This window comes from gamma proteobacterium symbiont of Lampromicra miyakona (genome assembly GCF_059730895.1).
On the sequence record NZ_AP035932.1, the window covers coordinates 2914221 to 3027785 of the forward strand.

Below are 113565 nucleotides of genomic sequence, written 5' to 3' on the forward strand. Positions count from 1 at the left end.
TCTGCATAAATCCTGCCGATATGCTGAGATAACTGAGGAAAATAGCGCTTCGGCTGCGTTTTTGTCTCATTTTTTCAATTTTTTCGTCTTTCACCGCTCAAATGTTTAAACGCGGCGAACGATTGTGCATTACACTAGGTTGTTACAAGCGGATACATTTGCACACAAGGAGACAGGCATGCATCACACTACCCCGTTGATCACCACCATTGTCGGAGGTCTGGTCCTCGCATTTCTCCTTGGTATGCTGGCGAATCGCCTGCGCATCTCGCCGCTGGTCGGCTATCTGCTGGCCGGCGTGCTGGCGGGTCCTTTTACCCCGGGCTTCGTCGCGGATACCAATCTGGCCCCCGAACTGGCTGAACTCGGCGTCATTCTGCTGATGTTCGGCGTCGGTCTGCACTTCTCGCTTAAGGATTTGATGTCGGTAAAGTCGATTGCCATTCCCGGTGCCATCGCGCAGATCGCGGTCGCCACGCTGCTGGGAATGGGTCTGTCATGGGCGATGGGCTGGTCATGGATGACCGGTCTGGTGTTTGGCCTGTGTCTCTCCACCGCCAGTACCGTGGTGCTGCTGCGCGCGCTGGAAGAGCGTCAACTGATTGATAGCCAGCGCGGGCAAATCGCCATCGGCTGGCTGATCGTCGAAGACCTGGTGATGGTGCTGACGCTGGTGCTGTTGCCAGCCATTGCCGGCATGCTGGAGCAGGGAAATGCCAGCCCGACGCTGCTGGCGTGGGACCTGTTACTGACCATCGGCAAAGTCGCTGCCTTTATGGTGCTGATGATGGTGGTCGGCCGCCGCGTGGTGCCGTGGATTCTGGCCAAAAGCGCCGCCACCGGTTCACGCGAGCTGTTTACGCTGTCGGTACTGGCGCTGGCGCTGGGTATCGCGTTTGGTGCGGTGGAATTCTTTGACGTCTCCTTTGCCCTCGGCGCCTTTTTTGCCGGCATGGTGCTGAATGAATCAGAGCTCAGCCACCGGGCAGCACACGACACGCTGCCGCTGCGCGATGCGTTTGCCGTGCTGTTTTTTGTCTCGGTCGGCATGCTGTTCGACCCGATGATCCTGCTGGAGCAGCCGCTGGCGGTGCTGGGTGCGCTGGCCATTATCGTGCTGGGTAAATCGATTGCCGCCTGGCTGCTGGTCACGCTGCTCGGCCACTCGCGGCGCACCGCGCTGACCATCTCCGTCAGCCTGGCGCAGATTGGCGAATTCGCTTTTATCCTCGCCGGACTGGGGATTTCGCTCGGCATGCTGAGCGACGAAGGCCGCAACCTGGTGCTGGCGGCGGCGATCCTCTCCATCATGCTTAACCCGATTCTGTTTACCGTGCTGGAGCGTTATCTCGACAAAACCGAGACCATGGAAGAGCAGACGCTGGAAGAGGCAATTGAAGAAGAGAAGCAGATTCCGGTGGATATCTGCAATCATGCGGTAATTGTGGGTTATGGCCGCGTCGGCAGCCTGCTGGGACAGCAGTTGATGGAAGCTGATGTGCCGCTGGTGGTGGTGGAGAATTCGCGCCCGCGCGTCGAAGCGCTGCGCGAACAGGGCATCAAAGCCGTGCTGGGCAACGCGGCGCGAGTCGATACCATGGATTTAGCGCGTCTTGACTGCGCGCGCTGGCTGCTGCTGACCATCCCCAACGGCTATGAAGCCGGGGAAATTGTTACCGCCGCGCGCGAAAAGCGGGCAGATATTGAGATTATCGCCCGGGCGCATTACGACGACGAAGTGGCCTATATCATGGAGCGTGGCGCCAATCGCGTGGTAATGGGCGAGCGGGAGATTGCCAACAGTATGCTGCATGTATTGCAGGAAGAGATCGCGCAAAACCCGATTGTGCGCGAGTGCCCGATTTAAGACGTTATTAATTTGCCAGGTCGCCATGAATGGCGCCCCTACCATAAGGTGCGCCGCCATGGAGACCCATGTAGGGTGCGCATTCATGCGCACCGTTTCGCAAAGCGCAGATATCCATGACGGATAGCTGGTCAACCCGCCGTTATTACCTGTCCCAGTAAGACTCTTCTAAACTGTCTTCCCGCTCCGGCAGCCCGCGCGTCAGACGCGGTGAGTGCTGGTTCAGCACCTGATAACTGACGCGGTTGGCATATTTGCACACCTGCGCCAGCGACGAGTAGGTCAGGTATTCGCGAGCGTGTTTGCTGGAATTTGGCACTTTCTGACGGTGGAAATTGTTGGCGGTAATATCGTGCAGCAGCGCCGCCAGGGCGCCATCACCGGCACCATTGGTGTTCATGATCTTCTCCGGACCGCCCATGTAAGGCGCAATGTGCGAGAAGATACGCAGCGGCTGCTGACAATCCTGATGACGCATGGCGCGGCTGAACTCAAACTGGTTGAACTCGGCAATCGCCCCCGGCAACAGCGGATGATTGGTTTTGCGCTTAAACGCCTCTTCGGTGAACCCGGCCATATACAGCCCGGTCGGTCCGGCGGTGCACAGCACCAGATCGACCCAGTCGAGCGCCATGTTGGAGGCCAGCAGCGGATCCGCTTCGCCGGTCAGCGCGAACGCTTCCTCTTCATTCATCGCCACAATTGAGACGTGTTCGCGCAGGAAATCGCGCCAGAACTGCGGGTTATCCTGAATCACATATTTGGTACCCAGCGTCAGCACCACCGGTACATTGTGCTTTTTGGCGAACTCAATGGCCCGCAGCGTCGCTTCCGGCATCGGTTCGCCCGGCTGACAGCGCACCAGGTAGGATGTCAGCACCAGCGCCGACGCACCGGCAATCACCTCTTCCGGAATACTGGCGGCCTGCAGCTGGTTCATCAGGCCAGGGCTGATAGCAAAAGTGCGCTCGCCCTGCTCGCCGATCAGGGTAAAGCAGCGGCCAATGGCGCCATCGACGCCCTGCAGGAAGTTAAGGTCCATGCGGCTGGATGTATTGCACAGGTAGCGATAGGCGTAACCGCCAATCTGGATGTTGTTACACATCACGCCGAGCAGCACCGAACGGTCATCGGCCAGCACCGAGTAGTTGTGCAGCGTATTACCGATGGTGCCGCCGGCAAACTGGTGGCTGATCAGCTGCTCGCGCATCAGCTCGTTGTACAGCGCTTCGGCGGTCGCATCGTCGATCACCAGCGAATGACCGGCGCTCAGGCCATAGCGCTGCAGGAAGTCGTCATCGACTTTGGCTTCAATATCCACCAGCGTCTGGTCGATACCCACCACCCAGCTGCCCTCTTCCTGCTCCTGCTGGGAAGCCTGCAGCAGCGGATCGCGCGCGTTGACGGGAAAATAGTGTTTGGATTTGCGTTTGCCGGGAAATTTCATGAAAGCTGCCGTCAGGGAAAATCAGGCAGAGAATGATATCACATTCTCTGCCGCACCCTTAGCGGCGCGCTTGTATCAGCTGCACCATCATCTCGATGTGCTCATCATCCGCATTAAGCGCCGGAATGTATTCAAATTTCTCGCCGCCAGCGTGCAGGAAGATTTCGCAGTTTTCGCCGCTGATCTCCTCCAGCGTCTCAAGGCAGTCCGCCGCAAAGCCCGGACTCATCACCTGCACATGTTTGATCCCTTTGGCCGGCAGGCTTTTCATGGTCTCATCCGTGTACGGCATCAGCCATGGCTCGCGGCCAAAGCGCGACTGGAAGGTCATCATGATTTTATGCGGCGCAATGCCGAGCGCGGCGGCCAGGGCGTCGGTGGTGTCTTTGCAGCGCAGCGGATAATCGTCGCCTTCATTGGCGAAGCGCTGCGGAATGCCGTGGTAAGAGAGCACCAGCAGATCCGGCTCGCCGTGTTGGGCAAACGAGCGCTCCACCGAGGCCTTCAGCGCGGCGATATAGGCCGGATGTTCGGCGTAATCGCGAATAAACGCTACTTCCGGCAGGGAACGCAGCGGTTTAAAGCTGGCCGCCAGGCCATCCCACACTGCCGCCACCGTGGAGCAGGAGAACTGCGGATAGAGCGGCAGCACGATGAATTTGGTGACACCCTGCGCCAGCAGACGCTCAACCGCACCGTTGAGGCTCGGCTGGCCGTAACTCATGCCCAGCTCTACCGGCATATCGAGCCGCTGCGCCAGCGCGGCACGCTGCCGTTTGCTGAACACCATCAGCGGGGAACCTTCGTCCATCCACACCGATGCGTACAGCTTCGAGACGCGCGGCGAGCGGAACGGCAGAATGATGAAATTGAGAATCGGCCACCACAGCCAGCGCGGCGTATCCACCACGCGCGGATCGCCGAGGAACTGTTTCAGATAGCGTTTCACCGCCGCGGTGGTCGGTGCGTCTGGTGTACCTAAGTTAACCAGTAAAACCCCAGGCTTATCTTGCCTCATTGTATTTCCTTGATGTCGCAGACAATGGTTCTGAATCGGGGGAAATTGTAGCGGAAAAAGCGGAGGGGGAAAGCAATTGCTGCAAAAGGGCCGGACAACCGGCCCTGGTCACCACTTAGCCAAGGATATTGGCCAGCTGTGCACTCACTTCGGTCACCTGACGGGTGCCGTCGATTTTGTGGTATTCGGTGTTACCGGCTTCGGCTTCTTTGCTGTAGTAAGCAATCAGCGGCGCGGTCAGCTGATGGTATTCCACCAGACGCTTACGCACAGTCTCTTCCTGGTCGTCTTTACGCGTAGTCAGCTCTTCGCCGGTCACGTCATCTTTACCTTCCACTTTTGGCGGATTGTATTTGATGTGGTAAACGCGGCCTGACGGCGCATGCACGCGGCGGCCGACAATGCGATCGACAATCAGCTCGTCCGGTACGGCGAACTCGAGCACGTAATCCACCTTGATGCCCGCCTCTTTCATGGCGTCAGCCTGCGGAATGGTGCGTGGGAAACCATCGAGCAGGAAGCCGTTTTTGCAGTCTTCCTGCGCGATACGCTCTTTAACCAGCGCAATCACCAGTTCGTCCGTTACCAGTTTACCGGCATCCATGATGGCTTTCGCCTGCTGGCCCAATTCGGTGCCGGCTTTGACAGCCGCACGCAACATGTCGCCCGTGGAGATCTGCGGAATACCGTATTTCTCCATGATGAATTGAGCCTGAGTGCCCTTACCTGCGCCCGGTGCCCCGAGCAGAATAATACGCATTGCGTAATTCCCCTTGCGAATCGCATTGATCAATCTGAGAAGGCCAAGAACATACCATTATGACCCGCACACCACAAGGCAACGGGCCCCCGGGCGCTGAAAGGCCTACTTTGACCTGCTTTAGCGCTGTGCGCCAGTAGCACGCACGTTTTTAAGAATTTCGGCTGTCTCTGAGCACCTCGCGCAGCCGTTTTTTTAGCGCAGCGGTGACATTCTGCGGCTTATTGCCGTTGCCGCGTACGCTGACCGGCAAAAACAGGCGATGCGGCGCGGGCAGCAGCTGCATATCCGCGGGCAACGCGGGCAGCGCACTGCCGGGCGGCAAGGGCAGCAGCGCAAACGGCAGGCCGGGCTGGTGAATCGATTGCAGCGTGAATGGCGTATCCAGCGTCAGGCAATCGACACTGGCAACGTTGAAGGGCTGCCAGTCGTCCTGCGCCATGCTCTCCAGCGCGCGTTCCGGCGCGTCACCCAGCGCCAGTCCCTGTTCGAACAGCCGCAGTTCGCTGCGCACCAGCGTACTAAAATCATGAGTACGCAGCGCAATCAGCACCAGATCGTCGCTCAGCATCGCATGCTGATTCAGCTGGGTGACAAACAGTCGTGCCTCGCTGATGAGTCGTTTATGCAATACGCTGGCGAAGGAGCCGGACGCGTGCGTCACGCCCTGGCTCTGGCAGGCGTTCAGATTGCGCACCCGGCCCTGCTGCATATCGACGTGATCGACCAGCGCGATATTGCCCGCCATCATCGGCAGGGCCGGCAGCACGCTGAGTTCGCTGACCGGATATTGCGCGGCGTAGCGCGTCTGATTGCGCGCCTGCTCCTGGCGCAGAAACAGTTGCGAGAGCAGCACGCGCGCGATGTGCAGTGAAGGGGCAAAAAACAGATCGTAATTTTCCAGCCGATAGTGACGGGACAGCAAGCCGCGCAGCCGATCGCGCGCCGCCGCCCTGGCAGTAGCCTGTTGTGAAGTCATCACGTGACATTTCTCTTGGTTATTCTGCTGTGTGAAGCTGGCGCTGGCAGCGGACATCGCCGCTGGTGTACACAGCGAAGCCGGTCCGTCAACCCGCCAGATTAAGCAGGAAAGGTTAGGTTAATGCGGCTGGACATTAAAATGATATAAACTGACAATCCCTGTTAGGTTTTTACACAGGGGATGAGTATGACCGCGCTTCCGTCGTTACGTGCACTGCACTATTTTCATCAGGCGGCGCTGCATTGCAGCTTTAGCGTCGCGGCCGAATGTCTCCATGTCACCCACAGCGCCATCAGCCATCAGATTCGCCAGCTGGAGAGCTGGATGGGCAAACCTCTGTTCATCCGCACTAACGGGCGCGTGCGCTTAACCTCTCACGGCGAACGTCTGCTGGTGAGCTGCCAGAAAGCCTTTAGCGAACTCTCTACCACCTGCGTAAGTATTCGCACCGGGATGCGCAATCATCTGAGCGTCGCCTGTACCCCAAGTTTTTTATCCCAGTGGCTGATTCCGCGCATCAGCAGCTTTTACCAGCGCTATCCCGATATTGAAGTGCAATTTCAGCCGCAGGGCGAGATTGCTCAGCTGCGCAGCGAACACACCGATGTGCTGATCCTCAGTTATGAACAGGCGCCGGACGACGACATAGATGCCTCGCTCATCAGCGATGATTACGTTGGCCCGCTGTGCGCCCCACAGTACGCGGCGCGTTTTCACAGCGAGCAGGATCTGGCGTCGCTGCCGCTTTTGCACGCCGATACCCGCCTGCAGGCCTGGGCCGAATGGGCGAAGATCAGCGGCGTGCGCGGTAATTTTTGGCTGGGCAAACATTTCGATAATCTGACGCTGGCGATTCAGGCCGCGAGAAACGGGCTGGGCGTGATTGTGGCGCCGCGCCTGCTGGTGCGTCAGGAGCTGAACGACGGCACGCTGATTGCGCCGCTGGGGTTTGTGCGCGCCGACCGTGCCACCTGGATGATGACCAAGCGGTCACGCCAGCACGATGCGGAGATTACGTTGTTCCGGGATTGGCTGCGGGATGAAGCGCTGAAGTAAGCAAGGGCGGCATAAATAAAAAAGGTCGTCATTAATGACGACCCTACAGAGAGTGGACAGTTGTCGAATCGGTGACAGGTAACCTGTAGGGTCGGCATTTATGCCGACCGTTTCGATTACCGCACCGCGTTACGCCGTCAGCAACTGATTCATGCGGCGGATAAACTGGTTAGGATCGTCCAGCGTGCCGCGCTCAGCCAGCAGCGCCTGATCCAGCAACAGTTCAACCCACTCCGCAAAGCGCGCTTCATCCTGCGTATCAGCCACGCGTTTCACCAGCGTATGCTCCGGGTTGATCTCAAAGATGTACTTCACTTCCGGCACATCCTGACCGGCTGCAGCGAACAGCTTCGCCATCTGCGTGGTCATTTCGTTGGCGTCGGTGGTGACAATCGCCGGCGTGTCGGTGAGGCGATGGGTCAGGCGCACCTCTTTGACGCGCTCGCCCAGCAGGGTTTTCACGCGATCAACAAACGGCTCCAGCGCTTTTTCCGCTTCCTTCTGCGCTTCCGTCTCTTCGTCCGCCAGCTTGCTCAGCGACTCATCCGCTTTGCTCACCGACTGGAACGCTTTGCCATCGAACTCAGTGAGGTAGCTCATCATCCACTCGTCGATACGATCGGACAGCAGCAGGACCTCGATGCCTTTCTTACGGAACAGCTCCAGATGCGGGCTGCTTTTCGCGGCGGCATAGCTGTCGGCAGTGATGTAGTAAATCTTCTCCTGCCCTTCAACCATGCGGCTGACGTAATCTTCCAGCGAAACGGTCTGCGCCGCGCCTTCGCTCTGGGTGGTGGCGAAACGCAGCAGTTTAGCAATCGCCTCCTGGTTGGCATGATCTTCCGCCGGGCCCTCTTTCAGCACCAGACCGAACTCTTTCCAGAACTGCTGATATTTCTCTGCGTCGTCTTTAGCCAGTTTTTCCAGCATCTGCAGGCTGCGTTTGGTCAGCGCGGCGCGCAGGCTCTGCGTGACGCGGCTGTCCTGCAGGATCTCACGGGAAACGTTGAGCGGCAGATCGCTGGAATCTATCAGGCCACGTACAAAGCGCAGGTAGTTCGGCATGAACTGTTCCGCGTCATCCATGATAAAGACACGCTGCACGTACAGCTTCAGACCGTGCTTGCTGTCGCGGTTCCACATGTCAAATGGGGCACGCGATGGGATGTACAGCAGGCTGGTGTACTCCTGCTTACCTTCGACGCGGTTGTGGCTCCAGATGGCCGGATCGCTGAAATCATGGGCGATGTGTTTGTAGAACTCGTTGTACTCTTCGTCGCTGATTTCGCCTTTGTTGCGCGTCCACAGCGCCTGGGCTTTGTTGATCTTCTCCCAGGTGACGGTATCGTTCTCTTCGTCTTTGGTCTCGATCTCCACCGGCAACGCGATGTGATCGGAATATTTGCTGATCACGTTGCGCACGCGCCACGCGTCGAGGAAGTCATCTTCGCCTTCACGGAAGTGCAGCGTAATTTCGGTACCGCGATCGGCTTTCTCAATCTCCGCCAGCGTATACTCGCCTTCGCCGGCGGATTCCCAGAACACGCCTTCGTCGGCTTTGGCGCCCGCGGCACGGGTGCGTACCGTCACTTTGTCAGCCACGATAAACGCCGAGTAGAAACCGACACCGAACTGGCCGATCAGCTGGCTGTCTTTTGCCTGATCGGAACCCATCGATTCCAGAAACGCTTTGGTACCGGATTTCGCAATGGTACCGAGGTTTTCAATCACCTCATCACGGCGCATACCGATGCCGTTATCGCTCAGCGTCAGCGTGCGTTTTTCCTTGTCGACCGAGATACGCACGCGCAGGTCGCCATCGCCTTCGTACAGATCCGGCGTCGACAGTGCGCGGAAGCGCAGCTTGTCAGCCGCATCGGAGGCGTTGGAGATCAGTTCACGCAGGAAAATCTCTTTGTTTGAATAGAGGGAATGGATCATCAGGTGCAGAAGTTGTTTTACCTCTGACTGGAAGCCACGCGTCTCTTGTCCTTTCATGGTCATTGCTACCTCAACAGAATCGGGGTTGATCAATTGTTGAGAGTGAAATGGGGATGGTGGGAAGAATTTCAAGCCGGTATCGCAGCAGGATACCGGCAAGTGGTCAGAATTTAATCTTGTGCCGTCCGGCAAGCGAGTGCGACAGCGTTGTGCCGTCGACCATTTCCAGTTCACCGCCGACCGGAACCCCGTGCGCGATGCGGCTGGCGTCAACGCCATACTGGCCGCACAGCTCGGCGATATAGTTAGCCGTGGCTTCGCCTTCCACCGTGGGGTTGGTGGCGAGGATCACCTCCTGCAGCGTCTCACGTTCAAGGCGCTGCTCCAGCCGATCCAGGCCAATGTCCTGCGGGCCGATGCCGTCCAGCGGCGACAGATGGCCCATCAGCACAAAGTAGCGACCGCCAAACTGGCCGGTCTGCTCGATGGCGTGGATATCCGCCGGGCTCTCCACCACGCAAATCTGGCCGTTTTGCTGACGGCGGGGATTGGCGCAGATGGTGCAGATCTCCTGCTCGGTGAAGGTGCGGCAGTCGGAACAGTGGCCGATTTCTGCCATGGCGCGGGTCAGCGCCTGCGCCAGACGCATGCCACCGCTGCGATCGCGCTGCAACAGATGAAACGCCATGCGCTGCGCCGATTTCGGGCCAACGCCCGGTAAACAGCGCAGCGACTCCATCAAAGCTTCAAGCAGTGGACTGGTTTGCATCAGAACGGCATCTTGAAGCCAGGCGGCAGCTGCATACCGGCAGAGACGGACGCCATCTTCTCTTTCTGCGTTTCATCAATACGGCGCGCCGCATCGTTGAACGCCGCAGCGATCAGATCTTCCAGCATCTCTTTGTCATCTTCCAGCAGGCTGGGATCGACTTCCACGCGGCGGCAGTTGTGCGCACCGTTGATGGTCACTTTGACCAGGCCAGCCCCTGATTCGCCGGTGACTTCCAGTGCGGCGATCTCTTCCTGAACTTTGGCCATTTTATCCTGCATCTGCTGGGCCTGTTTCATCAGGTTGCCCAATCCGCCTTTACCAAACATAGTTTTCTCTCTCTGCTGGGGCTGCGCGCAACGCTGCGCGACAGCGTGATCATACGGGTCGGATACTCTCTTCATCCAGGTCCGCATCAAAGAAGCGACGCAGCGTCTGAATGTGGGTATCGCTTTCGATCGACTGACGCGCCTGCGCCAGTTTCTCTTCATAAATGGCCTGACGCCACTCCAGCGGCGTCAATACCGCCGGATTATCGTCTTCCACGATGGTCAGTTCAACCGGCTGGCCGGCCGCCTGGCTCAGCGCGTCCTGAATAGCCTGGCGCGCCGGGGCAGAGTTGAGATGACGCTGGCTGCTGCGCAAATGCAGCGTCACGCCCTGCTCATTCACCTCTTTCCACGCGTTCAGCGCGACCTGCTGGACCAGCTTCGGCAGCGTCAGCGTGGCGATCTCCGCCGCCCAGGCGTCGCGCTGCAGCGCCTCTTCCGCCAGTTTGAGCGCCAGCTCTGGCGTTTTCTCATGCTCCAGCGCAGAACGCAAGGCTTTTGGCGTCGCCACCGGCTCCGGCTTGATCTCCTCCTGCTGCTGGGCTTTCCAGCGATACGCTTCCGGTTTCGCCGGCGCTTTTACCGCCGGTTCAGACGCGCGCTGTTGCACGCGCTCGGTGACGCTTGCCAGACGTTCCAGCGCCGGGTTTGCCGGCCGCGCGGAACGCGCTGCCGGCTCACTCTTTTTTGCTTTGCCGGCTCCCTGACGCAGCAATTGCGTCCGCGCCTGTAACAGCTGACTGGTGGCGTCGGGCAAGTTATCCGGGGCCGGTGCCATATCGGGATAATCATCGGCCGGCGGTGGCGATTCATCCATCGGCGGTGCCATCTGCGGCTGCGCGGCCACAGCGGGTGCGGCTTTGGTCTGAGGCGCTGGCGCGGCAACGGCCGGCGCGGCCTGCGGCGTCAGTGACGGGCGCGCCACCGGTTCAGCGATGGTGGCCTGCGGATGGAACGCCAGCGCACGCAGCAGCGTCATTTCCACGCCCAGCCGGCGATCCGGCGCCAGCGGCAAATCTTTGCGCCCCATCAGCAGCGTCTGATAATAGAGCTGAACGTCAGCAGGCGGCAGCACGCGCGCCAGTTCGCGCAGGCGCTGCGCCTGGCTGGCATCATCTTCGCCAAGCGAGCTGGGCAGCAGCTGGACCATCGCGATACGGTGCAGCAGACGCAGCATCTCGACCAGCAGCGCCTCCCACTCCACGCCGCGCGATGCGGCCTGATTCAGCAGCGCCATCACCTGTTCGCCGTTGCCTTCCACCAGCGCTTCAATCAGCGCCAGCGGCTGTTCATCATCCAGCGTGCCCAGCATTTGCGCCACGCTGTCGCGCGTGACGCTGCCCTGCCCCATGGCAATCGCCTGATCGGTGAGGCTGAGCGCATCGCGCATACTGCCGTCGGCGGCGCGCGCCAGCAGATGCAGCGCGCGCGGCTCGGCGTCAATCTGCTCCTGCTGCAGCACGTGCGCCAGCTGCTGGTGAATCTGTTCAACGTCGAGGGCTTTCAGGTGGAACTGCAGGCAGCGCGACAAAATGGTTACCGGCAGCTTCTGCGGATCGGTGGTCGCCAGCAGGAATTTCACGTGTGACGGCGGCTCTTCCAGCGTTTTCAGCAGCGCGTTAAAGCTGTGGCGCGACAGCATGTGCACTTCATCGATCAGATAGACCTTAAAGCGCCCGCGCGCAGGTGCATACTGCACGTTATCCAGCAGGTCGCGCGTGTCTTCCACTTTGGTGCGCGAGGCGGCATCGATTTCAATCAGATCGACAAAGCGCCCCTGTTCAATCTCGCGACAGTTATCGCACTGTCCACAGGGCGTGGCCGTGATACCGGTTTCGCAGTTGAGGCCTTTGGCCAGCAGACGCGCAATCGAGGTTTTCCCCACGCCGCGCGTGCCGGAAAACAGATAGGCATGATGGATGCGTCCCAGTGACAATCCGTTAGCCAGCGCCGTCAGCACATGTTCCTGACCGACTACGTCGGCGAAAGCCTGGGGACGCCATTTTCGCGCAAGTACCTGATAGCTCATGTGGATTCAATCACTGGAGTTGTTTAACCTGGCACAGCAGCACGCTCAGTTGCGCCGATTCTGCCGTGGGACTTAGGGGAAAAATGCGGTGACGCAAACCCTGTTTATTTTGACAGGAGTGTAACAGCCACAGCCGGATATGCCTATACCCGTGATACGTTGCGCGCTGCGCTTCAGGGCGGAATACGCCTGTCAGGGAGTGCGAAGAGAGGCGCCGCCGGGCATGAAGGCGGGCGGCGCGATGGCCTTAGTGGCCGGGGAAGTTGACCAGGCTGTAGCAGTCGATACCCAGCGCGTTCAGGCGCGCTTCGCCGCTTAAATCAAACAGGTTGATCACGAACGCGGCATCTTTAACTGCACCGCCCGCACGACGAATCAGTTTCACCGTGGCTTCAAGGGTGCCGCCGGTAGCCAGCAGATCGTCCACCACCAGCACCACATCGCCGGGTTTGATGGCGTCTTTGTGCAGTTCCAGCGCGTCTGAACCGTACTCCAGTTCATAGCTTTCGCTGAAAGTTTCACGCGGCAGTTTGCCCGGCTTGCGCACCGGCACAAATCCCACGCCCAGACCCAGCGCAACCGGCGCCCCGAACAGGAAGCCACGCGCTTCGGTACCCACCACTTTGGTGATGCCTTTGTTACGATAACGCTCCACCAGAATGGCGATCGCTGCGGCATACGCCTGCGGATCTTCCATCAGACTGGTGACGTCACGGAACAGGATGCCCGGCTTCGGATAGTCAGGAATGCTTTTGATGCTGTTTTTGATCAGTTCAAGCTGCTGCGCAGTTGCGGTCATAAAGGTTACGCCTGGAAAAATATCTAAAACGCGCAGCTTCCACAGCGCCAATACCCGGAAACCGGGTTAAGCGAAGTAGTTTCTCAAAGGGAAGCCACGCACGAAGATGCCCAAATCTAAGCAAACAGCCGGCTAAATGCAACCCTGATGCTACGGTTCGTGCGGGTTCGCACTTTCTGCTACAACCGGGATGCGCCACAGCATGAGCAGCAGCAACGCCAGCATCGCGCCGAGCAGGATGCGCAGCCACAGCAGCTTCACCAGCCAGATTGAAACCGCAAAGGTGATGACAATCAGCAACATGGCACGGCTTTTGGCACCGGGCGGCATGGCGCGATGCTGCTGCCAGTGGCGCAGATAGCGGCCAAACGGCGAGCGCCACAGCAGCCAGTGGTGAAAGCGTGGCGACGAGCGGGCAAAACACCAGGCGGCCAGCAACACGAATGGCGTGGTTGGTAGTAAAGGTAATACAATGCCCAGCGTGCCCAGCACAATCGCCAGCCAGCCAAGGCTTAACAGTAAAATGCGCTGCATGCCAGATGCCTGAAAAATGTCACAACAGCGCTACGTTAACACAGACGGAATCGAAGTGATGCCTCAACTGCCCGCCCAACAGCGTCTGCACGCAATGATTGACACGCTGCGCCAGCAGATTGCGCAGCAGCCGGACGGTAGCTGCCGTCAGCCGCGCTTTGACGCGCAGCTGTTTCGCTGTAAAGGCACGCGGCTGGCTGACTATCTGCAAGAGCTGCAGCACAATGCGGCGCAGCTCGCGGCGTCCAACAGTGATGCGTCGCGCCGCCAGTGGCTGGCGCAGAAGGTGCTGGACCAGATTGCCGCGCTGCAGCGCGAGTGCAGTAGCCAGCAACTGCGCGTGGTGCGTGAACGGCCGCGGCGCGATCCGCTGCAGCCGAAGCGTGATGAGTACCGCGGCTATGAAACGCGACTGCTGGCCATGCTGCAGCAGCGCGAACAGCACCTGGCACGCGCTGAAACGCTGAGCGTGCAGCAGCAGCTGATGCGCGAGGTGGAGATTCTGCAGGAGCGGCTGGCGCGCTGCCGCGCCGCGCTGCATAAACTGGAGATCGCGGCGCAGCCGTAAGCCGTTCGCTTTCCTCTATACTGGAAACAGCGCTGACGGGAGGAGAAGCATGACCCTTATCATCTGGATTATTATTGGCCTGGCTGCCGGCTGGCTGAAGCGGAGGGTGTTTCCCGGCCGTCCCGGCGGACTGGTGCCGACGCTGGTGCTGGCGGTGATCGGCGCGCTGATTGGCGGCTACATCGCCACGTATTTCACCACGGGCGACCTCGGTACGCTGCATCCGACGGGCTTTGCCGTGGCGCTGGCCGGTGCCCTGCTGATGCTGCTGGTCGCCGCTAAACTACGTATTTAGGAGACACTATGACGCTGGATACCGCGCCGGACGACATCAAGCTGGCGGTCGATTTAATTCAGCTGCTGGAGGAAAACCAGGTGCCCACGGCCACGGTGCTGGCTGCGCTGGCGATTGTCCAGCGCGATTATGAGCAGAAGCTGGCGGCCGAGCGCACCGCTTAGCGCGTGCCGGCGAGCGTCGGGCTCAGGCGCAGCATATCTATAAAGGCCTCGACCACCTGCGGCGCTTCACTCACCAGATCAAAACTTTGCGGATTGAATAACCAGCTCTCCATCATGCCGCTGATGTAGCCGCGCATCAGCAGCGCCGCCTGGCGGGTGTTGAGGCTGGCCGGAAGCTGCCCGGCCTCGATACAGCTGCGCAGCACCTCTTCGATGCGGTCATAACACGCCTGCAGCAGCCCCTGCTGCATCGCCATTAACGTCGACATTTCGCCAACGAACTCACATTTATGGAAGATAATCTCCATTAATGCGCGTCTTTGTGGATCCTTTGCTGTGGCTTCAAGGATATAGATCAGCATCGAACGCATTACAGAAAGTGGATCGCCAGGGTATTTTGTCTGATACTCAAGTTCCACATCGTCGAGCCCGGCGTCGCAGCGCAGCCAGATCTCCTGTAACAGATCGGCTTTATTTTTAAAATGCCAGTAGATAGCGCCGCGCGTGACGCCAGCGGCCGCGGCGATATCCGCCAGTGAAGTGGCGGCCACACCGTGTTCAGAAAAGTGAGCTAAAGCGGCATCCAGAATTTGATGTCGCGTTTCAAGTGCTTGCGCTTTGGTTTTTCGTGCCATAGAGGACTGTTTTTACAAACTGGCAAGTTTACATACATTTGTGAATGTATGTACCATAGCACGACCCGTGTTTTAACGCAGCAATGGGTTTAACGGTTTGTGATCCATTGATCATTTGATATCGGACACTAGAGGTTTATTTATGAATAAAAACAGAGGATTAGCGCCTCTGGCGGCCGCCGTGATGCTTACAGGCAGCTTTTTGTTAACAGGATGTGATGATAATAAATCCCAGCAAGCCGCCCAGCAGCAGCCCCCGGAAGTGGGTGTTGTCACGTTAAAAAACGAGCCCCTGAAAATTACCACCGAACTGCCAGGCCGTACTTCGGCGTTCCGCGTGGCTGAAGTGCGTCCGCAGGTGTCAGGTATCATTCTCAAGCGTAATTTTGTTGAAGGCAGTGATGTTAAAGCCGGCGATTCGCTGTACCAGATCGATCCCGCCACCTATCAGGCCGCCTACGACAGCGCAAAAGGCGATTTAGCCCAGGCTCAGGCCAACGCGCGCGTTGCCCAGCTGACGGTGAATCGTTACAAGCCACTGCTGGGTACCAAATATATCAGCCAGCAGGACTACGATAACGCCGCGGCCACCGCCGCGCAGACCGCCGCAGCCGTACAGGCGGCGCAGGCCAATGTGGAAACCGCCCGCATTAACCTGGCGTACACCAAAGTGACCTCGCCAATCAGCGGCCGCATTGGTAAATCCTCGGTGACGGAAGGTGCGCTGGTGTCGAACGGCCAGACCACCGCGCTGGCGACCGTGCAGCAACTCGACCCGATGTACGTCGACGTGACCCAATCCAGCGATGATTTCCTGCGCCTGCGCGGCGAGCTGGAGTCGGGTCAGCTGAAGCAGAACGACGGCAAAGCTAACGTTACCCTGCTGATGCAGAACGGTAGCGCATACAGCCAGCCGGGCACACTGGAATTCTCTGATGTTACCGTGGATGAAACCACTGGCTCGATTACCCTGCGCGCGATTTTCCCGAATCCGGATCATCGTTTGCTGCCGGGGATGTTCGTGCGTGCACGTCTGGATGAGGGCACTAACCCGACGGCGCTGCTGGTACCGCAGACCGGCGTAACCCGCACGCCAACCGGTGAAGCCACCGCGATGGTAGTGGGCGCGGATAATAAAGTCGAAGTGCGTAAGATTACCGCTAACCAGGCGTTTGGCGACAAATGGCTGGTGACCGATGGCCTGAAAGAGGGCGATCGCGTGATTACCGTCGGTATTCAGCGTGCTAAACCGGGTGCTCAGGTGACGCCGCAGGAAGTCAAAGATGATGCCAAAGCCGCACCGGAATCTCAGTCTGCTAAATCATCGTCATAAACAGGAGCCGTTGATACATGGCTAAGTTCTTTATCGATCGCCCCATTTTTGCCTGGGTGCTTGCCATCATTATTATGCTGGCGGGTGCGCTATCGATTATCAAACTGCCGATCGAGCAATATCCCAACGTTGCGCCGCCGGCAGTTGAAATCCAGGCATCTTATCCGGGTGCAGATGCGAAAACGCTACAGGATTCGGTAACGCAGGTTATCGAACAGAATATGAACGGCATCGACGGGCTGATGTATATGTCCTCGAGCAGTGACTCTTCTGGTACGCTGACGCTGACGCTGACGCTGACCTTCCAGTCTGGTACTGACGCCGACATTGCTCAGGTGCAGGTGCAGAACAAACTGCAGCTGGCGATGCCACTGCTGCCGCAGGAAGTACAGCAGCAGGGGATTCAGGTGAAAAAATCCTCCAGCAGCTTCCTGATGGTCGCCGGTTTCGTCAGCGAAGATGGCAGCATGACGCAGAACGACATCTCAGACTACGTAGCGTCGAACATCAAAGATCCGATCAGCCGTACGCCTGGCGTCGGTGATACTCAGGTGTTTGGTGCGCAGTATGCGATGCGTATCTGGCTCGATCCGCACAAGCTTAACAACTACCAGCTGACGCCGGTGGATGTGATCAGCGCGCTGCAAACCCAGAACACCCAGGTGGCTGCCGGTCAGCTGGGCGGTACCCCACCGGTGCCAGGTCAGCAGCTTAACGCCTCGATCATTGCCCAGACGCGTCTGACCTCGACCGAAGAGTTCGGCAACATCATGCTAAAGGTCAATCAGGACGGCTCACAGGTGCGCCTGCGCGATGTCGCGAAGATTGAACTCGGCGGTGAAAACTACGAGATCATTGCCCGCTATAACGGCAAACCAGCCTCCGGTATCGGTGTCAAACTGGCGACCGGCGCCAACGCGCTGGATACCGCCGACGCGGTGAAAGCGGAACTGGCTAAGCTGGAACCGTTCTTCCCGGCCGGCATGAAAACCGTTTACCCGTACGACACCACGCCATTCGTTAAGATCTCCATTTTCGAAGTGGTGAAAACGCTGTTCGAAGCCATCGTGCTGGTGTTCCTGGTAATGTATCTGTTCCTGCAGAACTTCCGCGCGACGCTGATTCCTACCATCGCCGTGCCGGTGGTGCTGTTGGGCACCTTTGCCATCATCAGTGCCTTTGGCTACTCGATAAACACCCTGACGATGTTCGGCATGGTGCTGGCCATCGGCCTGCTGGTGGATGACGCCATCGTGGTGGTGGAAAACGTTGAGCGCGTCATGGCGGAAGAGGGATTACCGCCGAAAGAAGCCACCAAACGCTCGATGGAACAGATCCAGGGCGCGCTGGTTGGCATCGCGCTGGTGCTGTCAGCGGTATTTATCCCGATGGCGTTCTTCGGCGGCTCAACCGGGGTGATTTATCGTCAGTTCTCGATCACCATCGTTTCGGCGATGGCGCTGTCGGTGCTGGTGGCGTTGATTCTGACGCCAGCGCTGTGTGCCACCATGCTGAAGCCCATCAAAAAAGGTGAACACGGCAAAACCACCGGTTTCTTCGGCTGGTTTAACCGCCTGTTTGATAAGAGCACCAACCATTACGTCGACAGCGTCGGTCACATTGTGCGCAGCACCGGTCGCTATCTGCTGATTTATCTGCTGATTGTGGTCGGCATGGCTTACCTGTTCCTGAAACTGCCTACCTCGTTCCTGCCGGAAGAGGATCAGGGGCTGTTACTGGCGCAGGCGCAGCTGCCTGCCGGTGCGACTCAGGAACGGACGCAGAAAGTGCTGGATCAGGTTACGGATTACTTCCTGACCAAAGAGAAAGACAGCGTGAATTCGGTGTTTACCGTTAACGGCTTTGGCTTCGCCGGTCGTGGACAGAACACCGGTATCGCCTTCGTCAGCCTGAAGCCATGGGATGAGCGTGGTGATGCCAGCCTGAAAGTGCCGGCGATTGCCGGACGTGCAATGCAGGCGCTGGGTCAGATTAAAGATGCCATGGTGTTCCCGTTCAACCTGCCGGCCATTATCGAACTGGGTAACGCCACCGGTTTCGACTTCCAGCTGATCGATCAGGGTAACCTCGGCCATGAGAAGCTGACCGCCGCGCGTAACCAGCTGTTTGGCATGATCGCCCAGCATCCGGATACGCTGGTGGGCGTGCGTCCAAACGGGCTGGAAGATACGCCGCAGTACAAACTGATTATCGATCAGGAAAAAGCGCAGGCGCTTGGTGTGTCGCTGTCCGACATCAACACCACGCTGGGTGCGGCCTGGGGCGGTTCTTACGTCAACGACTTCATCGACCGTGGTCGCGTGAAGAAAGTGTACGTGATGGGTCAGGCCGACTCGCGCATGCTGCCGGATGACATCAGCAAATGGTACGTGCGCAACAGCGCCGGGACCATGGTGCCATTCTCTGCCTTCTCTTCGGCGAAGTGGCAGTATGGTTCACCACGTCTGGAACGTTATAACGGTCTGCCATCAATGGAGATCCTGGGTCAGGCGGCACCGGGCAAGAGCTCGGGTGATGCCATGAACCTGATGGAGAGCCTCGCCTCGAAGCTGCCTGCGGGTATCGGCTACGACTGGACCGGCATGTCCTATCAGGAACGCCTGTCCGGCAACCAGGCGCCTGCACTGTACGCCATTTCGCTGATTGTGGTGTTCCTGTGTCTGGCCGCGCTGTATGAGAGCTGGTCGATTCCGTTCGCGGTCATGCTGGTGGTGCCGCTGGGTGTGATTGGCGCCCTGCTCTTCACCACGCTGCGCGGTCTGAGTAACGACGTGTACTTTGTGGTGGGTCTGTTGACCACCATTGGTCTCTCGGCGAAGAACGCCATCCTGATCGTCGAATTCGCCAAGGATTTGATGGAGAAGGAAGGCAAAGGGCTGGTCGAGTCGACGCTGGAAGCCTCACGTATGCGTCTGCGTCCGATTCTGATGACGTCGCTGGCGTTCATCCTCGGCGTACTGCCGCTGGCGATCAGCAGCGGTGCCGGCTCCGGCGCACAGAACGCCGTCGGTACCGGCGTGATGGGCGGGATGGTGACGGCCACCGCGCTGGCGATCTTCTTCGTGCCGGTGTTCTTCGTGGTGGTGCGCCGCCGTTTCAGTAAGAACAAGTCTGAGCTGGAACAGGGCCATCCGGTGGATCACCCTCACTGATAGTTTCTCTCTGCTAAAAGGCCGCGCAAGCGGCCTTTTTTATTGCGCACTCCCCCTGCCCGCACGTTCCATGACAAACCCGCACCGGACGCGTGGTTGCAATCCTGCGGCGTGAGGTTCATAATATTGTTATATTATAACATTACACGAGAGCACTATTATGAAACCAAACATTCATCCGCACTACCGTCCTGTGGTGTTCCATGACACCACCGTCGACGAATACTTCAAAGTCGGCTCGACGATTCAGACCGATCGTACCATCCAGTTTGAGGGCGAAGAGCTGCCGTACGTCACGCTCGATGTGTCGTCGAAGTCGCACGTTTACTACACCGGTAAACAGAAAGAGTTTGCCAAAGAGGGCAGCGCCGCGCGCTTCAACAAGCGTTTTGGCAGCTTCCTGACGCGCAGCAAATAACCGGAGTTCAGCCACATGCAAGTTGTCAGTTCATTGCGGTCTGCCAAGACCCGTCACAAAGATTGCAAAGTCGTGCGGCGTAAAGGTCGTATTTATGTGATTTGCAAAACCAACCCGCGCTTTAAGGCGGTGCAGGGAAGAAAGAAAAAACGTTAGGAAAGTGTCGTGATAATTGGCCGGGATGCTCCCCGGCCTTTTTTTTACTTCATGCTGTGCAGCAGAGTTTCCACGTTGTGCTTAAACGCCGCCTCATAGGTGGGCGCCGGCCCGCTGGCCGCTGACAGCGCTTCCGGATAGAGCTCGCCACCGGGTTGCGCACCGGTTTCACTGGCGATCTGTTTCACCAGACGCGGATCGGTCTGGTTCTCCATAAAGTAGGTGGTGATATGCTCGGCCCGGAGCTGTTTGATGATAGCGGCGACATCGCTGGCGCTGGCTTCCGCTTCGGTTGAGAAGCCCACCGGCGCGAGGAACGTCACGCCGTAGCGCTGGCCGAAGTAGCCAAAGGCATCATGGCTGGTGAGTACCTTGCGTTTACTTTGCGCCACGCCGGCAAATTCACTTTTGGCCCAGCTATCCAGCTTCTGCAACTGCTGAATATAGCGTTCACCGCTGTGACGGATGTCGGCAGCATCATCCGGATCGGCTTTGATCAGCGCGTTCATCACGTTGGTGGCGTAGATCACGCCGTTGTGCATGCTGTTCCACGCGTGTGGATCGGTGATGGTTTTGCCATCCTCCTCCATTTTGCGCGTATTGACACCATTCGAGGCGACCACCACCGTGCCCTTGTAGCCGGACGCGCTAATCAGCCGGTCCATCCAGCCTTCCATGCCCAGCCCGCTGACGAACACCACATCGGCCTGCGCCAGCGCCTGGCTATCCTGCGGCGTGGGCTCAAAGGTGTGCGGATCGCCATCCGGCCCCACCAGCGATTTCACCTTAACGTGATCGCCACCGACCTGTTTAACGATGTCTGCCAGCACGGTAAAACTGGCTACGGCATCAACGGTTTTTGCCAGCGTCAGCGGGCTAATCAGCATCGCGCCAATCGCCAGACTCAACGGTAACTTCTTCATACCTATCCCCTTGTCATCTTATTATCGACGGCGCAGCAGGCCGCCACATGGTCCTGTCAACACTGACAGCAAAAACAGTACGGCCGCACTCAGTACCACCGCCGGTCCGGCAGGCAGGGCATAGTGCCAGGAGAGCAACAGGCCGATAAAGGCGGCGATCAGCGCCAGCAGCATGGCAATCGCCAGCATGCGCGTAAGGTGACGGCTCCAGAAGCGCGCGCTGGTGGCGGGCAGCATCATCAGCCCAACGGACATCAGCGTGCCGAGCACCTGAAAACCCGCCACCAGATTCAGCACCACCAGCGTGAGGAAAATGCCGTGCACCAGCGGTGCGCTCCATTTCCCCTGCGCACGCAGAAAATCAGGATCAAAGGCATCAATGACCAGCGGCCGGAAGATCACGGCCAGCATCAGCAGGGTGAACGCGGCGATGCTGCCAACCAGCACAATCGCGCCGTTATCCACCGCCAACAGCGAGCCGAACAACACGTGCAGCAGATCGACACTGGAACCGCGCAGTGATACCAGCGTGACGCCGAGCGCCAGCGAACCCAGATAGAAGCCGGAAAAGCTGGCATCTTCCTTCAGGTGGGTATAACGGCTGACCGCACCGGACAGCAGCGCCACCGCCAGCCCGGCAATCAGGCCGCCAATGCCCATCGCTACCAGTGACAGGCCGGATACCAGATAGCCGATGGCGGCGCCCGGCAGTACCGCATGGGACAGCGCATCGCCCACCAGGCTCATACGGCGCAGCGAGAGAAAGACGCCGAGCGGCGTCGCACTGATCGCCAGCGCCATGCAGGCCACCAGCGCCCGGCGCATAAAACCAAACTCAATAAACGGCTGGAGTAACGTCATGACGCCACCCGACACAGCCGCGGTTGCTGCGCACTGTCACGCTCATCCAGCGACAGCACGTCACGAAAATGGCGCGCCACCAGCAGCTTGTCGTGCAGCACCACCAGCAGCGTGGTGCCCGCCCGCTGCTGCTGTTCGAGAATCGACATCAGTAAGGTTATCGTCGGCGTATCAATGCCGTTGAAGGGTTCGTCCAGCAGCCAGAGCTGACTGCGCTGGAGCATCAGGCGCGCAAACAGCACGCGCTGCAACTGCCCGCCGGAGAGCATCGCGGGCTGCGCAGTGGCGAAGTCGCGCATCTGCACCGCCTCCAGCGCGGCATCAATCTCCCGGCGCAGCGCACGCGTGATGCCACCGAACCAGCCGCAGCGCGGCCAGCAGCCCATTGCCACCAGCTCATAGACGGTGAGCGGGAAGCGGGTGTCCAGCTCGCTGCGCTGCGGCAACCAGCCCAGCGCTTTTCGCGGCAGCTGCAGTTCACAGCGTCCCGCCACCGGCGGCAGCAGTCCGGCGATAGTTTTGAGCAAGGTTGATTTGCCCGTTCCGTTGGCCCCGACCAGTGCCGTCATACTGCCGGCCGCCAGTTCGCCATTCACCACCGGCGTCACCGCCCTGCCCTGATAGCCGCCCTGCAGACGATGAAAACGCATCATTGGTGCAGGCCCCAGACGACGGCTAGAGCCAGCAGGCTACTCAGCAGTAGCGCTACCAGCAGGCGCCCGCCGAGCGAGAGAAGTAATCCACTGTGATTCATGATAGGCAGACAAAATGTTATAACATAACAATATACTACCTGATTGCATCATCGCGACGCGCGGACGAAAGTGTTTCAAAAATTGATCAGCGGCGAAATGCCTAGGCGATTTGTGCCATCAAGCCAGCGCCCATCGCAGCAATCGCCCTTTCTGTTTACCAATAGCTTGCAATGTCAGAGCTGAAAGCCAATGATAGAACACTCCTTGCTTTTTACGGGATGCAGAATGCAGTCTATTATTCATAGTGATATTGACGTGAATGAGGATGATTGCGGCAAGTTACGCCAGATTATCCAGGGGAATATTCTCAAAATAGCCCAGGACCTTGCCGGCGATTTACAGTGGTATTCTCAAAACGCGCAATTAGTTCCGGACAGTTTTACCATTATTTCCATTCAGCCCGTCGGCCACAAACGATTTAAAATGCTTTACGATTTCACGTGGGATTTATTTAATCCCTGCCTTGATTTAAATGAAACCTTTACCCAACGTGAAGAAGTTATGTTCCAGACAACGCCCGGTGCGCTGGTGTTTGAGGTGATAGACAATACCCGCCCGTCACCGTGCGACGAATTGTAATATTTAGTAATTGGGTGAGCAAAACTAATGATTGTGGATTATATTTAAAAGGTCGCTGAATTCTTTTTATTCGTGATCGCTCCCTGGTAGCTTTTCCAAATCTCGCCGCGTCGCGGTAACTGTGCTCGCTATGGAGGGGAAAAAGATGGACGAATACTCACCGAAACGGCATGATATTGCCCAGCTTAAATTTCTGTGTGAGAACCTGTTTGACGAAAGTATGGCGACGCTAACCGACAGCCATCACGGCTGGGTTAATGATCCCACTTCGCCAGGCAATTTACAGCTCAACGATTTGATTGAGCATATCGCCTCTTTCACGATGAATTACAAAATTAAGCATGTTGAAGATGAAGCGCTGATTACGCAAATCGATGAATATCTTGATGATACCTTTATGCTGTTTAGCAGCTATGGAATCAATACCCAGGATCTTCAACGGTGGCAACGTTCAGCAAAACGCTTATTTAATCTGTTTGCTGAAGAGTGCGCTTATCTCCTGCAACCCAGCCATTCCTTTTAGCATCAGAGTGAGACCGGTTTATTTATGAGCAACCCAGCCTTAACAAAAACAGACTATTTGATGCGACTGCGTCGTTGTCGCTCAATTGACACCCTTGAACGGGTGATTGAAAAGAACAAGTATGAATTACCCGATGATGAGTTAGCGGTATTCTACTCCGCAGCCGATCACCGTCTGGCCGAGCTGACCATGAACAAGCTCTATGACAAAGTGCCCGGATCTGTCTGGAAGTACGTCCGCTAAGTTTTCTCCCCGCAGGTCGTTTCGTTACTCACCTTTATTTCCACGGATGACAGGCAGGCAAAGGAGTGCCGATACGGTGCTGTGCCGCATTGCGCGCAGGGATTTTACATGGGCAGAAATGGTGGAGGCCCTGCCAGCTACATCCCGGCACACGCGTCGCCTGCTGCGGCTGCTTCCTTCCGGACCTGACCGAGTTCACAAGTTAGCGTTGCGGGAGAACCAACAGGGCCCCCATTGACGAGCTCTCATGTTGAGAGCGCTGGCATTATCGGGGAAGCCCCTGGCAATTGCAAGCGCAGGCCGGGCAACCGTTGGTTTCTTGAACAGGCCGGCGGCAAAACCCTGCAGATAGCCGCAACCGCATGCTAAAGTGGCGCTTTTCCCGCAGACGAGGTGCGTCAGTGAGTGAACAGAGCAATTTTTCCGAGCGCGTCTGGCAAATTGTTGCCGCTATTCCTGCCGGTAAAGTGACGACCTACGGCGATGTCGCGCTGCTGGCCGGTTCACCGCGCGCCGCACGTCAGGTGGGCGGCGTGCTGCGGCGCCTGCCGCCAGGCAGTAAACTGCCGTGGTTCCGCGTGATTAATCGTCATGGTCGTATTTCGCTGCAGGGTGATGATCTTTTTCGTCAGCGCGATGCGCTGGAAGCCGAAGGTATTGAAGTGAGTGATGCGGGAGAAATTGAACTGGCGAAGTATCGCTGGGAGTATTAATGCTGACAGGCCGCACTCCCTTTAAGGCGCGGGAATGGCACTGCAGAAAGTAAAGCGTCACACGCCAGGGATGGCGTGTGCCGAGCGATCAGGGACGAGACAGCGCCTTTACTTTCTGCAGTGCCATTCTGGCGCAGCTTCCGTAACGCGCTGTCTCCCGTTTCAACTTACAGACTGGTTGGTGCCGGCACGGAGGCTGACGGCGTAACCTGAGTTGGCGACGTCGAAGGCACGGTGGTAGCAGCGCCCGGCTGGGTTGGCATCGCCATATTGGTCACCGGTACCAGCAGCAGTTCCGCTTTCGTTCCACCCTGATTAATCACCGGTTTCACCGTATCGGTGATAAACGCCAGCTTGCCGTCGATGGTGATCGCTGCGCTCAGCAAAATGCGCGCGTTCGGCTGGATATCAGCCGGGTTAAAGGGCAGCACAAACTGGAACGGTGCCTGTTTGCCCTCGGTGCGAACCACACGCTGTGACAGCACTTTGGACGGCGCGTCCGCCAGTGACGCATCGGCCAGCGTCACGGTCAGCACCGCATCCGGTGGCAGCGCAATACGCTGGCGAATATAGACGGAACCGCTTACGTTCGGCTGGGCAATCGCCGACGGCTGCCCGGCCACGCTGGCGCCTAAAGTTGGCGTCGGCACGGGTTTACTGTGATCGGCACAGCCTGTGATTGCCACCGCCAGTGTCATACCGCTAATTACATGCCAGAGTTTCATCGATGTCGTCTCCTTATGAACACTATGATTGTCGGCGGTAAATTTATTGGCTGGGTTTTCCACCGCCGATTGCTGTTAATTCTGGCACAAAAATCCGCTTTGCGCCTGAAGCCCCGCCATCCTGCTGAAAACCGGGTAAAAGCGTTGCGCAAACTGGTCGGATCTTTCACACTGACGCCATTGGCATCACTGAGGAATCCGTTATGAGCCAGGCACTGCACAACCTGCTTAATTTATTGAATCTGGAAAAACTCGAAGAGGGCCTGTTTCGCGGCCAGAGTGAAGATCTCGGCCTGCGCCAGGTGTTTGGCGGCCAGGTGGTGGGTCAGGCGCTGTATGCGGCAAAACAAACCGTGCCGGAAGCCCGTATCATCCACTCCTTCCACAGCTACTTTCTGCGCCCGGGCGACAGCCAGAAAGCCATTATTTACGATGTGGAAACCCTGCGCGACGGCAAAAGCTTCAGCGCCCGCCGCGTCAGCGCCGTACAAAACGGTCAGCCGATCTTCTACATGACCGCCTCCTTTCAGGCACCGGAAGATGGCTTCGAACATCAGAACAGCATGCCGCAGGTGCCGGGACCCGATAACCTGCCCTCCGAGCAGGATCTCGCCCACCGACTGGCTGCGCACCTGCCGCTCAAGCTGAAAGAAAAATTCCTCGCCGAGCGCCCGCTGGATATCCGTCCGGTGCAGATCCACAATCCGCTGAAAGGCCACGTTGATGAGCCGCTGCGCCAGGTCTGGGTGCGTGCCAATGGCCAGCTGCCGGACGATCGCCGCATTCATCAATATCTGCTGGGCTACGCTTCCGATCTCAACTTTCTGCCAGTCGCGCTGCAGCCGCATGGCAAAGGCTTCCTTGAGCCGGATATGCAGGTGGCGACGATTGACCACTCCATGTGGTTCCACCGTCCATTCGATCTCTCGGAGTGGCTCCTGTACAGCGTGGTAAGCACTTCAGCGTCCGGCGCGCGCGGCTTCGTGCGCGGTGAGTTCTTCAGCCAGGACGGCACGCTGGTGGCGACGACGGTGCAGGAAGGGGTGATGCGTCAGCGCGAAGCATAAAAAAAGGGGCGATTATCTCGCCCCTTCCTCATCATTATAGTTATAGCGCACTGCTCTTCTGCCAGCCGGCACTTACTGGTTGTAAGCGTTCTCGCCGTGGCTGTTCACATCCAGACCTTCACGTTCCTGTTCTTCCGGTACGCGCAGGCCAACAATCATATCTGCCAGCTTGAAGCCGATGAAGGCGACCACGCCAGACCAGACGATGGTCAGGCCACAGCTGAACAGCTGAACCCAAACCTGATGGCCCATGGTCACGCCTTCTGCATAGCCCACGCCGCCCAGTGACGAGGAGGCAAACACGCCGGTCAGGACACAACCGAGGATGCCGCACACGCCGTGCACACCGAACACGTCGCACGGGTCATCCACGCGCAGCCATTTCTTCAGCGTGGTCACACCCCAGATACCTGCCAGACCACCGGCCAGACCGATAATCAGTGCGCCGCCGACGCCGACATAACCACAGGCTGGCGTGATGGCAACCAGACCGGCGATGAAGCCAGAAGACGCACCCAGCAGTGAAGGCTTACCGCGCAGCGCCCACTCACCGAACACCCACGACAGCACGGCACCCGCAGTGGCCACCACGGTATTCAGGAAGGCCAGCGCCGCGATTTCGTTAGCGGAAGACGCAGAGCCGGCGTTGAAACCGAACCAGCCAACGTACAGAATCGCGGTACCGGTAAACACCATCGGCAGGTTATGCGGCTTGAACGCTTCTTTACCGAAGCCAGCACGCTTGCCTACCAGGTAAGCACCAACCAGACCGGCAACGGCGGCGTTGATGTGCACCACGGTACCGCCAGCGAAGTCCAGCGCGCCATCCTGTGCCAGGAAGCCGCCAGCCCACACCATATGTGCGATAGGCAGATAGGCCAGCGTCAGCCACACCAGTACGAAAATCAGTACCGCCGAGAAGCGAATACGCTCAGCCAGCGAACCAACAATCAGCCCCACGGTAATACAGGCAAAGGAAGCCTGGAACGCCACGTGAATGTACTGATAGAAGCTACCCATCACCGCTTTCAGCTCGATATTTTTCAGCATTGCCCACTGGAAGTTACCGAAGAAGGCGTTGCCTTCGCTGAACGCCAGCGAGTAGCCGTAGACGATCCACAGTACGCATACTAACGCGAACGTCACCGCGACCTGAGTCAGCATCGACAGCACGTTTTTGCCGCGAATCAGGCCGCCGTAAAACAGGGCAATGCCGGGAATTGTCATGAACAGTACCAGCGCGGTACAAATCATCATAAACGCGTTATCGGCTTTATCCGCTACGGCAGGCGCAGCTGCCATCGCAAGAGACGGTAACAGCGCCAGGCTGGTGAGGCCCAACTTAGTCATTACTTTATTCATTTCTTTCCATCCCATCACAATTCAGAGCCCCAGTTACAGTGCTGCTTCGTCGGTCTCGCCGGTACGAATACGAATCACGCGCTGCAGTTCCGCGACGAAAATTTTGCCGTCGCCAATTTTGCCGGTGTACGCGGCTTTGCTGATCACATCCACCACTTCATCCAGCTGATCGTCCGCAATCGCAATATCGATTTTTACTTTTGGCAGGAAGTTAACGCTGTACTCGGCACCGCGGTACAGTTCTGCATGGCCTTTCTGACGACCGAAGCCTTTCACTTCGGTCACGGTCAGGCCCTGAATGCCAATGGAGGATAAGGCTTCACGCACGTCCTCCAGCTTAAATGGTTTGATTACCACGGTAACCAGCTTCATACGTTCCCCTCCGGATATAAAAATAGGTGAGTCTTCGCGGACACGCAGAGAGTTAAGCAAAGGCTGTGCCACAAATGGCAAAAGTGGGCGCTAAGGCTGCCGGGCGCAGAGTATCGCGCTCCGGTATGGCGTAACGGGCAAGGTTTTCATTCGGAAAAACAGAAAGGTGGGACTTTACTGCACTCCTTTGGTGCTTGCGGCCTCAAAGGAGTGCATCAATACAGAACATTCCGATAAATCTGCGCAAAAAAGGTGCAAATCACCCCTCTGCCGTTGCGGGTATGCCCGCCGCGAGTTCATCGCCGGCCTGCTGCAGCTGGTACATCTGCCAGTAACGGCCCTGCTGCGCCAGCAGTTCGGTGTGCGTACCACGTTCGACCACCTGACCACGGTGCAGCACCAGAATCTGATCCGCTTCGGTAATGGTGGAAAGACGGTGAGCAATCACCACCAGCGTGCTGTGCTGGCGCAGCGTGCGCAGCGCCTGCTGAATCGCCTGCTCGGTGCCTGAGTCGATATTGGCAGTGGCCTCATCGAGGATCAGAATCTGCGGCAGCGACACCAGCACGCGCGCCAGCGCCAGCAGCTGCTTCTGCCCGACCGACAGCGTGTTCCCCTGCTCACCGAGCCGGGTATGAATGCCGTCGCGCATCGCGCGGGCCAGCGGTGCCAGCTGCACCCTTTCCAGCGCACGCCACACGTCCTCTTCGCTGATATCGCGTCCCAAACGCACGTTGGCCAATAGCGTATCGGCCAGTACCACCGGATCCTGTTGCACCATCGCCACGCTGCCGCGCAGCGCATCGTGCGTCAGCTGGCGCAGCGGGCGGCCATCCAGTTCTATGCTGCCGCGCGTCACCGGATAGTAGCCCATCAGCAGATTGGCTAAGGTGCTTTTGCCGCTGCCGGTATGGCCTACCAGTGCCACGAAGCCGCGCGCCGGCACCTCGAGATCGATATGGCTGAGCACGTCGCGGTTGTCGCGGTAGGCAAAGCTGACATCGCGCAGGGTGATACGCCCGGAAGTCAGCGGCTGAGCGTCACTGCCGTAGCCCTGCTGCGCCGCATCCATCAGTTCAAAAATACGCTCGCCCGATACCACCGCCTGCTGCAGCATTGACTGCTGCGTGGTGAGCTCGATCAGTGGCTCGTTAAGGCGGCCAAGATAAGTGATAAAGGCGTAAAGCACGCCAACCTCAAACACACCCGGCGTGGCAAAGCTGAACAGCATCAGCAGACCGCACAAAATCAGTGCAGAAAACAGGCTGAGCAGCGGACGCAGCAGAAAGCCGTCCAGCCGCAGCGTCTCCATCCGCGCCAGATAGTGCGAGCGGCTGGCTTCGCCCATGCGCTCGCCAAAGCGCGCCTGCTGGCGAAACTGCTGGATTACACTCATGCCGTTAATCACTTCGTTGAAGCCATTATTGATTTCGGCCAGATAGCTACGTACGCGGCGCGCAATCGGCGTGCTGTAGCGCTGATAGATCAGCATCACCGCTAACACCAGCGGGAAAATCACCAGCGCCACCAGCGCCATACGCCAGTCGAGTGCAAACATCGCCACCAGCATCGCGCCAATCAGCGCAGCGCTGCGCAGCACAGTGGCCACCACCGTGACGTAAAGATCTTTGATCACTTCGGTGTCGTTGGTGACGCGCGAGATAATCTGCCCCACCGGCTGGGTGTCGAAGGCACTGAGCGGCTGACGCAGCGCCGCATTCATCACGTCGACGCGCAGTTGCTGCACGACACCAATCGCCGCGCGGTTAAACAGCAGCGCCTGGAAATAGTGCAAACCCGCTGCCAGCAGCTGCAGCAGCACAAAGCCCACCAGCAGCCCGGCCACGATGCCCCACGGCATCTGGTGTTTTGCCACCAGGTTATCGATAAAATAGCTGACCAGCACCGGACCGGTGACTTCGGCAGCGGCAGCGATCCACAGCATGCCGACGGCCAGCCACAGCGATTTGCGCCACGGTTTGCCGTAGGCCAGCAGGCGTTTCAGCGTTGGCCATAAGCGTTGCGATTTAGCCATGGTCGGCTCCCTGTTCTGACTCGTCCTCATCCAGCGCGGCTTCCAGCTGCTGATAGCGATACATATCGCGATACCAGCCCGGCTGCGCCGCCAGCGTATCGTGATCGCCACGCTGTGCCACTGCGCCCTGCTGCAATACCAGAATCTCGCTGGCTTCGGTCAGCGCCGACAGCCGATGCGCGCTGATGATCAGCGTGCGCCCTTTGCCCCACTGGCGCAGGTTATGCAGGATTTCATGTTCGGTACGGCCATCAACCGCCGACAGCGCATCGTCGAGGATCAGAATCTCCGCGTTGAGCAACAGCGCACGCGCAATGGCGATGCGCTGTTTCTGCCCGCCAGAGAGCATGACACCGCGCTCACCCACTTCGGTAGCGTAACCCTGCGGCAGACGCAGAATGTCATCGTGCACGCAGGCCATCTGCGCCACGCGCTCGATCTCTTCCTGCGTTGCCTCCGGGCGGCCCAGCGCCAGGTTATTCGCAACGGTATCGGAAAACAGGAACGGCGTCTGACTGACCACCGCCAGCCGGCTGCGCCAGCTGTCCAGCCGCAGCTGCGGCAGCGGAATGGCGTGATAGCAAATCTCGCCCTGATCGATATCAAAATGGCGCTGAATCAGGCTCAGCAGCGTGCTTTTGCCGCAGCCGGTAGGCCCGCACAGCCCAAGCATCTGCCCGGGTTGTAGCTGGAAATGCACGTCGCTCAGCACCGGCGCGCTGCTCGCCGGATAGTGGAAGGCGCGGATCGCCACCTGCAGCACGCCCGCTTCCACCGGCAGTGGCTGCTGACCATCCTCAACCGCAGGCGCTTCCGCCAGCAGCGCACCAATACGGCTCCAGGCCGCGCTGCCGCGCTCGACGATGTTAATCATCCACGCCAGCGCCAGCATCGGCCAAATCATCAGCCCTAAGTACATGACGAAGCTGGTGAGCTGCCCGAGCGTCAGTGAACCGTGCCACACCATCCAGCCGCCACCGCCAATCGCCAGCAAATTCGAAAAGCCCACGGCGATATAAATGATGGGATCGAAGCGCGCATCAACGCGCGCCACGTGCAGATTTTTGCGGCCGGTGTCGCTGGCGATATCGGCAAACTGGCTCGACTGATGATCTTCCAGGCCAAAGGCTTTGATCATGCGGATGCTGGTCAGGCTCTCCTGCGTTTGGTCGTTCAGGCTGGAGAACGCTGCCTGCGCCACTTTGAAGCGCTGATGCAGACGTGCACCATCTTTCTGGATCGCCAGTGCCATCAGCGGCATCGGAATCAGGGCCAGCAGCGTCAGCTCCCAGCTGATCTGCACGCTCATTACCGCCAGTACCACCAGCCCCATCACCAGCGAATCCACCAGCGTCAGCACGCCTTCACCGGCGGCAAACACCACACGGTCGACATCGTTGGTGGCGCGGGCAATCAGATCGCCGGTGCGGTGGCGCAGGTAAAACGCCGGATGCTGGCGACTAAGCTGGCGGTAAAAATCTTCGCGCAGCTCCACCGCCAGCTGGTAAGAGGCGCCGAACAACAGCACGCGCCAGACGTAGCGCAGCAAATAGACAATCACTGCGGTCACCAGCATCACGCCGATCCACAGAAAAATTTCGCCGCGCGTCAGGCTGTGCTGGGTCACGCCGTCGACAATCACGCCGACCAGATGCGGAGGCAGCAGCTGCAGCAGCGCAATGATAATCAGCAAGCTGATGGCGCCCAGATAGCGCCGCCACTCGCGCAAAAAATACCAACTTAACTGGCTGAATAATCGCACAAAACAATCTCTTGTGATGCCCGTTCAGGGCGCTACCGGCAAGGCGGTGGTGTATTTAATCTCTTCCATAGCGAAGCTGGAGGTGACGTCAATCAGTCCCGGCACGCCGTTAACCAGACGCTTGTAAAACGCGTCGTAGCTCTTCATATCGGCCACCTGAATGCGCAGCAGGTAGTCGTACTCGCCCGCCATGCGGTAGAAGGCCATCACTTCCGGCATCTGCTGTACCACCGCGACAAACTGCTGAAACCAGTCGCTGCTGTGCTGCTGGGTTTTGATCAGCATAAAGGCGGTGAGCGACAGGCCGAGCTTTTCACCATCCAGCAACGCGACGCGCGCCCGAATAATGCCATCATCTTCCAGCTTTTTCAGGCGTTTCCAGCACGGCGTGGTGGTGAGATTCACCGCATCGGCCAGCGCCTGCAGCGACAGCGTGCAGTCTTTTTGCAGCAGCGCCAGCAGTGTGCGGTCAGTTTTATCTAGCATTCGCCACCTCAGGAGAAAAATTTTCTCTTATTTGCCAATTATAACCAAATTTTAGCAACCTCTTTTTCCTGCCAGTGCCTTACACTGAGCGCAATCTCGCTGCCGGAATCGCACCATGCAAACGCCCTGGGTTCGCCACGCTATCAATGAAATTAACGCCGACTTTCAGCGCTCCGCTGATACGCACCTGATCCGTTTTACGCTGGACGATTTCCCCGGCATTCGCTTTTATCTTAAGGATGAAAGCACCCATCCAAGCGGCAGCCTGAAACATCGCCTGGCGCGTTCGCTGTTTCTCTATGGTCTGGCCAATGGCTGGATTGGCGAAAACACGCCGATCATCGAAGCCTCCTCCGGCAGCACCGCGGTGTCGGAAGCCTATTTTGCCCGTCTGCTCGGCCTGCCGTTTATCGCCGTAATGCCAGCCAGTACCGCGCGGCGCAAAATCGAGCTGATCCGCTTTTACGGCGGGGAGTGCCACTTCGTCGCCGATCCGTGCCAGCTGTATAGCGAATCCGAGCGTCTGGCGCGTGAACTCAACGGCCATTTTATGGATCAGTTTACCTACGCCGAACGCGCCACCGACTGGCGCGGCAACAATAATATTGCCGAAAGCATTTTCCGCCAGATGGCGCATGAACCCTTCCCGGTGCCGCACACCCTGATCATGAGCGCCGGCACCGGCGGCACCTCGGCTACGCTGGGGCGCTACATCCGCTATCAGGGCCACGACACGCGCCTGCTGGTGGTCGATCCGCAGCACTCGGTGTTTTTCGATTACTGGCACAGCCGCGATCGCACGCTGCGCAGCGAGCGTGGCAGCCTGATTGAGGGGATTGGTCGCCCGCGCGTTGAGCCGTCGTTTTTACCGGATGTGATTGACGAAATGATGAAAGTGCCCGACGGCGCCACCGTGGCGGCCATGTTAAGGCTGGAGCAGATTCTCGGCCGGCGTCCGGGCGCCTCTACCGGCACCAATTTCTGGGGCATGCTGCAGGTGGCAAAACGGCTGCGTGCGCAGGGGCAGTCCGCCGCGCTGGTCACGCTGCTGTGTGACAGCGGCGAGCGCTATCCGGATACCTATTACAATCCGCAGTGGGTCGCTGAGCAGATCGGCGATATTCAGGCGTGGCAGCGCGAGCTGCAATAAAAAACCGGACATCCTGTCCGGTTCACTGTAAGCCTCAGCATTCGGGGGAATAATCGAGGTGTGGTGTGGTCATCCAGTGATTTAAGTAGTGAGACACCGCCTGTGTCTCGCAATGGCCAATAATCGGTAAATGGGGCAGCGAGGTTTTGAGCTGATGCATGGCGTTGCCCATGATAAAACCACGCCCGACGCGCTCAAGCATTTCGCGGTCGTTCATCGCATCGCCAAATGCCATGCAATCCGCCAGCGACAGAGACAGATGCTGGCACAGCCGCGCCAGCGCGGCGCCTTTGTGGCAATCCAACGGTAAAACTTCCAGACACTCCCTGGCGGAGAAGCACAGGCTGGCGCGATCGCCGAGCGCCTGTTGCAGTTCAATCTTCAGCGCCAGCAGCATCTCATACGGCGCGATAAAGCAGATCTTGGTGACTTCATGTGCCGGCATGCGGCGTAAATCACGCAGCTGATAGTGAAACCCGCTCATCGCGTGCGCTTCCAGCAATCCCGGGAGCGGTTTATCGGTAAACCAGCCTTCGTCATTAAAGATGTGGATCGATGCGGGAGTTTGCCAGTGACTGTGCAATACCTCTTCCGCCACCGACGGCGCTAAATCACAGCCGTACAGCTGCCTGCCCTCGACATCGTGAATGCGCGTGCCGTTACCGGTGATCAGCCAGGCGGGCAAGGTGATCTGCTGGCGTACTGCCTGCATATCCAGCAGGTGACGCCCCGTGGCAAACGCCAGTGTAACGCCACGCTGGTGTAGGGCGTTGAGGCTCTGCAGCGTCTCCGCACCTAAACGGTGGGTAGGCAGCAGCAGTGTACCGTCCATATCAAATGCCGCGAGGCGGGCCATAGCAACTCTCCGGTCTGAATGAGGGGTTTACTATCGCCTGGTAATTACGGAACTAATAGTGAATACTTTCAAAAAACTGTTCCGGGTTTAATCATGCGACAGCTTCATCGGGTTAATCAGTTTCAGCGCCTGTGGCAGCTTAGCCAGGGCGAAGCGCAGCGCATCAGCGTTGCGGCCATGGCGCAGCACTGCTTTTGCAGCGAGCGCCACGTGCGTACCCTGCTGCGGCAGTGGCAGCAGGCGGGCTGGCTGCAGTGGCACGGTGCGGCGGGACGCGGTAAACAGGGCGAACTGCGCTTTCTGCTCTCTCCCGAACAGCTGCGTCAGCAATTGCTCAGCCAGCAGCTGGCAGCCGGTGAAGCGGTACAGGCGCTGCAGGTGCTGGATGTCGCGCCTGAACGGCTGGTGAAAATGCTGCGCCCACTGATGGGCGGCCAGTGGCAGAATCAGGCGCCGGTGCTGCGCATTCCCTATTATCGCGCGATGGAGGCGCTGGATCCGCTGCAGCTCACCGGACGCGCCGAGCAGCATCTGGTACGCCAGATTTTTTCCGGCCTGACGCGCTTTAACGCGGATGATGTCGAGGGCGATCTGGCACATCACTGGCAGCACGATGCGCAGGGCCGCGAATGGTATTTCTGGCTGCGGCCACTGCTCAGCTGGCACAACGACGAACCGGTGCAGGCGGCACAGCTGGTCCAGCAGTTGCAACGTATCATGCAGACGCCGCAGGGCGGCCGTCTGCTGGCGGCGGTGGAACACATCGATGCGCCACATCCGCTGGCACTGCGTATCCAGCTGCGCACCAGCGATTACTGGCTGCCGCAGCGGCTGGCGCATCAGTTTTGCCTGCTGCCGCATCCGGAGCATGCCGATACCGGCAGCGGACCGTGGCGCCTGACGCACTTTACCCGCGAGCTGGTGCGGCTGGAGAGCCATGCGCGCTGGCACCATCAGCGTCCGCTGATTCAGGTAGTGGAATACTGGATTACACCGCAGCTGTTCGATCGCGGGCTGGGCACCAGCTGTCGCCATCCGGTGCAGATCGCCATTGGCGATCCCGACGAGCTGGACACGCTGCGGCCGGTGGATCGCAGCATCAGTCTCGGTTTCTGTTACCTGGCGCCGCGTTTCTCGGCTCGCTTCAGCCAGGCGCAGGCCAAAACGCTGCTCGCGCTGATTCAGCACAGCGGCGTCATTCAGCAGCTGCCGCTGGATGAAGGCTTAATTACACCAACCGCAGAGCTGCTGCCCGGCTGGCCGCTGCCCGCCCCGCACCGCCCGGAGGGCACACTGCCCGCAACGCTGACGCTGCATTATCACCTGCCCATCGAACTGCACGTCATGGCCCAGGCGCTGGTGCCGCTGCTGGCGGCACAGGGCTGTACCCTCACCTGCGTATTTCACGACGTCAAAAGCTGGCGCGACGACATCGATCTGAGTGACGCCGACATCATCATGGGCGACCGTCTGATTGGTGATGCGCCACAGTTTACCCTGGTGAACTGGCTGGAAAATGATGCGGCCTGGCAACCGCTGCGTCCGGCGGTACTGCAGGCACCGCTGCACGCTATCGCCCGTCAGGCCAGTCCGGCACTGCGCAGCGCCGCGATTCATCAGCTGTTTCAGCAGTTGATGCGCGACGGCCATCTGCTGCCGCTGTTTAACTATCGCTACCAGGTGTTTGCTCCGCCAGGCGTCGAAGGTATTCAGCTTAACAGCATGGGCTGGTTCGATTTCACCCGCGCCTGGATCCCGCCGCCTGCCGCAGGCGGTGCTGTTCAGCCCGCGCCGGAGCCAGTACCATAGGCGCACTGATTTATGGGGAAGAAAACATGAAACGAGCCGTTGTCGTATTCAGTGGCGGACAAGACTCCACCACCTGTCTGATTCAGGCGCTGCAGCAGTATGATGAAGTGCACTGCGTGACCTTTGATTATGGTCAGCGCCATCGCGAAGAGATCAACGTCGCCGCAGAGCTGGCGCACCAGCTGGGCGCGCGGGCGCACAAAGTGCTGGACGTAACGCTGCTCAATGAACTGGCGGTCAGCAGCCTGACGCGCGATAACATTCCGGTGCCGGCCTACAATCCACAGGCCAGCGGCCTGCCCAGCACCTTCGTGCCGGGACGTAACATCCTGTTTCTGACGCTGGCCTCAATTTATGCCTATCAGGTGGAAGCCGAAGCGGTGATCACCGGCGTATGTGAAACCGATTTTTCCGGCTACCCGGATTGCCGCGACGAGTTTGTCAAAGCGCTGAACAACGCCGTCACTCTCGGCATGGCGCGCGAAGTGCGTTTTGAAACGCCGCTGATGTGGCTGAATAAAGCGGAAACCTGGGCGCTGGCGGACTACTGGCAGCAGCTGCCGCTGGTCCGATCGGAGACGCTAACCTGCTACAACGGCGTCAAAGGCGACGGCTGTGGTGAGTGTGCGGCCTGCCATCTGCGCGCGCGCGGCCTGGCCGATTACCAGGCCAATGCGGCCAGCGTGATGGCGGCGATGAAACAGAAAAGCGGCCTGCGCTGATTGCGACCGCACTGCGGGCTGGCGTGCTTTCTGGGCATGCCAGCTCAGGAAGGCGCGGTCATCAATGCCGCCAGGCGTTCACGTAACTCCCCTTCCAGCGGCACGGTTTTTTGCGTGCGCAAATCGATGCAGACGAAGGTCAGCGCCGCATCCGCCACCAGCGTATTATCACCCGCCAGCACCACCCGCTGTAAAATAATGCCGCTTTTGCCGTTGAGCTGCGAGACCTCGCTCTCAATGTGCAGCACGTCGCCCAGCACCGCCGGACGACGATAGTTAATGTTGATATTCACCACCACAAACGCCAGCTGCTGCTCCAGCAGCCAGTGAAAGGCATCGGCATCTTCCAGCCACTGCCAGCGCGCCTCTTCCAGAAACTCCAGGTAGCGCGCATTGTTCACATGCTGATAGACGTCAAGATGATAGCCGCGCACTTTGATGGTGGTTTGCATGATTGCTCCTGTTCAGGCTGTGAATGACAACTGGTTGGACCTGTTGAGCATAGCACAGCCTGATGGGCCGCTTTAGCAATCCTTCAGAGTCGCGAGCCGCTTCACAATTTCAGCCGCGCGCTGTTCCGCTCCACCAGCGCACTGCCAATACCTGGCACTTCTTTCAGCTGCTCGATGGCGCTGAAGGGCCCGTACTGCTCACGATAGCTGACAATCGCCTGCGCTTTCTTCAGTCCAATACCGTTCATGGCGGCGGCCAGCTGCTCGGCCGTGGCCTGATTGATGCTGACCTGTTCCTGCTGCGGCGTGGACACCTGCGTCGCCTGCGTTTCACTGGGGCTTTCCGCCGCCGCCAGTCCGCTGGTCCAGAGCGCGCCGCCCAGCGCCAGCGTGATGCAAAAGGCACGAAATGTTGATTTAACCATGCTGTGTTTCTCCTTGTGTTTGACAGCCACTGCAGGGTGGCACAAGCGAGAAACCCACTCAAAAGGCGATGATCAGAAATGGAAAAGGCCGCAGAAGCGGCCTTTCGGTATTGCAGCAGTTTACCTTTTTTTGTGAGGCTTACTGGTTTTGTGCGGCGGCGCCGTACTTAATCTTCGCCTCTTTGCGCAGGTTTTCAAGCAGCGCTTCAAAGGCAATCTGCGCGTTATTTTGCGTCACGCCTTTCACCATTTCGTCGATCTGCGCCTGCGGCATGTTGCCCGCGCTGACCTTATCCAGCGCGACCAGCACCACGTTGCCCTGCATATCTTCGCTGACACCCCACGACGGCTTGTTATCCGCTGGCTGTGGCAGGTTGAATGCGGCCTGAGCCACCGGATCCTGGGCGTTGCGATCGACGGTTTTGCTGGCGCTTAGCGTCAGGCCAGCCGCCTGCAGCGCGTCCTGTTTGCCCGCTTTCAGCTCGGTCAGCAGTTTGTCTGCCTGCGCTTTGGCCTGCTGCGTCGCTTTGTCATGCTTCAGGCTGTCAGCAATCTGCGCTTTGACCTGATCCAGCGGTTTAACCGCTTCCGGTTTGTGCTCGCTGATGCGCAACACAAACGCCCGATCGCCATCGACGCTGATGATGTCAGAATTGTTGCCCGGCGCGCCGTTCTGACCGGTCAGGCCACCGTTGAAGATCGCCTGTTTAACCGCATCGAAATCGAGATCGGCCGGCACGTTATCGCGGGTGATCCAGCCCGTTTCCACCACTTTCAGGCCAGATGCCTGTGCGGCGCCCGCCAGGGATTCGTTGTCGTTGCTGGCGGCTTCGCTCACCTTCTGCTGCATCTTATAGAAGGCGTCGACGGCTTTTTCCTGCTTCACTTTATCCGCCACCGCATCGTGCACGTCCGCCAGCGGTTTAACCTGCTCTGGCTGGATATCGTCCAGACGCACCACCAGGAAACCTACTGAGGACTTGATCACGCCAGACAGCTGACCTTTCTGCGTCAGGTTGGCGTTTTTCAGCTCATCCGGCGTGGTGTTCGGCTCCAGCCAGCCCATGTCGCCGCCTTTACGCGCAGAGATTGGGTCGATGGATTTGCTCTTCGCCAGCGTGGCGAAATCCTCGCCCTTTTTCAGCGCATCCAGCACCGCGTTGGCATCAGCTTCGGTTTTGGTCTGAATGATGCTGTAACGGTTGCGCTGCGGCTGTGAATAGTCGGCTTTGTGCTGATCGTACCAGCTCTGAATATCCGCTTCGCTGGCGTTCTCCTGCAGGCTGGCCGCATCCATTTTGATATAGCTGACGCGGAACTGCTCAGGTGCCATAAAGCTGCTCTGATGCTGCTGGTAGTACTGATTGATTTCGTCGTCGCTGGCGGTTTGTTTCGCGGCCAGCGCATTAACGTCAATCACCGCCTGACGAATCTCGCGCTGCTGCGAGACCAGATCCACCAGCTTGCTGGTTTCACCCTTCAGCATGAAGTCGGTATTGGCGATGGCGTTGATCAGCTGCTGCGTCGCCAGCTGCTTGCGCAGCGCTTCGGCGTACTGATCGGCACTAAAGCCCATGCTGGCGATCAGGCCGTTGTATTTCGCGTTGTCGAACTTACCGTTGGTCTGGAAAGCCTGCTGATTGAAAATAGCCTGCTTCACCTGATCGTCGCTGATGCCAATGTGCAGATCTTTGATGTACTGATCGAGCAGCGCCTGATCGATCAGCTGTGACAGCGCCTGCTGGCGCATCTGCTGCATGTAGCCGTCGTTGCTGGCCAGCTGCGAGAACTGGTCGCCCAGCACCTGCTGCTGACGGTTGCGCTCGTTGTTAAACGCCTGTTCCAGCTCACCGCGGCTAATTTCATGGCCGTTCACTTTGGCAGCGTAATCGCTATTACCGCCAATCAGGTAGTTGCCCACCCCGGTCAGTACGAATGACAGGATGATCAATCCCAGAATGATCTTGAGCACGACATGGTTCGACGCCGCGCGTAAATTGTCCATCATGGTATGACAACACTCCGCTGTAGTGTGGATGTAAAGCTCTGACACGATGTCATCATCGTGCAGCTGCGGTTCAGGCTGGCAGCTGGCAACCATGCGGAGACTGAAGCCAGCGGCTAAAGTCGCGCATCAAGATAAAAAAAGGCACATCAAAAATGATGTGCCCGTATGTTACATGAGAACGCCTTTTTCGTCCTCAATCCATGGAAGAAAATGCTTCGATGGATAGGTCAGCGGTCATTAATTGACGGTGTCTTTCAGTGCTTTACCTGCACGGAAGCCCGGTACTTTACCAGCCGGGATGGTGATTTCTTTACCGGTTTGTGGGTTACGGCCGGTGCGGGCAGCACGCTCGCGTACAGAGAAGGTACCGAAACCGACCAGTGCCACTTCGTCACCGCCTTTCAGCGCGTCAGAAACGGAGCCCATGAATGCATCTAACACACGTCCCGCTGCCGCTTTAGAAATGTCAGCGTCTGCAGCAATTTTGTCGATCAACTGTGACTTATTCACTCTCTTCATCCCCTCTTTTATTATTCACTCGCACCCGCGCTTCCCGCCCGGTGCGAACGCGCAGCCAGTTATATCAAGCCTGTGGAGCTGAAACAACGGTATTCATCTTAATCGTTGATCCAGCAGCCCCCTAAATTAGCGGCACAAAAAAAAGCTGGCAAGCCCGATTTGGCCTGCCAGCTTCGCTTTTTAGCGCTTTTTGTCGCTAATCACTATTTTGCCGTGGCAACCTGCATCCCGTACGGGGCATTTTCCAGCGCCAGGCTCAGCACTTCTTCAATACGCTTCACCGGATGGATCGACAGATCGGCAATCACGTTCTGTGGAATCTCTTCCAGATCGCGCTTGTTTTCGTCCGGGATCAGCACGGTTTTGATGCCGCCGCGATGCGCCGCCAGCAGTTTCTCTTTCAGGCCACCAATCGGCAGTACCTGACCGCGCAGTGTGATCTCGCCGGTCATCGCCACGTCCGAACGCACCGGGTTACCGGTCAGACAGGAGACCAGCGCGGTACACATCGCGATACCGGCGCTTGGACCATCTTTCGGCGTCGCTCCTTCCGGTACGTGTACGTGGATGTCACGCTTCTCGTAGAAGTCACCGTTGATGCCGAGTTTCTCCGCACGGGCGCGGACTACGGTCAGCGCCGCCTGGATTGACTCCTGCATCACCTCACCGAGTGAACCGGTGTAGGTCAGCTTGCCTTTGCCCGGCACGCAGGCGGTTTCGATGGTGAGCAGATCGCCGCCCACTTCGGTCCACGCCAGGCCGGTGACCTGACCAACACGGTTTTCGCTGTCGGCGCGGCCGTAATCAAAGCGCTGCACACCCAGGAAATCCTTGAGGTTTTCGCCGTTGATTTTGATGCTCTTTTTCGCTTTGTCCATCAGCAGCGCTTTCACCGCTTTACGGCACAGCTTGGAGAGTTCGCGCTCCAGGCTACGCACGCCCGCTTCACGGGTGTAATAGCGGATAATGCCGATAATGGCGCTGTCGTCAACGCTTATCTCTTTCTCTTTCAGCGCATTACGCTCGATCTGCTTCGGCAGCAGGTGCTGTTTAGCGATGTTGAGCTTCTCATCTTCGGTGTAGCCGGAGAGACGAATCACTTCCATACGATCCAGCAGCGGAGCAGGAATGTTCATGGAGTTAGAGGTAGCCACAAACATCACATCTGACAGATCATAATCCACTTCCAGATAGTGATCGTTGAACGCAATGTTCTGCTCCGGATCCAGTACCTCCAGCAGCGCTGAAGCCGGATCGCCGCGCATGTCGGATGACATTTTGTCGATCTCATCCAGCAGGAACAGCGGGTTTTTCACGCCGACTTTGGCCATTTTCTGGATCAGTTTGCCCGGCATCGACCCGATATAGGTACGACGGTGGCCGCGGATTTCTGCTTCGTCACGCACACCGCCCAGCGCCATACGTACATATTTACGGCCGGTGGCTTTGGCGATTGACTGTCCCAGCGAGGTTTTACCCACGCCCGGCGGTCCGACCAGACACAGAATCGGCCCTTTGATTTTGCTGACGCGACTCTGCACCGCAAGATACTCAAGGATGCGGTCTTTCACGCGCTCCAGACCGTAATGGTCGGTATCCAGCGTCTCCTGCGCTTTCCGCAGGTCTTTTTTCACCTTGCTGCGTGCGTTCCACGGTACCTGCACCATCCAGTCGATGTAGCCGCGCACCACGGTGGCTTCCGCTGACATCGGTGACATCATCTTCAGCTTCTGCAGTTCGGCTTCGGCCTTCTCGCGCGCCTCGGCCGGCATTTTCGCCGCGTCGATTTTGCGTTTCAGCGCTTCGTATTCATCCGGCGCATCGTCCATCTCGCCCAGCTCTTTCTGAATCGCTTTCATTTGCTCATTCAGATAGTACTCGCGCTGGCTTTTCTCCATCTGCTTTTTAACGCGGTTGCGAATACGCTTCTCAACCTGCAGCAGATCGATTTCCGATTCCATCATCGCCATGAGATATTCCAGACGCTCATTGATGTCGGACATCTCCAGCACTGACTGTTTGTCAGCCAGCTTAAGCGGCATGTGCGCCGCCACGGTGTCGGCGAGACGCGCCGCGTCGTCGATGCTGTTGAGTGAAGTCAGCACCTCCGGCGGGATTTTTTTGTTCAGCTTGATGTAGCCTTCAAACTGATTGATGGCGGTACGCACCAGCACTTCCTGCTCGCGCTCTTCAATTTCCGGCGAGATCAGGTATTCGGCCTGGGCAACAAAGTGGTCGCCATTGTCCGCTAAAGTGGTGATGTGTGCGCGCTGAAGACCTTCCACCAGCACCTTAACGGTGCCGTCTGGCAGTTTCAGCATCTGCAGTACGGAAGCAACGGTCCCTACCGCGAAGAGATCGTTAATACCAGGTTCATCCGTTGAAGCCTCTTTCTGGGCAACCAGCATGATCTTCTTGTCATGATCCATCGCCGCTTCGAGGCAACGAATCGATTTTTCCCGACCAACAAACAACGGAATTACCATGTGCGGATAAACCACCACGTCGCGCAACGGCAACACGGGGATTTCAATGCGTTCAGAACGCTCAGGATTCATAGAGCTCTCTCTTAGTTTAATGTCCGCCAGGTGATGGGAACCGCGTGATACAGGCTGTATGCAGTTAGACCCACAGGATTATGAGTATATGGGGATGCTTGCACGACATTCAATGTCACAGAGGTGAGAAAAATAAAAGGGGAAACATTTTCCCCTTTTTTAAGATAACAACGTGGTGTAATTGATTATTTATTCGCCAGAAGCCTGGGCTTCATGCTTACCGTAAATCAGCATCGGGTCAGATTGCCCCTCGATCACTGACTCATCGATCACCACTTTCTCTACGCCTTCCATTGATGGCAGGTCGTACATGGTTTCGAGCAGCGCCGCTTCTACGATAGAACGCAGACCACGTGCCCCGGTTTTACGCGAGTTCGCTTTCTTCGCAATCGCCGTCAGCGCTTCGTCACGGAACTCCAGCTCCACGCCTTCCAGGTTAAACAGCGCCTGATACTGCTTGGTCAGGGCGTTTTTCGGTTCACGCAGGATCTGGATCAGCGCTTCTTCGCTCAGCTCGTTGAGCGTCGCCACCACCGGCAGACGACCAATGAACTCCGGAATCAGACCAAATTTGATCAGATCTTCCGGCTCAACCTGTGACAGCAACTCGCCTTCGCTGGCTTTCTGCGATTTACCTTTAACGGTCGCGCCAAAGCCAATACCGGAGCCGGTTTCAACACGCTGTGAAATCACTTTATCGAGGCCGGCAAACGCACCGCCACAGATAAACAGGATTTTCGAGGTGTCGACCTGCAGAAACTCCTGCTGCGGATGCTTACGTCCACCCTGCGGCGGCACGGCAGCCACTGTGCCTTCAATCAGTTTCAGCAGCGCCTGCTGTACGCCTTCACCTGACACATCACGGGTGATAGACGGGTTGTCTGATTTACGGGAAATCTTATCGATTTCATCGATGTACACAATACCGCGCTGCGCTTTCTGTACGTCGTAGTCGCACTTCTGCAGCAGTTTCTGGATGATGTTTTCCACATCCTCGCCCACATAACCGGCTTCGGTCAGCGTGGTGGCATCCGCCATGGTGAAAGGCACATCGAGCAGGCGCGCCAGCGTTTCCGCCAGCAGGGTCTTACCGCTACCGGTTGGACCGATCAGCAGAATGTTACTTTTGCCCAGTTCAATCCCGTTGCTGGTGTCGCCGTTACGCAGACGTTTGTAGTGGTTGTACACCGCCACCGCCAGCACTTTTTTCGCCTTCTCCTGACCGATAACATAATCGTCAAGGTGATGGCGGATCTCATGGGGCGTCGGGAGCGCGCTGCGCTCGCGGTGCGGGGCCACTTCTTTAATCTCTTCGCGAATGATGTCGTTACACAGATCGACACACTCGTCGCAAATATACACTGACGGCCCGGCAATCAGCTTACGGACTTCATGCTGGCTTTTGCCGCAGAAAGAGCAGTACAGCAACTTACCTGAACCGTCTTTGCGCTTATCTGTCATCAGCTAACCTCTTTTCGTTCTCAGACCTAATTGGTGTACGGCAATGGCCGCACAGCAACGGCCGATATGCATGCAACTCACCTGTCTGCACCCGTTAACTATAGCGTAAGGGGCAGACAGATGTGTCTTATTGGCGATGCGTCAGGATGGAGTCGACCAGGCCATACTCTACCGCTTCGCTGGCAGAGAGGAAACGATCGCGCTCGGTGTCGCGTTCAATCTGCTCCAGCGATTTGCCGGTATGTTCCGCCATCAGCTCATTCATACGCTGCTTCACTTTCAGGATTTCACGCGCGTGGATCTCAATGTCCGTCGCCTGGCCCTGATAGCCGCCCAGCGGCTGGTGAATCATCACGCGTGAGTTTGGCAGACAGAAGCGCTTGCCTTTGGTCCCCGCCGTCAGCAGGAATGCGCCCATCGAACAGGCCTGGCCCATACAGATGGTGCTCACGTCCGGCTTGATGAACTTCATTGTGTCATAAATCGACATACCGGCGGTAATCACACCACCTGGCGAGTTAATGTAGAGGTAAATGTCTTTTTCAGGATTCTCAGCTTCCAGAAACAGCATCTGCGCCACAATCAGGTTCGCCATGTGATCCTCAACCTGACCGGTCAGGAAGATCACGCGCTCTTTAAGCAGGCGGGAGTAGATGTCGTAAGAACGCTCGCCGCGCGAGGTTTGTTCGACCACCATTGGCACCAGCGCATTGGTTGGTGCAGTAAATTCACGATCGCCACTGTATGACATTACCGTCTCCTGATAAATTTCATTGGCAACATTCTGTACCGATTTTACGCGAGGCGCGCGGCGAAAACTATGCGCAGCGGTCTCGTTCCGACATAACAGGACGGTTAATCAGCCAGTCTTACTGTTTTCACGCATTCTCCCTGTATCTGGGGATGCAGCCCAGTTGTTTCAAGCATAACAACCTTTTCCCCATTCGCTAACACGGAAAAACAGCTTAGCGAAGAATTTGCCGATTAATTAGTCAAATAGCGCACAAATGTGCTTGGTTTCCGCCAGAAACGAAAAAGCCCGCGACACAGCGGTCGCGGGCTTTAGCACTCAGGGTTAACTCACGAATCAGGCCGCAGAGGTCTGGTTCATCAGCTCCTGGAAGTTAGTGGCTTTGTCAGTCACTTTGGCTTTCGCCAGTACCGCTTCAACCGCCTGCTCTTCCAGCGCAACGTTGCGCATGTTGTTCATCAGCTCGCTGTTTTTGCTGTAGAACTCGATCACTTCCTGCGGATCTTCGTACGCAGAAGCCATCTCTTCGATCAGCGCTTTAACGCGATCTTCATCGGCTTTCAGCTCGTTGATGCGAATTACTTCGCCCAGCAGCAGACCGACCACAACGCGACGTTTTGCCTGCTCTTCAAACAGTTCACGTGGGAGTTCCAGCGCCTGCTTCTCGTTGCCGCCGAAACGCTGTGCAGCCTGACGACGCAGAACGTCGATTTCGCTGTCGATCAGTGCCACTGGCACGTCGATTTCGTTCGCGTTAACCAGACCGTCAATCGCCTGCGTCTTCACGCGGTTACGGATAGCGCCTTTCAGCTCGCGCTCCATGTTCTTACGCACTTCAGCGCGCAGACCTTCGATGGAGCCATCTTCCACCCCGAAACGCTTGATGAATTCAGCGGTCAACTCCGGCAGTTCGCGGGTTTCCACTTTCTTCAGCACGATGTCAAACTTCGCGTCTTTGCCTTTCAGGTTTTCCGCGTGGTAGTCATCCGGGAATTTCACGTCGATGGTGAAGGTGTCGCCGGCTTTCTTGCCAGTGATGCCTTCTTCGAAGCCTGGGATCATACGACCCTGACCCATCGCCAGCACGAAGTCAGACGCTTTGCCGCCTTCGAACTCTTCGCCGTCTACAGAGCCGGTGAAATCGATGGTCGCGCGATCTTCTGCTGATGCCGCTGCATCGGTCTCTTTCCAGGTCGCCTGCTGCTTCTGCAGGGTTTCCAGCATGGTGTCGACGTCAGCGTCGGTCACTTCAACCACCGGTTTTTCGACTTCGATTGCATCCAGGCCTTTCAGCTCAACTTCCGGATACACTTCGAACTCAACCGCGTAGGTGAAATCTTCACCTTCTTTATACTCACCCGGCACGTAGTTCGGTGCGCCAGCTGGGTTGATCTTCTCTTTGATGATGGCGTCAACGAAGTTACGCGTCATCAGCTCGCTCAGGACGTCCTGACGAACAGAGGCACCGTAGCGCTGATTAATGATGGTAGCCGGCACTTTGCCTTTACGGAAACCGTCGATACGGACTTTCTTAGCCACTTCCACCAGTTCTTTCTTCACTGCGCTTTCGATGCTGTCCTTAGGAACAGTAATCGAAATGCGACGGCCCAGACCCTGAGTGGTTTCTACTGAAACTGTCATCTTGTTACCTCAAAAAATCACGTGCTCGGTCAACTTCAGACACCACACAATTAATGCGCCGTATCCAACAACCGGGACGGCCTCTGCAGGCAGAACCTAATCCCTGTCACCAGAAGCGTCCCGAAGACATTCCGGAAAAATAGACGCCGCATTATAGCGGCATCCCCGGAATGAGTCGAGGCTGCAAACTCACCACTTTTTAACGGTTTTGCTGCTTTTTTGCGCCGCAGATCGCGTTTGTGCATCATTGAGGTAAGAAAAAACGGCCCGCAGGCCGTTTTGGAGGAAGCTGAAGAGAAAAACTCAGGCCAGCGTACCGGCACCGCGACAGTTCGGTGAGGCGAGTACGGTATCCTGCAGTCCATCCCACTCTTTGCGCGTGTAGGTATGCAGCGCCAGCGCATGGACGCTGCCTGCCAGCTCGGTCGCCAGCTCGCCATAAATAGCGCGGTGACGCTGCAGGAAGCGCTGTCCGGTGAAAAGGTCGCTGACGATCACCACTTTGAAGTGACTTTCAGAACCGGCAGGCACGTTATGACGATAGCTTTCGTCATGCACTTCAAGATGTGCAGGCTCAAAAGCGTTACGCAGCTTTTCTTCTATTTGTTCGCGAATCATTGTTAACACTCCTCTACGGCGAGCGCTGTGCCCCATCTGTTTAAATATTAGTAGGTTTTTTACCTTTCCCGCAGTCTGGCAGGAAATAAATCCTGCTGCGCTGCGCATCTTAGCCTGCTCAGGCTGCCGGTCAATCGGTTACCGCGTCCGGCTGTCCGAAAAAATCCTTTACAATCAATTTCCCCTGGTGCGGGGCTTTTTTCGCCGTGCCGCAATGCTATGATGGCCGCAGTTTTGCAAACCAACCCATATGCTAACGAGAATGAGTATGTTGAAAAAACTGTTATTCCCTCTGCTGGCTGCCTTTATTTTGGCCGGCTGCGCCAGCAATAACACCACGCTGAACATCCAGCCAAAAATCCAGCTGCCACAGCAGGATCCGAGCCTGATGGGCGTTACCGTCAGCGTTAACGGTGCCGATCAGCGCAGCGATCAGGCGCTGGCCAAAGTGAACCGCGACGGCCAGCTGATCACCCTTACCCCATCACGCGACCTGCGTTTCCTGCTGCAGGAAGTGCTGGAGAAGCAGATGACCTCGCGCGGCTACATGATTGGCCCGAACGGCGCGGTGGATCTGCAGATCGTGGTTAATGGCCTGTACGCCGATGTTACGCAGGGCAACGTGCGTTACAGCATCACCACCAAAGCGGATATCTCTATTATCGCTACCGCGAAAAACGGCAACAAGCAGGTGAAAAACTACCGTCAGACTTACAGCGTAGAGGGTGCCTTCAGCGCCACTAACGATAAGATCACCAACGCGGTTAACTCGACCCTGAGCGACGTGATTGCCGATATGGCGCAGGACACCAGCGTCAATAACTTCATCAAGCAAAACGCGCGTTAATTTTCCGCAGTAACCTGCCCGGTCCCCGCTGACCGGGCTTCATTTCAGGCTGGCTATGACATCTCACTATCTGCGTATTTTTACCCAACGTAACGCTGCGGTCCTGCTGCTGCTCGGTTTCGCTTCCGGTCTGCCGCTGGCGCTGACCGCCGGTACGCTACAGGCGTGGATGACGGTAGAGAATGTCGACCTGAAAACCATTGGTTTCTTCTCCCTCGTCGGTCAGGCTTATGTGTTTAAGTTCCTGTGGTCGCCGATGATGGATCGCTATACCCCGCCCTTTCTTGGCCGGCGGCGCGGCTGGCTGCTGGTCACGCAATTAGCGCTGATCGCCGGCATTGTGGCGATGGGCTTTATGCAGCCATCACGCGACCTTACCCTGCTGGCGGCGCTGGCGGTGCTGGTGGCTTTCTGCTCAGCCTCGCAGGATATTGTGTTTGATGCGTGGAAAACCGATGTGCTGCCGCCGGAAGAGCGCGGCAGCGGTGCGGCGATTACCGTGCTCGGCTACCGGCTGGCGATGCTGATTTCCGGCGGTCTGGCGTTGTGGCTGGCGGATCGCTATCTCGGCTGGCAGGCCACCTACTGGCTGATGGCGCTGCTGATGGTGCCCGGACTGATCGCTACGCTGCTGGCGCGTGAACCTGAGGCGCCGGTGCGCGAGCCGCACTCGCTGCGTCAGGCCGTCGCGTTTCCGCTGAAGGATTTCTTTCAGCGCAACAACGCCTGGCTGCTGATCACCTTAATCATTCTCTACAAGCTGGGCGACGCGTTCGCCGCTTCGCTCACCACCACCTTTCTGATTCGCGGCGTGGGCTTCAGCGCCGGTGATGTCGGTCTGGTGAATAAAACGCTTGGCCTGCTGGCGACCATTATTGGTGCGCTGTACGGCGGCGTGCTGATGCAGCGCCTGAGCCTGTTCCGCGCGCTGATGATCTTCGGCGTGCTGCAGGCGGTATCTAATTTCGCTTACTGGCTGCTGGCGGTAACGCCACCGCATCTGTGGAGCATGGCCAGCGCGGTATTTATCGAAAACCTGTGCGGCGGCATGGGCACCGCCGCCTTTGTGGCGTTGCTGATGACGTTGTGCAACAAATCGTTCTCGGCCACGCAGTTCGCGCTGCTGTCAGCGCTGTCAGCGGTTGGACGCGTGTATGTCGGTCCGGCGGCTGGCTGGCTGGTCGAACTGTGGGGCTGGCCGGTATTTTACGCCTTTACCGTGGTGGCCGCCGTACCAGGCCTGCTGCTGCTGTGGGCGTGTCGCGGCACGCTACAGGCAATGCAGCACAGCGGTGAATTCATGAAGCGCAGCCTGTGGCCACAGGGTTATCGCTGGACGGTACGCCTGTTCGCGGCGGGCTGCACGCTGCTGGCGCTCTGGCTGCTGACGCTGGCACTGCGTGCAGCGGATATCTGGCACAGCGCGACGCTGCCAACCCATCTGTTTGAGGCAGGGATGGCGCTGGCGCTGCTGGCGGTGCTGCTCGGCGTGATGCTGGACTGGCTGGCATTAAGAAAAACAGCGTCAAATCGTGCACATTAACGCTGCGCTATTTGCCAGACGGGGATAAATCGCTTAAAAATAGCCCCCGGCGAATTTTAAGCGATAGCATTTTTTTTAACGCGAAATAGAAACATTAAATTAACAAACCCGCGTAATATTTAAATCCGGTGAGCAATTAATTTGTAGAAATTTCATCGCTAAAATGATGCAGAATTGTTAAATAAATGAGTATTAAAACTCCGGTTTATGCTTTCCCTGTTTTCTCTGCGGTTAATGTCATTGGTTTTTGTTATATTGCCGCCAACTGCTTGTCGCAGTTAATAATTTGTCACCCTGCGCAACATCTGTGACACCCTTAGCAAAAGGTGTCAACAGCCTTCTGACACATCCTTAAGCTGGTTTACACTGCATAAACCTTCCCGTAAAATGCGCGCACACTTAAACGACAATAGAGCCCTTTGTCATTGAGGTCGTTAAATGAGACTCAGGAAATACAATAAAAGTTTGGGGATTTTGTCATTAATTGCAGGCGCTGTATTACTCAGCGGCTGCGATAGTGCGTTGTTAAATCCCAAGGGACAGATTGCACTGGAGCAACGTTCACTGATTCTGACAGCTTTCGGCTTGATGATGATCGTCGTTATTCCGGCAGTCTTAATGGCTGTTGTGTTCGCCTGGAAATATCGGGCAACCAATACCAACGCGAAGTATAGCCCTAACTGGTCACACTCTAACAAAGTGGAAGCCGTGGTCTGGACCATTCCGATCCTGATCATTCTCTTCCTCGGCGTGCTGACCTGGAAATCAACCCACGCGCTGGAGCCGAGCAAACCGCTGGCCTCTGACGTGAAACCGGTTGAGATCGACGTAGTGGCACTGGACTGGAAATGGCTGTTCATCTACCCGGAACAGGGTATTGCAACCGTCAACCAGATTGCCTTCCCGGCAAATACTCCGGTGAACTTCAAGATCACCTCGAACTCCGTCATGAACTCCTTCTTTATTCCTACGCTCGGCAGCCAGATCTACGCCATGGCGGGTATGCAGACCAAACTGCACCTGATCGCCAACGAGCCAGGTACGTTCGACGGTATCTCTGCTAACTTCAGCGGTCGCGGTTTCTCTGGCATGAAGTTCAAAGCCATTGCCACCAAAGACGATGCGGAATTCCAGCAGTGGGTTGCCAAAGTTAAAGCGGCACCTAACACGCTGACCACCATGGATGATTTCGAAAAACTGGCTGCGCCAAGCGAAAATCACCCGGTGGAATATTTCTCAACTGCGAATCCGGAACTGTTCAAGCAGGTTATTGATAAGTTCATGATGAGCCACGGGAAAATGGACATGTCGCACGAAGGCATGGACATGAATCACGCCGCAGCTGCGGGAGCCGAGGAATAATACGATGTTCGGAAAATTAACACTGGATGCAGTGCCCTACCATGAACCCATTATCATGGTTACGGTCGCCGGTATCATCATTGGTGGTCTGGCGCTGATCGCTGCTATTACCTATTTCGGTAAATGGCAGTATCTGTGGTCTGAATGGTTAACCTCCATCGACCACAAAAAACTGGGTATCATGTACATCATCATGGCCTTTGTCATGCTGCTGCGCGGCTTTGCCGATGCGGTAATGATGCGTACCCAACAGGTTATGGCTTCCGCCGGGGAAGCAGGCATACTGCCACCGCACCACTACGACCAGATCTTTACCGCTCACGGCGTGATCATGATCTTCTTCGTGGCGATGCCTTTCGTGGTGGGTCTGATGAACATCGCGGTTCCGCTGCAAATCGGTGCCCGTGACGTTGCCTTCCCGTTCCTGAACAACCTGAGCTTCTGGTTTACCGCTATCGGTGTGATCCTGGTTAACCTGTCACTGGGTGTGGGCGAATTCGCACAGACCGGCTGGCTGGCTTATCCACCGCTCTCGGGGGCAGAATACAGTCCTGGCGTCGGGGTCGATTACTGGATCTGGAGTCTCCAGCTCTCCGGTATTGGTACCACGCTGACCGGTATCAACTTCTTCGTGACCATTCTGAAGATGCGTGCACCGGGCATGGACCTGTTCAAGATGCCGGTATTCACCTGGGCAGCACTGTGTACTAACGTCCTGATTATCGCTGCGTTCCCGGTTCTGACCGTGACGCTGGCACTGTTGACGCTTGATCGTTACCTCGACTTCCATTTCTTTACCAATGATATGGGCGGTAACATGATGATGTACGTCAACCTGATCTGGGTCTGGGGTCACCCGGAGGTGTACATCCTCGTTCTGCCGGTGTTTGGTGTCTTCTCTGAAGTCACGGCCACCTTCTCGAAAAAGCGTCTGTTTGGTTACACCTCGCTAGTGTGGGCAACCATCGCCATTACCGTTCTGTCGTTCATCGTTTGGCTGCACCACTTCTTCACCATGGGTGCCGGTGCGAACGTTAACGCCTTCTTCGGTATCATGACGATGATCATCGCCATTCCGACCGGGGTGAAAATCTTTAACTGGCTGTTCACCATGTATCAGGGTCGTATCGAGTTCAACTCGGCGATGCTGTGGACCATCGGCTTCCTGGTCACCTTCTCCGTTGGTGGTATGACCGGCGTACTGCTGGCGGTACCAGGCGCAGACTTCGTGCTGCACAACAGCCTGTTCCTGATTGCACACTTCCACAACGTTATCATCGGTGGTGTGGTGTTCGGTTGTATGGCTGGCGTGACCTACTGGTTCCCGAAAGCCTTCGGCTTCACCCTGAACGAAACCTGGGGCAAACGTGCTTTCTGGTTCTGGATCATCGGCTTCTTCGTTGCCTTTATGCCGCTGTACGCGCTGGGCTTCATGGGGATGACCCGTCGTCTGAGCCAGGACATCGATCCGCAGTTCCACTCTCTGCTGGTAGTTGCAGCAGGCGGTGCAGCGCTGATCGCCTGCGGTATCCTGTGCCAGCTTATCCAGTTCTGGGTATCGGTACGTGACCGTGAGCAGAACCGCGATCTGACCGGTGACCCGTGGGGCGGCCGTACGCTGGAGTGGGCAACCTCTTCACCTCCGCCGTTCTACAACTTTGCTGTGATCCCACATATCCACGAGCGTGATGCGTTCTGGGAAATGAAAGAGAAAGGCGAAGCGTACAAGCAGCCAGAAAAATATGAAGAAATTCATATGCCGAAAAACAGCGGCGCGGCCATTGTTATCGCTGCCTTCATGACAGTCTTCGGTTTTGCCCTGATCTGGCACATCTGGTGGCTGGCAGGTCTTACTTTCCTTGGCACCATCGTGACCTGGATTGTGAAGAGCTTCGATGAAGACGTGGATTACTACGTACCGGTTGCTGAAATCGAGCAGATCGAGAAGAAGCACTTTGATGACATCAGCAAAGCAGGTCTGAAATAATGTCAACTGAAACCGTTAAACACCACCACGACGCCCATGCGGAGCATGGGCATCACGATGCGGGAGCCAATAAAGTCTTTGGCTTCTGGATCTACCTGATGAGTGACTGCATTATCTTCGCAACCCTGTTTGCGACCTATGCGGTCATGGTTAACAACACTGCCGGTGGCCCGGCAGGTAAAGATATCTTCGAACTGCCGTTTGTGCTGGTTGAAACCGCGCTGCTGCTGCTGAGCTCCATTACGTATGGTATGGCAGTAATTGCGATGAACAACCAGAACAAAGGTTCGGTCATCAGCTGGCTGGCGTTGACCTTCCTGTTCGGTGCCGGATTTATCGGGATGGAAATCTATGAATTCCATCACCTGATCAAGGAAGGTTTCGGTCCTGACCGCAGCGGCTTCCTGTCTGGCTTCTTTACTCTGGTCGGTACGCACGGTCTGCACGTGACCTCTGGTCTGATCTGGATGGCCGTGCTGATGTTCCAGATCGCTAAACGCGGTCTGAGCGCCACCAACCGCACCCGTATCATGTGTCTGAGCCTGTTCTGGCACTTCCTGGATGTGGTGTGGATCTGCGTATTCACCGTTGTCTATCTGATGGGGGCCATGTAATGAGTCATTCTGTAAACGAACATGGTGCATCTCACGGTAGCGTGAAGTCTTACATGATCGGCTTCATCCTCTCGATCATCCTGACGGCGATCCCGTTCTGGATGGTGATGGATGGCAGTGCTTCTCACGGCACCATTCTGGGTGTGGTTCTGGTGTGTGCAGTGGTTCAGGTGCTGGTGCACCTGGTCTACTTCCTGCATCTGGACAGCAAATCCGAGGGTGGCTGGAACATGGTGGCCATTGTCTTCTCCGCAGTCATTATCCTGATTGTGGTGATTGGCTCACTGTGGATTATGTGGAACCTCAACTACAACATGATGGCCCACTAAAGAGTCACGCGTAATGATTAAGCAATACCTGCAAGTAACAAAACCAGGAATTATTTTCGGCAATTTAATTTCTGTGATCGGTGGATTCCTGCTGGCTTCAAAAGGCAGCATTGATTACCCCCTGTTTCTCGTCGCTTTGGTGGGCGTTTCGCTGGTGGTCGCATCCGGTTGTGTATTCAACAATGTGATTGACCGCGACATCGACATCAAAATGGAGAGAACGCGGAACCGTGTTCTGGTCAAAGGCCTGATCTCGGCGAAAGTAAGCCTGGTTTATGCAACCGCATTGGGTATTGCTGGCTTTGCGTTGCTGTATTTTGGCGCTAACCCGCTGGCCATGTGGCTGGCGGTGATGGGCTTCGTCGTCTATGTCGGCATTTACAGCCTCTACATGAAGCGTCATTCGGTCTATGGCACGCTGATTGGCAGCCTCTCTGGCGCTGCGCCGCCAGTGATTGGCTACTGCGCGGTGACCAACCAGTTTGATGCCGGCGCGTTAATCTTACTGGCTATCTTTAGCCTGTGGCAGATGCCGCACTCCTACGCGATTGCCATCTTCCGCTTCAAAGATTATCAGGCCGCCAATATTCCGGTTCTGCCGGTGGTGAAAGGCATCTCCGTGGCGAAAAATCATATTACGCTGTACATCCTGGCGTTCATGATTGCCACGCTGATGCTGTCGCTGGGCGGTTATGCTGGCTACAAATATCTGGTGGTGGCTGCCGCCGTCAGCGTGTGGTGGCTGGGTATGGCACTGTCAGGTTACAAAACCTCAAACGACAAAGTTTGGGCGCGTAAACTGTTCGTGTTCTCCATTGTCGCCATCACTGCGCTGAGCGTGATGATGTCGGTGGACTTTATGGCCCCGGCCTCTAAGGACCTGCTGACTTACGTCTGGTAAGTCAGACCGTTACTCCGGACAAGGGCGCGAATTTCGCGCCCTTTCTTTTTGTTACCACTGCTTAAAAACAATTGTTTTACCCGCCCTGCCCTGCTTCCTAAAATAAGCGCTGCATGTCCCGGTGAGCCGGGTCGCAGATAAGGGCGCGCAACCTGTGCCGCTGCAACCTGAAGTCCCAGGGGCATAAACTTACAGAGGTTGGAATGAACGATAATAGAATGACACCAGTTGAGCTTCGGGCAACATGGGGTTTAGGCACAGTTTTTTCCCTGCGCATGCTGGGAATGTTTATGGTCCTGCCGGTACTGACCACTTACGGTATGGCTTTACAGGGCGCCAGCGAAACGTTGATCGGTCTGGCAATTGGTATTTATGGTCTGGCGCAGGCCGTGTTTCAGATCCCCTTTGGTCTGCTGTCCGACCGCATTGGCCGCAAGCCGCTGATTGTCGGTGGCCTGCTGCTGTTTGTGCTCGGCAGCCTTATTGCCGCCACCAGCACCTCCATCTGGGGCATTATCCTTGGTCGCGCGCTGCAGGGATCCGGTGCCATTGCCGCGGCGGTGATGGCGCTGCTGTCAGACCTGACCCGTGAACAGAACCGCACCAAAGCGATGGCGTTTATCGGCATCAGCTTCGGCGTTACCTTTGCGATTGCCATGGTGGTCGGCCCGATTGTCACGCACGCGCTGGGTCTGCACGCGTTGTTCTGGATGATTGCCCTACTCGCCAGCCTGGGTATCGTGATCACCCTGCTGGTAGTGCCCAATGCGCCGGGCCACGTATTGAACCGCGAATCCGGCATGGTCAAAGGCAGCATTCGCGCAGTGCTGGCCAATCCCAAATTGCTGAAGCTGAATATCGGCATTCTCTGTCTGCACATTTTACTGATGTCGAGCTTCGTCGCGCTGCCGGGCCAGTTTGAACAGGCGGGCTTCCCGGCGGCTGAACACTGGAAAGTGTATCTGGTGACCATGCTGGTGGCGTTTGTCGCCGTGGTGCCGTTTATTATCTATGCCGAGGTAAAACGCCGCATGAAGCGGGTGTTTGTCGGCTGCGTGGCGCTGATCATCATCGCGGAAATTGTACTGTGGGGCGCCGCGGGCCACTTCTGGACGCTGGTGATTGGCGTGCAGCTGTTTTTCCTCGCCTTTAATCTGATGGAAGCGATTCTGCCGTCGCTGATCAGCAAAGAGTCGCCGGCGGGCTACAAAGGCACGGCCATGGGCATTTATTCCACCAGCCAGTTTATTGGCGTCGCGATTGGCGGCAGCCTGGGCGGCTGGATTTTCGGCCACTTCGATGCGCAAACGGTGTTTCTGGTCGGCGCGATAGTGGCTGCGGCGTGGCTGTTTGTCGCCATGTCGATGCAGGAGCCGCCGTACGTCAGCAGCCTGCGCCTGGTGCTGAGCGATGCAGTGCTGGCGGTACCGAATCTGGAGAAGCGGCTGCGCGCGCAGCCCGGCGTAGCGTCGGTGTTTATCGTGCCGGAAGAGAAAAGCGCCTACATTAAAATTGACAGCAAAGTGACGAGCCGTGTGGAGCTGGAGGCGCTGCTCGCCAGCAGTTAATGACTTGCCCACAGCGGACCGCGATGATCTGGCTCCACGCGGTCCGCTCAGCGTTACTACAGCGACATATCCACCACAATACGCCCTTCAATTTTGCCGGCGTGCATGCGCGCAAAGATATCGTTGATGTTAGTCAGCGGCTCAACCGCGACATTCGCTTTCACCTTATGGCGACCGGCAAAATCCAGCGCTTCCTGCAGATCTTTACGCGTGCCAACAATCGAGCCGCGCACCGTGATGCCATCCAGCACCATGTCGAAGATCGAGAGATCGAATTTCCCTGGTGGCAGGCCGTTAAGCACCATGGTGCCGCCGCGACGCAGCGTGCCGATCGCCTGTTCAAATGCTTTTGGCGAGACCGCCGTTACCAGCACACCGTGCGCACCGCCAAAGCTCTCCTGAAACACTTTCGCCGGATCGACCTGCTTCGCATTGGCAACCACACTGGCACCGAGCCGTTTGGCAAACGCCAGCTTATCGTCGTCGATATCGACCGCCGCCACGTTGAGCCCCATCGCCACCGCATACTGAATAGCCATGTGCCCCAGCCCGCCGATGCCGGAAACCACCACCCAGTCACCCGGTTTGGTATCGGTCATCTTCAGGCCTTTGTAAACCGTTACGCCAGCACATAAAATCGGTGCCACTTCATTAAACTCAACGTTATCCGGAATGATGCCGACGTAGTTGGCATCCGCCAGGCAGTACTCGGCAAAGCTGCCGTTGACCGAATAGCCGGCATTCTGCTGCGACAGACACAGCGTCTCCCAGCTGTCGAGGCAGTGCTCGCAGTGGCCACACGCCGAATAGAGCCAAGGTACCCCGACGCGATCACCCAGTTTGAGATGCTTCACCCCTTCGCCAATGGCCACCACCTGACCGACGCCTTCATGGCCGGGAATAAACGGCGGATTGGGCTTGATCGGCCAGTCGCCTTCGGCGGCGTGCAGGTCGGTGTGGCACACGCCGGTGGCGGCGATTTTCACCAGAATCTGCCCCGGCCCAACGGACGGCACCGGCACCTGCTCAATCACCAGCGGTTCACCAAACGCCTTCACAATCGCGGCTTTCATGGTGGTTTTGATTTGCATATTCATCTTTCACTCTCCATTTGAACGGATGCGGACTCAGAACAGCCCCAGTGGCGCTGTGCCATAGCTGACCAGCAGATTTTTGGTTTGCTGATAGGCGCTGAGCGCCATTTTGTGGGTTTCACGCCCGACGCCCGACTGCTTGTAGCCACCGAATGCCGCATGGGCGGGATAGATGTGATAGCAGTTGGTCCAGACGCGACCGGCTTTGATGCCGCGGCCCATGCGATACGCCAGATTGGTATCGCGCGTCCACACGCCCGCGCCCAGGCCAAACTGGGTTTCATTGGCGATCGCGAGCGCCTCTGCCTCATCGTGGAACGTGGTGACGCCAATCACTGGCCCAAAAATCTCCTCCTGGAAACAGCGCATCTGGTTGCTGCCCTTGATCAGGGTGGGCTGGATGTAGAATCCGTTATCCAGCTCCGCGGCGATATGCGCACGCTCGCCCCCTGTCAGAATCTGCCCACCTTCTTCACGGGCGATGTTGATATAGGACAGGATTTTGTCGAATTGCTGGCGGGAAGCCTGAGCCCCGATCATGGTGTCGGTATCGAGCGGATCGCCACGGCGAATGGTGGCAACCTTGGCCAGCACCCGCTCCATAAAGGGCTGGTAGATCGATTCATGAATTAACGCACGCGATGGACAGGTACAGACTTCGCCCTGATTAAAGAAGCCCAGCACCAGCCCCTCGACCGCTTTCTCGATGAACGCCTCTTCACCCGACATCACATCCGCGAAGTAGATGTTGGGTGATTTGCCGCCCAGCTCGACGGTGCAGGGAATGATGTTCTCCGCCGCACAGGCCATGATATGCCGCCCGACCGGCGTGGATCCGGTAAAGGCAATTTTAGCGATGCGCTTGCTGGTGGCCAGCGCTTCGCCGGCTTCGCGGCCAAAGCCCTGCACCACATTCAGCACGCCCGGTGGGAACAGATCGCCAATCAGCTCCATCAGCAGCGTAATACCAAGCGGCGTCTGCTCAGCCGGTTTCAGCACCACGCAGTTACCGGCGGCCAGCGCCGGTGCCAGCTTCCACGCCGCCATGAGCAGCGGGAAATTCCACGGGATGATCTGTCCGACCACGCCGAGCGGCTCGTGGAAGTGATAGGCCACCGTGGTTTCGTCGATCTCGGCGGTGCTGCCCTCCTGCGCGCGCAGGCAGCCGGCAAAGTAGCGAAAATGGTCGACCGCCAGCGGCAGATCGGCGTTGAGCGTCTCGCGAATCGGTTTACCGTTATCCCAGCTCTCCGCTACCGCCAGCTTCTCAAGACTGGCTTCCATGCGATCGGCCACCTGCAGCAGCAGGTTGGCGCGCTGCTGTACGCTGGTTTTGCCCCACGCATCGGCGGCCTGATGCGCCGCATCCAGCGCCAGATCGATATCGCGCGCGTCGGATCGCGGGAACCGGGCAATATCGCTGCCGTCTACCGGCGAGGTGTTCATAAAGTACTGGCCGCTCAGCGGCTCGGTGAAGTTGCCGGCGATATAGTTGCCGTAGGTCGCCTGGAAAGAGACCAGCGCGCCGGGCGTGCCGGGATGTGCATAACGCATCGCAAACTCCTTATTATCAGGTCAGAGGGTCTGAACAGGCAGCGCAACTGCCTGTGTTGGTGATTGCAGCACGCGTGCCAGTTTTTTCTCATCAGGCGCAAAAGCAATAAATGCATTATTTATCAATCAAATAAAATCATGCCCCGCCAGCAAACCTGTCAGTCCTCCAGGACAAACGCGGTATCTGTGTTGCGTATCGCAACAGTGCGGAAACCCTAACGCTACAATGTTGCAACACTTACACGCCGTTCTGAGGTCACTCATGCAGGGAAATTCAGCCGCGTCTGCCGTGCACGCTAACCCGCTGTTAAGCGACTCCTGGTTCCGCAGCCAGCTGTATGGATTAGAGCGCAGCGCCGACGATTTCCCGCGCGTGCGTCAGGGCGAGCTGGCCGATGTGCTGGCCAGCAACGCCGGGCTGCAGCAGTTTGCGCAGCCGGTCATCCGCCAGCTGGCGCAGCAGATGGCGGAGACGCAGTCGGTGGTGATCCTGTCCGATGCCAGCGGGCTGGTGCTGAACACCTTTGGCGATATGCAGGCGCTGGAGAAAGCCCAGCGCTTTGCCCTGGCACCCGGTAATCTGTGGAGCGAATGCGGACGCGGCACCAATGCAATTGGCACCGCGCTGGCGATTGATGACGGCTGTGAAATTGATGGCCAGCAGCATTTCCTGACGCGCAACCAGGGTCTGTACTGCGCCGCAATGCCGTTGCAGATGCCCAACGGCCAGATAGCCGGCGTGCTGGATATCTCGGGTCCGGCACACTTTCCGCATCCGCATACCCTGAACCGGGTGAAAGCAGCGGCAAAGCAGATCGAGTACCTGTGGGTGAAGCAGAGCCTGCATCCGCAGCAGTGGCTGCTTAGTCTGCATCCGCAGCCGCAGGGCATCGACACCAGTGATGAACTGCTGCTGGTGTTTTCTGACAATGTGCTGACCGCAGCTAACCGGCTGGCGATGCGCGAACTGGCTCTCAGCGCCGATCGCTTTGCCAGCCTGACGTTTCAGCAGCTGTTTCCGCAACTGCAGCAGCAGGCCAACAGCGTTCCCGCCGCGGTCGACATTGGCGCGCAGCGCTACTGGTTCCGCCTGCGCGCGCCGCAGCGCAGCCACGTCAGCGTGCCGGATAGTCGCACGCATGATCTGCCGCGCGTGCTGGGAGCTGACGGCGCAAAAATGCTTCGCTTGCTGGATGCCGGCGTTTCGCTGTGCATTTATGGTGAAACCGGCAGCGGCAAGGAGTATGTCAGCCGCGCGCTGCACCAGCAAAGCCGCTGGCGCACGGGCAAGTTTGTCGCCATCAACTGTGCCGCCATCCCCGAGGCACTGATTGAATCCGAACTGTTTGGCTACCAGCCCGGCGCATTTACCGGCGCCAGTAAAAATGGCTATATCGGCAAAATTCGCGAAGCAGATGGCGGCGTGCTGTTTCTGGATGAAATCGGTGATATGCCGCTGACGCTGCAGACCCGTTTGCTGCGCGTGCTGCAGGAAAAAGAGGTGGCGCCACTCGGCTCCAGTCGCAGCTGGCCGGTGAATTTTGCCGTGATTTGCGCCACGCATCGCGATCTGGCCCAGCGCGTGGCCGCTGGCGAATTTCGTGAGGATTTGCTCTATCGTCTGCAGGAGTTCGCCCTGACCCTTCCGCCACTGCGCGCCTGGCCGAACGTCGCCGGGTTTATCCGCGATTTATGGCAGGAGCTGGGGGCCGCGCAGCGTGGCGTACAGCTGTCTCCGGCACTGCTGACGGCGCTGGCGCAGCAGCCGTGGCCGGGCAATGTGCGCCAGCTACGCAGTCTGCTGCGCGTGCTGCTGGCGCTCGCCGATGAGGGCGAAACGCTGACGGAAAGTCACTTGCCGGCAGAGTATCGCCGCCCGCCGGCACCGCCGCTGCGCGAACGCCACGATGAACAGCTGATCAGTGAAACGCTGCAGCGCTATGACGGCAATATCAGTAAAGCGGCGCAGGCGCTGGGGGTCGCGCGCAGCACGCTGTATCGTCGTGCGGCGCGCGACAGAGGGGATTAATCGCGGAAGTTTTTGAACTGGAACGGCTGACCCAGGTTGCCACCGCGCACCAGCGCCATCGCACCCTGCAGATCGTCGCGGGATTTACCGGTGACGCGCAGCTCTTCACCCTGAATCTGCGTCTGCACTTTCAGTTTGCTGTCTTTGATCAGCTTAACGATTTTCTTCGCGACATCGCTTTCGATGCCTTTTTTCAGCTTCGCTTCAACGCTCCAGCTTTTACCGCTGTGCACAATCTCTTCCGGTACTTCAATCGCCGCGCCTTCAATGCCGCGCTTCAGCAACTTTTCACGCAGAATATCCACCAGCTGCTTCACCTGAAAATCCGATTCGCTGGTGACTTTGATGGTCTCATTCTTTTCGTTGAGCTCAAAGCTGGCGCTCACGTTGCGGAAATCGAAACGGGTTGAGATCTCACGGTTGGCATTCTCCACCGCATTACGCACTTCCGGCAGTTCGACTTCGGAAACGATATCGAAAGATGGCATCTTTTCTTCTCCTGATACTAAAGTGACATGCATAATACGCGTCTTGTCGCGCTAATAAAACACGCGACGCGGAAAGCTATAATTAAGGGTGTGACACCCATTCACCCACCCGCCAGCGGGAGGCATAATGAAAATTACCGTGTTGGGTTGCGGCGCCCTGGGGCAAATCTGGCTCGCGGCCCTTGCACGCCAGGGACATGACGTTCAGGGCTGGCTGCGCGTACCGCAGCCGTACTGTTCGGTCAACGTGGTCGATCCGCAGGGCCACGTCAGCAATCACACCTTCATCGCTAACGATCCGCTGTTTCTGGCCGAAAGCCAGCTGCTACTGGTGACACTGAAAGCGCCACAGGTTTCACCTGCGGTGAAAAACCTGCAAAGCGTGCTGCCGCGCCACGCGCCGATCCTGCTGCTGCACAACGGCATGGGTACGATCGAAGAGCTCAAAGAAGTGCAGCAGCCGCTGCTGCGCGGCATCACCACGCACGCGGCGATGCGCGACGGCACGGTGATTAAACATGTCGCGCAGGGCATCACCCACATTGGGCCTGCCAGCCGCGAAAGCGCGGCGCTGAGCGATATCGCCGATATTCTGCATCAGGCACTGCCGGACGTAGCGTGGCACGATAACATCGCGTCCGCCAGCTGGCGCAAGCTGGCAGTTAATTGCGTGATCAACACGCTGACGGTTGAGCACGACTGCCAGAACGGCGCGCTGCGCGCCTGGCCGGAGCAGATTAACCGGCTGTGCGAGGAGCTGGCCTGGGTGATGGAGCGCGAGGGCCAGCACATCGCGCTGGATAACCTGCGCGACATTATTTACGACGTCATCGACAGCACCGCCGCCAACGTCTCCTCGATGCTGCAGGATGTGCGTGCGCAGCGTCAGACTGAAATTGATTACATTACCGGCTACCTGCTGCGCCGCGCCCGTGCGCAGGGGATCGCGCTGCCGGAAAATACCCGCCTGTACGACCTGATTAAACGCAAGGAGTCCCAATATGAGCGCGAACGCATCAGTGCTGGTTTGCCTGGCCCATGGCAGTGAAGAGACCGAAGCGGTCACCACTATCGACCTGCTGGTCCGCGCCGGCCTGAAGGTGACCACCGCCAGCGTGGAGAGCGACGGCACGCGCGAGATTGTCTGCTCCCGCGGCGTACGCCTGCTGGCTGACGCACCGCTGGTTGAAGTGGCGGATAACGATTTTGCCGCCATCGTCCTGCCGGGCGGCCTCAAAGGCGCTGAAACCTTCCGCGACAGCCCGCTGCTGGTGGAGACGGTACGCCAGTGTCATCTGTCAGGCAACATTGTCGCGGCGATCTGTGCCGCGCCGGGCACGGTACTGGTACCGCATGACCTGTTTCCCGTGGGCAATATGACCGGTTTTCCCGGCCTGAAGCACACCATTCCGGAAGAAAAATGGATGGAGCGCCGCGTGGTGTGGGATCCGCGCGTTAATCTGCTGACCAGCCAGGGGCCGGGCACGGCGATCGATTTTGCCCTGAAGCTGATTGATCTGCTGGTGGATAAAGAGCAAGCGCGTGAAGTCGCGTCACAGCTGGTGCTGGCGGCAGGGATTTATAATTATCAGGAATTTGAAGAGCGCGCGTAAAAAAGGTCGCCATCAATGGCGACCCCACGAGATCAGCGCACAGTTTTATTCGTCGCGGTGATTACAGGGGGCGCATTCCTGCGCACCGGTTTTTGCCCGTACACCCGAAATCAGGCGCGCCAGGCTTAACTCCCGCCGCGGTTACGGACGGTACACCTTCACGTTCTTAAAGCCCTGCTCATGCAGATACAACGCCTGCAACCGGCTCATCACGCCGCGATCGCAGTACAGCAACCAGGTTCTGCTCTGATCGAGATCGCCGAACTGAGTGCTCAGCTTATAGAATGGCAGCGATTTCACTTCCACGCCGGTCAGCGCCAGCGGCTTGTCGTCCTGTTCATCAATCGAACGGATATCCAGCACCACATCGTTGCCGCTGAATGACGCCACGGTTTCCACTTCCACCACTTCTTCTTTCGTCTGCTCCGCGATTTCACGGATATCGACGTTGCTGGCTTCCTGCACCACGCGCTGCAGAATGTCGAAATCGAAGTTCTGCTCTTCGGCTTCGATCTTCGCCTTCACCGCTTTCACCGTGGGGCTTTTCGAAATCACGCCGCAGTACTCCGGCATGGTGCGGGCAAAGTCTTCGGTGCCGATCTGACGCGCAATATTGATGATGTGCTCTTTATCGTGCGAGATCAGCGGGCGCAGAATCAGCGTGTCGGACGCGTTATCAATCAAACGCAGGTTAGTCAGCGTCTGGCTGGAGACCTGGCCCAGCGCCTCACCGGTCACCAGCGCCTGCACGCCGTAACGCTCAGCCACCATTGACGCCGCACGCACCATCATGCGCTTCAGCACCACGCCCATCTGGCCGTCATCAACTTTTTCCAGAATCTCGCCCACCACCGGCTCAAAATTGATGGCGACAAAACGCACGCGATGTGAACGGCCAAAACGCTGCCACAGATAGTGCGCCACCTGACGCACGCCGATTTCATGCGCCGCGCCGCCGAGGTTAAAGAAGCAGTAGTGCACACGACAGCCGCGGCGCATCAGCATATAGCTGGAGACGCCGGAGTCAAAGCCGCCGGAAATCAGCGACAGCACATCTTCCTGGGTGCCGATCGGGAAGCCGCCCAGGCCTTCATAGCGGCCGGTAATCAGCAGCAGACGATCGTCTTCAATCTCCAGATTCACCGTCACATCCGGGTGATTCAGCTGCACGCGCGCGCTTTCAATGTGCTGATTGAGACCGCCGCCGACGTAGCGCTCCACATCCTGCGAGCTAAAGCTGTGCTTGCCGCGACGCTTTACGCGCACGCAGAAGCTCTTGCCTTCCAGCCGCTCGCGGTTGAGCGCCAGCGTCTGCTCGAAGATATCGTGCATGTCGGTATAGGCGCGGTCTTCGACCGCCAGCACATGGTGGATACCGGGAATGCGCGTCAGCTCTTCCGTGACGGTGGCACGCAGCGCTTCCTTCTTCGCGCGCACTTCGATGTGATCCCAGTGGCGCACCACGGCGATCTCTTCGTCGAGGGTGCGCAGGGTATTACGGATGTTACCGGTCAGAATTTTGATAAAGCGCAGGCGCACCGACTGACTTTTGATGGTGATTTCAGGGAAGAGCTTGATGATAAACTTCATGGCGACACAGCTTCGTTGGGCAAATAAGTGCTAAAATCATCAACACTTAGCTGGTAAAATCATATAATTGCGGGTTGGCATCAGCCACCGCATCCGAGGCGCGCAAGTATATCACCTTTGTCGGGTGACTGCTGTAAGCAACCTTCGCCGCATTGATTATTTTGCTAATCAATGCCCGTCGGCTACCATGACCGATTGCAACATAATGTCCCAACCTGTGAGTCGACACTGATTATGCCGAAAAAAGCCGAAGCGCCCGTGAGTTTTGAAAACGCACTGCAGCAGCTGGAACAGATTGTCAGCCGTCTGGAGAGTGGCGAACTGCCGCTGGAAGAGGCGCTGAATGAATTCGAGCGCGGTGTACAGCTGGCACGCAGCGGCCAGCAAACCCTGCAGGCGGCGGAACAGCGCGTGCAGATTCTGCTGAGCGACGACAAAGACGCCCCGCTCGCCCCTTTCACGCCGGAAAATGAGTAATGGATTTCGTGCAACTGCAGCGCGCCTACCATGAGCGCGTGAACCAGGCGTTGACGCGCTTAATAGATCCACTTCCTTTTCAGAGTTCTCCTCTGGTGAACGCCATGCAATATGGGGCACTATTAGGCGGTAAGCGCCTGCGCCCGTTTCTGGTGTATGCCACTGGCGAGATGCTGCGCGCCGAGGCGGCCAGCCTGGATGCCCCCGCCGCAGCGGTGGAGTGCATTCACGCTTACTCATTGATTCATGATGACCTGCCGGCGATGGACGACGATGCGTTACGTCGCGGGCAGCCAACCTGCCATATCAAATATGGCGAAGACACGGCGATTCTGGCCGGCGATGCCCTGCAAACCCTGGCGTTTACCATTCTTGCGGACCAGCCGATGCCCGGCGTAAGCCCGCAGGATCGCATTGCCATGATTTCCGAACTGGCGCAGGCCAGCGGCGTGGCCGGCATGTGCGGTGGCCAGGCGCTGGATTTAGCCGCCGAAGGCCAATCCGTGGACCTGAACCAGCTGGAGCAGATCCATCGCCACAAAACCGGCGCGCTGATCCGCGCCGCCGTGCGTCTCGGCGCCCTCACAGCAGGTGCAGCGGGCCGCGATGCGCTGCCGCAGCTGGATATCTACGCCAACGCCATCGGACTGGCGTTTCAGGTGCAGGATGACATCCTTGATGTGGTCGGCGATACCGCCGTTCTGGGCAAAACCCAGGGAGCCGATCAGGCGCTGGGGAAAAGCACTTACCCGGCGCTGCTGGGACTGGATAACGCGCGGGCCAAAGCGCAGGATCTCTATCGCGAAGCACTGGGCGCGCTGGAGGTGCTGGCGGCACAGTCGTATGACACGTCCGCTCTGCAGGCGCTGGCCAGCTTTATAATTGAACGCGATAAATAACTTATATAATGAGTCTCTGATGAGTTTTGATATTGCAAAATACCCGACACTGGCGTTAGCAGGCACGGTTCAGGAATTACGTTTACTGCCTAAAGAAAAACTTCCGGACCTGTGCGACGAGCTGCGTCAGTATCTGCTGGACAGCGTGAGCCGCTCGTCCGGCCACTTTGCTTCGGGTCTGGGCGTCGTCGAGCTGACCGTCGCGTTGCATTATGTGTATAACACCCCGTTTGATCATCTGGTGTGGGACGTCGGCCATCAGGCCTATCCGCACAAGATTCTGACCGGCCGCCGCGACCGTATCGGCACTATCCGTCAGAAAAATGGCCTGCACCCGTTCCCGTGGCGCGGCGAAAGCGAATATGACGTGCTGAGCGTGGGCCACTCGTCGACGTCCATCAGCGCCGGTCTCGGCATGGCCGTGGCCGCCGAACGCGAAGGCAAAGGTCGCCGCACCGCCTGTATCATCGGCGACGGCGCGATTACTGCGGGCATGGCGTTTGAAGCCATGAACCACGCCGGTGATATCAAGCCGGACATGCTGGTGATCCTCAACGACAACGAGATGTCGATCTCTGAGAACGTGGGCGCGCTGAACAATCGCCTGGCGCAGATTCTCTCGGGGAAAACCTATTCACGCCTGCGCGAAGGCGGCAAGCGCGTGCTGGGCGGGCTGCCACCGATCAAAGAGCTGGTGAAGCGCACCGAAGAGCACCTGAAAGGCATGGTGGTGCCGGGCACGCTGTTTGAGGAGCTGGGCTTTAACTATATCGGTCCGGTCGATGGTCACGATGTGCTGACACTGGTCAGCACGCTGAAGAATATGCGCGATCTGAAAGGGCCGCAGTTCCTGCACATCATGACCAAAAAGGGCAAGGGCTACGCGCCGGCGGAAGAAGATCCGATAACCTGGCACGCGGTGCCAAAATTCGATCCGGCCAGCGGCTCGCTGCCGAAAAGCGCGCCGGGCCTGCCGAGCTACTCGAAAATTTTTGGTAACTGGCTGAGCGAGATGGCCGCCGACGATGCGCGGCTGATGGCGGTGACGCCGGCCATGCGCGAAGGCTCCGGCATGGTGAGCTACTCGCGTGATTATCCGCAGCAGTATTTTGACGTGGCGATCGCCGAGCAGCATGCGGTGACGTTCGCCGCGGGCATGGCCATCGGCGGATATAAGCCGGTGGTGGCGATTTACTCCACCTTCCTGCAGCGCGCCTACGATCAGGTCATTCACGACGTGGCAATTCAGCAATTGCCGGTACTGTTTGCTATCGATCGCGGCGGTATCGTGGGTGCCGACGGCCAGACGCACCAGGGGGCGTTTGATATCGCCTATCTGCGCTGCGTGCCGGGCATGGTGATCATGACGCCTAGCGATGAAAACGAGTGCCGGCAGATGCTTTACACCGGCTACCACTATCAGGATGGCCCGAGCGCGGTGCGCTATCCGCGCGGCACCGGCACCGGCGCCACGCTGGAACCGCTGGCCAGCCTGCCGCTTGGCAAAGGGGTCATCCGGCGTCGCGGCGAGCAGCTGGCCATCCTCAACTTTGGTACTCTGCTGCCGGAAGCGCAGGCCGCCGCCGACGCGCTCAACGCCACGCTGGTCGACATGCGCTTTGTTAAGCCGCTGGATGAAGCCCTGATTAGCGAACTGGCGGCCAGCCACGATGCGCTGATCACGCTGGAAGAAGGCGCGATCAAAGGCGGTGCCGGCAGCGGCGTCAATGAATACGTGATGGCGAAACGCCTGCGCGTCCCGGTGCTTAACCTCGGCCTGCCGGATGAGTTCATTCCGCAGGGGACGCAGGAAGAAGTGCGTCAGGATTATCAGCTGGACGCCACAGGCATCCAGCAGCAAATCGCCGCCTGGCTGGCGCAGTAACCGCCCTTCCCCGCTCCTGCTGCTATGCTTGAGGGTAAAACCCCACGCATAAGAGCAGGAGCCCTTCATGAAAACCGTTCGTTTAGGCCAGACCGATCTGCAGGTTTCACGTCTCTGTTTAGGCTGTATGACCTATGGCGATCCGCTGCGCGGTAACCACGCCTGGACGCTGCCGGAAGAGAGCAGCCGACCGCTGATTAAGCAGGCGCTGGACGCGGGCATTAACTTCTTCGACACCGCTAACAGCTACTCCGACGGCAGCAGTGAGGAGATCCTCGGCCGCGCGCTCAAAGATTATGCGCAGCGCGATCGGGTGGTGGTGGCGACCAAAGTCTACTTTCCGCTGAGCAACCTGTCGCAGGGGCTGTCGCGCACCAATATTCTGCAGTCGATTGATGACAGCCTGACGCGACTTGGCATGGAGTATGTCGATCTGCTGCAGATTCATCGCTGGGATTACGCCACGCCAATTGAAGAGACGCTGGAAGCGCTCGATCTGGTAGTGCGGTCAGGCAAAGCGCGTTACATCGGGGCTTCCTCGATGCATGCCACACAGTTTGCGCAGGCGCTGCAGTTACAGCAGCAGCATGGCTGGGCGCGTTTTGTCAGTATGCAGGATCAGTACAATCTGATTCAGCGCGAAGAAGAGAAGGAGATGCATCCGCTGTGCCAGCGCGAAGGCATCGCGGTGCTGCCATGGAGCCCGCTGGCGCGCGGTAAGCTGACGCGTCCGTGGGGAGAAACCACTGCGCGTTCGGTGTCGGATAACGTAATGGAAAAACTCTATACCGGCACCGAAGAGAATGACGCGGCCATTGCGCAACGGCTGGCAACGGTGGCTGCGGACAAAGGCGTAACGCGCGCGCAGGTGGCGCTGGCATGGCTGCTGCATAAGCCGGTGGTTACCGCGCCAATTATTGGTGCCTCGCGCGAGCAGCAGTTTGCCGAGCTGGTGAAAGCCGTCGACGTGGAGCTGAGTTCAACCGATATCGCCGAGCTGGAGAGCGTCTACCAACCACATCCGGTGGTGGGATTCGAGTAACGGTCCGGTCAGGTCGCCTTTAGGGCGACCTGATGTCACAGGCAGCGCGTGCATGGCGACCTGCCTGTGGTCTACGCATTCATACGACCTGCCTGCGGGCTACGCATTCCTGGCGACCTGCTGTGGGCTACGCATTCATGGCAACGCTTTCTGTAGGGTGCGCATTCATGCGCACCCGGCGCATTAAAGCACCAGCCCCAACCCATACAAAATCGCCGCTGAAATGACCCCGGCGATAATGTCATCGACCATAATGCCCATGCCGCCGTGCACGTTACGGTCGAACCAGCGAATCGGCCACGGCTTCCACATATCGAAAATACGGAAAATCACAAAGCCGGCGAGCACCCATTGCCAGCTCATCGCCGGTATCGCCATCAGCGTAATCCACATGCCGATGAACTCATCCCACACGATGCTGCCATGGTCGTGCACACCCATATCACGCGCGGTGCGGTGACACAGATAGACACCCACACTGATGCCTATCAGCACCAGCAGCGAATACAGCTGCAGCGGCAGCAGCGTCATCAGCCACCAGAAGGGAATGGCGGCAATCGAACCGGCGGTGCCGGGCATAATCGGGCTCAGGCCGCTGCCAAAACCGGTCGCCAGCAGGTGCCACGGATTGGCCATGCGCAGACGGCTTTTGGCCACATCTTTATTTAGCGTCAAAGTGATCAAATCCCTTGTGATGGAAACTGCGCGGCTTGCCGTTCTCCAGCAGCGTCAGCCCTTCTGCTTCCGGCGCGATCTGGCCGATGCAGGTATACGCCACGCCAAGATGGCCCAGCGCCACATCCAGTGCACCACGATTGACTTCCGGCACGGTAAAGCACAGCTCATAATCTTCACCCCCGCTCAGCGCCCAGCGCAGCACCTGCTCAGGCTCAAAGTGATCGCGCAACGCAGCCGACAGCGGCAGCGCATCCAGATTGATGCGGGCACCGACGCGGCTGGCGGTGAGAATGTGGCCGAGATCGGAGATCAGGCCATCGGACAGATCGATGGCTGACGTCGCCATATTGCGCAGCGCCTGGCCCTGCAGCACGCGCGGCATCGGGCGCAGATGACGCTTGATCAGCACTTCATGCACCGCCGGATCGTTCAGGCGATGATGGTGCTGCAGCAGCGACAGACCAGCAGCGCTGTCGCCCAGCGTGCCGGTGACAAAAATCCAGTCACCCGGTTTGGCCCCGGCGCGCTTCAGCGCACGGCCGGCCGGCACCAGGCCATGAATGCCCAGCGTCAGGCTGAGCGGCCCGCGCGTGGTATCGCCGCCGATCAGCTGCATATCGTAATAATCCAGCAGCTCAAACAGGCTGTCGCTGAACGCCGCCAGCCACGGCTCATCCACTTCGGGCAGGGTTAACGCCAGCGTTAACCATGCCGGATCGGCGCCCATCGCCGCCAGGTCGCTCAGGTTAACCGCCAGCGCTTTGTAGCCGAGATCGGCCGGATGGATATCACGTAAGAAATGCACGCCCGCCACCAGCGTATCGGTGCTGATGGCCAGCGTCTGTTTTTCCGGCACGTTAAGTAACGCGCAGTCGTCACCAATTCCCTTCTCCACATCGCGGCGGGAGCTGGTGACGCGGTTAAAATAACGTGCGATCAGTTCGAATTCACCACAGGACATAAGTCAGGTCTCAATGAAAAAAGGCCGGTGAGCCGGCCTTTTGCACTTATTTTTTGTTCGGTCGAATTTGCGGAGCGGCTTTATCCAGCACGCCGTTAACAAACTTGTGGCTGTCTTCAGCACCAAACACTTTGGCCAGTTCGATACCTTCGTTGATCGCCACTTTGTACGGCACATCGTCACGCTTGCTCAGTTCATAGAGCGAAATGCGCAGGATGGCTTTTTCTACCTGGCCCAACTCTTCCAGCTGGCGCGACAGGTAAGGCTTCATCAGGCCGTCCAGGAACGCGCTGTTGGTCGCCACACCGGCCAGCAGTTCGCGGAAATAGCTAATATCGACGTCTTTGACGTCTTGTTCCGCCAGAAACTGGTATTCCACATCGGCAATGTCGTTGTTAGACAACTGCCAGGAGTAAAGCGCCTGGACAGCGCACTCACGGGCGCGACGACGAGCAGCAGGTTTCACAAAATTCCCCTTACAAAAATCAGGCTTTGATGGCTTTCAATACGTTAATCATTTCAAGTGCGGTCAGGGCCGCTTCGGCGCCTTTGTTACCCGCTTTGGTGCCGGCGCGTTCAATCGCCTGCTCGATGTTTTCGGTGGTCAGGACGCCGAAGGTCACCGGAATTTCGCTGTTCATCGCTACGTGAGCGATGCCGGAGCTGGCTTCACCCGCCACGTATTCGAAGTGTGCGGTACCGCCACGGATCACCGTGCCCAGTGCAACGATCGCGTCGTGCTTGCCGGTTTTCGCCAGGGCGCGTGCCGCCAGCGGCAGCTCGTAAGCGCCCGGTACCCAGACCACGGTGATGTTTTCCGCTTTGACCTGGCCAATACGCTTCAGCGCGTCAACTGCACCGTCCAGCAGGCTGTCATTGATGAAATTGTTAAAACGCGCGATTACGATGGCAATATTGGCATCAGGCGTGGCAACAGCAGCTTCGATAACTTTCATACATATCCTTTGGGTGTTTGTTTTATGGCCCCGCAGAAGGGGGCGGATTCTATCATACTCTTCGGCAACGCGCTCAGGCTTTTCCGTGCATGCTCAGCGCGGTGTCAGGGTCAGCCGTAAATCGTCGCCAACCTGACGCACGTCGCTAAAATTCAGCGCTGGCGCATCGGCCAGCGTTTCCAGTCCCGGCAGCGCACACAGACCGCGCGCGGCATTACCCAGCAGTTTCGGTGCCAGATAAACGATCAGTTCATCCACCAGGCCGGCCTGCAGCAGCGCACCGGCCAGACCGGCACCGGCCTCGACCCACACGCTGTTGATCTGACGCTGACCGAGCAGCATCATCATCGCCACCAGATCGAGCTGCTCACCGCGCGGCGGCACCTCAATCTGACTCACGCCCGGCGGCCAGCTTTGTGCATCAGCCTCCGTGCGCATCAGCCAGGTTTCGCCGGGCTGGGCGATCAAACGATGCTGCGGCGTCACGCGCTGCTGACTGTCGATCACCACCCGCAACGGCAGACGCAGCTGGCTCTCATCCAGCTGCTGGCGCACGGTCTCGCTCAGTTCATCCCAGCGCACCGTCAGCGACGGATTGTCCGCCAGCACGGTGGCGCTGGTGGTAAGGATAGCTGAACTGCGGGCACGTAAACGTTGCACATCGCGCCTTGCCGCTGCGGAAGTGATCCACTGGCTTTCGCCGCTGGCCATGGCGGTACGGCCATCTAGCGAGGCACCCAGTTTGAGCTGAATCCACGGAAAACCGGTACGCATGCGTTTGAGAAAACCGCGATTAAGCCCTTCCGCTTCGTTCATCATCAGGCCGTGACTCACGTCGATGCCGGCCTGCTGTAAACGATACAAGCCGCGCCCGGCCACCTGCGGATTAGGATCCTGCATCGCCGCGACCACCCGGCTGACGCCGGCGGCAATCAGCGCATCGCAGCACGGCGGCGTCCGACCGTGATGGCTGCAGGGTTCCAGCGTGACATATGCGGTCGCACCGCGTGCGTGGTCGCCCGCCATGCGCAGCGCGTGCACTTCCGCGTGCGGTTCACCGGCGCGCTGATGCCAGCCTTCGCCCACGATCGTGCCGTCGCGCACGATAACGCAGCCGACGTTAGGATTCGGGGTGGTGGTATATTGTCCGCGCCGCGCCAGTTCCAGCGCGCGCGCCATGTAGTGCGCATCGGTCATGGATTAATCCTGTAAGCGGGCGATCTCTTCGCCAAAATCACGAATATCTTCAAAACTGCGATACACCGATGCGAAGCGAATATAAGCGACTTTATCCAGCTTCTTCAGCTCTTCCATCACCAGGTTACCAATCAGCTTGCTGGGAATTTCACGTTCGCCGGTGGCGCGCAGCTGGGTTTTGATGTGATTAACCGCATTGTCGACGGCATCCGCGCTCACCGGACGCTTCTCCAGCGCCTTCATCATACCGCTGGCCAGCTTATCTTCGTTAAAGGGTTCGCGCACGTCGTTGCTTTTCACCACGCGCGGCATTACCAGCTCGGCCACTTCAAAGGTGGTAAAACGCTCATGGCATACCAGGCACTGGCGGCGGCGGCGCACTGAGGAGCCCTCACTAACCAGACGTGAATCAATCACTTTGGTGTCCACAGCGGAGCAGAATGGGCAATGCATGACGTTTCCTGTCGCGAGAATTGGGGGCAGATAGTGTAGCGCGTTCCCGGTTGCAACAAAATACAGGGCGCAGAATCGCCACCTGGCTCACAGCGACGCCTGACGGTTACAGCAAACCGTGAAAAGTTACTAAGCTTAGAGAGCCAATCCGGCTTAATGACAGGAGGATGTATGGGTTTATTCAATTTCGTCAAAGAAGCGGGTGAAAAACTGTGGGATGCGGTGTCAGGCGGCGATGACCAGAGCAAAAAGCTGCAGGAGCACATTAATCAACTCGGCCTGCCCGACAGCGATAAAGTGAAAGTCGATGTCCAGGGCGATACCGTGAAGGTCAGCGGTGACGGTATCTCGCAGGAGTTGAAAGAGAAGATTCTGGTGGCGGCGGGTAACGTGGCCGGCATCACCAAAGTGGAAGATAACGTCACCACCAGTGACAGCGCCGCGCAGGCCGAATTCTACACGGTGAAAAAAGGCGATACCCTGAGCGCTATCTCGAAGCAGGTGTACGGCACGCCGAACGAATACAACAAGATCTTTGAAGCGAACAAGCCAATGCTGACGCATCCTGATAAGATCTATCCCGGCCAGGTTTTACGTATCCCTAAATAACCGGAAGGACATGGTATGACATTCAGGATGATTTGGGTGCCGGCAGCGCTTGCTGCGCTGGTGCTCAGTGGTTGCAGCTCCACCCCCGCTTCACCTCAGGTCAAAGCGCTGCATCAGGAAGTGAGCCAGCTCAACCAGCAGATGCGCAAACTGACCAGTCAGGCCAGCGCGCTGGAGATTCAGGGGCAGCTCAACAGCCAGTCGACGCAGGGCGCATGGTTACTCCCGCAGGCGAATACGCCGGTAGAGCTGCAGACGCAGCTGGGTAAACTGCGCCTGTCGCTGTCGCACGTTGAGGGGGAAGCCAGCGGCAGCCGCGCTAACCTGAATATCCGTTCAACCGATGATAAGCCGGTGCCGGCGCTCAGCGCCCGCGTGGTATGGGGCGAAATCGATCCCGCCAGCGGCAAGCCGCTGAACGCCGACAGCCTGAGCCAGACCATTACCGTGCCCGCCAGTCTGATGCCGCGCAATTCGGTCAGCGTACCGCTGCGACTCAGCGGGCTGGCACCGGGTCAGCCCGGCTACGTGCGCGTGCATGATGTGCAGGCGGTGACGGACGTCAGCACGGTTGTCACAGGCCAGTGACTCTGGCGTCAGGCATAAAAAAACGGGCTGCACTCAGGCAGCCCGTTTCATTTCTCCGGCACAATTACGGCAGAATCGAAGGCTGATCGGCGCCCTCTTTCTCCACTTTCTGCACCAGCATGTGTTCACGCTTCATGCCCAGCTTCAGCGCCAGCGCGGACGACACGTAGATCGACGAAATGGTACCGATGGTGACACCGATCAGCATGGTCAGCGAGAAGCCTTTCAGCAGCGCGCCACCAAAGATGAACAGGATCAGGATCATCGCCAGTGTGGTGATCGAGGTGATCAACGTACGGCTCAGCGTCTGGGTCAGCGACACGTTAGTGATGTCGTAAGAAGAACCGCGACGGATTTTGCGGAAGTTCTCACGAATACGGTCGGAAACCACGATCTTATCGTTGAGCGAGTAACCAATCACCGACATCAGCGACGCCACAATCGTCAGATCGATCTCGATGTGGAACAGCGACAGAATGCCGCAGGTGATGATCACGTCGTGCGCCAGCGCCAGCACGGTGCCCAGCGCCAGACGCCACTCAAAGCGAAAGCCGATGTAGATCAGAATCGCAATCAGCGCCGACAGCAGCGCCATCGCCCCGGCCTGCGCCAGATCGCTGCCCACGCTCGGGCCCACGAACTCAATCCGCTTCACAGTCGCGTTCTGCTGCGTCGTCTGGTTGATCGAGGCAACCACTTTGTTGCCCAACTCCTGGCCTGCATTGCCGGTGGTCGGTGGCATACGCACCATCACATCACGGCTGCTGCCAAAGTTCTGTACCAGCGGCTCCTCAAAGCCTGCCTTCACCAGCCCGTCACGCAGCGCATCCAGATCCGCCGGCTTCTCGAGGTTGATCTCAATCACCGTCCCGCCGGTGAAATCGAGCCCCCAGTTAAAGCCGCGCACACCGATAATGGCGATGGACGCCACAATCAGCAGGCCGGAGATGATAAAGGCCAGCGTGTCCCAGCGCATAAAGTCGACGACTTTACGCCCATGGTTCAGCTGTTCAATACTATATTCCTGTGCCACAACGCACTCCTCAGATAGACAGCTTATTGATGCGTTTGCCGCCGTACACCAGGTTAACGATGGCACGGGTGCCGACGATAGCGGTGAACATGGAAGTCGCAATACCGATAGCCGTGGTAATCGCAAACCCTTTGATCGAGCCGGTACCGACCGCATAAAGAATGATAACTTTAATCAGCGTGGTGACGTTGGCGTCGACGATACTGGAGAAGGCGCCTTTATAGCCTTCATGAATCGCCTGCTGTACCGAGCGTCCGTTACGCAGTTCTTCTTTAATACGTTCGTTAATCAACACGTTAGCATCCACCGCCACCGCCAGCGTCAGCACGATACCGGCAATGCCCGGCATCGTGAGCGTTGCGCCCGGTAACAGTGACATGATGCCGACAATCAGCACCAGGTTGCACAGCAGTGCGCTGGTCGCAATCAGACCAAACTTCTTGTAGAACACCACCATAAAGATGATGGAGGCAATCAGACCCCACAGACAGGCTTCGAGACCCTGCGTGATGTTCTGCTGGCCCATGGTTGGACCGATGGTCCGCTCTTCCACAATCTGGATTGGCGCAATCAGCGCACCGGCACGCAGCAGCAGCGACAGCTGACGCGCTTCGTTCGGGTTGCTGATACCGGTAATTCGGAAGCTATTGCCGAGGCGCGACTGAATGTTCGCCACGTTAATCACTTCTTCCTGCTTCACCAGAATCGCACGACCGTTCGCATCTTTCTTACCGCTGTCCTTGTACTCCACAAACAGGGTCGCCATCGGCTTGCCGATGTTGTCCTTGGTGAAGTTGGACATGATGTTACCGCCGGCGCCATCAAGCGAGATATTCACCTGCGGCTGGTTGTACTCATCCATACTGGACGTCGAGTCGGTAATGTGGTCACCGGTGAGAATCACGCGCTTGTACAGCACCACCGGCTGACCTTCACGCGTCTTTTTCACTTCCGAGTCACCCGGCACGCGGCCGCTGGCAGCTGCGCTCGGATCCACCGAGGTGTTGACCAGGCGGAACTCCAGCGTTGCGGTAGCACCCAGAATCTCTTTAGCACGCGCGGTATCCTGGATACCCGGCAGCTCAACCACGATGCGGTCAGCGCCCTGACGCTGTACCAGCGGCTCAGCCACACCCAGCTGGTTCACACGGTTACGCAGGATGTTGATGTTCTGCTGCACCGCATATTCGCGCGCTTCACTCAGACGCGCATCGGTCATCACCGCACGCAGCGTGTCGCTGCCAGCGCTGGTGATCACCAGGTCGCGATGGCGCGGCGTCAGATAGCTGATGGCCGCATCACGGCTGGCGCCGTCGCGGAAGCGTATTTCGGTGCCGTAGTTAGCGATTTTGCTAACGTTGGTGTAAGGGATATTTTTTTCGCGCAGATCGCTGCGCAGGCCATCAGCGTTCTGCTCCTGCAGCTTACCGAGGGCAGTATCCATGTCGACTTCCATCAGGAAGTGCACGCCGCCGCGCAGATCGAGGCCGAGTTTCATCGGTTCAGCGGCCAGCATGGTCAGCCAGCGCGGTGTGGCAGGGGCCAGGTTGAGCGCCACGACGAAATCTTCGCCCAGCGCATTGGTGATGGCTTCACGCGCGCGCAGCTGAATATCCGTGTTAGCGAAACGGGCCAGAATGGCACCATTTTCCAGCGCGAGGGATTTGCTCTGGATATTGTCTTGTTTTAATACGGTCTGGATCTGATCCAACGTTTGCTCACTGGCGGCGCCACCGCGCGCACCAGTGATCTGAACGGCCGGATCCTCACCATAAAGGTTAGGAAGCGCATACAGCAGGCCGACGAGAATCACGACGACCAGCATGATGTACTTCCACAAAGGATAACGGTTTAACACGGCAGTTCCCTTCGGGAAGAATAAATTACAGCGCCTTCATTGTACCTTTCGGCAGAACGGCGGCCACGAAATCACGTTTAATCACTACTTCAGTGGTGTCGTTCAGGGCGATAGCGATGTAGCCGGTTTCAGCCACTTTCGTTACGCGGCCCACCAGGCCACCGTTGGTCAGCACTTCATCACCTTTGGAGATGGAATCCATCAGCTTTTTGTGATCTTTGGCGCGCTTCTGCTGTGGACGCAGGATCATGAAGTAGAAAATCAGACCAAAAACCACCAGCATGATCACCAGAGAATACGGACTTCCCTGAGACGGAGCGCCAGCTGCGGCCACGGCGTCAGAAATGAAAAAGCTCATTAAATTTCCCTCATTGATAGAATTATCAGACGTTTAACGGTGGAACCGCTTTGCCCGTCCGTTGGTAGAACTCGCTAACAAAGTGCTCTAATTTACCCTCTTCGATGGCCTGGCGTAAACCCGCCATCAGACGCTGGTAATAGCGCAGATTGTGGATGGTGTTCAGACGTGCGCCCAGTATTTCGTTACAGCGATCAAGATGATGCAAGTAGGCACGCGTGTAATTGCGACAGGTGTAACAATCACACTCCGCATCCAGCGGCGCGGTGTCATCTTTGTATTTCGCATTGCGGATTTTCACCACGCCATCGGTGACGAACAGATGGCCATTGCGCGCGTTACGCGTTGGCATAACACAGTCAAACATATCGATACCGCGGCGAACGCCTTCCACCAGATCTTCCGGTTTGCCGACGCCCATCAAATAACGCGGTTTGTCTTGCGGAATTTGCGGACAGACGTGTTCCAGGATGCGGTGCATGTCCTCTTTCGGTTCACCCACCGCCAGGCCGCCCACAGCGTACCCATCAAAGCCAATCTCTACCAGACCTTTAACCGAGACATCACGTAAATCTTCGTAAACCCCGCCCTGAATAATGCCAAACAGCGCATTTTTGTTACCGAGCGCGTCAAAGCGGTCGCGGCTGCGCTGCGCCCAGCGCAGTGACATCTCCATCGAGCGTTTAGCGTAATCCCAGTCCGCCGGATACGGCGTACATTCGTCGAAGATCATCACAATGTCGGAGCCGAGATCGTACTGAATCTCCATCGATTTTTCCGGGTCGAGGAAAATCGGATCGCCGTTGATCGGGTTGCGGAAATGCACGCCGGCTTCGGTGATCTTACGGATATCGCCGAGGCTGAATACCTGGAAGCCGCCGGAGTCGGTCAGGATCGGTCCCTGCCAGTGCATGAAATCGTGCAGGTCGCCGTGCAGTTTCATGATCTCCTGCCCCGGACGCAGCCACAGGTGGAAGGTGTTACCCAGCAGGATCTGCGCGCCGGTCTCTTTCACTTCTTCCGGCGTCATGCCTTTGACCGTGCCGTAGGTGCCGACCGGCATAAACGCCGGGGTTTCCACGACGCCGCGATCAAAGACCAGACGGCCACGGCGCGCGCGCCCGTCGGTGGTATCTAATTCAAATTTCACATTGACCTCTTTCGATAATCAGAGAAACAGTCTGATTACTCAGCCACCAACGATTTCGTCGGGAGCCTGTGGATTACGGGTGATGTACATCGCATCCCCGTAGCTAAAGAAACGGTACTGCTCCGCCACCGCGCTCTGATAAGCCGCCATGGTGTGTTGATAACCGGCAAACGCCGAGACCAGCATAATCAGCGTCGATTCCGGCAGGTGGAAGTTGGTGATCAGCGCATCGATCACCTGATAGTGATAGCCCGGATAGATAAAGATCTGCGTGTCATCGAAAAACGGCGCGATCAGCCCATCCTGGCAGGCCTGCGCTGCGCTCTCCAGCGAACGCACCGAGGTGGTGCCCACCGCCACCACTTTGTTACCGCGCGCTTTGCACGCCAGCACCGCGTCCACCACGTCCTGCGGCACTTCGGCATATTCAGAGTGCATGATGTGATCGTTGATGTTCTCCACGCGCACCGGCTGGAAGGTGCCAGCGCCGACGTGCAGCGTCACAAACGCCATCTCCACGCCTTTTGCCTTCAGCGCCGCCAGCAGCGGCTCATCGAAGTGCAGACCGGCGGTCGGCGCTGCCACCGCGCCGGGGCGCGCGCTGTACACCGTCTGGTACAGCTCGCGGTCAGCTTCCTCATCCGGACGATCGATGTACGGCGGCAGCGGCATATGGCCGACGCTGTTCAGGATATCCAGCACCGCGCGATCGTCCGCAAACTCGATTTCGAACAGCGCATCGTGGCGCGCCAGCATGGTGGCTTTGACGCTTTCGTCGTCGCCCAGCAGTAATTCGGCACCCGGCTTCGGCGCTTTGGAGGCGCGCACGTGCGCCAGCACGCGTTTGTCATCCAGCATGCGCTCAACCAGCATCTCAATTTTGCCGCCGCTGGCTTTACGGCCATAGACGCGCGCCGGAATCACCCGGGTATTATTGAATACCAGCAGATCGCCCGGATTGAGCTTATCCAGCACATCAGTAAACACGCCATGGTTCAGCGCCCCGCTCGGGCCATCCAGCGACAGCAGGCGACATCCGCTGCGCTGCGCCTGCGGATAGTGGGCGATCAAAGATTCCGGTAATTCAAAGGCAAAATCGGCTACACGCATGCATCACTTCTTCAGGACTCAAAAAACAGGCGGCATAGTTTAGCGGAAAAGTGGGCAATTCTGAACAACTGGCTGCGCCGGTGTGATTCTGCCTATAATGCGCCATGAACTTTCTTGCTCACCTTCACCTTGCAACCCTGGCCGACAGCTCACTGCTGGGTAATCTGCTGGCCGATTTCGTGCGCGGCAACGTCGAGGCGCAGTGGCCGCAGCCGGTGGTGGCCGGTATAGCCCTGCACCGACGCATTGACGTGCTGACCGATAACCTGCCGGAAGTGCGCAGCGCGCGTCAGCTGTTCCGCGCGGAAACGCGCCGCGTGGCGCCGATTACCCTCGACGTGATCTGGGACCACTTCCTGGCGCGCCACTGGGATCAGCTGCATCCGGCGCAGTCGCTGTCCGCCTTTAGCGCCGCCGCCGAGCGCGACATTGTGCCGCAGTTGCCCGGCACGCCGACCGATTTTATCGAGCTCAACGCGGTAATGTGGCGCGAACGCTGGTTTGAACACTATGCTGACCCGGCGCGGCTGGCGCGCGTACTAAGCGGCATGGCGCATCGCCGGCCACGGCTGGCGGCGCTGCGCGACTCCTATCAGGATTTTGTCGACCACTACACCCAGTTCGAACCGCTGTTTTTCCAGTTCTATCCACGCCTGATGGCCGCCGCGCGCGCCCGGCAGCTGTGAAGCACAATTTGCCGCTGCCCCGCATTGCCTCCCCTTGCCAGCCGCAGCCATCTGCGGCTTAATGAAGCCTTGCTTAACTTTTGTTAAGCCAGTCACACAGCCATGGCGCTTTATCCGGCGTGGTTCGCCACGTCCATTGCCAGTGAATGATAAGAGGGAAAAATGTCATCAGCTACGCTAACCGAATTAGATGCCCGTTATCACTATGCCTGTGAGGTGGCGAAAACCGCTGCCAGCCGCGCGCTGGCGTGGTATCAGCAGCGCCATCAGCTGGTGGTGGAGCATAAGAAGGATTTGCAGGATGTGGTCAGCGAGGCGGATCGCAACGTTGAGCTGCTGGTAAAACACCTGATTCATGAGCGTTTTCCTGACGATGCGGTGCTGGGTGAAGAGAGCGGCGGTGATGTCAGCGGCGCGCGCTTTATCTGGGTCATCGATCCGATTGACGGCACCAGCAGCTTTCTTAACGGCCTGCACAACTGGTGCGTCTCGCTGGCGATTGTTTGTGACAATCAGCCGGTGATTGGCGTAGTCAGCGATCCTAATCATCAGGAAACCTTCCACGCCTGCCGCGGCAAAGGTGCCTGGGTGAATGACAAGCGCATTCAGGCACACAGCGCGCAGCGGCTCGATCAGGGGCTGCTGGGCCTCAGCAGCTCCAACAGCCAGCCGATTGAACCGCTGACCACCTTTATCAGCCAGTTGCTGGCGCAGGGCGGCATGTTTATCCGCAACGGTTCCGGTGCGCTGATGAGCGCCTGGGCGGCGGCCGGCCGGCTGATTGGCTATTACGAAGCGCATATGAATCCGTGGGATGGCCTGCCCGGCATTGTGCTGATGCGCGAAGCGGGCGGCGTCACCAACGATTATCTCAGCCACCATGGCCTGCAACAGGGTAATCCGGTGCTGCTGGCCAACGCGGTGCTCTATCCGCAGCTCAAAGCGCTGCTGCCGGCACAGCCAACGCTATGACACGTCTGCTGCTGAGCGCGCTGCTGGCTTTGCTGGCGCTCACCGCGCAGGCGCAGCCGCGCTACCAGCTGGAAAAAGTGGTAGAGATCAGCCGTCACGGCGTGCGTCCTCCCACCGCAGGTAATCGTACGGAAATCGAAGCCGCCACCCAGCGCGCCTGGCCGCGCTGGCGCAGCGCCGACGGCGAACTCACCGCACACGGTTATGCAGCGGTCGTGAATAAAGGTCGCTGGCAGGGTGAACACTATCGCCAGCTCGGCCTGATGCGTGCCGGCTGTCCCGATGCCGGGCAAATCTACGTGCGCGCCAGTCCGCTGCAGCGCACCCGTGCCACGGCGCAGGCGCTGCTGCAGGGCGCCTTTCCTGGCTGCGATGTGGCAGTTCATCACGTCGCGGGGGCGGTCGATCCGCTATTTCAGAGCGAAAAACTGCCGTTCGGCCAAACGGATGCTGCCACGGAGCGGGCAGCGGTCGCGGCGCGCGCCGGCGATCTCACCGCACTGCAACAGCGTTTACAGCCCGCCGTGCAGCAGCTCAGGCAGGCGGTGTGTGCGGCAGATTGCCCGTTCTTCGATCGCCCCTGGCAGCTGAAGCAGAGTAAAAGCGGCCATACCTACGTGCAGGGTCTCAGCGTGCTGGCCAGCATGGCCGAAACCTTACGGCTCGGCTGGAGCGAAAATCTGCCGTTCAGCCAGCTGGCGTGGGGCAACATCACCCGGGCGCAGCAGATCAGCGCCCTGCTGCCGCTGCTGACCGCCAATTACGATCTGAGTAATGATGTGCCATATATCGCGCAAAAGCGTGCGTCGATGCTGCTGGACGCGGTGGTGCGCAACCTGCAGGACGATGCGGCGACGCCCTCCCCCCGCTGGCTGCTGCTGGTGGCACACGACACCAATATCGCCATGCTGCGCACGCTGATCGGCTTCAGCTGGCAACTGCCCGGCTACGCGCGCGGTAATATTCCGCCCGGCAGCAGCCTGGTGTTTGAGCGCTGGCGCGATAACCAGACGCAGACGCTGCTGTTGCGCGTCTATTTTCAGGCGCAAAGTCTGGATGCGCTGCGCCAGCTAACGCCGATCGATCGGCAGCACCCGCTGCTGCGCCAGGAGTGGCATCAGCAAAACTGTCGCCAGACGGCGGTGGGTACGCTGTGTCCTTATCAATCGACGCTTGAGCACTGGCGCACCGCCATTGATCAGCGCGCGGTAATCCCCGTGGACTATCCCTGACGCCAGCCGCCGGGTTAAGCCAGACAGATTACGCTGGCTTATTCCTGCAGCGAAATTACAGCAATAAACTGCAAGCTGATGGGCACGGTTATCTGAGACTTTTCTTTTTTTTCCCTTAAAAGCGTTAGCGCTGTAAAACTGCGATATGCTGCACGGGTCAATCATCCCTTAGTAATACCTTTCTCTTTTTACATTTTTCGGCGACAGGATGCGCCGAGCTATTTTTACCCGCAGTAATAAAATCGTAAATTAACATTGAATAACTGGGATCCTGTTATGTCTGTACCTGTCTCGCTGCGCTATCGTCCGGATATCGATGGTCTGCGCGCTGTCGCCATTATATTGGTTGTGCTGTTCCACTGCGGCGTCAGCGCCGTGTCGGGCGGCTTTATTGGCGTCGATATTTTTTTCGTTATTTCCGGCTTTTTAATTGGCGGTATTATCAGTAAAGAAATTACCGCCGGCACCTTCTCGTTTTATCAGTTTTATTTACGCCGCATCCGGCGTATTGCGCCCGCCCTGTTTTTTATGCTGATGGTATTGCTGCTGCTCGGTTATCTGCTGTTATCCCCGCTGGAATTAAGCCAGCTGGCAAAATACAGCATGGCGGTATTTCTCTCGGTGCCCAATATGCTGTTACTGAAGAGCGGCGACTATTTCAGTGCAGATGCCGATCTCAATCCGCTGCTGATGACCTGGTCGCTGGGCATTGAGGAGCAGTTCTATATCGTGCTGCCGTTTATTCTGCTGCTGGCCGCGCGGCTGCGGCGCACAATGACGGGCATGGTGCTACTGCTCAGCCTGCTGTCGCTGGCCGGCTGCCTGTGGTTAACGCCCCTCTCCAGCACTCAGGCGTTTTATCTGCTGCCAACCCGCGCCTGGGAGCTGGGTGCCGGCGTGCTGCTGGCGCTGTGGCAACCCCGCCCCGTCACCGGCCGGCTGGCCAGCCTCTGTCATCTCGCTGGCTGGCTGCTGATCATCGGTGCCACGCTGTTACTCAGCCATAGCGATCGCTTCCCTGGCTGGCTGGCGCTGCTGCCGGTGCTGGCGGCCTGTCTGATGATCGGTGCACGCAGCCCGCTCAATCAGAGGCTGCTGGAGAACGCGCCGATGCGCTTCATCGGTAAAATTTCCTATTCGTGGTATCTGTGGCACTGGCCGCTGCTCAGTCTGGCGCGCATCTGCAGCGATCGGCCGCTCAGCATCTGGCAGGCGTTGAGCATCTGTGCCGTGGCGCTGGTCATCGCCTGGCTCTCCTGGCGCTTCGTCGAACAGCCATTCCGTCGGGCGCGCAGCGGTACGCGCTGGCTGATCCCCGGCTACTGCGCTTCTTCGCTGCTGGCAGCCGGTGCTATGGTGCTGCTGTGGCAGAGCGGTGGCCTGAAATCGCGCGTCAGTGAAGCGGTGATGCTCGGCGACGAATGGAAAGTCGCCGCCCAGCGCGATCCCTGCCTGCTGGATTACGGCGCCACGCGGCCCGCCCGTGATGCGCAGTGCCAGCCGCAGAGTGACACACCGGCGATAGCGCTGATTGGCGACAGCCATGCCGCGGCGCTGGCAGCCAACGTCGCCGATTACGCCCGGCGGCAGCAGAAACCGCTGTTTCAGCTGACCAAAGCCTCCTGCCCTTTCCTGCTTGAGGCCACGCGCGCGATGCCGCAAAAACCGCAGCATGCACAGCAGTGCCTCGATTTTAATCAGCGGGTTCTGCCGATCATCCTGAGCGATAAAATAGACGAAGTGGTGATCAGCGCGTTCTGGGCGGCGGGCCTCAGTGCGCAGCCGGGCAGCGGATTCCGCAGTCTCCGCGATCCGGCGCAGGACAATCTGCAGGCGCTGAAAAGCGGGCTGGATACCGTGGTGGCGCAGCTGCTGGCGGCGGGGAAAAAGATCACCCTCATAGACGATGTGCCGACCATCACGCTCGATCCGCTGCGCTACAGCCATAACCGCAATATGCCGCTGCGCCGCAGCCTCAATAGCTGGCTCAGCGCGCAGGATGGCGCGGCGCTGGCGGCGGAACGCACGCAGCAGATGCAGATGCCAAACGCATCGGTAGCAAATCTGTTAAAGGATTATCAGCAGTATGGCGTACGCGTGTTGTCACTACAGGAGACGTTATGTAATGCGCAGGGGTGTCTGGTCACTCATCAGGGCATGCCGCTCTGGTACGACAACAATCACCTGAATCCGTACGGCGGAGAGATGGCGCTGGGGAAAAACTGGTAATGCACCACGGGCGAAGTCTCGCTTCGCCCGTGGTAAAGTTACTTACGCTTTACGTTTCTTCGCCAGCGGCCACGCCAGCAGCAGCAGAACAATCCACGCAAACCCGACGTACAGCGAGATACGCGTATCCGGGAAGTAGCCAATCAGCGCGATGATAAAGGCAAGGAACAGCACCCCCACCCACGCCGTAGCGCTGCCGCCCGGCAGAGCAAACTGCAGCTTACCGGCCTGCTCTTTGCCGATTTTGTGGCGGAACGCGATCTGCGACAGCAGAATCATAATCCACACCCACACGGTGGCAAACGTCGCCAGCGAGGCAATCACCAGGAACACTTTTTCCGGCATCAGATAGTTGAGGTACACCGCCACCAGCATGGCAAGCATCATCACCAGCACCGTGACCCACGGAATGCCGCGATTCGACACCTTCATAAACATCTTCGGCGCATGTCCCTGCTGCGCCATACCGTGCAGCATGCGGCCGACGCCAAACACATCGCTGTTAATCGCCGACAGCGAGGCAGTCAGTACCACAAAGTTCAGAATGGAGGCGGCGGCGGCGATGCCAAGGTGCTGGAAAGTCAGCACGAACGGGCTGCCTGCGGTACCGACCTGGTTCCAGGGATAGATCGACATGATCACAAACAGCGTGCCGACATAGAACACCAGAATGCGCAGCGGTACGGAGTTGATGGCACGCGGGATCGATTTCGCCGGATCTTTAGCTTCGCCGGCGGTGATACCAATGATCTCAATGCCGCCGTAGGCGAACATCACCATCTGCAGGGACAGCAGCATGCCGACGATACCGTGAGCAAAGAAGCCGCCGTTGGTCCACAGGTTATGGATGCCGGTCGGCTGACCGCCGTTGCCGATACCCCAGAAAATCATGCCGAAACCGGCCACGATCATGATGATGATGGTGGCAACTTTGAAGAAGGAGAACCAGAACTCCACTTCGCCAAACACCTTAACGCTCATCAGGTTGATGGCGCCAATGATCAGCACCACCGACAGCACCCAAATCCAGTGCGGCACCTCCGGGAACCACACGCCCATGTAGATACCAAAAGCCGTGACGTCGGCGATCGCCACAATCAGGATTTCAAAGCAGTACGTCCAGCCGGTGATATAGCCCGCCAGCGGTCCGAGGTAATCCTGCGCGTAGCGTGAAAACGAGCTGGCCTGCGGATTGTTAACCGACATCTCGCCTAGCGCGCGCATGATGATATACGCCACGGCGCCGCCGATGATGTAGGCCAGCAGTACGCTGGGGCCTGCCATTTTGATGGCATCTGCCGAGCCGTAAAACAGCCCGGTGCCGATCGCCGATCCCAGCGCCATAAAACGGATGTGGCGCGTGCTCAGTCCGCGTTTGAGCTTATTGGTTTCTTGCATAACAAACAGTACCTGTGGAAATGAAAAAACCACGGGCAAGCCCGTGGTCGGAATTAACAGCGATGTCGCTTACTGGTGAACGGCAACCTGCTCACGCCCTTTCACCCGGTCAACCACCGCAGCAATCACCAGCATCGCCAGCGACGGCGGCAGCCAGGAGAGTCCCTGATCGGCCAGCGGCAGATGCTGGCTAAACAGCGGCAGCGCATCTTTAAAGCTGGTGGTTTTGATGGCGTCGACGATACCAAACAGCAGGCTGATCAGCATGGTTGGCGCAATGATGCGCGTGCTGCGATTCCACCAGCTCAGGGTAAAGCTCAGCACCACCAGTACGATGCACGGCGGATAGATAGCCGTCAGCACCGGAATCGAAATCTGAATCAGGTGGCTGAGACCGAGGTTCGACACCAGCATGGCGAACAGGCCGAGAATAAACACCAGCGCTTTATACGACAACGGCAGGTATTGCGCAAAGAATTCTGCGCAGGCGCAGGTCAGGCCCACCGCCGTAACCATACAGGCGACGAAAATCAGTGCGGCGAGGAAGACGCTGCCCATGCCGCCGAAGGTCTGCTGCACGTAAGCATGCAGAATCGCCGCGCCGTTGGCGTTCTGATCGACAATCGCGCCGCTGCCGGAGCCCAGCTTGAACAGGCTGAGGTACACCAGCGTCAGGCCAACACCGGCGATCACGCCAGCCAGCATGGTATAGCGCGTCAGCAGTTTGCTGTCTTCCACGCCACGCGAACGCGCCGCATTAACGATGACGATACCGAACACCAGCGCGCCGAGCGTATCCATGGTCAGATAGCCGTTCACGAAACCGCTGGAGAAGGCCGCACGCTGGTAGTCGGCGGTGGCCGGCGAAATGCCGCCAGCCGGCCACAGCAGCGCCGCGACGCCCAGAATGGTCAGCGCGACAATTTTCAGCGGCGCGAGGAAGTGCCCGACGGTGTCCAGCAGCTTGCCCGGATAGAGCGAAATGCCGATCACCAGCGCGAAGTACACCAGGCTATAGATAAACAGCGGCAGCGGGCCGTCGCCGGTCAGTGGCGCAATCCCGACTTCAAATGAAACGGTCGCGGTGCGCGGCGTGGCAAACAGCGGGCCGACGGCGAGATAGCATACGGTGGCGAGCAGCAGACCGGCCGCTTTACCAATCGGTGAGCTGAGCGCATCAATACCGCCGCCAACGCGCGCCAGCGCGATCACGGTCATCACCGGTAAACCAACCGCGGTGATCAGGAAGCCGAAGGCGGCAATCCAGACATGTTCACCAGACTGAATACCGACCATAGGCGGGAAAATGATGTTTCCTGCGCCAACGAACAGGGCAAAGGTCATGAAGCCCAGCGCCAGGATATCCCTGGAGGTTAAACGATGTGTCATAAACTTCTGTACTGCCTGTAGCTGATGTTGCGGTGGAAGTTGGGTTTGTGTTGTCCCCTGAATGCGCGAAAACAATGGCTTAACTGGCTTGACCAGTGCGTTATGCGGGCCGAATCGGTACAGCGCAGGTGATTTAAACTGCTTTTCTTCTGTTCACAGAGGGATGAATCGACAACGGCGCAAATTAAAACGTTTATAGCGAAGAAAGGCAATACGGGATCGGAAAACCAGAAGGATATAACAGGAAAGCGTCAGAACGCAGTGGATAAGCAGGAAATAGTCGGAAAACACCTGAGATGATTTGCTTAAAGTTTCTGCAAAGCGGGCGATCTCCTTGCAGAAACCGCCGCAGGGATGCACAAAAGGCGCGCTTTACGCGCCTGTTTGCACAACTTTACAGCATCACCACACCTGTTGTGCGATGTCGACAACCAGACGAATCTTCTGCCACTGCTGCGCTTCGGTCAGGCTGTTGCCCTCTTCCGTTGACGCAAAGCCACACTGCGGGCTGAGGCAAATCTGGTCGAGGCTGACAAACTGCGCCGCTTCCTGCAGGCGCGCCTTCACCTGTGCAGCGTCTTCCAGCTCGCCGGTTTTGGTGGTGATCAGCCCTAATACCACCTGCTGATGACCCGGTTTGATGAAACGCAGCGGCTCAAAGCCACCGGAGCGCTCATTATCGTACTCGAGGAAAAACGCGTCGATGTTCACGCTGCCAAACAGAATTTCCGCCACCGGCTCGTAGCCGCCTTCCGAGATCCAGGTCGAGCGGAAGTTACCACGACACACGTGCAGGCCGACGGTGAGATCCGCCGGTTTATCTTCCAGCGCGCGATTCAGCACCTGCGCATAAATGTGCGCCAGCTGTTGCGGATCTTCACCGCGCTCGCGGATTTGCTGCTGCTGATCGCCTGAACACAGGTACGCCCACACGGTGTCATCCAGCTGCAGATAGCGGCAGCCAGCGTCGTAAAACGCCTTGATCGCCTCCTTGTAAGTCTGTGCCAGATCGGCGAAGTACTGCTCCAGATCCGGATACACCGTGGCATCAATCACTTTACGGCCGCCGCGGAAGTGCAGCACGCTCGGGCTGGGAATGGTCATTTTCGCCACCGCATCGCCAGCCACGCTTTGCAGGAAGCGGAAATGGTCCAGCATCGGATGCTGCGGGTTAAAAGCGACTTTGCCGGTGACCTTCACGCCGTGCGCTTTGGTCTGCACGCCGTTGAACTGAATGCCCTGATCGGCCTCGAACAGCTCGACGCCGTGCAGATGGCCAAAGAAATCAAAGTGCCACCAGGCGCGGCGGAATTCACCGTCGGTCACCACCTGCAGACCGCTGGCGCGCTGCTGCTCCACCACCTGGCGAATCGCATCGTCTTCTACCTGACGCAGCTGGTCGGCGCTGAGGGTGCCACTGGCGAACTGCTCGCGTGCCTGCTTAATGGCAGTGGGACGCAGAAAACTGCCGACGGTATCGGCGCGGAACGGGGCGGTGTTGCGTTGCATATTCACTCCTGCACTGACACATAATTGCGTCAGGGTATAATTGCGTATGGTTATTTTTGGCCATCTGGATGGCTATATGTCCATAAGAGTGACATGCCGCCCCACCGGCGGCAATGGAAGAAAATTCAGGGGACGTGAAAAAAATTCATGATCGGTCAGCGTGAATTAGTTTTGCGCAATCGCCGCGCGCGCCTGCGCGATCTGGCTGTCGGACAGCGGCAGGTAGCCAGCCTCCGTTACGCGGCGCTGGCCCTGCGCAGAGAGCACCTGCTGCAGAAAGGCGGCGACCAGCGGCGGCAGCGGTTTGCCGGGCGCCTTGTTAACGTAAATATACAGCGGGCGCGACCACGGATAGCGGCCGCTGCGGATCGATTCGGCATCCGGCATGACGCTGTCGCCGCTGGCGGTGACGATCGGCAGGGTTTTCACGCCGCTCAGGTGAAAGCCAAAGCTGGCGTAGCCGATGCTGTTCGGCGTGCTGGCGACCGCCTGCACCACCGCCGCCGAGCCGGGAAACTCCGCGACGTCAGCGCGGAAATCGCCGCGACACAGCGCCTGCTGCTTGAAGAAGCCCCAGGTGCCGGAAGCGGAGTTACGGCCAAAGCGCTGAATACTGCGCGTTGCCCAGTTCGCCGTATGCAGACCAACATCGCCCCAGCGCTGTGGCACCTGCTGTGCGCCGCATAGCCGCGTCACGGAGAACAGCGCATCCAGCTGCGGCTGACTGATGGACGGCAGCGGATTGTCCTGATTAACCACCACCACCAGCGCATCCATCGCCACCGGCACCGCCAGCGGCGCATAGCCATAGCGCGCGATAAACAGCTGACGCTCATCCACCTGCATCGGCCGGCTCATAGCGCCAAGCTGAGCGGCCCCGGCGGCCAGCGCGGTCGGCGCCGTCGACGATCCCGCCGCCTGCACCTGCACGTTGACACCCGGCGACTGACGGCTGAAATCTTCGCCCCACAGCGTCATCAGATAGCCCAGCGTGTCCGAGCCCACGCTGCTCAGGTTGCCAGTCAGCATGCTTTGCTGAGCCGTCGCCAGCAGTGGGCACAGTAATAAAAGAGAGAGCAGCAGCGATTTCATCACAGAGTCCGGTGGCGTTTACTGCGCCACATTCTCGCGGATTCCGTTCGCCACAATCAAGCGCGGTGGCAGCACGAAGCGGAAGCAGGTTTCCTGATGCGGCACGCTGCTGATCTCCAGCCGCGTGGTGTGGTGGCCGAGCGCATGCTTAACAATGGCCAGCCCCAGCCCGCTGCCGCCGGTGGCGCGCGAGCGCGCTTTATCCACGCGGTAGAAGCGTTCGGTCAGGCGCGGCAGATGCTCCTCGCTGATGCCGGGCCCGTTGTCGCACACTTTAAATTCGGCGCCCTGTTTGGTGCGCAGCCAGCTGATGTCGATGCGCGTGCCATCCGGCGTGTGGTTCACCGCGTTATACACCAGATTGGAAATCGCGCTGCGCAGCTGTTCATCATTGCCGAACACCTTCAGATGCGGGTCGGTGTGGAAATGGATGCTGTGGCGGCCCTGGCTGAGGGTTTCCGCCTCGCGCTGTAACAGCAGCAGCATGGTCGGCACATCCACCGTCTCTTTCAGATCAATGGCGGGGGCCGCTTCGATGCGTGACAGCGTCAGCAACTGCTTCACCAGGCTGTCCATGCGTCGCGTCTGCTCCTGCATGGTACTGAGCGCCTTGCTGCGGGTGCGCTCGTTCATCCCGGCATCGTCCATCATCTCCAGATAGCCCTGCAGCACCGTCAGCGGGGTACGCAGTTCATGGCTGACGTTGGCGAAGAAGTTACGCCGCGCCCCTTCCAGCTGGTGCATCTGGGTGACGTCACGCGCCACCATCAGCCACTGCCCTTCGCTGTAAGGCATGACGCGGAACTCCATGTGATGCTGATTATTGAGCACCAGCGTCAGCGGCTTGTTGAAGTCGCGCTGGCGGATATAGCGGGAGAATTCAGGGTAGCGCAGCAGGTTGAGGATATTCTGGCCGTTATCTTCCGGCCAGCGCAGCCCGAGATGCTGCTGGGCCAGACCGTTACACCAGAAAATGGTGCCCTCTTCGGTGGTGAGCACCACCGCGTCCGGCAGCGACTCGGCCCCGCTGCGAAAGCGTTTGATCAGATTGCCCAGCTCGCGCCGGCGGCGGCGATTGCGCAACTGCATTTGATACAGGCCGTAAAACAGCGGTTCCCAGCTGCCGCGCCCGGTGGGCGGCGTCATTGAACGATCAATCCACAGCCAGTGCGACAGCCGCATCAGATTTTTGAAGTGCCAGAACAGCACGCCGCACACGGCCAGTAACAGCCACCACGGCAGATAGCCAACCAGCAGCCCCAGCACCAGCGCAGGCAGACACACCAGCGCCAGCTCGGTCAGTAATCTCTTCCAGGAGAGTCGTTCCAGCACGGTAAAAGACTCCGTTTAGTAGCGGGCAGAGAAACGATACCCTGTTCCGCGAACGGTTTGTACCATGCGATCGTGGCCGGAAACTTCCAGTGCTTTACGTAAACGACGGATATGCACATCCACGGTGCGGTCTTCCACATACACGTTAGTGCCCCATACGTGATTCAGCAGCTGTTCGCGGCTGTATACGCGCTCCGGATGCGTCATAAAGAAGTGCAGCAGTTTGTATTCGGTCGGTCCCATTTCCAGCGGCGTGGTTTCGGACATCACGCGATGCGAGGAGGGATCGAGGCTCAGCCCCTGCATCTCAATCACCTCTTCCACCGCCATCGGTGAGATGCGGCGCATCACGGCTTTAATGCGCGCCATCAGCTCTTTGGGCGAGAACGGCTTGGTGATGTAATCATCGGCGCCCACTTCCAGCCCGCGCACGCGATCTTCCTCTTCGCCGCGCGCCGTCAGCATCATCACCGGAATATCACGCGTCATGGCTTCACGCTTTAAATGTTTGATGAACTGAATGCCGCTGCCGCCGGGTAACATCCAGTCCAGCAGAATCAGATCGGGCCAGGGTTCGATCAGCTTGCCAATCGCGCTGTCATAGTCCTCAGCCTCAATCGGCTGATAATCGTTTTGTTCCAGCACGAAACATAACATTTCACGGATGGGAGCTTCGTCTTCCACAACCAAAATGCGCTTAGCCATTATTACTCCTGCGATTGTGACGGCATGTCACGGGGGTTTGCGGCGCCATTATGCGTCAGTTTTGTGACACTTTTATGAAAAACCCACCTCATGATAATCAGATAAAAAGCGCAATTGTGACAACCGGTTTCGCTTTTTTTTCATTGCGTTGTTAAGCGGTTATACTGCCGCTTTGCGATAGCAGGCACGGAGCATTCATGCGCATTATTCACACCGCTGACTGGCATCTCGGTCAGTTCTTTTACAGCAAAAGCCGCGCCGCCGAGCACCAGCAATTCCTCGACTGGCTGCTGGCCGCGATTGTGCAGCATCAGGTGGATGCGCTGATCGTCGCCGGCGACCTGTTTGATACCGGTTCGCCGCCCAGCTACGCGCGCGAACTGTTTAACCGCTTCGTGGTGGCGCTGCAGCCCAGCGGCTGCCAGCTGATTGTGCTGGCCGGCAACCATGATTCGGTCGCCACGCTGAATGAATCGCGCGAGCTGCTGGCCTGCCTCAATACCCGCGTCATTACCAGCGCCACGCCCGGCGGCGAGCAGCAGGTGCTGACGCTGCAACAGCGTGACGGCACGCCGGGCGCGCTGCTGTGCGCCATTCCCTATCTGCGTCCGCGCGACATCCTGCGCAGCCAGGCGGGTCAGTCCGGTCGCGATAAGCAGCTGTCGCTGCTGCAGGCGATTGAGCAGCACTATCAGCACTGTTATGCCGCCGCCGTGGCGCAGCGCGAAGCCATGGGCAGTACGCTGCCGATCATCGCCACCGGGCATCTCACCACCGTGGGCGTCAGCAAGAGCGATTCGGTGCGTGATATCTACATCGGCACGCTGGACGCCTTTCCGGCGCAGGCCTTCCCGCCTGCCGACTACATTGCGCTGGGCCACATCCATCGTGCGCAGCGCATCGCCGACAGCGATCACATCCGCTACAGCGGTTCGCCGATTGCGCTCAGCTTTGATGAGCTGGGGCGTGAGAAAAGCGTATTCCTGCTGGAATTTAGCACCCGGCTGGAGTCCGTCACACCGCTGGTTATTCCGTCATTCCAGCCGATGCAGATGCTAAAAGGCGCTATGGCGGAGATTGAACAGCAGCTGACCGCGTTTCACACCTATGAAGGCGATCTGCCGGTGTGGCTGGATATCGAAATCACTACTCAGGAGTACCTGAGCGACCTGCAGCGCCGCATCGAACAGCTTACCGAGTCGCTGCCGGTTGAGGTGCTGCTGGTGCGCCGCAGCCGCGATCAGCGTCAGCGCAGTCTGGCACGGCTGGAGAACGAAACCCTGAGCGAACTGAAAGTTGAAGAGGTGTTTGCCCGCCGGCTGGCGCTGGAGGAACAGCTGGAGGATGAACAGCGCGCGCAGTTAACGCAGCTGTTTCGCAGCACGCTGGCGACGCTGGAGGATCCGGGCGCATGAAAATTCTGACGCTGCGTTTTAAAAACCTCAACGCGCTGCGCGGCGAGTGGTTTATCGATTTCCGCCGCGAGCCGTTTGCCAGCAACGGGCTGTTCGCCATCACCGGCGCCACCGGCGCGGGTAAAACCACGCTGCTAGATGCCATCTGTCTGGCGCTCTATCACCAGACGCCGCGCCTTGGTGGCCTGTCGCAGAGCGAAAATCAGCTGATGACGCGTGACACCGCTGAGTGCCTCGCCGAAGTGGAGTTTGAGATCAAAGGTGAAGCCTGGCGCGCCTTCTGGAGCCAGAACCGCGCGCGCGGCCTGGCGGAAGGTAAACTGCAGGCGCCGCGTGTCGAACTGGCGCGCGTGGCGGACAACCAGATCGTCGCCGATAAAGTCGGTGACAAGCTCAAAGCCATCGAAACCTTGTCCGGTCTCGATTTTGCCCGCTTCACCCGTTCTATGATGCTGTCGCAGGGGCAGTTTGCCGCCTTCCTCAATGCCAAACCCGGCGAGCGCGCCGAGCTGCTGGAGGAGCTGACCGGCACCGAAATCTACGGCCACATCTCGATGCAGATCTACGAGCGCTGGCGCACGGCGCGCGCGTCACTCGACACGCTGCGCGCCCGCGCCGGTGCGGTGCAGTTGCTCGACGACGCCCGCCGCGCCGAACTGGCGCAGCAGCTGGAGCAGCTGACCCGCACCGAACAGGATCTGAGCGAGCAGCTGGCGCAGGCCCAGCAGCAGCAGCAGTGGCTGACGCAGCAGCAGCAGCTCAACGCGGAGCAACAGCAGGCGCAGCAGGCGTTGCAGGCTGCCGCCACGGCCTGGCAGCAGGCGGAAAGCGATCGCCAGCGGCTGGCGCGTGCTGAACCGGCGGAGAAGCTGCGCGACAAACTGCAGCAGCGCGAACAGCTGCAGCGCGACCAGCAGACACTGAACCAGCAGGCGCAGCAGTTACAGCAGCAACAGCAACAGGCGCAAGCGGCGCTGCAGCAGGGTGAAAGCCACTATCAGGCCGCACAGCAGGCACGTGAACGCGCGCTGGCCGAACAGCAACAGCTGGAGACGCTGCTGAGCGAACAGGTGATCCCGCTCGATCAGCAGATCGCCAGCCGTGCACAGCAGCTTGAGCAGCAGCAGGCGCTGCTGAGCGAACAGCAAAAAACCCTGTCACTCAGCCAGCAGGCGCTGGATCAGCATCAGCAGGCAAGTGAACGCTTACAACAGCAGCTGGCGCAGCAGCAGGCGTTTCGCCTGAGTGAAGCCGCTGTCGCCCGCTGGGGCGGCGAACTGGCGCGCTGGCAGGCCGAACTCGCCCGGCTTGAAGAGCGTGAGCAAACGCTGACGCAGCTCAGCGCGCAGCAGCAACAACTGCAAAGCCAGCTGGAACTGCAGCAGCAGGCGCTGCAGGCGCGCGAGCAGGCGGCACAGCCGCTGCAACAGGCAGAAGCCGCGGCACAGCAGCAGCGCCAGCAGGCGGAGCAGGTGCTTACTTCGCTGGAGGCGGAGATCGCCAGCCCGGCGTTGCGGACGGCGCTGGCGCAGCATCAGCAGCAGCGCGGCGTACGTCAGCAGCTCAGCCTGCTGGCGGCACAGTGGCAAACGCTCCAGCCGCAGCGCCAGCAGCGTCAGCTTAAACTGCAGCAGTTACAGCAGCATGCTGAGCAGGAAGCGCTGGCGTTGCAGCAGTTGCGCGAGGAGTACAAGCGCGAGCATCAGACGCTGCTGGATGTGCGTCGCCTGTGCGAGCTGGAGCGCACGATTATTCAGCTGGCCGACGAGCGGGCGAAGCTGCAGCCGGAACAGCCCTGCCCGCTGTGCGGCTCCTGCCAGCATCCGGCCATCGACCGCTACCAGCAGTTGCAGCCGGATGAAAATCAGCAGCGGCAGGCGGCGCTGGAAACGCACGTGGCGCAGCTCAGGGAAGCCGGCACCGCGCGGGGCGAGCAGCTTAAACTGTCGCAGCAGCAACAGCAGGCGCTGCAACAGGAAATCGCCGATCTCGACCAGCAGATCGCCGCCACCTGCGAGCGCTGGCAGGCGCTGTGCGGTGAGCTGGCGCTTACCTTCAGCGCTGAACAGCACGCAGAATTCAGCGCCTGGCTGCAGCAGCAGGACGCGCTCGAAGCCCGCCAGCAGCAGCAGTTGCAGGCGCGTGAACAGGCGGCCGTCACGTTGCAGCAGGCTAAAGACGCGCATCTGCAACAGCAGCAGCGCTGGCAGCAACACCAGCAGCAGCAACAGCTGGCACAGCAGCAGCTTGCCAGCGCCCGGCAGCAGCGGGATGAGATCGATCAGCGCGTCAGCGGTGAGCGTCAGGCATGGCAGCAGCAATTGCAGCAGCTGGAACAGCAGCTGGCTGCCCATCAGCTTAGCCTGCCTGCAGCGCCCGAGCGCGCCGGCTGGCTGCAAACGCTGCAGCAGCGCTGGCAGCAGTGGCAGGAAAGTGAGCGGTTACTTGCCGGGCTACAGCCGCAGCTGGCGAAAAGCGAAACGGAAGGCAGCAGCCTGCAGCACACGCTGGCGCGTGAACAGCAGCAGGTCGCCAGCCTGCAGCAAGCCCTTAACCACCTGCAACAGCAGCAGCAGGCCCAGCAGCAGCAGCGCCAGCAGCTGTTTGGCGACCGGCGCGTGGCGGACGCGCGTCAGCAGCAGCACGCCACGCTGCAACAGCATGACCAGGCGCTGGCGCAACAGCTGCAGCGCTGGCAGCAGGCGCAAAGCGAGCTGCACGGCCTGAAAGGTCAGTATGAACAGATTGTCAGCCAGCAGCAGACGCTGGCGCAGCGCGCAGCGGACGCCGAAAGCGCCTTCCGGCAGGCATTGCTGCTCAGTGATTTTGCTGACGAAAGCAACCTGCGCGCCGCGCTGCTGGCGGAAGATGAGGTGCAGACGCTGCGCCAGCGGCTGCAAACGCTGGAGCAGCAGCATCAGCAGCACACCGCACTGCATGTCAGACTGGCGCAGCGGCTGAGCGATCACCTGCAGCAGCGCCCGGCCGCGCTAAGCGATGCCGATGCTGGCTCCATCGCCATCCGGCTGGAGCAGCTGCGCGTGGCGCTGCGTGACAACGCACGCCAGCAGGGGGAAGCGCAGCAGCAGCTGCACAGCGATACCCAACAGCGTCAGCAGCAGCAAACGCTGCTGGCGCAGATCGCCGCTGACGAAGCGGAACTGGCACAGCTGAGCCGCCTCAACGATCTGATCGGGTCGGCCAAAGGCGACAAGTTCCGCCGCTTTGCTCAGGGCTTAACCCTCGATCATCTGGTGTGGCTGGCAAACCGCCAGCTCGATCGCCTGCACGGCCGCTATTTATTGCAGCGCCGCGTCAGCGATGAGCTGGAGCTGGAAGTGGTGGATACCTGGCAGGCCGATGCCACGCGCGACACGCGTACGCTGTCCGGCGGCGAGAGCTTCCTCGTCAGCCTCGCGCTGGCGCTGGCGCTGTCCGATTTGGTCAGCCATAAAACGCGCATTGAATCACTGTTTCTCGACGAAGGCTTCGGCACGCTGGATGCCGAAACGCTGGACACCGCGCTGGATGCGCTGGATGCGCTTAACGCCAGCGGGAAAACCATCGGCGTGATCAGTCATGTGGAAGCGATGAAAGAGCGCATCCCGGTGCAAATCCGGGTGCGTAAAATGAACGGGCTCGGCTACAGTAAACTGGAGCTGCCGGGCGAGTGATGCGTGAAGTGGCGCGGCGATCAGCTGATCGCCGCGCCAGATAGATTAACGCGTAACCGGCGCTTTGTAGCGCGGACCGGCCAGCAGACCACCCTGCTCGTTCTGCGCTAACAGACGCGCACTGGTGACACCAGCAATGGTGTGCGCTTTGTCACCCGCGTTGCTGGCGATCTGTTTGATCGCCGCCGACACCAGCATGCCAATGATGCCGCCGTTGCTGTTGTTGCTGTTCTCAGAATCATTGGCGGTGGCCATGCCCTGCCACAGCTCTTTACCGCTGCGCAGATCAACCAGACGGGCAGTGGCCGAGACCGTAGTCACCGAATCAACCACCAGATAGCTGCTGCCATAATCGGTAATCGAAATGTACAGTGCGCTGTCTGCGTTGAAGATGTCATGCAAGCGCTTCGTGCTCACCGCCTGAATTTCATGCCCGTTGCTCAGTCCGTTTTGCTGGAAGGTCTCTTCCACCACCGCCACCGGGAACACGTAGTAACCCGCTTCCGCCAGCGGCTGGGTCACCAGCGAGGTGAAGCTGTGCGACGCGTTGATATCCGGCGCACGGTTATCGGCAGGCAGCACCAGAATTGACGCCGGCTTACTGGCACGGAAGGCGCTGTAGTCATACGGTTTCTTATTCTGGGCACAGCCGGTCAGCAGCAGCGCCGCGAATACGCCGCACACGGCAATCAGTTTTTTCATTGGTTCACTCCTTTTTTCTTCATCAGAAAGTCCATGTACGGGGCCGATTCCGGAAACAGCTGCTTCTCAAGGGCGAACTGGCTGAAAGCTTTATCCGTATTGCCGTTTTTGGCGTACAGCAGGCCCAGCTGGGCGTGCAGACCCGGTGCTACCGGCTTGTTCACTGCTTTGGCCTTTTCGATATCCAGATTCAGCGCATCAATCTGCTTCTGCGGATCGCTGTCTTTCTGGTAATAGCTGTAGACCTGCTGCTGGTAATCACCCCAGTAGTAGATCGGCTCCGGTCCTTTTGGCGCACAGCCGGCCAGCACGCCTGCCGCGATCAGCGCGGCGCTCAGTTGCAGTAATTTCATCGTCAATATCCTTATTTCACCGGGCGCCATGCGCCGTTATTGATGCCATCCACCAGGTGGTCGACCGCTTCACGGATCGCCAGATCCATCACTTTGCCGTTCAGGGTAGAGTCATAGCTGGCGGTACCGCCAAAGCCGATCACCTCACGCGCTGACAGCTGGTATTCACCCGCGCCCTGCACGCTATAAACCACTTCTGAAGTGGTCACATCCACCACATTCAGGTTCACTTTGGCGTAAGCGATCTGGCTTTTACCGCGGCCGAGGATGCCCCACAGCTGCTGGTCGCCCACTTCTTTGCGCCCGAACTCGGTGATGTCACCGGTGATGATGTAGTTAGCGCCCTTGATGTTCTGCTGGCTGTGTTTGAAGTCGGCCTCCTGCTGCAACTCTTTCAGGTTGCTGCGATCCAGCACGTTGAAGCGATTGGTCTGCTGCAGATGCGTAATCAGAATGGTTTTGGATTGGTTGCCCAGACGATCAACGCCGTCGGAGAAAATCCCATTCATGTATGACGAACGGTTATCAAACTGTCCCACCGCGATTGGGCTGCGCACGCCCTGATAAGCCGGCTGGCTTGCGGCGCGAACCTGAGGTGCATCGATGGCGCGCGACGACTCGATGGCACAGCCACTGAGCAGCGCGGCGCTTAACAAGGAGAGTGCCGCAAAGGCATATTTCTTCTGCATTTCTGGTCCATGAATAAAGGAAGGGATAACACCGCCACCAGGCGGCAAATTCTGGTTATGCCGACAGTCAGAGTAATGCCATAGCATTCCCTGCTGCGGTCTGTAGACTGTCGGCAGCAGCGCCAGAAATCTTTAGTGAAAATGCAGGCTTATTAATGAATTTAATTAATCGATTAGCGAGACTATCAGGTGGGTTAGTGATGATGGTGGGGCTCAGCGCCTGCCAGCAGGTGGCCGCGCCAGCCCCCAGCCTAGCCAATCAGTGCCAGCCGCAGGGCGATGCTGACAGCGCCGCCTGCCACTGGAGTGAAGCACTGCAGCAGCAGCTCAATAAGCAGTTTCACGATGCGGCGCGCTATGCCGGACAGCAGTGCTGGGTGCGCCTGGAGTGGCAGAACAGTGGGCGCTACGCGGTGACGCAAACCCAGGGCGACGAAGCGCTGTGTTTGCGCGCGTGGCAGCTTATTGGTCAGTCGCGCGGCTTACCGCCTCCGCCGCAGCGCGACCAGCCAGCGTGGTTTGGCTTTGCGCCGCACCGGCCTGACTTACCAGCCCATCCTGGCGCCACTGGCGCGGGCTGATGCCGAACCAGCGGCGGAAGGCGCGGGAAAACGCGCTGACCTCGGAATAGCCGAGCAGCAGCGCCATCTCCGAGATGGGCAGCTGTCTTTGCTGCAGATAGTGCGTGGCCATTTCGCAGCGCACCTTATCCACCAGCGCGCTAAAGCTGATGCCCTCTTCGCGCAGGCGTCGCTGCAGCGACCAGCTCGACAACCCCATTTTGCCGGCGATCTCCTCCAGTACCGGTTCGCCCTGAATGAGCGTCAGGCTGACCTGCGAACGCGCCTGTTCAACCACGCTCTGCACGCTGGCGCTGCTGTTGAGGCGGCGAATGGCATCCTGCATCACCATCAGCAGCATCGCATCCTGCTCCGGCATGGCGCGCTGCAGGTCGCGTTTCGCGATCAACAGTGAGTTAAACGGCTGATCGAACCAGACCGGCGCATCAAACACTTTGCAGTGCTCGTGCCACTGCTCCGGACGCGGATGTTCAAAGTGCACCTCGCGCGGCGCCCAGTTTTTGCCCGCCACGTGGCGAATCAGGTTGAGGAACATGCCGAGCGTCAGCTCCGCATCCTGACGGCGCGCCAGGATCGCCCCGTGGCGCACCTGATAATCGAGCCGCCAGCAGTCGCCCTTGTCCACCAGCCGCGTCAGCGTATCGTGCTGGTGCCAGGGAAACGCGTTCACCACATTGTGCAGCGCCTGCTCCAGCGTCGGCGAGCACAGTCCGATGTAGCCAATTAACCCTAATGACTGCGGTTTGAACTGCCTGCCGTAATGCAAACCGAAGTTATCAAAGCCGGAGTGGCGCGCCGCTTCTTCCATCACGCGGCAATAGTTCACCAGCCCCAGGCTCAGTGTCGGGCTGGCCAGCAGTTCGGAATCGATACCGCTGATGCCAAAGATGCGATCGACATCGCCGCCTTTATCCGTAATGAAGGCGCTCAGACCGGTCGCCGCCGCGGCCAGAACGCCACGGTTGCTGGCGGGTGTGGCAAACGCGCTGAAGGCATCTGCAGCAGAGATGAGTGATTGCATGGGAACCTCTCAGGGATCGCGCGGATAACAGAATGAAGGGATCCAGCAATTTTCATACCAGCGTCACCCGGCGGCGCGCGGTGCAAGGCAATGCACCGCCTGGCCGCCGCTGGCGCGCTCCCGGCGGCGATCCGCCTCCCTGTCAGCGCGCCTGTGACGGCCGGCGCGCTTGATGCGCAGGCACCAGATTACGCCATCAGCACGCGCCGCTGCCCTCTGCTGGTGCAGGTCACGCGCCTACCGGCAGCTGGCTGCTCTCAAGATAGCGACGGCACAGCCGCACCGAATGGCTGGCCCAGTGCGGCCCGAGGCTGAGCGCCATCTCGGTATCGGCGTGCGTGCCCATCCACGCCGTCATCTGAATACGACGCTGGATCAGCAGCGTCGGCACCAGCGCCATCTCAGCATCGCTGATGTGCGCCACGCGTTCATAGCCGAGGATCCAGTTATCCACCCACTCCGCCGCACGCGGATGGTGCTCGACGAAACTGATCGCGGCCGCCAGATCGTGCAGATACCAGCCCATGCCGCAGTCATCGAAGTCGATCACCCGGGTTTCGCCTTTGTGCAGCAGCAGATTGGTCAGCCGCAGATCGGCGTGGATCAGGCCGTAGCGATCTCGCTCTTTACCAAATTCCGCCAGCGCCTGCCCGGCGCGCTCCACCGCCGCTGCGATAATGCCGTGATCGGCCGGATCAAGATGGGGCGCATCCTGCCAGCGCCCCCAGTGGCTGTGCTCGCTGACCATAGTGTGATGATCCCAGATAATACGCTGAAAACCTTCGGGTTTCTGCCAGCTGCGGCTGTGCTGATGCAGGCGCGCGGTGATAGTACCGAGCTGCTGAAAAGCTTTGGGATCGACGTCGGTGGTCGGCATCTCGCCGTCAATCCAGTGGAACAGCACCGCATGACGCGAGCTGCCGTCCGCCAGCGCCAGCGTCAGCACGCTTTCACCGTCGCGCGCCGGGATGGCCTGCGGCACCATGATGCCGGTCTCGCGCAGCGCATCGAGCCACATCAGTTCACTGAGAATATCCGCTTTGCTGTGGTAATCCGGCCGGTGCAGGCGCAGCGCGTAGCGTTTGCCGCCGGCACGCAGCAAAAAGGTGGCGTTCTCCGAACGGCACAGTAATTGCAGCTCACCGTGCAGCGCGGCGGGATAGCAGGCCAGCGCACGTTGCGCCAGCAGGGTGATCTCGGCATCGGTCAGGGATTCGGCTTGTTTGGCGCTCATTCATCACTCTCCAGCATCAGTCTCTATAAACCAGTGTTATCAGCATGGGATGAGGTCGTCCTGACTGCCTGACCGCAGAACAGCAAAAGTTGACCGCAGCGTACAGCCAGCGCTTTTTCTCGCAGCGAGTTGACCGCAGAGGACAAAACTCACTGCGCCGGCGTCAAGTTTTCCCGTCCCGGGCAGCGGCATTATCCCTTCACTGTAGCGCAAACCCACAATAGCGCGGTGCCAACGCCGCACAACAAGCATGACGGGGAGATGAAGATGACAGGCAAACTAAAACCCACGCTGGGCACCCTGCATTTATGGGGTATTGCGGTTGGACTGGTGATTTCCGGTGAGTATTTCGGCTGGAGCTATGGCTGGGGCGTGGCCGGGACGCTGGGATTCCTGATCACCACCGCGCTGATCGCCACGCTTTATACCTGCTTTATTTTTAGCTTTACCGAACTGACCACGGCGATTCCGCACGCTGGCGGGCCGTTCGCTTACAGCCGTCGGGCATTTGGCGAAACCGGTGGTCTGATTGCCGGTCTGGCGACGCTGATTGAATTCGTGTTCGCCCCGCCGGCCATCGCCATGGCGATTGGCGCCTACCTCAACGTGCAGTATCCCGATCTCAACCCCAAAACGGCGGCAGTCGGGGCTTATTTATTGTTTATGGCACTGAATATTCTCGGCGTGAAGCTGGCCGCGATGTTCGAACTGGTGGTGACGGTGCTGGCAGTGCTGGAGCTGCTGGTGTTCATGGGCGTGGTATCGCCGGGTTTCAGCGTCGCTAACTTCGCCGCCAACGGCTGGGCTGGCAGCGATCATTTTGGCATGCCAGCGCTGTCCGGCATCTTTGCCGCCATCCCGTTCGCTATCTGGTTTTTCCTCGCCATTGAAGGCGCGGCGATGGCGGCCGAAGAAGCCAAAGATCCGAAGCGCACCATCCCGAAAGCCTATATCAGCGGCATTCTTACCCTGGTGGTGCTGGCGATTGGCGTGATGCTGCTGGCCGGCGGCGCGGGCGACTGGCGCAAGCTATCGGACATTAACGATCCGCTGCCGCAGGCGATGAAGATGATCGTCGGGGAGCACTCTAACTGGATGCATATGCTGGTGTGGATCGGCCTGTTTGGCCTGGTCGCCAGCTTCCACGGCATCATCCTTGGCTACTCGCGTCAGTTCTTTGCCCTGGCGCGCGCGGGCTATCTGCCGCCCAGCCTGGCGAAGCTGTCGCGCTTCCAGACGCCGCACCGCGCCATCATCGCCGGCGGCGCCATCGGTATCGCCGCCATTTACAGCGACGGACTGATCAACCTGCAGGGCATGACGCTGACGGCGGCGATGATCACCATGGCGGTGTTCGGCGCGATCGTGATGTACCTGATGAGTATGCTGAGCCTGTTTAAGCTGCGCCGCAGCGCACCGGACCTGGAGCGCAGCTTCCGTGCGCCGGGCTATCCGTTGGTTCCGGGCATCGCACTGGTGCTGTCGCTGGTGTGTCTGGTGGCGATGCTGTGGTTCAACCCGGTAATCGGCGGATTGTTTGTGGCGATCATGGTACTCGGCTACCTTTACTTCCTCGCTACCAAAGCCCAGCGCGAGCGCGCACCGCAGGATTCCATGCTGGTCGGCGAGTAACAAACGCATTGCCCCTGCCCTTCAGGCAACGGAGGCGGGTACACAGAGCCCTTTGTGTACCCGCCTCTTTCTGCCCCACGTGATAAATCCATCCCACCACAGCACCGCTCCGGTCTTGCTGCTGTGATACCTTTTTTGCATGACGAAAATGACAATTCATTACGCGTAATCGGGGTGCAACAATCAAAAAACACGCAAAAGGAGCCACTATGCACACCCGACATTTATCGCAAACCCTGACTGTCAGTTCGATCGGCTATGGTGCCATGGGACTGAGCGAATTTTATGGCCAGACAGACGACACCGCTTCACTGCAGCTGTTACACACGCTTCTCGACCTGAATATCACGTTTATCGACACCGCGGATATGTACGGGCGGGGCCATAATGAGCGGCTGATTGGCCACTTTCTTGCCGGTCTGGATAACACCACGCGTGAGCAGTTTAACATTGCCACCAAGTGCGGAATCGATCGCCCTGCGGACCAGGCTTATGCCCGGACGATTAACAACCAACCTGACTACATCACCCGCTGCTGTAATGAATCGCTTAAAAGGCTTGGCGTTGAGCGCATCGATCTGTTCTATCTTCACCGCGTGAGCCAGGTTACGCCGATTGAAGAGAGCATGGAATGCCTGAGCCGCCTCGTTAAAGCGGGTAAGATCAACCACATTGGCCTGTGTGAGGTTTCTGCTTCAACCCTGCGCCGGGCCCATGCCGTCCACCCGATCGCCGCCCTGCAAACCGAATATTCACTGTGGACGCGCGATATCGAAGCTGAGATTCTGCCGGTGGTGAAAGAGCTGGGTATAGGTTTAGTTCCCTACTCTCCGCTGGGCAGAGGGTTTCTGACCGGAAAGTATCGTCATAACAGCGACTTCGCTGAGGATGATTTCCGCAAAAATAATGCGCGCTTCAGTCAATCCAGCCTCGACCATAACGCCCAGCTTCTTGACGCGGTGCACCCGCTTGCTGAAAAGTACAGCTGCACGCCGGGGCAGATTGCGCTGGCCTGGCTACTGGCGCAGTACGACAAGCTGATCCCCATTCCGGGAACGAAACAGACCCGCTATCTGGCGGAAAATGCGCAGGCCGCCGATATCGTGCTGGAGCAGGCAGATATCGCTTTACTGAACGCTATCCACAAGCATATTGAGATCAGGGGCGAGCGCTATTCTCAGGAAGGGATGAAAAGCATTAATGCCTGAAGCCATAACCGGGTAACGCCCGGTTATTTTTTCTGACGTCGCGCCGCCAGCCTGCTGCGCGTCCAGACCGATTAACCCCATATCCTGCTGATCTTTAGCGGGGTAGAATAACGTCTTTGATTACCCGGATGGACTCTATGGCGACGGCAGAGCACCTTATCAGCAACCATCTCCCCAGCGTGAAACAGCTTCAATGCTTTCTTGCGGTTGCGCACGAGCTGAACTTTCGCCGGGCCGCCGAACGGCTCAGAATGACTCAGCCTCCGCTAACCCGACAGATTAAGCGCCTTGAAGCCGTGCTGGAGCAGCCGTTGTTTAGCCGCAGCACCCATGACGTCAGTCTGACGGACGCTGGCCGGGCGCTGGTAATCAAAGCGGAGAAGATCCTTCAGGCGCTGAATGAACTCAAGCCAGGCTCGCTTTCTTCAGAAAAGCGCCTGCGTATCGGCCTCACCCGCACGCTGAATTTTGCACTGATTGCGCCCATTCACCAGCAACTGCTGAAACTGGACGCCGCTGACGATGTGGAAACGCCCGATCTGACGTCTGCGCAGTTGCTGCAGTGTCTGACAAAAAACCGCCTGGACCTGGTACTGACGGGCGAAAGGGCAACCGGCCACGAAGATACCGTGCAGTACCAGTGGATCGGTCGTGAGCCGTTGCTGGTAGCAATGCCGGCCAGCCATCCGGCCAGCCTGAAAGAAAAAGTCTCGCTGGAAGCGATCGGTGATTTACCGCTGTTCTGGTTTGCCAGAAGCGCAAATCCGTCGTTCTACGATAAATGTGAACGCTTGTTTTCACAGCTCCACACCCCGCTTAAAAGAGTTAAAGAGCCCGATGATTCACTGGTTATGCTGACACACATTGCCAGAGGGAAAGGCTTTGCCCTGATGCCGCAGTCGAAATGTACCTTTCATCAGGAAGGGTTGTGTTATCGCGCACCGGCTGACGATGAAGCGCAAAATCTGCATATCGATATTTATGCCGCCATCCGACTGAATGAAAACCGGCCAGCCGTGCTGCATGCGCACGATATCGTGTGTCACGCCGGTCAGTTAAGCCAACACTGACCCGCTTCGGCCCCCTCTTCCGCTGGAAGAGGGGTTAAGCACGCATAAAGCGTCGTTACGCTACCCTTTCACCGGCCACAGCCAGGCGGCACCGCGCACGCCGCTGGAGTCGCCGTGCACCGCTTTCAGCACCGGCGTTTCGCACTCGCGTCCGAACACCCACTGTTTCATCAGCGTCGGCACCGTCTGGTACAGCCGATCGTTGTTGCTCATGCCTCCGCCGAGCACAATCACATCCGGATCGAGCAGGTTAACCACCTGCGCCAGCGATTTGGCCAGCCGCGTTTCATAACGGCTCATCGCCAGCTCGGCCACCGGATCCTGCTGTTCGATCAGCCGGATGATCTCCGCGCCCTTCAGCGCCTGTCCGCTGAGACGCTGATAATCAATGGCGAAGCCAGTGCCGGAGACAAACGTCTCAATACAGCCCTGCAGCCCGCAGTAGCACGGCACTTCCGCGCGATAGCGCAGTTCGTCTTCGTCCATCCACGGCAGCGGATTATGCCCCCACTCGCCTGCGTTACCGTTACCGCCAATGCGTGATTCACCGTTGATGGCCACGCCTGCGCCGGAACCGGTGCCAATGATCACCGCAAACACCAGCGGCTGGCCTGCGCCTGCGCCATCCACCGCTTCGGAAACCGCCAGGCAATTCGCGTCGTTGGCGATGCGCACGTCACGATTCAGCGCACGCGCCAAATCTTTGTCCAGCGGCTGGCCGTTGAGCCACGTCGAGTTAGCATTTTTTACCCGCTGGGTATAAGGAGAAATCGTGCCGGGAATGCCGATACCGACCGTTCCCAGCTGCCCGGTCTGCGCTTCCGCCAGCAGGACTAAATCGACAATTGCCTGCACCGTGGCCGCGTAGTCGTCACGCGGAGTATTCACGCGGTGGCGAAACAGCTCCTCGCCCTGGTCAGACAGCGCAATCACTTCAATTTTGGTGCCGCCTAAATCAATACCGATACGCACGATTTATTCCTCATTATTCGTTCAGGTGACAGATACAGTAGAAGGCTGAATCGGGAAAGGCAATGAAACCACTCCGATGTTTCGCTATCATGCGCGCTGACTGTTTTAGACTTGTGCGCCCGATCGCACCCACGGTAAGGAATCCTGATGTTGTGGTTTAAAAATATGATGGTTTATCGTCTGAATCGGGACATCCCGCTGTCCGCAGACGATCTGGAAAAACAGCTCGACGCCTTCACCTTCACGCCGTGCGGCAGCCAGGACATGGCCAAAACCGGCTGGGTCTCGCCGATGGGCAACCGCAGCGAAGCGCTGACGCATGTGATTAACGGTCAGATAGTGATCTGCGCCCGCACCGAGCAGAAAATTCTGCCGTCGCCGGTGGTGAAGCAGGCGCTGGAAGCCAAAATTGAGAAGCTGGAAGCGGAACAGAGCCGCAAGCTGAAAAAGACCGAAAAGGATTCGCTGAAAGATGAAGTGCTGCATAGCCTGCTGCCGCGCGCCTTCAGCCGTTTCAGTCAGACCTTTATGTGGATCGACACGGTCAATAATCTGATCATCGTCGACTGCGCCAGCGCGAAGAAAGCGGAAGATACGCTGGCGCTGCTGCGTAAGAGCCTCGGCTCGCTGCCGGTAGTGCCGCTGACGCTGGAAAATCCGATCGAGCTGACGCTGACCGAATGGGTGCGCTCCGGTGAATTGCCGGCGGGTTTCACCCTGATGGATGAGGCTGAGCTGAAGGCGATACTGGAAGATGGCGGCGTGATCCGCTGTAAAAAGCAGGATCTGGTTTCCGACGAGATCGCCACCCACATCGAAGCCGGTAAAGTGGTCACCAAACTGGCGCTCGACTGGCAGGAGCGTATTCAGCTGGTGATCGCCGATGACGCCTCGGTGAAGCGTCTGAAGTTCAGCGACACGCTGCGCGAGCAGAATGACGATATCGATCGCGATGATTTCGCCCAGCGTTTTGATGCCGATTTCATTCTGATGACCAGCGAGCTGGCGGCATTGATCAGCAATCTGGTGGAAGCGTTAGGCGGCGAAGCGCAGCGTTAAGCGGACATCGCCGGCTGGAAGGATAGTACGGGTGTGTTTAACGGTCGCCATGAATGACGCCCCTGCAAATATGCTGATTCATACCTGTAGGGTCAGCATTTATGCTGACCTCAGGCCACACCCCATGCTGGCGCATAAAAAAACCGGTAACGCCGCACAGGCATTACCGGTTGATAATGGATGCTGCTTTAACGCTTAAAGATAGCGGCACAGGTAAGACGTTGGCTCTGCCACCTGCAGATGGAATTCGCTGTGGCCCGGCACGTTAAATACCGATCCGGCTTCGTACCATTTCCACTCGGCTTCGCCCGGCAGCAGCACTTTCAGCGCGCCGCTCACTACCGTCATCTCTTCCGGCTGGCCGGTACCAAAGGTGTATTCGCCTTCCGCCATCACGCCAACGCTGGCCCGGCCAATGGTGACGCTGTCGAAACCAATGGATTTCACTTTTCCGTCGAAATACTCACTTACGTTGAGCATGTTACTTCCTCACAGCACATTAGGGTTACCGGCAGATTACAAGGGAACTCGCTGATCTGTCACGCGAATTAGCGCCGCCCGTCGCAAGTTGTGATCGGCCTCGATCAGACGATCAGTTCAGCCGCCAGTTTCGCCACCAGCACATTCGACAGCAGCACCGGAATGCCCAGCATGTTCTGCAGGAAATCGCGGTGTTTCTGGTGATAACCGATACAGTCGAGCACCACCACATCAGCGCCCTGCTCCTGCAGGGTCAGTCCGGCTTCCATCAGTTCGCTCTGCTGCGCCAGGTATGGACTGGCGACGGCAAAACAGGGCGTGCTTTGCAGGTTACGCCATTTGCTGGCCTGCTCAGCGATCTGCTCCTCAACCGGCACCACGATGCCGATTTTGTGCGCCTGTACGATGGCGCTGACCAGCGGCGGAATGATGCGATCCGGCTCCAGCAGCAGCGCCGACGTGGTTTTTAGCGCGCCGAACTCACCGGTACACAGCAGCAGAATGGTGTCGTAACCCTGCTGCTCCAGCGCGGTAATTTTACGCTGCAGTCCCTGTTCGACAGTGGCCGCCGCCAGCCGTACCTGTTCGCCGCTGCTCATGCGCGAAACCAGCACTTTATCGCCCGGCGCGGGAGCGTATAACTGCTCCACTTCAGCCAGCGTCAGGCCATCCAGCAGACCGGCATGCGCGACGGCGTTGGCGGGCAAATGCTCCTGCAGCAGCGGCAAAATATCGCTACGCGGTGACTGGCCAATGGTTAAGGTTACTAGCGACGGTTTCATCATCAGGCTTTCCGGCTGCGCAGGTGGCTGAGGCTACCATACAAAGATAGCAGCAGCGCGTACTCCTGCGGGTCATAAAACTGGCAGGTCTCACGGCCAAACTCTTTGGCCACTTCCACCGCAAAGCGCACGGTCGCCGCGATGTCCACTTCATGGCTGGCGCCGGTGCCGCAGCCAGGCACCACGGATTGCGCACAAATCGCGACGCCCACCACTGGCACATCAGTGGCGGTGGACGGTTGCAGGATGCTGTTGAGATGATACACGCCGTTGCCGTAAGGGGTGATGTCCTGCGTGGTGATCGGGAACGTCACCGCAGGCTGACCGCTGGTCATCTCCATAATGCGCAGCAGATCTTCCGACACGCGCAGGATGTAGCCCTCTTTCACCGTGGGAGACAGCGCATAGCCCTTATGGTTGAGGATGCGGTTTCCTTTAGTGGTATCGATAGAGAGAATCGCGTCGACGCCCGCAACCACTTCGTTGTCATTCATGGTGATGTCGTCGCACGGCGAATCCATGAAGTCCACCGGCTCGTGCGGCCGGGTCGGCGCATCCGGACAAATATGCGTGGTTACGATCACGTCGCCGGCCAGCACGTCGCCTTTGGTCTGCATCTGTGCCAGCTTCAGCGCGCTGCTCACCGCAGCAACCGCACCGTCGGCGTCGGACACCATGCCGATGCGCGTCGGGCGCGCACCGATGCCGCCGAGACGGCCAATGATCCCCAGCGTCGGCGCGCTGCCGCCCCGGCTTTTGCCCTGGGCGCCCGGAATGTCGATGCGCACAAAATCGGTGCGCCCTTTAGGCCCGCTGACGCGCTTAAAGCTGGCTTGCACGCCCGGATAGGCGGCGAACAGATCGACCACCTGCTGGCCATCCACGTAGGCGCTGTCGAGTAACTCAAAAACCTGTAGTGTCTGCTGTAAACTCATCGCTAAATCCCTGGATTATTTCTTACTGCTACTGGCAAAAAGTGAGTGGAAGAAGCTGTACAGCGCGTCGCCCGCAATGAATCCAGCGGCCATCACCTCCATCGGTGAACGTCCACGCTCGCCCCATACGCGCAGGATCAGGACACGTAACGCAATCCCGACCAGCACCGCCCAGCCTGCGGCGGCATTGTTGATTAACAGACCGGTGGCTAACAGCACGCCGAGCTGGCGTTTAGGCCCGCCGATCAGCTGAATAATTGCTCCCGGAATCGCCCACATCAGCAGGCTGCCAGCAATGCCCGGCTCCGCGCCGGCCTGAATGGTTTTGGCGTAAACGCGCGCCACCGGCGGCAGCAGGTTGTCGACAAAGAACAGGTTATGCGCATACCACACCACCGGAATTGCGATGACGAAAGCGATCATCGCGGCGATCAGCTGGATGCGGCGGCCCCACAGCTCCTGCTGCACATCGGCCCCGTTACCGCGCAGAATAAAGCCGGCCTTCAGGTCATAGCCCATATCAGCGAAGGCTGGACCGGTGGCCGCGGTGAAGCCGCACAGCAGGCACAACGCCAGCGGCGGGAAGCCGAGCAGGATGCCGAGGATCAGGGTGATCAGCGCCACCGCGAAGGCCGGAAACCAGCCCGAGTGCATGGCGGCGATGCCGACAATCAGCTCATGCACGAAGGCGGCAAAGGCCGCGTAGATAATAAACAGCAGCAGCATCGGCAGGCCCATCTCGCTCCACAGCCCGCCGCCCAGCGCCAGCAGTGCCGAGATCACGATATAGCCAACGGTTCCCAGGCCGAGCGCGCGTTTGACTTCGTTGTCGCTGCGGCTGACGTTGAGGTTGTCGTGACGGCGACTGCGAATCACCTGCACCACCTGAATCAGCGCCACCAGACCGGCTCCGACCATGACGCCGTGCGGAATGTACAGCGCGTTAATATCGATACCAGCAACCGGTTGCGCATAGGCACGCAGCAGGAAGCCGATGCCGAGCATGGTCAGCGCCCAGATATTGCCAATGAATGCCGTACCAAAGGCGGACATCGGGATTTTCAGCATCGAGCCCGCGACGCCGCCCACGATTCCGGCCACCAGCAGCCACGCCTGCCGACCGCCTTTATCACCGGCTTTAATCGCTTCTGCCGCTGCCACGCCCGGTGGCCATGCATTGCTGGCCGGAAACACGCGCGTATCAAACAGACGATACAGCAGCCACGCATCCAGCAGCATTGCCGCGCTGACGCCGACAAACAGCGGCAGCACCAGCTGCGGCTCACCCAGCGCCCACGGCACGGCAATCGGCATCAGCAGGCTATTGGCAGCGCCGAAGGTGGCGGAAGAGATAGCGGTCTGTGCAAGGTTTTGCACTTCAACCGAACGGTAGCGGCGAAACCACTGCAGTGGAATGCGCGCCAGCAGCATGGCAAATAGCGCGCCGATAATAGAAGTATTGGGCGTTACCCCAATAGTTGTGATCAGCTGTACCCCAATGATGGCCCCTGCAACTGACAGCAGAACCAGCATCAGGCCCACGCCAATATTTTTTATTGGATTATCCAGACGCATATTATCCCCGTATTTTCACCCTGTAGAAAACGCGCAATGACATTGTGCCCGACACGCGGAACCTCAACGTTTTATTCATCGTTCCCTGATTATTGAAATAAGCAGGTCCGAAGACCTGCTATTTCCCCGGTGTGGCGCGAAGTATTACGCCTTGAAATCAAATTAGGGTTGTCCTGTTTTATTCAGGACGCTGCGCCGTATTTTTCGGCCATCAGTGCAGCCGTTGCGCGCAATTCGCTGAGCAGCGCTTCCGGATAACCCGGGGCCGCTTCCTGCGAAAGAAATGAGAGACACAATGCGGCACTTTCACCGCGGTGTTTATTGGTTACCGCTACGGCAAGCGAGCTAATGCCAGGCAGCGTTTCATTGCGTGCCAGTGCCCAGCCCTGCTGACGAATCAGCGCCAGCTCTTTGCACAGCGCATCGATATTCAGCGGTGAATTGATCGACGCGGTTTGCCAGTTATCGCTGAAGCGCGCGCGCACCTCTTCATCGCTCAGCTGCGCTAACAGCACGCGGCCGGTCGACGTGCCGGTAACCGACACCCGTGTACCAGGCGGCGTCACCAGCTGGGTAAAGAAGCGACCGTGGTACATGCGCATCACCAGCACATCGTCACCGTCCAGCACCGAGATATAGCCCATGCAGCCGCTGCTGGCCGCCAGGCGCGCCATCGGCGCCGATGCGCTGTCAATCAGCGGTGTCGAAAGATAATGCCCGGCAACGGACAACAGCACGCGGCCAATCTGAAAACAGCGGCTGTCGGGATCGCGCTCCAGTAAACCTTCGCTTTCCATGGTCGCCAGCAGGCGCGACACGGTACTTTTCGGCAGCCCCAGCGCCTCCACCACCTCGGTAAAGGTCAGGCCGGGATGGCCCTGCGCCACGCCAAAGCGCTGAAACAGCTTAAGCACGGCGGCGGCATTTTCGAGTGTGGTCATGGCGCTGGTTTCACTATATGGAACTGAGTTCCTGTATCGATAACCCGAAAGTAAAACGCGACGGTTTATCGGTCAAGCGCAAATTTTGCACCGGACAAAACGCAGGGTATTTAAGGCAGCAGAAAATAAGGGCTAAAGGCAAAATAAAAAGACGTTATCAGGCAGGAGAGCGATTAAACAGAAAAGACGGCAGCTTTTATCGCCGTAATTAGCGCATCAGGGAAAATAAAAAATCTATTTAGCGACCGGACGTAATTACGCTAAAGCGGGCATCCC

General features: G+C 58.4%; 109 protein-coding genes, 1 other RNA gene and 1 other annotated feature. Of the genes, 47 read left to right on the forward strand and 63 right to left on the reverse strand.

Features of this window, described 5'->3' with window-relative positions; translation table 11 throughout:
• The first annotated feature begins 178 nt into the window (after window positions 1–178).
• Window positions 179–1867, forward strand: a complete 1689-nt coding sequence (gene ybaL / locus AC6I8P_RS13695; protein WP_021508650.1) for a YbaL family putative K(+) efflux transporter — start codon at window positions 179–181, stop codon at window positions 1865–1867.
• Window positions 1868–2012: 145 nt separating this feature from the next.
• Here the strand turns inward: ybaL and AC6I8P_RS13700 are convergent, their stop codons facing one another.
• The 4 genes from AC6I8P_RS13700 to AC6I8P_RS13715 all read right to left on the reverse strand — a co-directional run bounded on the left by AC6I8P_RS13700 (window position 2013) and on the right by AC6I8P_RS13715 (window position 6071).
• The gene (locus AC6I8P_RS13700; protein WP_021507224.1) at window positions 2013–3314 is read right to left on the reverse strand and encodes an inosine/guanosine kinase; all 1302 of its coding nucleotides are present in this window, start codon (window positions 3312–3314) and stop codon (window positions 2013–2015) included.
• A gap of 58 nt (window positions 3315–3372) precedes the next feature.
• Entirely contained in the window at window positions 3373–4332 is a 960-nt protein-coding gene (gene hemH, locus AC6I8P_RS13705) for a ferrochelatase (protein WP_498030672.1), read from the reverse strand.
• A gap of 115 nt (window positions 4333–4447) precedes the next feature.
• On the reverse strand, window positions 4448–5092 hold the full coding sequence (adk, locus tag AC6I8P_RS13710; protein ID WP_275025932.1) for an adenylate kinase: 645 nt from the start codon (window positions 5090–5092) through the stop codon (window positions 4448–4450).
• Window positions 5093–5243: 151 nt separating this feature from the next.
• The gene (locus AC6I8P_RS13715; RefSeq protein ID WP_498031169.1) at window positions 5244–6071 is read right to left on the reverse strand and encodes a DUF6024 family protein; all 828 of its coding nucleotides are present in this window, start codon (window positions 6069–6071) and stop codon (window positions 5244–5246) included.
• A gap of 189 nt (window positions 6072–6260) precedes the next feature.
• Between AC6I8P_RS13715 and AC6I8P_RS13720 the strand changes: the two genes are divergently transcribed.
• Entirely contained in the window at window positions 6261–7130 is an 870-nt protein-coding gene (locus AC6I8P_RS13720; RefSeq protein WP_058769402.1) for a LysR substrate-binding domain-containing protein, read from the forward strand.
• A 129-nt stretch (window positions 7131–7259) separates the two neighbouring features.
• Here AC6I8P_RS13720 and htpG read toward each other — a convergent pair whose 3' ends face one another.
• From htpG to AC6I8P_RS13750, 6 genes are all read right to left on the reverse strand, one after another.
• A complete protein-coding gene (gene htpG, locus AC6I8P_RS13725) occupies window positions 7260–9128 on the reverse strand; it encodes a molecular chaperone HtpG (protein ID WP_185749251.1) in 1869 nt (622 codons plus the stop codon).
• Between the two features lie 106 nt (window positions 9129–9234).
• A complete protein-coding gene (gene recR / locus AC6I8P_RS13730; RefSeq protein WP_031279660.1) occupies window positions 9235–9840 on the reverse strand; it encodes a recombination mediator RecR in 606 nt (201 codons plus the stop codon).
• On the reverse strand, window positions 9840–10169 hold the full coding sequence (locus tag AC6I8P_RS13735; RefSeq protein WP_010616869.1) for a YbaB/EbfC family nucleoid-associated protein: 330 nt from the start codon (window positions 10167–10169) through the stop codon (window positions 9840–9842). The genes recR and AC6I8P_RS13735 overlap by 1 nt, the downstream gene beginning before the upstream one ends.
• 49 nt (window positions 10170–10218) lie before the next feature.
• Window positions 10219–12198 (reverse strand): DNA polymerase III subunit gamma/tau, encoded by a 1980-nt coding sequence (gene dnaX, locus AC6I8P_RS13740; RefSeq protein ID WP_481657783.1) that lies wholly within the window; start codon window positions 12196–12198, stop codon window positions 10219–10221.
• Window positions 10816–10877, reverse strand: a sequence feature (DnaX frameshifting element). Its footprint overlaps the gene before it by 62 nt.
• A 247-nt stretch (window positions 12199–12445) precedes the next feature.
• A complete protein-coding gene (gene apt / locus AC6I8P_RS13745; protein WP_088516251.1) occupies window positions 12446–12997 on the reverse strand; it encodes an adenine phosphoribosyltransferase in 552 nt (183 codons plus the stop codon).
• Between the two features lie 150 nt (window positions 12998–13147).
• On the reverse strand, window positions 13148–13531 hold the full coding sequence (locus AC6I8P_RS13750; RefSeq protein ID WP_104092661.1) for a DUF454 family protein: 384 nt from the start codon (window positions 13529–13531) through the stop codon (window positions 13148–13150).
• A gap of 58 nt (window positions 13532–13589) precedes the next feature.
• Between AC6I8P_RS13750 and priC the strand changes: the two genes are divergently transcribed.
• The 3 genes from priC to rsmS are packed head-to-tail and all read left to right on the forward strand — an operon-like array spanning window position 13590 to window position 14558.
• Window positions 13590–14099: a primosomal replication protein PriC gene (gene priC / locus AC6I8P_RS13755; protein WP_058769399.1), complete on the forward strand. Its 510-nt coding sequence runs from the start codon at window positions 13590–13592 to the stop codon at window positions 14097–14099.
• Between the two features lie 49 nt (window positions 14100–14148).
• Window positions 14149–14394 (forward strand): GlsB/YeaQ/YmgE family stress response membrane protein, encoded by a 246-nt coding sequence (locus tag AC6I8P_RS13760; RefSeq protein ID WP_010616865.1) that lies wholly within the window; start codon window positions 14149–14151, stop codon window positions 14392–14394.
• Between the two features lie 8 nt (window positions 14395–14402).
• The gene (rsmS, locus tag AC6I8P_RS13765; RefSeq protein WP_021507212.1) at window positions 14403–14558 is read left to right on the forward strand and encodes a pleiotropic regulatory protein RsmS; all 156 of its coding nucleotides are present in this window, start codon (window positions 14403–14405) and stop codon (window positions 14556–14558) included.
• On the opposite strand, the gene acrR is transcribed toward rsmS, so the two are convergent.
• Window positions 14555–15193: a multidrug efflux transporter transcriptional repressor AcrR gene (acrR, locus tag AC6I8P_RS13770; RefSeq protein WP_031279658.1), complete on the reverse strand. Its 639-nt coding sequence runs from the start codon at window positions 15191–15193 to the stop codon at window positions 14555–14557. The two genes, rsmS and acrR, sit on opposite strands and share 4 nt — an antisense overlap.
• 142 nt (window positions 15194–15335) lie before the next feature.
• Here acrR and AC6I8P_RS13775 point away from each other — a divergent pair, with 142 nt between their 5' ends.
• From AC6I8P_RS13775 to ykgO, 4 genes are all read left to right on the forward strand, one after another.
• Window positions 15336–16526 carry an efflux RND transporter periplasmic adaptor subunit gene (locus AC6I8P_RS13775; protein WP_058757947.1) on the forward strand — a complete coding sequence of 397 codons (1191 nt, stop codon included), beginning with the start codon at window positions 15336–15338 and terminating at the stop codon, window positions 16524–16526.
• 17 nt (window positions 16527–16543) lie between these two features.
• Complete coding sequence (locus AC6I8P_RS13780) at window positions 16544–19699, forward strand: efflux RND transporter permease subunit (RefSeq protein ID WP_498030673.1); 3156 nt, start codon at window positions 16544–16546, stop codon at window positions 19697–19699.
• 160 nt (window positions 19700–19859) lie between these two features.
• Window positions 19860–20117, forward strand: coding sequence for a type B 50S ribosomal protein L31 (locus AC6I8P_RS13785; RefSeq protein ID WP_021507208.1), 258 nt, complete (start codon window positions 19860–19862; stop codon window positions 20115–20117).
• 15 nt (window positions 20118–20132) lie between these two features.
• A complete protein-coding gene (gene ykgO / locus AC6I8P_RS13790; RefSeq protein ID WP_010616859.1) occupies window positions 20133–20273 on the forward strand; it encodes a type B 50S ribosomal protein L36 in 141 nt (46 codons plus the stop codon).
• A 44-nt stretch (window positions 20274–20317) separates the two neighbouring features.
• Here ykgO and AC6I8P_RS13795 read toward each other — a convergent pair whose 3' ends face one another.
• Genes AC6I8P_RS13795 through AC6I8P_RS13805 form a run of 3 tightly spaced genes read right to left on the reverse strand, consistent with a single transcriptional unit; the run spans window position 20318 to window position 22710 of the window.
• Entirely contained in the window at window positions 20318–21196 is an 879-nt protein-coding gene (locus AC6I8P_RS13795) for a metal ABC transporter substrate-binding protein (protein WP_058769397.1), read from the reverse strand.
• Between the two features lie 21 nt (window positions 21197–21217).
• Complete coding sequence (locus AC6I8P_RS13800; protein ID WP_021507206.1) at window positions 21218–22057, reverse strand: metal ABC transporter permease; 840 nt, start codon at window positions 22055–22057, stop codon at window positions 21218–21220.
• A complete protein-coding gene (locus AC6I8P_RS13805) occupies window positions 22054–22710 on the reverse strand; it encodes a metal ABC transporter ATP-binding protein (RefSeq protein ID WP_059012360.1) in 657 nt (218 codons plus the stop codon). Before AC6I8P_RS13805 ends, AC6I8P_RS13800 begins: the two co-directional genes overlap by 4 nt.
• A gap of 327 nt (window positions 22711–23037) precedes the next feature.
• Here AC6I8P_RS13805 and AC6I8P_RS13810 point away from each other — a divergent pair, with 327 nt between their 5' ends.
• From AC6I8P_RS13810 to AC6I8P_RS13820, 3 genes are all read left to right on the forward strand, one after another.
• A complete protein-coding gene (locus AC6I8P_RS13810) occupies window positions 23038–23391 on the forward strand; it encodes a hypothetical protein (protein ID WP_031279656.1) in 354 nt (117 codons plus the stop codon).
• A gap of 145 nt (window positions 23392–23536) precedes the next feature.
• Window positions 23537–23914: an Hha toxicity modulator TomB gene (tomB, locus tag AC6I8P_RS13815; RefSeq protein ID WP_481657785.1), complete on the forward strand. Its 378-nt coding sequence runs from the start codon at window positions 23537–23539 to the stop codon at window positions 23912–23914.
• A 24-nt stretch (window positions 23915–23938) separates the two neighbouring features.
• Entirely contained in the window at window positions 23939–24157 is a 219-nt protein-coding gene (locus AC6I8P_RS13820; RefSeq protein WP_021507203.1) for an HHA domain-containing protein, read from the forward strand.
• 128 nt (window positions 24158–24285) lie between these two features.
• Here the strand turns inward: AC6I8P_RS13820 and ffs are convergent.
• Window positions 24286–24382: signal recognition particle sRNA small type (gene ffs, locus AC6I8P_RS13825), an RNA gene on the reverse strand.
• A gap of 176 nt (window positions 24383–24558) precedes the next feature.
• On the opposite strand from ffs, the gene AC6I8P_RS13830 reads away from it, so the two are divergent.
• Window positions 24559–24870 carry an MGMT family protein gene (locus AC6I8P_RS13830; RefSeq protein ID WP_021507202.1) on the forward strand — a complete coding sequence of 104 codons (312 nt, stop codon included), beginning with the start codon at window positions 24559–24561 and terminating at the stop codon, window positions 24868–24870.
• A 167-nt stretch (window positions 24871–25037) separates the two neighbouring features.
• Here the strand turns inward: AC6I8P_RS13830 and AC6I8P_RS13835 are convergent, their stop codons facing one another.
• Window positions 25038–25595, reverse strand: coding sequence for a YbaY family lipoprotein (locus AC6I8P_RS13835; protein ID WP_021507201.1), 558 nt, complete (start codon window positions 25593–25595; stop codon window positions 25038–25040).
• 15 nt (window positions 25596–25610) lie between these two features.
• On the opposite strand from AC6I8P_RS13835, the gene AC6I8P_RS13840 reads away from it, so the two are divergent.
• Window positions 25611–25802, forward strand: a complete 192-nt coding sequence (locus AC6I8P_RS13840) for a hypothetical protein (RefSeq protein ID WP_125309056.1) — start codon at window positions 25611–25613, stop codon at window positions 25800–25802.
• A complete protein-coding gene (gene tesB / locus AC6I8P_RS13845) occupies window positions 25799–26662 on the forward strand; it encodes an acyl-CoA thioesterase II (protein WP_088516247.1) in 864 nt (287 codons plus the stop codon). Before AC6I8P_RS13840 ends, tesB begins: the two co-directional genes overlap by 4 nt.
• Before the next feature lie 72 nt (window positions 26663–26734).
• Here tesB and amtB read toward each other — a convergent pair whose 3' ends face one another.
• The 5 genes from amtB to AC6I8P_RS13870 all read right to left on the reverse strand — a co-directional run bounded on the left by amtB (window position 26735) and on the right by AC6I8P_RS13870 (window position 32679).
• On the reverse strand, window positions 26735–28024 hold the full coding sequence (gene amtB / locus AC6I8P_RS13850; protein WP_058757951.1) for an ammonium transporter AmtB: 1290 nt from the start codon (window positions 28022–28024) through the stop codon (window positions 26735–26737).
• Window positions 28025–28057: 33 nt separating this feature from the next.
• Complete coding sequence (gene glnK / locus AC6I8P_RS13855) at window positions 28058–28396, reverse strand: P-II family nitrogen regulator (RefSeq protein ID WP_007886947.1); 339 nt, start codon at window positions 28394–28396, stop codon at window positions 28058–28060.
• A gap of 259 nt (window positions 28397–28655) precedes the next feature.
• Complete coding sequence (locus AC6I8P_RS13860) at window positions 28656–30431, reverse strand: SmdB family multidrug efflux ABC transporter permease/ATP-binding protein (RefSeq protein ID WP_238561125.1); 1776 nt, start codon at window positions 30429–30431, stop codon at window positions 28656–28658.
• Window positions 30424–32193, reverse strand: coding sequence for a SmdA family multidrug ABC transporter permease/ATP-binding protein (locus tag AC6I8P_RS13865; protein ID WP_159377432.1), 1770 nt, complete (start codon window positions 32191–32193; stop codon window positions 30424–30426). The genes AC6I8P_RS13860 and AC6I8P_RS13865 overlap by 8 nt, the downstream gene beginning before the upstream one ends.
• Window positions 32194–32217: 24 nt before the next feature.
• On the reverse strand, window positions 32218–32679 hold the full coding sequence (locus AC6I8P_RS13870) for an Lrp/AsnC family transcriptional regulator (RefSeq protein ID WP_021507196.1): 462 nt from the start codon (window positions 32677–32679) through the stop codon (window positions 32218–32220).
• Window positions 32680–32794: 115 nt separating this feature from the next.
• Here AC6I8P_RS13870 and AC6I8P_RS13875 point away from each other — a divergent pair, with 115 nt between their 5' ends.
• Window positions 32795–33829, forward strand: coding sequence for a PLP-dependent cysteine synthase family protein (locus AC6I8P_RS13875; RefSeq protein ID WP_021507195.1), 1035 nt, complete (start codon window positions 32795–32797; stop codon window positions 33827–33829).
• A 34-nt stretch (window positions 33830–33863) separates the two neighbouring features.
• Here the strand turns inward: AC6I8P_RS13875 and cof are convergent, their stop codons facing one another.
• Complete coding sequence (gene cof / locus AC6I8P_RS13880) at window positions 33864–34685, reverse strand: HMP-PP phosphatase (protein WP_058775233.1); 822 nt, start codon at window positions 34683–34685, stop codon at window positions 33864–33866.
• A 93-nt stretch (window positions 34686–34778) separates the two neighbouring features.
• On the opposite strand from cof, the gene AC6I8P_RS13885 reads away from it, so the two are divergent.
• The gene (locus AC6I8P_RS13885; RefSeq protein ID WP_481657786.1) at window positions 34779–36494 is read left to right on the forward strand and encodes an SgrR family transcriptional regulator; all 1716 of its coding nucleotides are present in this window, start codon (window positions 34779–34781) and stop codon (window positions 36492–36494) included.
• A gap of 26 nt (window positions 36495–36520) precedes the next feature.
• Window positions 36521–37216 (forward strand): 7-cyano-7-deazaguanine synthase QueC, encoded by a 696-nt coding sequence (gene queC / locus AC6I8P_RS13890; protein ID WP_152391290.1) that lies wholly within the window; start codon window positions 36521–36523, stop codon window positions 37214–37216.
• A gap of 44 nt (window positions 37217–37260) precedes the next feature.
• Here the strand turns inward: queC and AC6I8P_RS13895 are convergent, their stop codons facing one another.
• From AC6I8P_RS13895 to bolA, 9 genes are all read right to left on the reverse strand, one after another.
• Window positions 37261–37668, reverse strand: coding sequence for an acyl-CoA thioesterase (locus tag AC6I8P_RS13895; protein ID WP_058769390.1), 408 nt, complete (start codon window positions 37666–37668; stop codon window positions 37261–37263).
• Window positions 37669–37769: 101 nt separating this feature from the next.
• Window positions 37770–38093: a ComEA family DNA-binding protein gene (locus tag AC6I8P_RS13900; protein ID WP_058775229.1), complete on the reverse strand. Its 324-nt coding sequence runs from the start codon at window positions 38091–38093 to the stop codon at window positions 37770–37772.
• A 139-nt stretch (window positions 38094–38232) separates the two neighbouring features.
• Window positions 38233–40101: a peptidylprolyl isomerase gene (gene ppiD / locus AC6I8P_RS13905; RefSeq protein WP_211725168.1), complete on the reverse strand. Its 1869-nt coding sequence runs from the start codon at window positions 40099–40101 to the stop codon at window positions 38233–38235.
• A 237-nt stretch (window positions 40102–40338) separates the two neighbouring features.
• Window positions 40339–40611, reverse strand: a complete 273-nt coding sequence (gene hupB, locus AC6I8P_RS13910; protein ID WP_498030674.1) for a nucleoid-associated protein HU-beta — start codon at window positions 40609–40611, stop codon at window positions 40339–40341.
• Between the two features lie 212 nt (window positions 40612–40823).
• Window positions 40824–43178: an endopeptidase La gene (gene lon, locus AC6I8P_RS13915; protein ID WP_021507187.1), complete on the reverse strand. Its 2355-nt coding sequence runs from the start codon at window positions 43176–43178 to the stop codon at window positions 40824–40826.
• Between the two features lie 189 nt (window positions 43179–43367).
• Entirely contained in the window at window positions 43368–44639 is a 1272-nt protein-coding gene (gene clpX, locus AC6I8P_RS13920; protein ID WP_021507186.1) for an ATP-dependent protease ATP-binding subunit ClpX, read from the reverse strand.
• Window positions 44640–44766: 127 nt separating this feature from the next.
• Window positions 44767–45390 carry an ATP-dependent Clp endopeptidase proteolytic subunit ClpP gene (clpP, locus tag AC6I8P_RS13925; protein WP_010616837.1) on the reverse strand — a complete coding sequence of 208 codons (624 nt, stop codon included), beginning with the start codon at window positions 45388–45390 and terminating at the stop codon, window positions 44767–44769.
• A 336-nt stretch (window positions 45391–45726) separates the two neighbouring features.
• A complete protein-coding gene (gene tig, locus AC6I8P_RS13930; protein ID WP_021507185.1) occupies window positions 45727–47031 on the reverse strand; it encodes a trigger factor in 1305 nt (434 codons plus the stop codon).
• Between the two features lie 303 nt (window positions 47032–47334).
• Window positions 47335–47649: a transcriptional regulator BolA gene (bolA, locus tag AC6I8P_RS13935; protein WP_058757958.1), complete on the reverse strand. Its 315-nt coding sequence runs from the start codon at window positions 47647–47649 to the stop codon at window positions 47335–47337.
• A 268-nt stretch (window positions 47650–47917) separates the two neighbouring features.
• Here bolA and AC6I8P_RS13940 point away from each other — a divergent pair, with 268 nt between their 5' ends.
• The 8 genes from AC6I8P_RS13940 (at window position 47918) to AC6I8P_RS13975 (ending at window position 56800) form a co-directional block, all read left to right on the forward strand.
• Window positions 47918–48496 carry a lipoprotein gene (locus AC6I8P_RS13940; RefSeq protein WP_021507183.1) on the forward strand — a complete coding sequence of 193 codons (579 nt, stop codon included), beginning with the start codon at window positions 47918–47920 and terminating at the stop codon, window positions 48494–48496.
• Window positions 48497–48551: 55 nt separating this feature from the next.
• Window positions 48552–50039: a muropeptide MFS transporter AmpG gene (ampG, locus tag AC6I8P_RS13945; RefSeq protein ID WP_104092650.1), complete on the forward strand. Its 1488-nt coding sequence runs from the start codon at window positions 48552–48554 to the stop codon at window positions 50037–50039.
• Between the two features lie 438 nt (window positions 50040–50477).
• Window positions 50478–51401 carry a cytochrome o ubiquinol oxidase subunit II gene (cyoA, locus tag AC6I8P_RS13950; RefSeq protein WP_031279652.1) on the forward strand — a complete coding sequence of 308 codons (924 nt, stop codon included), beginning with the start codon at window positions 50478–50480 and terminating at the stop codon, window positions 51399–51401.
• A gap of 4 nt (window positions 51402–51405) precedes the next feature.
• Complete coding sequence (gene cyoB / locus AC6I8P_RS13955; RefSeq protein ID WP_021507180.1) at window positions 51406–53388, forward strand: cytochrome o ubiquinol oxidase subunit I; 1983 nt, start codon at window positions 51406–51408, stop codon at window positions 53386–53388.
• Window positions 53388–54002: a cytochrome o ubiquinol oxidase subunit III gene (locus tag AC6I8P_RS13960; RefSeq protein ID WP_021507179.1), complete on the forward strand. Its 615-nt coding sequence runs from the start codon at window positions 53388–53390 to the stop codon at window positions 54000–54002. Before cyoB ends, AC6I8P_RS13960 begins: the two co-directional genes overlap by 1 nt.
• Window positions 54002–54331, forward strand: coding sequence for a cytochrome o ubiquinol oxidase subunit IV (locus AC6I8P_RS13965; protein WP_022549333.1), 330 nt, complete (start codon window positions 54002–54004; stop codon window positions 54329–54331). The genes AC6I8P_RS13960 and AC6I8P_RS13965 overlap by 1 nt, the downstream gene beginning before the upstream one ends.
• A gap of 13 nt (window positions 54332–54344) precedes the next feature.
• Window positions 54345–55232 (forward strand): heme o synthase, encoded by an 888-nt coding sequence (gene cyoE, locus AC6I8P_RS13970; RefSeq protein WP_021507178.1) that lies wholly within the window; start codon window positions 54345–54347, stop codon window positions 55230–55232.
• Between the two features lie 203 nt (window positions 55233–55435).
• The gene (locus tag AC6I8P_RS13975) at window positions 55436–56800 is read left to right on the forward strand and encodes an MFS transporter (RefSeq protein ID WP_031279651.1); all 1365 of its coding nucleotides are present in this window, start codon (window positions 55436–55438) and stop codon (window positions 56798–56800) included.
• Between the two features lie 56 nt (window positions 56801–56856).
• On the opposite strand, the gene adhP is transcribed toward AC6I8P_RS13975, so the two are convergent.
• Window positions 56857–57891, reverse strand: coding sequence for an alcohol dehydrogenase AdhP (gene adhP / locus AC6I8P_RS13980; protein WP_031279650.1), 1035 nt, complete (start codon window positions 57889–57891; stop codon window positions 56857–56859).
• Between the two features lie 36 nt (window positions 57892–57927).
• Complete coding sequence (exaC, locus tag AC6I8P_RS13985) at window positions 57928–59448, reverse strand: acetaldehyde dehydrogenase ExaC (protein WP_127833753.1); 1521 nt, start codon at window positions 59446–59448, stop codon at window positions 57928–57930.
• A gap of 262 nt (window positions 59449–59710) precedes the next feature.
• On the opposite strand from exaC, the gene AC6I8P_RS13990 reads away from it, so the two are divergent.
• A complete protein-coding gene (locus tag AC6I8P_RS13990; protein WP_264249228.1) occupies window positions 59711–61477 on the forward strand; it encodes a sigma-54-dependent Fis family transcriptional regulator in 1767 nt (588 codons plus the stop codon).
• Here the strand turns inward: AC6I8P_RS13990 and AC6I8P_RS13995 are convergent.
• Complete coding sequence (locus tag AC6I8P_RS13995; RefSeq protein WP_021507173.1) at window positions 61474–61965, reverse strand: YajQ family cyclic di-GMP-binding protein; 492 nt, start codon at window positions 61963–61965, stop codon at window positions 61474–61476. The genes AC6I8P_RS13990 and AC6I8P_RS13995 overlap by 4 nt on opposite strands.
• Window positions 61966–62092: 127 nt before the next feature.
• Here AC6I8P_RS13995 and panE point away from each other — a divergent pair, with 127 nt between their 5' ends.
• Together panE and yajL are read left to right on the forward strand one after the other, a co-directional pair.
• A complete protein-coding gene (gene panE / locus AC6I8P_RS14000; protein WP_058757963.1) occupies window positions 62093–63013 on the forward strand; it encodes a 2-dehydropantoate 2-reductase in 921 nt (306 codons plus the stop codon).
• Entirely contained in the window at window positions 62967–63578 is a 612-nt protein-coding gene (gene yajL / locus AC6I8P_RS14005; RefSeq protein WP_222951207.1) for a protein deglycase YajL, read from the forward strand. Before panE ends, yajL begins: the two co-directional genes overlap by 47 nt.
• Before the next feature lie 141 nt (window positions 63579–63719).
• Here yajL and thiI read toward each other — a convergent pair whose 3' ends face one another.
• Window positions 63720–65168, reverse strand: a complete 1449-nt coding sequence (gene thiI / locus AC6I8P_RS14010) for a tRNA uracil 4-sulfurtransferase ThiI (RefSeq protein WP_498030675.1) — start codon at window positions 65166–65168, stop codon at window positions 63720–63722.
• Window positions 65169–65402: 234 nt separating this feature from the next.
• Here thiI and xseB point away from each other — a divergent pair, with 234 nt between their 5' ends.
• From xseB to AC6I8P_RS14030, 4 genes are all read left to right on the forward strand, one after another.
• Window positions 65403–65645: an exodeoxyribonuclease VII small subunit gene (gene xseB / locus AC6I8P_RS14015; protein WP_058757966.1), complete on the forward strand. Its 243-nt coding sequence runs from the start codon at window positions 65403–65405 to the stop codon at window positions 65643–65645.
• The gene (gene ispA, locus AC6I8P_RS14020; RefSeq protein ID WP_021507168.1) at window positions 65645–66544 is read left to right on the forward strand and encodes a (2E,6E)-farnesyl diphosphate synthase; all 900 of its coding nucleotides are present in this window, start codon (window positions 65645–65647) and stop codon (window positions 66542–66544) included. Before xseB ends, ispA begins: the two co-directional genes overlap by 1 nt.
• Window positions 66545–66563: 19 nt before the next feature.
• Window positions 66564–68429, forward strand: a complete 1866-nt coding sequence (dxs, locus tag AC6I8P_RS14025; RefSeq protein ID WP_481657789.1) for a 1-deoxy-D-xylulose-5-phosphate synthase — start codon at window positions 66564–66566, stop codon at window positions 68427–68429.
• 67 nt (window positions 68430–68496) lie between these two features.
• On the forward strand, window positions 68497–69471 hold the full coding sequence (locus AC6I8P_RS14030) for an aldo/keto reductase (protein WP_481657790.1): 975 nt from the start codon (window positions 68497–68499) through the stop codon (window positions 69469–69471).
• Window positions 69472–69654: 183 nt separating this feature from the next.
• On the opposite strand, the gene pgpA is transcribed toward AC6I8P_RS14030, so the two are convergent.
• The 6 genes from pgpA to nrdR form a co-directional block, all read right to left on the reverse strand.
• Window positions 69655–70146, reverse strand: a complete 492-nt coding sequence (gene pgpA, locus AC6I8P_RS14035; RefSeq protein ID WP_021507165.1) for a phosphatidylglycerophosphatase A — start codon at window positions 70144–70146, stop codon at window positions 69655–69657.
• The gene (thiL, locus tag AC6I8P_RS14040; protein ID WP_498030676.1) at window positions 70133–71110 is read right to left on the reverse strand and encodes a thiamine-phosphate kinase; all 978 of its coding nucleotides are present in this window, start codon (window positions 71108–71110) and stop codon (window positions 70133–70135) included. Before thiL ends, pgpA begins: the two co-directional genes overlap by 14 nt.
• Window positions 71111–71156: 46 nt before the next feature.
• Entirely contained in the window at window positions 71157–71576 is a 420-nt protein-coding gene (gene nusB, locus AC6I8P_RS14045) for a transcription antitermination factor NusB (RefSeq protein ID WP_031279648.1), read from the reverse strand.
• Between the two features lie 19 nt (window positions 71577–71595).
• The gene (gene ribH / locus AC6I8P_RS14050) at window positions 71596–72066 is read right to left on the reverse strand and encodes a 6,7-dimethyl-8-ribityllumazine synthase (protein WP_021507162.1); all 471 of its coding nucleotides are present in this window, start codon (window positions 72064–72066) and stop codon (window positions 71596–71598) included.
• Window positions 72067–72159: 93 nt separating this feature from the next.
• Window positions 72160–73263, reverse strand: a complete 1104-nt coding sequence (gene ribD / locus AC6I8P_RS14055; RefSeq protein WP_394516809.1) for a bifunctional diaminohydroxyphosphoribosylaminopyrimidine deaminase/5-amino-6-(5-phosphoribosylamino)uracil reductase RibD — start codon at window positions 73261–73263, stop codon at window positions 72160–72162.
• 3 nt (window positions 73264–73266) lie between these two features.
• Window positions 73267–73716 (reverse strand): transcriptional regulator NrdR, encoded by a 450-nt coding sequence (nrdR, locus tag AC6I8P_RS14060; protein WP_031279647.1) that lies wholly within the window; start codon window positions 73714–73716, stop codon window positions 73267–73269.
• A gap of 171 nt (window positions 73717–73887) precedes the next feature.
• On the opposite strand from nrdR, the gene lysM reads away from it, so the two are divergent.
• Together lysM and AC6I8P_RS14070 are read left to right on the forward strand one after the other, a co-directional pair.
• A complete protein-coding gene (gene lysM / locus AC6I8P_RS14065) occupies window positions 73888–74325 on the forward strand; it encodes a peptidoglycan-binding protein LysM (RefSeq protein WP_058769381.1) in 438 nt (145 codons plus the stop codon).
• Window positions 74326–74340: 15 nt separating this feature from the next.
• The gene (locus AC6I8P_RS14070) at window positions 74341–74913 is read left to right on the forward strand and encodes a SadB/YajI family lipoprotein (RefSeq protein WP_394516810.1); all 573 of its coding nucleotides are present in this window, start codon (window positions 74341–74343) and stop codon (window positions 74911–74913) included.
• Window positions 74914–74977: 64 nt separating this feature from the next.
• Here the strand turns inward: AC6I8P_RS14070 and secF are convergent, their stop codons facing one another.
• The 5 genes from secF to queA are packed head-to-tail and all read right to left on the reverse strand — an operon-like array spanning window position 74978 to window position 80422.
• Complete coding sequence (gene secF / locus AC6I8P_RS14075) at window positions 74978–75946, reverse strand: protein translocase subunit SecF (protein ID WP_058769379.1); 969 nt, start codon at window positions 75944–75946, stop codon at window positions 74978–74980.
• A 10-nt stretch (window positions 75947–75956) separates the two neighbouring features.
• Complete coding sequence (gene secD / locus AC6I8P_RS14080; RefSeq protein WP_071813591.1) at window positions 75957–77804, reverse strand: protein translocase subunit SecD; 1848 nt, start codon at window positions 77802–77804, stop codon at window positions 75957–75959.
• Window positions 77805–77829: 25 nt separating this feature from the next.
• Window positions 77830–78162 carry a preprotein translocase subunit YajC gene (gene yajC / locus AC6I8P_RS14085; protein ID WP_021507155.1) on the reverse strand — a complete coding sequence of 111 codons (333 nt, stop codon included), beginning with the start codon at window positions 78160–78162 and terminating at the stop codon, window positions 77830–77832.
• A 25-nt stretch (window positions 78163–78187) separates the two neighbouring features.
• The gene (gene tgt, locus AC6I8P_RS14090) at window positions 78188–79312 is read right to left on the reverse strand and encodes a tRNA guanosine(34) transglycosylase Tgt (protein ID WP_021507154.1); all 1125 of its coding nucleotides are present in this window, start codon (window positions 79310–79312) and stop codon (window positions 78188–78190) included.
• A 39-nt stretch (window positions 79313–79351) separates the two neighbouring features.
• Window positions 79352–80422 (reverse strand): tRNA preQ1(34) S-adenosylmethionine ribosyltransferase-isomerase QueA, encoded by a 1071-nt coding sequence (queA, locus tag AC6I8P_RS14095; protein WP_021507153.1) that lies wholly within the window; start codon window positions 80420–80422, stop codon window positions 79352–79354.
• Window positions 80423–80526: 104 nt separating this feature from the next.
• On the opposite strand from queA, the gene AC6I8P_RS14100 reads away from it, so the two are divergent.
• The 4 genes from AC6I8P_RS14100 (at window position 80527) to AC6I8P_RS14115 (ending at window position 85541) form a co-directional block, all read left to right on the forward strand.
• The gene (locus tag AC6I8P_RS14100; protein WP_211725162.1) at window positions 80527–81108 is read left to right on the forward strand and encodes an ACP phosphodiesterase; all 582 of its coding nucleotides are present in this window, start codon (window positions 80527–80529) and stop codon (window positions 81106–81108) included.
• A 162-nt stretch (window positions 81109–81270) separates the two neighbouring features.
• On the forward strand, window positions 81271–82080 hold the full coding sequence (locus AC6I8P_RS14105; RefSeq protein ID WP_058757972.1) for an inositol monophosphatase family protein: 810 nt from the start codon (window positions 81271–81273) through the stop codon (window positions 82078–82080).
• A complete protein-coding gene (locus AC6I8P_RS14110) occupies window positions 82077–83312 on the forward strand; it encodes a histidine-type phosphatase (RefSeq protein ID WP_481657793.1) in 1236 nt (411 codons plus the stop codon). Before AC6I8P_RS14105 ends, AC6I8P_RS14110 begins: the two co-directional genes overlap by 4 nt.
• Before the next feature lie 276 nt (window positions 83313–83588).
• On the forward strand, window positions 83589–85541 hold the full coding sequence (locus tag AC6I8P_RS14115) for an acyltransferase family protein (RefSeq protein ID WP_498030677.1): 1953 nt from the start codon (window positions 83589–83591) through the stop codon (window positions 85539–85541).
• 42 nt (window positions 85542–85583) lie between these two features.
• On the opposite strand, the gene proY is transcribed toward AC6I8P_RS14115, so the two are convergent.
• The 6 genes from proY to phoB form a co-directional block, all read right to left on the reverse strand.
• Window positions 85584–86939, reverse strand: a complete 1356-nt coding sequence (gene proY, locus AC6I8P_RS14120) for a proline-specific permease ProY (RefSeq protein ID WP_058775216.1) — start codon at window positions 86937–86939, stop codon at window positions 85584–85586.
• Between the two features lie 69 nt (window positions 86940–87008).
• Complete coding sequence (gene brnQ, locus AC6I8P_RS14125; RefSeq protein WP_021507147.1) at window positions 87009–88328, reverse strand: branched-chain amino acid transporter carrier protein BrnQ; 1320 nt, start codon at window positions 88326–88328, stop codon at window positions 87009–87011.
• Window positions 88329–88730: 402 nt separating this feature from the next.
• On the reverse strand, window positions 88731–89837 hold the full coding sequence (locus tag AC6I8P_RS14130) for a cobalamin-independent methionine synthase II family protein (RefSeq protein WP_348878597.1): 1107 nt from the start codon (window positions 89835–89837) through the stop codon (window positions 88731–88733).
• Between the two features lie 165 nt (window positions 89838–90002).
• Window positions 90003–90929, reverse strand: a complete 927-nt coding sequence (locus AC6I8P_RS14135) for a PstS family phosphate ABC transporter substrate-binding protein (protein WP_058781206.1) — start codon at window positions 90927–90929, stop codon at window positions 90003–90005.
• 18 nt (window positions 90930–90947) lie between these two features.
• A complete protein-coding gene (gene phoR, locus AC6I8P_RS14140) occupies window positions 90948–92261 on the reverse strand; it encodes a phosphate regulon sensor histidine kinase PhoR (RefSeq protein WP_021507144.1) in 1314 nt (437 codons plus the stop codon).
• A gap of 15 nt (window positions 92262–92276) precedes the next feature.
• Window positions 92277–92966 carry a phosphate response regulator transcription factor PhoB gene (phoB, locus tag AC6I8P_RS14145; RefSeq protein ID WP_021507143.1) on the reverse strand — a complete coding sequence of 230 codons (690 nt, stop codon included), beginning with the start codon at window positions 92964–92966 and terminating at the stop codon, window positions 92277–92279.
• A gap of 197 nt (window positions 92967–93163) precedes the next feature.
• On the opposite strand from phoB, the gene sbcD reads away from it, so the two are divergent.
• Both sbcD and AC6I8P_RS14155 read left to right on the forward strand, forming a co-directional pair.
• The gene (gene sbcD / locus AC6I8P_RS14150; RefSeq protein ID WP_498030678.1) at window positions 93164–94381 is read left to right on the forward strand and encodes an exonuclease subunit SbcD; all 1218 of its coding nucleotides are present in this window, start codon (window positions 93164–93166) and stop codon (window positions 94379–94381) included.
• Window positions 94378–98055 carry an AAA family ATPase gene (locus AC6I8P_RS14155; RefSeq protein ID WP_498030679.1) on the forward strand — a complete coding sequence of 1226 codons (3678 nt, stop codon included), beginning with the start codon at window positions 94378–94380 and terminating at the stop codon, window positions 98053–98055. Before sbcD ends, AC6I8P_RS14155 begins: the two co-directional genes overlap by 4 nt.
• 45 nt (window positions 98056–98100) lie before the next feature.
• Here AC6I8P_RS14155 and AC6I8P_RS14160 read toward each other — a convergent pair whose 3' ends face one another.
• Genes AC6I8P_RS14160 through AC6I8P_RS14170 form a run of 3 tightly spaced genes read right to left on the reverse strand, consistent with a single transcriptional unit; the run spans window position 98101 to window position 99799 of the window.
• A complete protein-coding gene (locus tag AC6I8P_RS14160) occupies window positions 98101–98757 on the reverse strand; it encodes a DUF799 domain-containing protein (protein WP_021507140.1) in 657 nt (218 codons plus the stop codon).
• Window positions 98754–99110 (reverse strand): DUF4810 domain-containing protein, encoded by a 357-nt coding sequence (locus AC6I8P_RS14165; protein WP_021507139.1) that lies wholly within the window; start codon window positions 99108–99110, stop codon window positions 98754–98756. The genes AC6I8P_RS14160 and AC6I8P_RS14165 overlap by 4 nt, the downstream gene beginning before the upstream one ends.
• Window positions 99111–99121: 11 nt before the next feature.
• A complete protein-coding gene (locus AC6I8P_RS14170) occupies window positions 99122–99799 on the reverse strand; it encodes a CsgG/HfaB family protein (RefSeq protein WP_498030680.1) in 678 nt (225 codons plus the stop codon).
• Window positions 99800–99999: 200 nt separating this feature from the next.
• On the opposite strand from AC6I8P_RS14170, the gene AC6I8P_RS14175 reads away from it, so the two are divergent.
• On the forward strand, window positions 100000–100380 hold the full coding sequence (locus AC6I8P_RS14175; protein ID WP_498030681.1) for a cell envelope integrity TolA C-terminal domain-containing protein: 381 nt from the start codon (window positions 100000–100002) through the stop codon (window positions 100378–100380).
• Here AC6I8P_RS14175 and qhpR read toward each other — a convergent pair.
• Both qhpR and AC6I8P_RS14185 read right to left on the reverse strand, forming a co-directional pair.
• The gene (qhpR, locus tag AC6I8P_RS14180) at window positions 100262–101401 is read right to left on the reverse strand and encodes an AraC-like transcriptional regulator QhpR (RefSeq protein WP_058757980.1); all 1140 of its coding nucleotides are present in this window, start codon (window positions 101399–101401) and stop codon (window positions 100262–100264) included. The genes AC6I8P_RS14175 and qhpR overlap by 119 nt on opposite strands.
• Before the next feature lie 229 nt (window positions 101402–101630).
• On the reverse strand, window positions 101631–102635 hold the full coding sequence (locus tag AC6I8P_RS14185) for a phosphotransferase enzyme family protein (protein WP_315659221.1): 1005 nt from the start codon (window positions 102633–102635) through the stop codon (window positions 101631–101633).
• Window positions 102636–102902: 267 nt separating this feature from the next.
• On the opposite strand from AC6I8P_RS14185, the gene eat reads away from it, so the two are divergent.
• The 3 genes from eat to AC6I8P_RS14200 all read left to right on the forward strand — a co-directional run bounded on the left by eat (window position 102903) and on the right by AC6I8P_RS14200 (window position 106545).
• Window positions 102903–104267, forward strand: a complete 1365-nt coding sequence (eat, locus tag AC6I8P_RS14190) for an ethanolamine permease (RefSeq protein WP_031279644.1) — start codon at window positions 102903–102905, stop codon at window positions 104265–104267.
• A gap of 209 nt (window positions 104268–104476) precedes the next feature.
• Complete coding sequence (locus tag AC6I8P_RS14195; protein ID WP_481657798.1) at window positions 104477–105475, forward strand: aldo/keto reductase; 999 nt, start codon at window positions 104477–104479, stop codon at window positions 105473–105475.
• Between the two features lie 137 nt (window positions 105476–105612).
• Complete coding sequence (locus tag AC6I8P_RS14200; RefSeq protein WP_481657799.1) at window positions 105613–106545, forward strand: LysR family transcriptional regulator; 933 nt, start codon at window positions 105613–105615, stop codon at window positions 106543–106545.
• A 60-nt stretch (window positions 106546–106605) separates the two neighbouring features.
• On the opposite strand, the gene mak is transcribed toward AC6I8P_RS14200, so the two are convergent.
• Window positions 106606–107517: a fructokinase gene (gene mak, locus AC6I8P_RS14205; RefSeq protein ID WP_481657800.1), complete on the reverse strand. Its 912-nt coding sequence runs from the start codon at window positions 107515–107517 to the stop codon at window positions 106606–106608.
• Between the two features lie 147 nt (window positions 107518–107664).
• On the opposite strand from mak, the gene rdgC reads away from it, so the two are divergent.
• The gene (gene rdgC, locus AC6I8P_RS14210; protein WP_021507129.1) at window positions 107665–108576 is read left to right on the forward strand and encodes a recombination-associated protein RdgC; all 912 of its coding nucleotides are present in this window, start codon (window positions 107665–107667) and stop codon (window positions 108574–108576) included.
• A 195-nt stretch (window positions 108577–108771) separates the two neighbouring features.
• Here rdgC and ppnP read toward each other — a convergent pair whose 3' ends face one another.
• From ppnP to AC6I8P_RS14235, 5 genes are all read right to left on the reverse strand, one after another.
• A complete protein-coding gene (gene ppnP / locus AC6I8P_RS14215) occupies window positions 108772–109056 on the reverse strand; it encodes a pyrimidine/purine nucleoside phosphorylase (protein ID WP_010616577.1) in 285 nt (94 codons plus the stop codon).
• A 104-nt stretch (window positions 109057–109160) separates the two neighbouring features.
• Window positions 109161–109838 carry an AroM family protein gene (locus tag AC6I8P_RS14220; protein WP_498031170.1) on the reverse strand — a complete coding sequence of 226 codons (678 nt, stop codon included), beginning with the start codon at window positions 109836–109838 and terminating at the stop codon, window positions 109161–109163.
• A 2-nt stretch (window positions 109839–109840) separates the two neighbouring features.
• Entirely contained in the window at window positions 109841–110773 is a 933-nt protein-coding gene (locus tag AC6I8P_RS14225; protein WP_021507226.1) for a DUF1177 domain-containing protein, read from the reverse strand.
• A gap of 15 nt (window positions 110774–110788) precedes the next feature.
• Window positions 110789–112348, reverse strand: coding sequence for an OPT/YSL family transporter (locus tag AC6I8P_RS14230; protein ID WP_058769365.1), 1560 nt, complete (start codon window positions 112346–112348; stop codon window positions 110789–110791).
• Between the two features lie 182 nt (window positions 112349–112530).
• On the reverse strand, window positions 112531–113289 hold the full coding sequence (locus tag AC6I8P_RS14235; protein ID WP_211726360.1) for an IclR family transcriptional regulator: 759 nt from the start codon (window positions 113287–113289) through the stop codon (window positions 112531–112533).
• A 17-nt stretch (window positions 113290–113306) separates the two neighbouring features.
• On the opposite strand from AC6I8P_RS14235, the gene AC6I8P_RS14240 reads away from it, so the two are divergent.
• Entirely contained in the window at window positions 113307–113501 is a 195-nt protein-coding gene (locus AC6I8P_RS14240) for a hypothetical protein (RefSeq protein WP_132466392.1), read from the forward strand.
• The last annotated feature ends 64 nt before the right edge of the window (window positions 113502–113565 follow it).

What these genes read in the sequence shown, in the direction of transcription:
- exaC (WP_127833753.1), bottom strand. Translation starts at nt 59,448, where the DNA reads ATGCGTTATGCACATCCCGGCACGCCCGGCGCGCTGGTCTCTTTCCAG.
- AC6I8P_RS14235 (WP_211726360.1), bottom strand. Translation starts at nt 113,289, where the DNA reads ATGACCACACTCGAAAATGCCGCCGCCGTGCTTAAGCTGTTTCAGCGC.
- AC6I8P_RS14230 (WP_058769365.1), bottom strand. Translation starts at nt 112,348, where the DNA reads ATGCGTCTGGATAATCCAATAAAAAATATTGGCGTGGGCCTGATGCTG.
- ppnP (WP_010616577.1), bottom strand. Translation starts at nt 109,056, where the DNA reads ATGCTCAACGTAAGTGAGTATTTCGACGGAAAAGTGAAATCCATTGGT.
- AC6I8P_RS14115 (WP_498030677.1), top strand. Translation starts at nt 83,589, where the DNA reads ATGTCTGTACCTGTCTCGCTGCGCTATCGTCCGGATATCGATGGTCTG.
- AC6I8P_RS14220 (WP_498031170.1), bottom strand. Translation starts at nt 109,838, where the DNA reads ATGAAACCGTCGCTAGTAACCTTAACCATTGGCCAGTCACCGCGTAGC.
- lysM (WP_058769381.1), top strand. Translation starts at nt 73,888, where the DNA reads ATGGGTTTATTCAATTTCGTCAAAGAAGCGGGTGAAAAACTGTGGGAT.
- AC6I8P_RS13895 (WP_058769390.1), bottom strand. Translation starts at nt 37,668, where the DNA reads ATGCAAACCACCATCAAAGTGCGCGGCTATCATCTTGACGTCTATCAG.
- AC6I8P_RS14200 (WP_481657799.1), top strand. Translation starts at nt 105,613, where the DNA reads ATGGCGACGGCAGAGCACCTTATCAGCAACCATCTCCCCAGCGTGAAA.
- AC6I8P_RS14160 (WP_021507140.1), bottom strand. Translation starts at nt 98,757, where the DNA reads ATGAAAAAACTGATTGCCGTGTGCGGCGTATTCGCGGCGCTGCTGCTG.
- AC6I8P_RS13735 (WP_010616869.1), bottom strand. Translation starts at nt 10,169, where the DNA reads ATGTTTGGTAAAGGCGGATTGGGCAACCTGATGAAACAGGCCCAGCAG.
- sbcD (WP_498030678.1), top strand. Translation starts at nt 93,164, where the DNA reads ATGCGCATTATTCACACCGCTGACTGGCATCTCGGTCAGTTCTTTTAC.
- glnK (WP_007886947.1), bottom strand. Translation starts at nt 28,396, where the DNA reads ATGAAGCTGGTTACCGTGGTAATCAAACCATTTAAGCTGGAGGACGTG.
- yajL (WP_222951207.1), top strand. Translation starts at nt 62,967, where the DNA reads ATGAGCGCGAACGCATCAGTGCTGGTTTGCCTGGCCCATGGCAGTGAA.
- AC6I8P_RS14100 (WP_211725162.1), top strand. Translation starts at nt 80,527, where the DNA reads ATGAACTTTCTTGCTCACCTTCACCTTGCAACCCTGGCCGACAGCTCA.
- eat (WP_031279644.1), top strand. Translation starts at nt 102,903, where the DNA reads ATGACAGGCAAACTAAAACCCACGCTGGGCACCCTGCATTTATGGGGT.
- AC6I8P_RS13875 (WP_021507195.1), top strand. Translation starts at nt 32,795, where the DNA reads ATGCAAACGCCCTGGGTTCGCCACGCTATCAATGAAATTAACGCCGAC.
- AC6I8P_RS13835 (WP_021507201.1), bottom strand. Translation starts at nt 25,595, where the DNA reads ATGAAACTCTGGCATGTAATTAGCGGTATGACACTGGCGGTGGCAATC.
- hemH (WP_498030672.1), bottom strand. Translation starts at nt 4,332, where the DNA reads ATGAGGCAAGATAAGCCTGGGGTTTTACTGGTTAACTTAGGTACACCA.
- rsmS (WP_021507212.1), top strand. Translation starts at nt 14,403, where the DNA reads ATGACGCTGGATACCGCGCCGGACGACATCAAGCTGGCGGTCGATTTA.
- AC6I8P_RS14030 (WP_481657790.1), top strand. Translation starts at nt 68,497, where the DNA reads ATGAAAACCGTTCGTTTAGGCCAGACCGATCTGCAGGTTTCACGTCTC.
- AC6I8P_RS14135 (WP_058781206.1), bottom strand. Translation starts at nt 90,929, where the DNA reads ATGAAATCGCTGCTGCTCTCTCTTTTATTACTGTGCCCACTGCTGGCG.
- clpP (WP_010616837.1), bottom strand. Translation starts at nt 45,390, where the DNA reads ATGTCATACAGTGGCGATCGTGAATTTACTGCACCAACCAATGCGCTG.
- proY (WP_058775216.1), bottom strand. Translation starts at nt 86,939, where the DNA reads ATGCAAGAAACCAATAAGCTCAAACGCGGACTGAGCACGCGCCACATC.
- lon (WP_021507187.1), bottom strand. Translation starts at nt 43,178, where the DNA reads ATGAATCCTGAGCGTTCTGAACGCATTGAAATCCCCGTGTTGCCGTTG.
- AC6I8P_RS14175 (WP_498030681.1), top strand. Translation starts at nt 100,000, where the DNA reads ATGATGGTGGGGCTCAGCGCCTGCCAGCAGGTGGCCGCGCCAGCCCCC.
- tig (WP_021507185.1), bottom strand. Translation starts at nt 47,031, where the DNA reads ATGACAGTTTCAGTAGAAACCACTCAGGGTCTGGGCCGTCGCATTTCG.
- ribD (WP_394516809.1), bottom strand. Translation starts at nt 73,263, where the DNA reads ATGACCGATGCGCACTACATGGCGCGCGCGCTGGAACTGGCGCGGCGC.
- ybaL (WP_021508650.1), top strand. Translation starts at nt 179, where the DNA reads ATGCATCACACTACCCCGTTGATCACCACCATTGTCGGAGGTCTGGTC.
- phoB (WP_021507143.1), bottom strand. Translation starts at nt 92,966, where the DNA reads ATGGCTAAGCGCATTTTGGTTGTGGAAGACGAAGCTCCCATCCGTGAA.
- AC6I8P_RS13810 (WP_031279656.1), top strand. Translation starts at nt 23,038, where the DNA reads ATGCAGTCTATTATTCATAGTGATATTGACGTGAATGAGGATGATTGC.
- dxs (WP_481657789.1), top strand. Translation starts at nt 66,564, where the DNA reads ATGAGTTTTGATATTGCAAAATACCCGACACTGGCGTTAGCAGGCACG.
- AC6I8P_RS13775 (WP_058757947.1), top strand. Translation starts at nt 15,336, where the DNA reads ATGAATAAAAACAGAGGATTAGCGCCTCTGGCGGCCGCCGTGATGCTT.
- yajC (WP_021507155.1), bottom strand. Translation starts at nt 78,162, where the DNA reads ATGAGCTTTTTCATTTCTGACGCCGTGGCCGCAGCTGGCGCTCCGTCT.
- AC6I8P_RS13795 (WP_058769397.1), bottom strand. Translation starts at nt 21,196, where the DNA reads ATGAAGAAGTTACCGTTGAGTCTGGCGATTGGCGCGATGCTGATTAGC.
- AC6I8P_RS13750 (WP_104092661.1), bottom strand. Translation starts at nt 13,531, where the DNA reads ATGCAGCGCATTTTACTGTTAAGCCTTGGCTGGCTGGCGATTGTGCTG.
- htpG (WP_185749251.1), bottom strand. Translation starts at nt 9,128, where the DNA reads ATGAAAGGACAAGAGACGCGTGGCTTCCAGTCAGAGGTAAAACAACTT.
- priC (WP_058769399.1), top strand. Translation starts at nt 13,590, where the DNA reads ATGCCTCAACTGCCCGCCCAACAGCGTCTGCACGCAATGATTGACACG.
- ispA (WP_021507168.1), top strand. Translation starts at nt 65,645, where the DNA reads ATGGATTTCGTGCAACTGCAGCGCGCCTACCATGAGCGCGTGAACCAG.
- xseB (WP_058757966.1), top strand. Translation starts at nt 65,403, where the DNA reads ATGCCGAAAAAAGCCGAAGCGCCCGTGAGTTTTGAAAACGCACTGCAG.
- AC6I8P_RS13715 (WP_498031169.1), bottom strand. Translation starts at nt 6,071, where the DNA reads ATGACTTCACAACAGGCTACTGCCAGGGCGGCGGCGCGCGATCGGCTG.
- cyoE (WP_021507178.1), top strand. Translation starts at nt 54,345, where the DNA reads ATGATTAAGCAATACCTGCAAGTAACAAAACCAGGAATTATTTTCGGC.
- panE (WP_058757963.1), top strand. Translation starts at nt 62,093, where the DNA reads ATGAAAATTACCGTGTTGGGTTGCGGCGCCCTGGGGCAAATCTGGCTC.
- AC6I8P_RS13720 (WP_058769402.1), top strand. Translation starts at nt 6,261, where the DNA reads ATGACCGCGCTTCCGTCGTTACGTGCACTGCACTATTTTCATCAGGCG.
- nrdR (WP_031279647.1), bottom strand. Translation starts at nt 73,716, where the DNA reads ATGCATTGCCCATTCTGCTCCGCTGTGGACACCAAAGTGATTGATTCA.
- AC6I8P_RS13885 (WP_481657786.1), top strand. Translation starts at nt 34,779, where the DNA reads ATGCGACAGCTTCATCGGGTTAATCAGTTTCAGCGCCTGTGGCAGCTT.
- AC6I8P_RS13975 (WP_031279651.1), top strand. Translation starts at nt 55,436, where the DNA reads ATGAACGATAATAGAATGACACCAGTTGAGCTTCGGGCAACATGGGGT.
- cyoA (WP_031279652.1), top strand. Translation starts at nt 50,478, where the DNA reads ATGAGACTCAGGAAATACAATAAAAGTTTGGGGATTTTGTCATTAATT.
- AC6I8P_RS13820 (WP_021507203.1), top strand. Translation starts at nt 23,939, where the DNA reads ATGAGCAACCCAGCCTTAACAAAAACAGACTATTTGATGCGACTGCGT.
- qhpR (WP_058757980.1), bottom strand. Translation starts at nt 101,401, where the DNA reads ATGCAATCACTCATCTCTGCTGCAGATGCCTTCAGCGCGTTTGCCACA.
- AC6I8P_RS13960 (WP_021507179.1), top strand. Translation starts at nt 53,388, where the DNA reads ATGTCAACTGAAACCGTTAAACACCACCACGACGCCCATGCGGAGCAT.
- AC6I8P_RS13700 (WP_021507224.1), bottom strand. Translation starts at nt 3,314, where the DNA reads ATGAAATTTCCCGGCAAACGCAAATCCAAACACTATTTTCCCGTCAAC.
- AC6I8P_RS13800 (WP_021507206.1), bottom strand. Translation starts at nt 22,057, where the DNA reads ATGACGTTACTCCAGCCGTTTATTGAGTTTGGTTTTATGCGCCGGGCG.
- AC6I8P_RS13965 (WP_022549333.1), top strand. Translation starts at nt 54,002, where the DNA reads ATGAGTCATTCTGTAAACGAACATGGTGCATCTCACGGTAGCGTGAAG.
- AC6I8P_RS13785 (WP_021507208.1), top strand. Translation starts at nt 19,860, where the DNA reads ATGAAACCAAACATTCATCCGCACTACCGTCCTGTGGTGTTCCATGAC.
- AC6I8P_RS14185 (WP_315659221.1), bottom strand. Translation starts at nt 102,635, where the DNA reads ATGAGCGCCAAACAAGCCGAATCCCTGACCGATGCCGAGATCACCCTG.
- ribH (WP_021507162.1), bottom strand. Translation starts at nt 72,066, where the DNA reads ATGAAAGTTATCGAAGCTGCTGTTGCCACGCCTGATGCCAATATTGCC.
- tomB (WP_481657785.1), top strand. Translation starts at nt 23,537, where the DNA reads ATGGACGAATACTCACCGAAACGGCATGATATTGCCCAGCTTAAATTT.
- AC6I8P_RS14240 (WP_132466392.1), top strand. Translation starts at nt 113,307, where the DNA reads ATGGAACTGAGTTCCTGTATCGATAACCCGAAAGTAAAACGCGACGGT.
- AC6I8P_RS13870 (WP_021507196.1), bottom strand. Translation starts at nt 32,679, where the DNA reads ATGCTAGATAAAACTGACCGCACACTGCTGGCGCTGCTGCAAAAAGAC.
- AC6I8P_RS14155 (WP_498030679.1), top strand. Translation starts at nt 94,378, where the DNA reads ATGAAAATTCTGACGCTGCGTTTTAAAAACCTCAACGCGCTGCGCGGC.
- clpX (WP_021507186.1), bottom strand. Translation starts at nt 44,639, where the DNA reads ATGACAGATAAGCGCAAAGACGGTTCAGGTAAGTTGCTGTACTGCTCT.
- AC6I8P_RS14130 (WP_348878597.1), bottom strand. Translation starts at nt 89,837, where the DNA reads ATGCAACGCAACACCGCCCCGTTCCGCGCCGATACCGTCGGCAGTTTT.
- AC6I8P_RS14225 (WP_021507226.1), bottom strand. Translation starts at nt 110,773, where the DNA reads ATGAGTTTACAGCAGACACTACAGGTTTTTGAGTTACTCGACAGCGCC.
- ampG (WP_104092650.1), top strand. Translation starts at nt 48,552, where the DNA reads ATGACATCTCACTATCTGCGTATTTTTACCCAACGTAACGCTGCGGTC.
- queC (WP_152391290.1), top strand. Translation starts at nt 36,521, where the DNA reads ATGAAACGAGCCGTTGTCGTATTCAGTGGCGGACAAGACTCCACCACC.
- AC6I8P_RS14105 (WP_058757972.1), top strand. Translation starts at nt 81,271, where the DNA reads ATGTCATCAGCTACGCTAACCGAATTAGATGCCCGTTATCACTATGCC.
- AC6I8P_RS13780 (WP_498030673.1), top strand. Translation starts at nt 16,544, where the DNA reads ATGGCTAAGTTCTTTATCGATCGCCCCATTTTTGCCTGGGTGCTTGCC.
- AC6I8P_RS14070 (WP_394516810.1), top strand. Translation starts at nt 74,341, where the DNA reads ATGACATTCAGGATGATTTGGGTGCCGGCAGCGCTTGCTGCGCTGGTG.
- adhP (WP_031279650.1), bottom strand. Translation starts at nt 57,891, where the DNA reads ATGCAAATCAAAACCACCATGAAAGCCGCGATTGTGAAGGCGTTTGGT.
- tesB (WP_088516247.1), top strand. Translation starts at nt 25,799, where the DNA reads ATGAGCCAGGCACTGCACAACCTGCTTAATTTATTGAATCTGGAAAAA.
- AC6I8P_RS14195 (WP_481657798.1), top strand. Translation starts at nt 104,477, where the DNA reads ATGCACACCCGACATTTATCGCAAACCCTGACTGTCAGTTCGATCGGC.
- dnaX (WP_481657783.1), bottom strand. Translation starts at nt 12,198, where the DNA reads ATGAGCTATCAGGTACTTGCGCGAAAATGGCGTCCCCAGGCTTTCGCC.
- cyoB (WP_021507180.1), top strand. Translation starts at nt 51,406, where the DNA reads ATGTTCGGAAAATTAACACTGGATGCAGTGCCCTACCATGAACCCATT.
- bolA (WP_058757958.1), bottom strand. Translation starts at nt 47,649, where the DNA reads ATGATTCGCGAACAAATAGAAGAAAAGCTGCGTAACGCTTTTGAGCCT.
- AC6I8P_RS13840 (WP_125309056.1), top strand. Translation starts at nt 25,611, where the DNA reads ATGAACACTATGATTGTCGGCGGTAAATTTATTGGCTGGGTTTTCCAC.
- adk (WP_275025932.1), bottom strand. Translation starts at nt 5,092, where the DNA reads ATGCGTATTATTCTGCTCGGGGCACCGGGCGCAGGTAAGGGCACTCAG.
- ppiD (WP_211725168.1), bottom strand. Translation starts at nt 40,101, where the DNA reads ATGATGGACAATTTACGCGCGGCGTCGAACCATGTCGTGCTCAAGATC.
- AC6I8P_RS14165 (WP_021507139.1), bottom strand. Translation starts at nt 99,110, where the DNA reads ATGAAATTACTGCAACTGAGCGCCGCGCTGATCGCGGCAGGCGTGCTG.
- acrR (WP_031279658.1), bottom strand. Translation starts at nt 15,193, where the DNA reads ATGGCACGAAAAACCAAAGCGCAAGCACTTGAAACGCGACATCAAATT.
- AC6I8P_RS13760 (WP_010616865.1), top strand. Translation starts at nt 14,149, where the DNA reads ATGACCCTTATCATCTGGATTATTATTGGCCTGGCTGCCGGCTGGCTG.
- ykgO (WP_010616859.1), top strand. Translation starts at nt 20,133, where the DNA reads ATGCAAGTTGTCAGTTCATTGCGGTCTGCCAAGACCCGTCACAAAGAT.
- AC6I8P_RS13990 (WP_264249228.1), top strand. Translation starts at nt 59,711, where the DNA reads ATGCAGGGAAATTCAGCCGCGTCTGCCGTGCACGCTAACCCGCTGTTA.
- brnQ (WP_021507147.1), bottom strand. Translation starts at nt 88,328, where the DNA reads ATGACACATCGTTTAACCTCCAGGGATATCCTGGCGCTGGGCTTCATG.
- recR (WP_031279660.1), bottom strand. Translation starts at nt 9,840, where the DNA reads ATGCAAACCAGTCCACTGCTTGAAGCTTTGATGGAGTCGCTGCGCTGT.
- AC6I8P_RS13805 (WP_059012360.1), bottom strand. Translation starts at nt 22,710, where the DNA reads ATGATGCGTTTTCATCGTCTGCAGGGCGGCTATCAGGGCAGGGCGGTG.
- AC6I8P_RS13860 (WP_238561125.1), bottom strand. Translation starts at nt 30,431, where the DNA reads ATGGCTAAATCGCAACGCTTATGGCCAACGCTGAAACGCCTGCTGGCC.
- AC6I8P_RS14170 (WP_498030680.1), bottom strand. Translation starts at nt 99,799, where the DNA reads ATGCAGAAGAAATATGCCTTTGCGGCACTCTCCTTGTTAAGCGCCGCG.
- queA (WP_021507153.1), bottom strand. Translation starts at nt 80,422, where the DNA reads ATGCGTGTAGCCGATTTTGCCTTTGAATTACCGGAATCTTTGATCGCC.
- thiL (WP_498030676.1), bottom strand. Translation starts at nt 71,110, where the DNA reads ATGTCCTGTGGTGAATTCGAACTGATCGCACGTTATTTTAACCGCGTC.
- AC6I8P_RS13900 (WP_058775229.1), bottom strand. Translation starts at nt 38,093, where the DNA reads ATGGTTAAATCAACATTTCGTGCCTTTTGCATCACGCTGGCGCTGGGC.
- cof (WP_058775233.1), bottom strand. Translation starts at nt 34,685, where the DNA reads ATGGCCCGCCTCGCGGCATTTGATATGGACGGTACACTGCTGCTGCCT.
- AC6I8P_RS14110 (WP_481657793.1), top strand. Translation starts at nt 82,077, where the DNA reads ATGACACGTCTGCTGCTGAGCGCGCTGCTGGCTTTGCTGGCGCTCACC.
- apt (WP_088516251.1), bottom strand. Translation starts at nt 12,997, where the DNA reads ATGACCGCAACTGCGCAGCAGCTTGAACTGATCAAAAACAGCATCAAA.
- amtB (WP_058757951.1), bottom strand. Translation starts at nt 28,024, where the DNA reads ATGAATAAAGTAATGACTAAGTTGGGCCTCACCAGCCTGGCGCTGTTA.
- AC6I8P_RS13940 (WP_021507183.1), top strand. Translation starts at nt 47,918, where the DNA reads ATGTTGAAAAAACTGTTATTCCCTCTGCTGGCTGCCTTTATTTTGGCC.
- AC6I8P_RS13995 (WP_021507173.1), bottom strand. Translation starts at nt 61,965, where the DNA reads ATGCCATCTTTCGATATCGTTTCCGAAGTCGAACTGCCGGAAGTGCGT.
- thiI (WP_498030675.1), bottom strand. Translation starts at nt 65,168, where the DNA reads ATGAAGTTTATCATCAAGCTCTTCCCTGAAATCACCATCAAAAGTCAG.
- rdgC (WP_021507129.1), top strand. Translation starts at nt 107,665, where the DNA reads ATGTTGTGGTTTAAAAATATGATGGTTTATCGTCTGAATCGGGACATC.